Consider the following 115343-nt stretch of genomic DNA (forward strand, 5'->3'; position numbering starts at 1 on the left):
TTCGACGTCTACTTTTACCTGAAACTTTTGGTTAGCTTCAACGGTGAACTGCTCGCCAGCGTTAAAGGTTTGCCACTCATCACCCTCTGGTAGCTTGACGGTCAATGCGCCACTTACCACACTCATGGTTTCAAATTCACTGGTGCCAAACTCATACTCACCAATTTCCATGACGCCGACAGTCGCAGGCTTAGTAGCCGTTTGAAAGGCAATAGAAGTCACTTTATCATCAAAATAATTATTAACGCTTGGCATAATTTTCCTTAATTAAATATTGGTTACTATTTTAAAGCGGCTACTTATTTAAAACAGCCTTTTACAATCCTGCTTTTAGACTCGCTTCAATAAACTGATCGAGGTCACCATCTAGTACGGCACCGGTGTTAAAGGTTTCAACACCCGTACGCAAATCCTTGATACGAGAGTCATCGAGCACGTATGAGCGAATTTGACTGCCCCAGCCAACATCAGACTTACCGTCTTCTACCGCTTGCTGTGATTCCATACGTTTTTGCATTTCAAGCTCATAAAGCTTAGCACGTAGCATTTTCATCGCCGTGGCTTTGTTACCATGTTGACTACGCTCATTCTGACAGGTCACTACCACGCCCGACGGCTCATGGGTAATACGTACCGCAGAATCTGTCGTGTTTACGTGCTGGCCACCCGCTCCAGATGAGCGATAGGTATCGATACGCAAGTCAGCTGGATTGATATCAATCTCGACGTTATCATCGATTTCAGGTGAGACAAATACCGCTGCAAACGAGGTATGACGACCATTATTACTATCAAATGGAGATTTACGCACCAAACGGTGGACGCCAATCTCGGTACGCAACCAACCAAACGCATAATCGCCTTTGATCTCAATCGTTGCCGACTTAATACCAGCCACGCTGCCTGAAGATACTTCAATCACATCTACTTTAAAGCCATGAGCTTCTGCCCAGCGCGTATACATGCGTAGTAGCATTTCAGCCCAATCTTGCGCTTCAGTACCGCCACTGCCCGACTGAATATCTAAGTAGCAGTTATTTGGATCCATCTCACCGCTAAACATCCGACGGAATTCTAAATCAGCAACACGTTTCTCAGCGCTATCTAGCTCGCTCTGCACATCGGCTAGCAATGACTCATCTTCTGCTTCGACTGCCAACTCTAGCATGGCAGACGCGTCTTCTAGTGTCGTCTCAAGAGAGACCACCACATCGATAACACCATCAAGGTGACTTTTTTCTTTATTAATTTTGGTCGCACGCTCTGGATCGTTCCATAGCTCGGGGTTTTCTAACTCTAAATTAACTTCTTCTAAGCGTTCTTGCTTACCATCGAAGTCAAAGATACCTCCGCAAGTCCTGACCACGCTCTGATAAATCTTTAATCTGCTCTTGATACGGATTGATTTCCATAAATGTTCCTGTTTTTCTAATAAAATAAATAACGCATGTGGCGCTATTTTAAATGAGATTGAGACTAAATGGTTCGCTAATTGTCGCTATTGCCAATGTTGCTACTATTACTAGCTTAAATAATCTAGATCGACCAATCTTCTACTGCCCAGCGATGGGCCAAAGCATGCGCATGTAACGCATCATCAGGTGACACGCAAACGGCCACATCTGCCCATTCGAGCAATGGGATGTCGTTCTTAGAATCTGAATACGCATACGTTTTTTCAAAGGTAACACCAGCTAACTGCTGCTTATTCACCCATTTGTCTAGATGATATATCTTACCTTCTTTAAAATTGGGCTTGTCTGCTAACTTACCTGTATAGCGATTGTCTTTTATCTCGAGCGGTGTTGATAACACATTGGCGGCTTCTATACCAAAACGTTTGGCAATGGCGGACACCACAAAATCATTGGTCGCGGAGATAATCACCACATCGTGCCCTTGCTCAATATGCTGACACAATACTTCCATCGCTTTTGGGCGAATATGTGGCTCGATTTCACTTTTGATATAGTCTTCTCTTAGCTCATCGAGTCTCTCAAGCGGTAGACTGCTCAAAAACTGCGCGACAAACTCATTATATTCTGTTGCGTCTAGTGTGCCCTCTATATAGTCATTATAGAACTTTTGATTGGCAGTGCGGTACTGCGCCTCATCGACAAGGTCATGCTTGACGATATATTCGCCCCAAAGATAATCGCTATCGACATCGAGTAACGTATGATCTAAATCAAATAACGCCAGTTGCTTTTGTTGTTTTTGTGCTGGATCTGCCTGCATAGTGAGACCTTATCGTTAATTGCGAAAAAATATGAGTAATTTTATAAAAGTGATCTAATAAAGAAATATAAGAATGGTTATTAAATAAGAGTGACAGCATTGAGCAAGCCCAGCTGCCATCCCTATAATATTTTTTAGAGTCTGCTTCGTCTATATAGACTGGTTTTGTCTGTCTTTAATCAGGCATCGCCACTGCTGTCAATCCTGTTTTGAATTTTTGGCAACGCTCAGCATAATGTAGCGCTGACATTTTTAGCATCGCTGCTTGCTCATCTGTCAGCGTCTTGACTACTTTTGCAGGTGCGCCCATCACTAGCGAGTTATCTGGGATGACCTGACCTTCAGTAATTAAGGCTTTCGCCCCTATCAGGCAATTTTTACCGATCTTGGCATTATTGAGTACCACAGCACCGATACCAATCAGGCTGTTATCACCAATCTCACAGCCATGTAGCATAGCCAGATGGCCGATAGTCACGTAGTTACCAATGGTCACTTTGACACCTGCATCGGTATGAATCACGCTATTCTCTTGGACATTACTATAGTCACCGATATGAATACGATCATTGTCACCGCGTATCACCGCACCAAACCACACATTGGCTTGATGACCTAAATATACATCGCCCATCACTTGCGCTGAATCTGCCACCCAACCGTTGAATGGCACAGCAAACTCAGGGGTTTTGTCTAAATATTTAAATATCATCGTTTTTCCTTAGTAAGGATAATGTTATTTTGGAGTAAGTGATTGGTTATACCACAATCATTTTTATGCTTATTTGATTCGCATGTCAAAGAACCATCTCACTTTGGACCATAGCCATAAAAAATATATTTTACAGTATACAATCCTATTTAATACCTTATCGTGTGTCCACTTTATAGTACAATTAGCAAGGCCAACATTCTCATTTTGCTATCGTAGCGCCTGCCCTAACAAGTACCGCTACCCTACTAAGGACGCATCCATGCTTCGCGAAACACACGTACCTATTATCTTGTTGGCAAGTAGTGTGATCATCACCGCGCCCAGTTATGCTGAAGATACCTCAAGTTTGGAGAGAGCCGGTGACATTGTTGCGGTTGCCATACCTGCCATTGCTTATGGCAGCACACATTATATGAATGATAAAGAGGGACGTCAGCAATTTTATCAATCATTTGCTACCAATCTTGCCGTGACCTATGCTGTGAAGTCAACTATTAATAAAGAGCGCCCTGACCATAGCGACAATGACTCCTTCCCATCAGGACATACTTCTTTGGCATTTCAGGGCGCAAGCTTCATTCATAAACGCTATGGATTAGAATATAGTATTCCAGCTTATGTTGGCGCAACTTTTGTGGGTTATAGCCGCGTTAAAGCGGAAAAACATGATGTGGCTGATGTATTTGCTGGTGCAGCACTAGGGGTTGCCAGTAGTATGTATTTGACCAAAAGCTATAACGATCAGCTTCTCATCACAACCAATCTTGCGCCTGACTATTACGGGCTGTCTGTCCACTACCAGTTTTAATCACTCAGTTTGCCCTTGATACTAGCCATAAGTTACTATTTTGTATATAATACGCAAAATCTGTGCCTAAGCGAGCGGACATGATGCAAGTTACCTATTCACTATCGAGTGAGTTTTGTAGTTTTCATCAATAATGTCTTCTCGCTTTTTTGTGGAAAATTTTTGTGTGCCGTCTTTTATTACTTCTATATGACAACAGTCAAATGCCGTAAATAAAAGGATACGGAGCAATTTTAGACCAACAAAACATGATGGCACTCACCAATAATAGCGGAGGCAATCCTTGAATTCATCGGTAGAAACACAAGCAATTTTGGCACTAGCAGACGGTACAATTTTTCGCGGTGTCAGTATCGGCAGCCTAGGTCATCGTGTTGGTGAAGTGGTATTTAATACCGCCATGACAGGGTATCAAGAAATTCTAACCGATCCAAGTTATGCGCGACAGCTGGTGACCCTAACTTATCCGCATATCGGTAATACTGGCACCAACGCCGAGGACACCGAGTCTGGTAATGGACAAAAAGTATGGGCGGACGGTCTGATTATCCGTGACGCCACCATGGCCACTTCTAACTTCCGCAACTCTGAATCGCTTAGCGACTATCTACAACGTAACAATACCGTCGCTATCGCTGAAATTGATACGCGTCAATTAACCCGCCTATTGCGCGATAAGGGTGCACAAAACGGCTGTATCATGACTGCCTCAAACGGCGAGACTATCAGCAGCGACGACGAGCAAAAAGCGATCGAGTTAGCGAAAGGCTTTGCAGGTCTAAAAGGCATGGACTTGGCAAAAGAATGCTGCACTACAGAAAATTTCGAGTGGACAGCAGGTACTTGGGACTTGTCAGACACCCTACTCAACCGTGATATCCCTGGCAGTCATGATAGCGGTACTGGCGGCTTCTTTAAGCAACTCGGCACTCACATCGATTCTAAATACAACGTCGTCGCTTATGACTTCGGTAGCAAAACCAACATCCTACGCATGCTCGTCGACCGCGGTTGTCACGTGACGGTTGTACCAGCACAGACCCCTATCGCAGACGTGCTAGCAATGAACCCAGATGGCATCTTCTTATCAAACGGCCCTGGTGATCCTGCAGCTTGTGATTACGCAATCGATGCGGTACGCCATATCATTGAGCAAACTGACGTGCCAACGTTTGGCATCTGCTTAGGCCATCAGCTAATTGGTTTGGCTAGCGGTGCAAATACTATCAAAATGAAAACGGGCCATCATGGTGCCAACCATCCAGTACAAGACTTAGCGACTGGTACGGTTATGATTACCAGTCAAAACCATGGCTTTGCGGTTGATGAAGACACGCTACCTGACAACGTTAAATCTACTCATCGCTCACTGTTTGATGGTACTAACCAAGGTATCGAGTTGACCAACAAGCCTGTATTTAGCTTCCAAGGTCACCCAGAAGCCAGCCCTGGTCCACATGACTGCGCGCCATTGTTTGATAAGTTTGCGGATATGATGGAACAGTCTAAAACTGCCCAAGCGTAAACGGTTGATTATAACTACATAATAAGTAAACGCTTGAGTCGTCCCTAGCGGTTCAAGCGGCATTAAATAAGCACTGCAAGTATAAAACGCCTTGAGCGTTATCAAAAATAAAGATTACTCAAATTATCACCCAAACGAAGGTAGCTCTAACTATGCCAAAACGTACCGACATAAAAAGCATTCTTATCATTGGCGCAGGCCCTATCGTCATCGGCCAAGCATGTGAGTTTGACTATTCAGGCGCACAGGCGTGTAAAGCACTAAAAGAAGAAGGCTACCGCGTCATCTTGGTCAACTCAAACCCTGCGACCATCATGACTGATCCTGTTATGGCTGACGCGACCTATATCGAGCCGATTACTTGGCAAACCGTTGAGCAAATCATTGCCAAAGAACGTCCAGATGCAATCTTGCCAACGATGGGCGGACAGACGGCTCTAAACTGTGCGCTAGAGCTAGACAAGCACGGTGTATTGACTAAGTATAACTGCGAGTTGATTGGTGCAACCAAAGACTCAATCGAAATGGCAGAAGACCGCAACTTGTTTGATAAAGCCATGAAGCGTATCGGCCTTGAGTGCCCTCGCGCTGAAACGGCTGAAACCATGGAAGAAGCCTTTGCGACTCAAGAAAAAATGGGCTATCCATGTATCATTCGTCCATCATTCACGATGGGCGGTTCAGGCGGCGGTATCGCTTATAACCGCGATGAGTTCATTGAAATCTGCGAGCGTGGTTTTGATTTGTCTCCAAACCATCAATTATTGATCGATGAGTCATTGATTGGTTGGAAAGAATACGAGATGGAAGTGGTTCGTGACAAAAACGACAACTGCATCATCATCTGCGCCATCGAAAACTTTGACCCAATGGGCGTGCATACAGGCGACTCAATCACCGTCGCACCAGCACAGACCTTGACCGACAAAGAATACCAAATCATGCGTAATGCGTCATTAGCAGTACTGCGTGAAATCGGTGTAGAAACGGGCGGCTCAAATGTACAGTTCGGTATCAACCCTGATACCGGTCGCATGGTCGTCATCGAGATGAACCCACGTGTATCACGCTCGTCTGCCCTAGCCTCAAAAGCCACTGGCTTCCCGATTGCCAAAATCGCAGCGAAACTGGCCATTGGTTACACACTAGATGAATTGCAAAATGACATCACTGGTGGCAAAACGCCAGCCAGCTTTGAGCCTGCGCTTGATTATGTTGTGACTAAGATACCTCGTTTTAACTTCGAAAAATTCCCACAAGCAGACAACATCCTATCGACTCAGATGAAATCAGTCGGTGAAGTGATGGCAATCGGTCGTAACTTCCAAGAGTCGATGCAAAAAGCACTGCGCGGCATGGAAACAGGTGCGGATGGCTTTGACGAGCAAATTGACTTGTTAAAAGTAAGCGCCGAAAAAGCGCGTAGCGAAATTATTAACCGCCTAACCATTCCAACACCTGAGCGTATCTACTACGTTGCTGATGCATTCCGCGTCGGTATGAGTGTCGATGACGTGTTTAATTTTACCAAGATTGACCCATGGTTCTTGGTACAGATCGAAGACATCGTCAAAACAGAAGCTACCGTAAAATCACTTGGTTTTGGCGGCTTGAACGAGAAAAATCTACGTAGCTTTAAACGTAAAGGTTTATCAGATTTGCGCTTGGCTAAATTGCTTGGCATCTCACAAAAGCAACTTCGTAAAAAGCGTTGGGATCTGAACGTCTATCCAGTCTATAAGCGTGTTGATACGTGCGCCGCAGAGTTTGCGACCAGCACCGCTTATATGTACTCAACCTACGATAGCGAATGTGAAGCGAACCCAACAGACAAAAAGAAAATCATGGTCATCGGCGGCGGTCCTAACCGTATTGGTCAAGGTATTGAGTTTGATTACTGCTGTGTACACGCAGCGCTTGCCATGCGTGAAGATGGTTATGAGACCATTATGGTCAACTGTAACCCTGAAACGGTTTCAACCGATTATGACACTTCTGACCGTCTATACTTTGAGCCAATCACGTTAGAAGACGTGTTAGAGATCGTTCGTATCGAAAATCCTGATGGCGTGATTGTACAGTTCGGTGGTCAAACGCCATTGAAACTTGCTCGTGCACTAGAGTCAGCAGGCGTCAAAATCATCGGTACTAGCCCAGATGCAATCGACCGTGCCGAAGACCGTGAGCGCTTCCAGCATATGATTCAGCAGCTAAACCTAGTACAGCCATCAAACGCTCTAGCAACCAGCTTAGAAGACGGTTTGGTTAAAGCAAAAGACGTAGGCTATCCATTGGTTGTACGTCCATCTTATGTATTAGGTGGCCGCGCGATGGAAATCGTCTATAACGAAGACGAGCTAAGACACTATCTACGTACTGCGGTACAAGCATCGAATGAAGCACCTGTCCTACTAGATCGTTTCTTAGATGATGCTATCGAAGTTGACGTAGACTGTGTATGTGATGGTACTGATGTCGTTATCGGCGGTATCATGCAGCATATCGAACAGGCTGGCGTTCACTCAGGTGACTCAGCATGCTCACTGCCGCCATACTCACTGTCTAAAGAGTTATGTGACGTGATGCGCGCACAGACAGTTGCTATGGCAAAAGAGCTAGGCGTTATCGGTCTAATGAACGTACAGTTCGCGGTAAAAGGCGAAACGGTATACATCCTAGAAGTGAACCCACGTGCTGCACGTACAGTACCGTTCGTCTCTAAGTGTATCGGTACTTCGTTAGCACAGGTTGCTGCGCGCTGTATGGCTGGTACTTCGCTTAAAGATCAAGGCTTTACTACTGAGATTGTCCCAGCATTCTATGCGGTCAAAGAAGCGGTATTCCCATTCGCTAAGTTTCCAGGTGTTGACCCAATCTTGAGTCCTGAGATGAAATCAACGGGCGAAGTTATGGGCGTGGGCAAAACCTTTGGCGAAGCATTCTACAAGGCCATTATCGGTAGTAATGAGCGTCTGCCAGGTCTACCGACTGAAGGCGAAACAAAAACCGTCTTTATCTCAGTTCGTGACAGCGACAAAGCCCAAATTGCTCCGATTGCTCGTCAGCTTGCAGACTTTGGCTTTAAGATTGTCTCGACCACTGGCACGCAAAAAGTACTAAGCGAGGCTGGTATCGAAAGTCAACAAATCAACAAGGTCACTGAAGGTCGTCCGCATATCGTTGATGCCTTGAAAAATGGCAAAATCGACCTTATCATCAATACTACTGAAGGTAAGCAAGCTCAAGAGGATTCGTTCTCTATTCGCCGCAGTGCGCTACAGGGCAAAGTATTCTACGTCACCACGTTAGGTGCCGCTGATGCCGTCTGCAAATCTTATGCGATTGACTTACCGTTTGATGTCTATAAGTTACAAGATTTGCATGAGCAAGCAAAGTCTATTGACGTGGCTGAATAATTTCAGTAGATTAAGCATAACCGTTAGGCTTGCCTAAAAGCTCACTCAAGTATCGTTGTTTGCTTTAAATATAGCCAACCATGCTTGAGGAACGATACCTTTACCGTGATAGACCTAAAAAGCATAGTGGCTAAATTGCGACTATGCTTTTTATTACGTAAGCTTAAGTGCGCCTATGCTTGAATTGAGGTGAGATACACTCATAAATGATGGCCAACTTATTCATTACATCGTCTTAATTATCACTCTTTTATATTTTATATCCATTGCAACAACACTGACACCATCTCATTATGAGGTGGTGTGGTGTTATTGGTTTAAGGAAAAAACATGCAACGTTACCCAATGACTCCGCAAGGACACGCGGCTCTAGAAGCCGAATTAAAACAGCTAAAAAGTGTCGACCGTCCACGCATCACAGCATCGATTGCTGAAGCACGCGAACACGGCGATTTGAAAGAAAATGCTGAATACCATGCTGCCCGTGAGCAGCAAGGTTTTTGTGAAGCACGTATTCGTGACATCGAAGCCAAACTTGGCGGTGCTCAAGTCATCGATCCTTCGACACTGCCAAAAGAAGGCCGTATTGTATTTGGCGTTAGCGTCGTGATCGAAAACATGGACACTGAAGAAGAAAAACAGTACAAAATCGTTGGCGATGATGAAGCTGACTTTAAAGCTGGCAAAATCTCAGTCAACTCACCAATCGCTCGTGGTTTGATTGGTAAGTTTGAAGGCGACGAAGTGCGCATCGAAACGCCAAAGGGCGTGGTTGAATATGAAGTCATGAAAGTTATATACGACTAATAGCTACACTACGTTCTAATCTATAAACTTGATGTTCTCAAAGATAGACAGTTTGAGAAATGACTTTTAGATAATAGTTTTTATGACAATGATTGTGACTAGCGACTTAGTTATGCAATTCCATAGATGAAAGCCGTACTACACATAGATAGCATTTATACCGTTTCGGTTACACAATGCTGCTTTTATCCATGATTTGTTTTGGCGCATAATTATTTGAGTTTGAGTGCACCACAGCTTTAGTATTAACTCTATTCAGTAAGAAATAGTTAAGATTGAATAGCTTTTATACAAGTGAGTATTGCGGCGCTTATACTAAAAATAATGATGGTCTGATCGCATACATAGGCTAACATCAGCACTACTACCCTCGTTATTTGGCATATTTTTCGGTGTCATTTAGCGGGGGTTTTGTTTATCTAAGCATTATCTATTGTTGTATTACTTACTATTATTTTTGAGGAGTCTTTTATGATTATGAACGATGGTTTTCAGGCATCAACTGCTAAAACGACTATGGCAAAAAATACAGCTATGTCTGCAATGCTAGCAGGTATCATGTTGGCCGCATCATCGGCCAATGCTGCCCCTGAGATTGCCATTAGCTCCTCTGCGAGCGGTAGCACCACGGTGGTCGAGCAATACTCTGATGGCAACACTGCTACGATTACGGCGACGCCAAACGGTATCACCATGCAAGACGGCATGCCGTACGCAGTGACTCAGGTGACCACTGTGCCACGCTACGTCGTGCGTCAGTCTCCTGTTGTCCAAGGTACGACGACCGTTACTAGCGTACCAGTGACTAACTCTATTACCAACAAGGTCACTAAAGTAGATGTGATTACCACGCCTGCCAGCAGCGTGACGCAAGTACTGCCTGTCGCAACCAACGTCACCCCACCAGTGATTATGCAGCAGCCATTGACCAATCAAGTGACGACAACGACGACAACTTTGGATACGTTGCAACTGACCCCGACCTTTAGCACGCCTGGCGTAGTCAATGCCAACACCAAAGTCATGAAAATTCTAAAAAATGCTGATGGACGTGAAGTTGCCGTTCCTGCCAATCATATTGCCCCAGGCGATGTGATCGAGTATCACACCACTTATACCAACACCACAGCACAGCCGGTCAATGACATCAACGCAATGATTTCATTACCAAGTGGCGTCCAGTTAGTCTCGTTGAATAGTCCTCTGCCGACGCTTGCCACCACTGGCGGAGACAGCTATCAAACCATTCAGCAAGTTGGCAATACGGTGGTTGTCCAAGAAAACTACTCTGGTCTGAAATGGAACTTGGTGAACTTTGATGCCAATGCGGCCAAAACCGTCGTCATACGTGCCAAGGTTCAATAAACATTAAACTGTCGCATACTATTATTTAACGGTTATCGGTATATGTAAAAGGTCTTGTGGACTAGCTATCTAGTCAGCAAGACCTTTTTTGGAAAAAAGCCAAGCACAGATATTCACGATACTAGTCATTCCTCTCCTACTACTCGGTATTGCAGGTATTGTTAGCGGATTGGTGGTTGGATTATTAGCTGAAAAAATCTTTATATAAACTCAAATCATATCCAAAAATTCAGATTTTCGTGACGACATCCGTTGTCGCATATCATTCTAACTTCACCTATAAATACAATGACTTAGCGATAATTTTGGTAAAATAGTCCTTCATCAATTAATTGGTAAAACGCGACTTATGGCAAACATCAATTATGAAAGATTACAGGGAAAACTCAATATCTTGGCCGATGCTGCCAAGTATGATGTCTCTTGCTCATCCTCCGCTGGTACTCGTAAAAACCAAGGCGGTGGATTAGGCGATGCATCAGCAACGGGTATCTGTCACAGCTATACCGAAGATGGTCGATGTGTCAGTCTGCTAAAGATTCTTTTGACCAATCACTGCATTTACGACTGTGCTTATTGCACCTCGCGCAAGAGCAATGACACGCCGCGTGCTGCGTTCAGTGTCGAAGAAGTCGTCGATTTAACCATGCAGTTTTACCGCCGTAACTACATTGAAGGGCTATTCCTCAGCTCTGGTATCTTCAAGAGTGGCGACTATACGATGGAGCGACTGGTCGAAGTCGCCAAACTCTTGCGTACGCGTGAGCGCTTCAATGGTTACATCCACCTAAAGACCATTCCAGGTGCGTCAAAAGAGTTGCTGCTAGAAGCAGGGTTATATGCGGATCGTTTGAGCGTCAATATCGAGATTCCGACCAAATCAGGGTTGGCTTTGCTTGCGCCAGAAAAATCTCATGATCAATTAAAAGCACCAATGGAGACGGTAAAAGAAGAAATTATCACCATTCGTGAAAGCCGGAAAACTCATAAAAAAGCGCCTAAGTTCACGCCAGCAGGTCAGACCAGCCAAATGATCGTTGGTGCGAGTAACGAGACTGACCTACAGGTAATTCAGCTATCGAGTCACTTCTACAAAACGTATGACCTCAAGCGGGTCTATTACTCAGGTTATGTACCTATGCTCTCTGATAATCGCTTGCCTGCGATTGGAACGCCTGTGCCGATGGTACGAGAGAATCGTCTGTATCAGGCAGATTGGTTAATGCGCTTTTATGGTTTTGGCGCGCATGAGATTGTGGAGCCGGAGTCACCATTCTTAGATTTAGACTGCGATCCAAAACTTGCTTGGGCGATACGCCATCGCGAGCATTTCCCAGTCAATATCCAGACAGCGACTTATGAGATGATTCTACGTATCCCAGGTATCGGTACAAAGACTGCTAAGAAAATCGTCAAAGCACGTAAGTTCAATCAATTGACGCTATACCATCTAAAAAAATGGGTGCTGCGGTCAACCGTGCTAAATACTTTATCGCGACCACTGGCAAAAACGAGCACCTTGCTCATTTAACGCGCGATAATTTTCGTCAGTATGTATTGGCTCAAACGCAGACCAAGTTTAACGATCAACGTACTGGGCAGTTGGCTTTATTTTAAAATGGCTCTAGATAGCATGTGTTAAAAAACCTGCTATCTCGCTATTGTATTTATAATAGTTATTTACGATAAACACTTAGGACAAACCATGTCAGCACTTGTGCAAAATGACTCTTACGCTGTCGGTCAATTGACGCCTAGCATTGTACTGTATGAGCCTAGCTTTGAAGGTTGGCTGAGTGCTGTGTTTTATGTCTATGCCAATCGTCTACAAAACGATATGTCACTAAAGCTAACCGCTCAAGATTGCTATGTACCATCACTCATCGCTCAGGCGACTAGCGTGGCAACTGATGAGGATAAAGCCGAGCGTGTGTTGGTCAAATTAAATACCTTATTGGGTCGCTCAGGCATGCGAAATATCTTGTGGGGATTTTTATCAGAGAAGGACGATATCGGTACGACATTGTTCCGCGTGGTCAAATACGCCATCGACTATCCCAATCGTCAAATCATGCAGGATTTGGGTAATTTGGACGTGCTTGAACTAGTGCAGACGGTCAAATCGGTTGGCCGTGAAAAACATCGTATGGAAGCATTTGTACGTTTTGAGCATACAACTGATGATATTTATTTTGCACGTGTAGATCCTGATTTTAATGTACTGCCACTCATCGGAGAGCACTTTCGGCAGCGTTATCAAGATCAGCACTGGGCAATCTATGATCTGACTCGGGGCTACGGTATCTATTATGATAAAAGTAATAGCACGCCATCACGTCCAGCAAAGCTGCAAACCATTACTGATCTCGATGATGCGGTACTACGCAATCCTGCCAGCATCCATAGTCCTGATGAGCAACGCTATCAAAAGTTCTGGCAAGGTTACTTTACTAACGTTAATATCAAAGAGCGCAAAAATCCTAAGCTGCATAAACAATATCTCCCGCAGCGCTACTGGAAATACTTGAGTGAAAAACAAGTACTGCCCAATGCTGAGCACTTACAAAAACGACGCTAACGGCTTTTGATGTTTATTAATCCATGGCTTACGCTTATATATTCTAAAAACTACCTATCTGACCTCATCTTTTTATCTTGATGGTTGAGTTTTAATCGCTTTTAACTGACAATAGCAAATTGATATTACTAACCGGTGACCAACGCTATTATGAAAGTTATGCGCTTACTGTCGTCTCTAAAGCATGATGAATCCGAGCGCGGTATTTTTCATCTTGGGCGAGCATTGGTCAAAAATGAGCATACCTCTATCATTGTCTCTAGTGCCGATGAAGACAATGACTTGGTTAGACGTCTCAAACGTGATGGCAATATTTACCATCAGCTACATGTGAATAAAAAGTCTTGGCTATCGCTATTGCAAGTCTCTGCCCTACGGCATTTGATAGAAAAGTACGAGCCCGATGTCATTCATGTGCATTCGCGTACCCCTGCATGGATATTGCATTTGGCATTGCGCCGTGCTCGCGTTAGACGTTTTCCCAAACTGGTCTCGACCATGTATGGGTTTTATCCTATTAATAAGTACTCTCAAGCCCTACTCAATGTTGATACGATAATCACCGTATCTGATAGCGTCACGCAATACTTAAAAAAGGACTGCGCATCGAAGACGTAGATCCCAAAGTCATCACGCGTATCTATCGCGGTGTCGATACTCGGCGCTACCCTTATCGTCATAATCCTTCGGTCTATTGGTTACGTCATACCTTTGCTGAGTACCCTGAGCTTGAGCACAAAAATGGCTCGTATTCCCAACCGTAATCGGTAACGAGTACGGGCAAGAGTGGCTGATAGATATTTTGGGTAACCTGCAAGAGCAGTTCCCCAATATTCACGTCATTATTATGGATGAAGACTATAAAGACGGCGATGTCGCTCATGAAGATTTTCGTCAACGTACCAATAGCTTGGGACTGGCGGAGCGCATTACCTATGTGGGTAGCAAGCGTAATGATATGCGAGAATGGCTATCGGCGGCCAATATTGTCATGGCACTTGCCAATGAGCCCGAGTCAATCGGTATCAATGCCCTACAAGCCATACATCTAGGTACGCCAGTCATTGGATGGGATCAAGCTGCCTTTAGCGAGATTTTACAACCGCTCTACCCGCAAGGATTGGTAAAAAAGTACAATGCCAATGCGCTTTGTAAAGCGGTTAGAAATCAGCTAGAGAGTGTGACGCGCCCTGAAATGACCAACAAATTCACCATGCGTGAAATGATTGAAAAGACGCTTGCAGTGTATCAAAGCTTACATGATGCGGCGCTTGCCGAAGAACAAGCAGAAGCAGATGCTATCGCAGTTCGACGCATCAAACGCAGTCTGAAAAAAGCGTCTAAACCCGCCCTGAATGTCGCTGTAAAAATGTCGAACCTGTTGCTAAAAATCCAAAAATAAAGCTAACTAAAGAAAAATCGAAGACAACGGATAATGTAGATACGACACAAAACACTGAAGGCAATCAACCACTGTAAACACTCTCCAATCTCATGACGCCAAACCTCGCCTAACGGGTGATGTTTGTATCGCCTCCTATGCCAACTTTTTGATTTGTAATGACGCGGTCATCGTACCGCAATATGATGATATAAATGATGCACTCGCCATCGAGCAGCTTGAAAAAATCTTTCCGCAGCATCAAGTAGTGGGAGTACGCACAAAAGAGATTGTCTATGGCGGCGGTAATATTCATTGTATTACCCAGCAACAACCTGTAACCAAAGCGTCACTCTAAAACACGCCGCTTGGTATAGAGTGAACCATAATAAATCGCACTTATTAGCAACTGAAAGTATAAGCATAAACCCAAAAATGGATTTTAAACCCAAAAACACGCTAAAAATAAGGAAAAAGTATGAGCGATTATCAAATCAACAATCCAGCCACTGGCGAACTAGAAGCCACTTACCCTACCGCCACTGAACAAGATATCCAACAAGTCATTGAGCAAGCAGATACCGCTTATCAAGACTGGCGTAAAGTGCCATTAAATGAGCGCAGTGCATTACTGCATAAAATCGCTGATATCTATCTTGAGCGTCAAGACGAGCTATCACGTATCGTTGCAAATGAGATGGGCAAACCTGTTGCCCAAGCAAAAGGCGAAATTGGTCTGGTGGCTGATATCTATCGCTACTATGCAGACAATGCTGAGCAGCTACTGGCAACCAGTACCATTGAAGTTGATTCAGGATCAGCATCGGTAGAAAAACACCCTGTAGGCGCGCTATTAGGTATCATGCCGTGGAACTATCCACATTACCAAGTAGCCCGTTTTGTCGCGCCAAACTTTATGGCGGGTAATACAATTATTCTAAAACACGCACCGCAGTGTCCAAACACCGCAGAAGTCATCGTCGATATCTTCAAAGATGCAGGCGTACCTGAAGGCGTTTATAACAATATCTTTGCAACCAATGATCAATCAGCGACCATTATCAATGACACACGCGTACAAGGTGTCTCGCTAACAGGTTCTGAACGCGCTGGACAAGCCGTGGCAAAAGAAGCTGGCGGCGCACTCAAAAAGTCGTTTTAGAATTGGGTGGTTCAGATGCCTTTATCGTCGCAGCCGATGCCGATATCGAACAAGCGATACAAGGCGCTATCTCTGGTCGTTTTGGTAATACTGGACAAGCCTGTAACGCAGCCAAGCGTTTGATCGTCATTGAATCAGTCTATGACAAATTCGTCGAAGGCTTTACCAATGCGGTCAGCAACATGACTTTGGCCGACCCGCTTAAAGAAGATACGTTTATTGGCCCAATGTCATCAAAAGCCGCTGCGGTCAACTTGCAAGCGCAGTTAGACAGTGCTATCCAAGCAGGTGCGACAGTATTAGTAGAAGGCGGCATGGACAAAGACAAGCCTGGTGCTTGGTTTAAGCCTGCGGTACTGACAGATGTAACTGAATCCATGGATGTATATCGTGAAGAGCTGTTTGGTCCTGTAGCAGTCGTCTATAAAGCAAATGATATCGACCATGCTATCAAGATTGCCAACGATGTGCCTTTCGGTCTTGGTGCCTCTATCCAAACGCAAGATGCTGCCCTAGCTGCTGACATTGCTGACAAATTGGAAGTGGGCATGGTCACTATCAACGCGCCGTCTGGTACCGAAGCCAATACCCCATTTGGCGGCGTTAAACGTTCAGGATTTGGTCGCGAGCTTGGTACGCTTGGTATCACTGAGTTCTTAAACTATAAGCTTATTCGTGATAAGTCTTAATCGTATAAGCACTTGATTGTATGCACTAAAAAGCCTAACGTTTGACGTTAGGCTTTTTTATGCAAAGATAGTTAAAGTAAGTCTACTTTTTATATGGATTTTCTTATTTTTAGTTGAGGATATCGAACATCAAAGTCTTGGTTAATCTCATTGATCATACTCATTTCACGAAATCTAGAGTTTAGACGTAGTTATTTTTCTATGCATGTTTAAGAGTATTATGATTGCACGTATTTCAGAACGTCAAAAAAGGCCTCATATCAAGTATTAGGTCTTTTCGTTGGGATATTTTTATTCATTATTTTTACGTTAAATTGTCTCTACATAGTTAGATGATGCGATGTCGAGTACACTGCCAAAAACTAGAAAAATGTCGTTCTGTTTATTGAGCAGGGTATCGGCTAGTAGAAGTACCTCTATCAATCGTTTGACACTGGAATCTCGCAGCTTTCTCAATGAAATACTAATACTATTATTTTTCTAAAGCAAAAAAGGCGTCATTGACTAAGTGGTCTTCTTCATTAAAACGAACATATATCCCTTCACTATCTTTTGTTGCATACCAATATTCTTCATTTGCGCCAATATTTATTTGGAAAAACTTATTGCTTATAATATTACCGACAGTGTAGACCGAGCCTTCTACAAAAAAATCGTTGCCACAGATACATTTTAGTTTATCTCCACTTCTGATCATATAGCTAACCTTTATGACAACGATAATAGTAAACAAGAGTGAGCTATTTTACTTTTTTATTGTTAAATGTCAATATGCGAATATTATGCTAGTTGATTATTTAACAAAAATAATTAAGACTCTCATCTAATCAAGAAAGGATAGAAAACGACTTTAAGTAAATTATTACTGTCCTAAATGTGTAAACTCATTTTTGAACAGAACAAAAACAACAAAAAAGCCTAACGTTTGACGTTAGGCTTTTTATGAAAGGTAATTAAAGTAAGTCTACTTTTTATATGGATTTTCTTTTAACCACTGCTGGTTAGCCGTTTTTAGCTCGCGCAGTTCATGATCCATAATGTCTTTACTCTTACCAGGATTCTTCATCGTAGCATAACCGTACAATACCCCACCAAGTACGATCCAGCCAAGGAAAATCCACCACTCAATAGCGACAAGTGCTGATGGCATACCTGGTAGATATAGTGCCAACATACCAAGACTGAGGATAATAGTGATAATACCAACCAATTTACCTGCTGGTACTCTAAACGGACGTACCATATCAGGCTCACGGTAACGCAGCACTAAGAATGAAAGAGCCACACAAGTATAAGCAATAACGATACCGAACCCGCCAGCATCTACAATCCATACCAGCATTTTGCGACCAAATAATGGCGCAAGTGTCGCGAGACCACCGATCAATAAAATCGCATTGACGGGCGTATTATATTTCGGATGCAGCTTGCACAAAAACTGTGGCAACATGTGCGTTTTGCCCATAGCATATAGCAGACGACTACCACCGATAAGAAACGCATTCCAGCTTGATAAAATACCCAGTACACCGCCGATAACGAGCAAGGTACCAGCCCATTTACCATTCCAAGCATTGGTCATCGCATCAGCAGTAGCCAATGTTGAGTCTTGTGCTTGTAATAGCGGTAAAGTCTTGCCCACACTCCAGGCGACTGCTACATACCACAGTACAGCGATAATAATAGAGACGATCAAAAACTTACCGATGTTCGGACGAGATAGATTGATTTCTTCTGCCGCTTGGGGAATGACATCGAAGCCAACGAACAAGAACGGTACCATTACCATCACCGTCATGATGCCACCCATACCGCCAATAAAGTTAGGCGCTTGTACGGTATTAGAAGTTTCAGGACTGAACAGTAACGCCCCTACGAACAGTAATATACCTACTAGAAAAATACCAACGACTGCCAACTTTTGAAACCAAGCACTGACTTCCATACCGCGTATGTTCAGCCATGTGACAATCACTGAACCGAGCATCCCGACGCCTACCCAAGTGGCGTAAACATCCCAGCCAGCAACATTCCAAAGATACCCTTGGCTATAATTGGGAATAATGTATTCGACGACGGTGGGCAGCGCCACAGCCTCGAACGCAACGACTGAGAAGTAACCGAACAAAATACTCCATGAGCAAATAAAGGAGATATTGACTCCTAACGCTCGATGGGTATAAGTATGCTCACCGCCAGTAATTGGCATGGATGCCGCAAGTTCAGCATACGTCACACCAATCAATACGACTACTAGACCGCCTATCAAAAAGGCGCTAATTGCGCCCCATATACCTGCCGAGATGATCCAACTACCTGCCAGTACAACCCAGCCCCAACCGACCATTGCACCGAATGCCAGTGCAATGATATCGAACACCCCTAGCGACTTTTTTAATTCAGACATAACCTACTCCTTGTCTGTGTTTCATCCGTGTGAGCCTGTTACAGCTACACTATTTTTGTTTCATGGGATCATACCCATCATGTTTGTTGTGTCTGTCGCGTCGCCGAAAATTTTGTATTTGCCGTCGGTATAGTATTCAAACAGCAAATACAAAAACGGCGTCTTGACTTGCAAGGCGCCGTTAAAAAACTCACTCAAAACGAGTGTTATAAGGGCAACCTTGCCGTTATCTTTCATACAATCTTTTAACCAATATTGGTACTTGAACTAGCTGTACTTGATTAAAAGCGATCCATCGCTAAAGTAAATGACACTTAGTATTGCTTATGCCGTTAGAATACCTTTGATGATATCAAGGCCTTCTTGTAGCACTTCATCTTCAACCGTCAATGGCACCATCACACGAATGGCATTGCCATACATACCACAAGACGCTAGTAGCAAGCCTTGCTCAAATGATTTTGCTTTTAGATTGGCTGCGGCGGCGGCATCAGGCTTGCCTTCGCTATCAATCAATTCAAACGCTAGCATAGCGCCCTTATGACGGATATGACCGATACTGCTTAGGTTCAAGCCTTTTAAGAATGAAGCAATGGTATTGCCAATCTCGATACTACGCTCAAGTAAGTTCTCTTCTTCGATCACTTCCATAACTGCAAGTGCGGCCACACAAGCCAGTGGGTTACCAGAATAAGTACCACCCAAACCACCGACTTGCGGCGCATCCATAATGTCAGCACGCCCAATGACCGCAGAGATAGGATAACCACCAGCCAAACTCTTCGCGGCAGTCATTAGATCAGGCTCAACCCCTAGCTGTTCACCTGCAAACAAGGTACCGGTTCTCGCAAAACCACACTGTACTTCATCAAAAATAAGCACGATGCCATGCTCATCACAGATCTCGCGTAGTGCTTTGGCAAATGACGGCGTTACCTGATGGAAACCACCCTCGCCTTGGACTGGCTCAATGATCATTGCAGCCACTTCACTAGGATCGATGTCTGCTTGGAAGATCATGTCAAGGCTATGTAACGCTTGCGCTTCTGTTACGTTCAACTCTTCTGCAGGGAACAACGCATGGAACACAGGTCCTGGCATCGGGCCAAAGTTCTTTTTGTATGGCAATACTTTGCCTGTCAGGCTCATACACATCATGGTACGACCATGCCAGCCACCAACAAAAGAAATCACGCCTGGACGACGGGTTTTAGCACGAGCAATCTTGATGCAGTTTTCAACGGCTTCTGCGCCAGTGGTCAAAAAGAATGCTTTGGTATCGCCGCTGATAGGCGCTTTTTCGCATAGCTTTTCAGCCAAGTCCACATAGCATTCGTAGTTAATCATTTGCGCCGCAGTGTGTGTAAATTTGTCTAGCTGCTCATGGACCCGTTGGGTGATTTTTGGATGGCTATGACCCGTGTTCAATACTGAGATACCACCGACAAAGTCGATATAGCGCTTGCCTTCGATGTCCCAGATTTCTGAGTTCTTTGCTTTTTCTGCAAAGATAGGAAAGGCAACCCCAAGTCCTGTTGGTAAAACAGCTTTGCGGCGCTCAAGTAATGATTGATTGGTAGTCGTCATGGGAATGTCCTTTTCTTTGTTCGTAACATAAGTGCCATCTAGAGATTGGCGGTTTATTTAATGTCTGTCTTTGTACTCATTAGATATCAAATGGTGCTTGTTTGACCCAACACACCACAGATATCTAAAAACTTGCGCTAGTTAATGCTTTGCTAACCATTAAGCCAACTAATTACATTATGGCTATTAGGTAATGTCAGAGCACCAGTATTTAGTCGTGATATAGTCTTCGATACCGTATTTTGAACCTTCACGGCCAAATCCAGACTGCTTCACACCGCCAAATGGGGCAACTTCTGTAGAAATTAAACCCGTGTTGTGACCGATGATGCCGTACTCAAGACCTTCGGTAACGCGCCATGAACGTGCATAGTCACTACTATAGAAGTAAGCGGCCAAGCCATAGATGGTATCGTTAGCAGCACGAATAACTTCTGCTTCGTCTTTGAAAGTAAAGATGGTTGCAATTGGTCCAAAGATTTCTTCAGAAGCGATGTCCATATCGCTACTAATATCTGTGATAACCGTTGGATTATAAGTCAGTTCTGAAGCGTCATTGACACTACCACCAGTGACCAGTTTTGCGCCTTTATCTAGCGCGTCTTTTAGCAAGGCTTGTACTTTATCCAACGCTTTTTTGTTGATAAGAGGGCCGATATCTACGCCTTCTTCTAAGCCGTTACCCACTTTTAATTCAGCGACTTTTTTGACAAAGACATCTAAGAATTTATCTTTGATGCTGTCTTGAACGTATACTCGGTTGGCGCAAACACAGGTCTGACCAGCATTACGATATTTAGAAGCGATTAAACCGGCAGCGGCTTTTTCTAGATCGGCATCATCAAAGACGATAAATGGCGCATTGCCACCCAATTCTAACGATAGCTTTTTGATAGTCGGCGCGCATTGTGCCATCAGCGTACGGCCTACTTCTGTAGAGCCTGTGAATGACAGCTTATGAATGCGTGCATCACCCGTTAGGATGTCGCCGATGACAGAAGACTTACCGGTTACGATCTGAATGACGCCAGCTGGAATGCCCGCTTGCTCTGCCAACACACCTAGTGCCAATGCAGAGTAAGGTGTCTCGGTGGCTGGTTTGACGATAATCGTACAGCCCGCTGCTAGTGCAGGAGCAACTTTGCGCGTGATCATCGCAGCTGGGAAGTTCCAAGGCGTGATAGCGGCACAAACACCGACTGGCTGCTTAAGTACAACATGACGTAGATGTGTGCTATTAGCAGGAATCACATCACCATAGACGCGTTTGCCTTCTTCGGCAAACCAACGGATAAAGCTGTTGGCATAACCTACTTCACCACGTGACTCAGTCAGCGGTTTACCTTGCTCAGCGGTCATAATGATGGCCAAATCTTCTTTATTGGCATCGATTAGATCAGCCCACTTTTGCAATAACTCTGCACGCTCTTTGGCTGTTTTTGCTGCCCAGTCTGCTTGGACATCATGAGCGTAAGCAACGGCTTCGTTAACATCTTCTGTGGTGAGACTTGGTACAGTACCAATGAGCTCACCATTAAAAGGATTGTTGACATCAAGCACAGCTTCATCACTAGCAGCATGCCAGCCGTCTTTAATGAAGCAAGATTGTTTGAGTAAATCTGGATTTGATAACTGCAGCGCGTGTGACATGTTGACGCTCCTTGTCATATAGGGTGTGTTTATAAGAATGGATACATTGGTAAGTCGTAAATAATTATTGATAATTCATTATTTGTTCAATATACTGAACATGTATTCTATATACGAGACGTCATTATAAGAATGATATGACGCGATTTGCAACCCTTATTCTCATTATTTTAAAAATTATCTTGTATTTTCTGATTTTCTTTTATTTTTATAGGTTACTTATGAGCTCGACTGCCGTGCCTGCGCTAGACAAAACATTTCAGATTTTGGACTTGATTACTGATAGTTCACAGCCTCTGACCGCGGCTCATATCGCCAAGGAACTGGGGCTACCTCGTAGCTCTACTCACAACATATTGCAAAGTCTATTAAACAAACATGTCATTTATAAAGACCCTGAAAGTCGCTTTTATTTAGGTTCATATTTAATGTATTGGGCTGGGAAATATGAGCAACAACAAGGCGTAGTCCAGTTGTTTAAAGATTTGATTGTGCAGTATCCGGTACTTCTTCAGCACACAGTTACCTTGTCAAAACTTGATTTGGGCGAAGTGGTATTTTTGGCTTGTCATGAATCACCTGCGCCGCTTGGCTTTACCTTTCGTGCAGGCGTTCGCGTACCTGCCGTATTTTCAGCGACAGGCAAAGCCATGCTATCGACGTTGTCGCTGGACAGTATCAAATCATTGTATAAAGATACTTTTCCGACGCCGATGACCCAACATGGGGTCAAGAATTTTACCGATTTATCCGCTGAGCTTGCAGCGATACAAGAAAGCCGAGTGTCTCTCGATGATGGACAGTTGCGCGATGGGATGTACTGCTTGGGCACTTATATTCGTAACGCATCAGGCAATGCAGTTGCTGGTATGGCAGTAAGTTTTTTACAAGGAGAGTATGAGTCTAAACGGGCTGAGGTCAGTGCAGTATTGATTGAATTGGCGGAGCAAATTGAGCAGCATTTAGGCTTTAATCCTAACGCTGAAAGGTAGCGTTAGGATTAAATATCGGTGCAGGTCTAAAAAATATAATCCAAAAACTCTGTTAAACAATCCCATCGGCTTTTAGCTTAGCAATCATCTCACTGTCATAGCCCAAACCAGCCAGCGTACTGTCAGTATGCTCACTCAACTGCGGTGGCGGCGTACGATAGCTGACTGGTGATGCAGACAATTTGATAGGGTTACCAAGTGCGCGTACTGGACTGCCTTGCTCGGTGAAATTAACAATCATCTCACGGGCTTGTGCTTGCGGCATGGCCAAAGCTTCGGCCACGTTATGAATCGCACCGCATGGAATGCCTGCTTGATCTAAAACCTCTAGCCAATAGGTACGTGACTGCTTGGCAAAATGCTTAGTCAGCTCACCGCACAACAATTCTCGATTGGCAACGCGTTGTGGATTGGTCGTAAAACGCTCGTCGGTATGCCAATCAACTGCAAGCACATCACACAGTTTGGCAAACTGACTGTCATTACCACAGGCTAAAATAAAATGCTGCTCGCCCTCACCCGCAAACACTTGATACGGCACGATATTAGGATGCTGATTGCCTAGTCTTGGCGGTATCTTATCGGATGCCAAATGATTCATACCGACATTAGCCAGCATGGCGAGCGCGCTATCAAGTAATGCCACATCGACGTGTTGCCCAAGTCCAGTATTTTGACGCGCCAGCAGTGCCGCTTGAATACCAATCGTCAACTGTAAACCTGCAAACAAATCGACGACTGCCACGCCAACTTTGTGCGGTTCGCCATCACTAGGGCCTGTGATGCTCATCAGCCCTGATAATCCTTGGATAATATAATCATAGCCGGGGCGTTTGGCATCGGGACCTGTCTGCCCAAAACCTGTCAATGACGCATAAATCAGCCGCGGATTGGACTGTTTTAGACTGTCATAATCCAAGCCGTATTTTTTCAGACCACCGACTTTGAAGTTTTCGACCAAAATATCACTGTCAGCGATTAGCTGTTTAATAATGGTTTTCCCTATTGGCGTAGTGATATCTACCGTCAGTGATTTTTTATTGCGGTTAATCGTAGCGTAATAAGCGGAGGTGTCATCGCTGAATGTTGGCGGTGCCCAATGACGCGTTTCATCACCGATATGTGGACGCTCAACCTTGATAACTTCGGCACCCAGATCAGCAAGTACTTGGGTACAAGAAGGCCCTGCCAACACTCTTGATAAATCAAGCACTTTGATACCATGCAATGCGCCCTTTGGCATATTAGCCATATCAATCATATCTGTCATGAGCTTCCCTTACTCTGTCGCGTATTTTGCGACTTTTAATCATAAAATTGTTATTCATGATTTAGCTATTTAACCGTTGAATCATGAATAACAACTGAAAAACGTACGCTACTGTTAATGCTCTTTTGATAAAAAGCTAAGCAGTAACGTACGCCATAAAATACAGTTGTACCAAAAACTATTAGCTAAAAACGTTTAAAAGAACGCTTGAATGCCTGTCTGTGCACGGCCTAGGATAAGCGCATGAATATCATGTGTACCCTCGTAAGTATTGACGGCTTCCAAGTTCATCACGTGACGGATAATATGGAACTCATCAGAGATACCGTTACCGCCATGCATGTCACGAGCGATGCGAGCGATATCAAGCGCCTTGCCGCAGTTATTACGCTTAATAAGTGAGATCATTTCAGGCGCTGCGTTGTCTTCATCCATTAAACGACCCACGCGTAGCGCCGCTTGTAGACCTAAGGTGATTTCTGTCTGCATATTGGCAAGCTTTAGCTGTACCAACTGCGTTGCCGCTAGCGGACGACCAAACTGCTTACGATCGAGCGTGTACTGACGAGCCGCTTTCCAGCAGAATTCAGCCGCTCCCATCGAACCCCAAGCGATACCATAACGGGCTTTGTTCAAGCAGCCAAAGGGCCCTTTTAGACCACGGATATCTGGGAAAGCATTGGCTTCAGGAACGAACACTTTGTCCATGACAATCTCACCCGTGACTGATGCACGTAATGAGAACTTGCCCTCGATTTTCGGCGCAGATAAGCCTTTCATACCTTTGTCTAAAATAAAACCGCGAATCTCGCCAGCATCGTCTTTTGCCCACACGACGAATACGTCAGCGATAGGACTGTTGGTGATCCACATTTTATTGCCAGTCAGCTCATAACCGCCATCCACAGCGCGCGCACGAGTCGACATTGATGAAGGATCAGATCCTGAATCTGGCTCAGTCAGACCGAAGCAGCCTACATACTCACCTGTGGCAAGCTTAGGCAAATAACGCTCTCTTTGCTCTTCTGTGCCATACGCCCAAATAGGATGCATCACTAGGCTTGATTGTACACTCATCGCTGAACGGTAGCCCGAATCAACGGCTTCCACTTCCTTGGCAATCAGACCATAGGCGACACTTGATAAGCCAGCACAGCCATAACCTTCAATCGTGACACCAAGCAGACCCATTTCACCCATTTGACGCATGATATTACGGTCAAAATTCTCATTGCGATTGGCCTCAATAATGCCAGGCATCAGCTCTTTTTGAAAAAACTGACGCGCGCTGTCGGTGACCATGCGCTCTTCTTCAGTGAGCTGGTCACGTAGTAAAAAAGGATCTTCCCAATCAAAGCGTGGGCTAGTAGATGTTGCCATGTGGATCTCCTTGGTATCAGTCATCCTGACTGACGAATAGTGATTGATACATCATTTGGTCTAACAAGTCATTGACTTCATTATTCCGCTGTGCGAAACTTAGTTTCATAATTTAAAACCATTTAACCAAACTTTCGCTGCGCTGTAAACCTTTATCAAAAAAGATGAGTATAAAATGACGAAACCTTTATCAACAGCTACTCCACTACTCGAACGCATGCATGCAACAATGAGTCAAAACAAGGAAGATAACGACCGACAGTTTGTAACTGCGTTGGGGAGAGGACTGATCATACTGGCGGCTTTTGAGCACCATGAGCGGCTCACCCATCAACAGCTATGTCAGATGACCGAACTACCGAAAGCAACTATTACTCGCCTTATCCATACCTTAACCACGCTTGGGTTTTTACGTGTCACTGAGCACGGACAGTATCAATTGGGCAGTAGTGCTGTCCGATTAAGTGCGACCGCGTGGAGTCGCCACGATATGGTTACAGCGGCTGAGCCTTTACTGCGACAATTTGCTAGTGAGAACGAAGTATCAGTGAATTTGGCGACCGAAGTCGAAGGAGAAATGCGCTATCACGCCTGCTGCCGTAGCCCTGCACGCCTATCGGTCAACTTACAGGTTGGTTCAGCAGTTCCAGTGGCACGTACGGCGATTGGACGCGCTTTTTATGCGGCAAGCTCGCAAGCGAGACAGGCTGTCATCATTAGTAATCTACAAGAGCATTTGTCTGTTGAAGAATTCAACCATGCGCAAACTGCCCTAGCCAGCGCGGCAGAGCATTATGAAAAATACGGCTATACCGTGTCTGATGGGGAGTTTTCTACTGACATATTGGCAGTTGCGGTCGGGGTATATGATGTCGCCACTGGGCAATACGCGTATTCGCTGAATGCCAGTGTGCCAAGTGCCAACTGGGAAGCGGATGACTATGCGGCGATGATAGTGCCAAAATTGCAGGCGTTGGCGGAGCGGATTGGTGGTGGGGTTTAAAACAGTAATATGGTGAAGATATAAGCCTTCTAGCCAGTCATAATTTTTCTATTGATATAAACTAAAGAGCTGGTTAATTGGCTGGCTCTTTAGCGTCTAATACCCACACGGCATCGTGTCCAACAAAATACGTATGATGGTCCGCCACTTCTATGTTATAGACATAGTCTTCATAAGGATTGGGGCAGACATCGTTATAGCGTCGCATCTGCTCATGGATACTTTCTTCTGTTAATCCCATTGAATCGCCATACTTTTTGATACTGGCTAAAGCTTTTTGAATAAACCTTCATCACCAATTCTATTTTCTTTGATTATTTTTCCCTCAAAGATTAGAGGTGAGTGCATCTCTCTTACAAACCTTTCTGCACTATGTGTCTTAGGCGCTATGTCTTGACGTAATCTTACATTCAATGTTTTATAAAGATCAGGGTCTATAATAAAGGGTGCCTTTTCATTGATGAGCAACTTGGCATCAGAAGTTTGCAGATTGACAGTTTTGATTTCTTCTTTGAACGCTTCTTCTGTATTGGCTAAACTGACAAACTGGTAGCCATCATCCGTAAATTTCACAAACTGAACCAGACCGTTTGTCTTCCATAAGTCATGTTCCTCAATACTTTGAGTATACGCTGTACCTTCAGGGAAGTTCGGTAAGGTGCGTACAGGGATGAAAGAATAATCATCTAGTGCAATCGTATCGCCATGAGCAGACGTTAGATATCCAGCTGGCAAACGCTCCGCCGATAACCACTCACCCTCTAAATCTTCAGGCTGCCGAGTTACCCAAAATGGGTGGTTGCTGGTACATAAGATATAGTTTCTACCCTTCTCACCTTGCTTGGCTACCGTTTCGTTAAAGTATTCAACTTTAAAGATTCTTTCCTTTTTCGGGGATGTAAACGTACTTATGACAGGCTTATACTCTATGTCACCACTACCATCTTCAGGCTTGGAGAGTACAGGCTTTGATAAAATTAAGTCGCCCACTTTGATATCTTGGATTGGCACTAGACCTTTATCCGTATGTACCAATGTACCTGCGACAAATCCTGGAACGTTTTTATTCATATTATCAACTCACTGAGATTATTTATTATAAAATTCACCGTCATACACCCAAATGCCTTTTTTCCTACAAAATAAGTATGAGTATCGGCGACTTCAATGTTATAGACATAATCAGTGAAGGCATTGGATGTAGCTCTGGAGTCATTCTCCCAATCTGGCACTCTGTAGGCTGCAACTAACTTACTATAGTACTCTATCTCGACACGATTCTCAGGATTGTCTTTGTCTAAAAACTTATGAAACTTCGCATAAGGTTCAGAACCATCCTCCGAATGTAAGTCCCTACCTAAAAGACTATTGTCATCATTAGTAAACACCTCTACAGCTTCACCATTCCTAAAGTCAATCACCCCTATATCAATTTCACCTGGATCTGCATGCTTATCTTGACAGCTGTGCATATACAACCCAACCTTTGGATCGCTAGTTGCTATGACATACTTTCCTCCAATTTGATAAGGATCATACACCTCTTCGTGATATCTACCAGATATGTCAAGTATTTCACCTTGATGGCCTCTTTCTGGAAAAATATAATTAACAATATCGTTAGATGTAATGAACTTTGCAGCTACCCATCTTGGTTTTTCCTCATCACTGACATGCGTCCAGAATGGATGATTATCAGTACAGTAAATACCCTCAACAGGCGTTATAATCTTTTGTTTAGTAGCAGACTTGATGGTTCTTATCACAGGCTTATAGACCAGTTCTCCTTCACCACTTTCATCCTTAGACAGTACTTTATCACCGATTTTTAACTCCTGAATAGGTACTAATCCTTTATCTGTATGAACGATCGTTCCCGCGACAAACCCTGAATTGGTCATTAGCTTTCCTTTTACTGTTTTTATTATTTATGGGACTGGTTGACCACATTGGTGTTATGCACCCATAGTCCTGCTCGACCAATGAAGTAGGTATGATTGTCTGCCACCTCAAAGTTATAGACGGTTGCGTTATAAGGGATAGGCGCGCCTTGATTATCCTTTAAGTGGTTCGTTATCAGTATTTTACCTTTTTCGTCTTTGATACCAATGTCGAGATAACCGTGTTGCTGGTAATAGCTGACGTCTTTAACATAGCCCGTACCCTTATATTCTGCCTCACTGTAGTCGAGCATATGCGCTTCGCCATCTTGCACATAATCATCGTAGTAATCCTCATGATAGTGCTCTTGATACCAGTAATGATTTGGATTGAATTCTAAATTATCATTAGCGACTTGATAGGTAGGTTGCACACGCTCAACGGTATACATCACGCCATCGGTATTCACAGCAATTTCATACTGTTGTAGTTCATCCACACGTTTAAAGTGAGGCTGATCATAGAAATCAATATCTTCCTGTGGGTTTTCCATGGCACCACCGACCCAAACAGGGTGATTGGGCGTCGCTAGAAAATGACTAAAGCGGCTAGCTGCTTGAGTTTTTTTATCAGCAAGCAGATAATTGTGAATATCAAAATTTTCATCATCTGGTTTTAATCTATAAGGCGAAGTATTATTTTTCTCTAAACGTACGATCCACATCTCTTTGTCTTCATGCACAAAGGTCTTGACCACAGGCTTATACTCTATGTCACCGCTACCATCTTCAGGCTTGGAGAGTACAGGCTTTGATAAAATGAGGTCGCCCGCTTTAATATCCTGAATCGGTACTAAACCTTTATCCGTATGGATAAGTGTCCCTGCTGCAAATCCTGCATTATTCATGTCCTATCCTTTTTATATTATCGTTTTAACTCATCAAACCGCAGTCCAAATTTCATTAGATACTTACGCAATCTATCGCTATCGTTAGGGCTTTTTAGCTTATCGCGTGAATTAGCGTATAAATAACGCCCCACCGCTGCTTGGTTTTTATGACTAATACAAACCTCAATCATATACGCTAATTGCACCGCATCAAACGGATCAATAGTCGTCAGCATGTCTTCATCGAAATATCTTCTTAAAATATTATGGCTACCCTGCTCGATGGTTTTCGCTATCTAAAGTAGCATATGAGCTATTTTTAATCACTTTATTGCATATACTGTCATTACTTGTTTGTGCAACCGAACTAACGCAGCTCCTAACGAAAGTGATTCTGACCAAACTGTTACCCATTGATACCGACGTAATGACGTCATGCGTGTATGATGTACGCGACAAATGTAAGCATCTTATCTATATCAATCATTACTATTGAGCCTCGTTATGCCTGAATCTCGTACCAATCTAAACCCTGAACCCAAAACCAGTTCGCCGTATGTTATCGGATTATTACTTCGCTATAGCACGTTTGGCGCGGCGATTTTAATTCTATTAGCGGGCTTATTATTGGTAAGTTGGTGGCTGATTGTGATCGGTGGTTTGGCTGTGGCACTTGGTATCTATGATTTGATTCAGTCCAAGCACGCTATCTTGAGCAACTACCCTGTCGCTGGACATATTCGCTATGTATTAGAGGATTTTCGCCCTGAGATTCGCCAGTACTTGCTTGAGGACGATAAAGAACAAGTACCGTTCTCACGTCAGCAGCGTGCGCTAGTCTATCAACGTGCTAAGAACGTCAGTGACACCAATGCCTTTGGTACGCTAGATAATTTATATACTCATGGTAAAGAATGGTTTTTGCAATCCACCATCAGTGCACCACTAGAGAACAAAGACTTTCGTATTATGGTAGGCGGTGAGCGTTGTCAGCAGCCACACGATATGTCGGTATTCAATATCTCTGCGATGAGCTTTGGCAGTCTGTCAGCGAACGCTATCATGGCACTCAATCAAGGCGCAAAACTCGGCGGATTTACTCATGACACGGGCGAAGGCGCGATCAGCCCTTATCATCGTAAGTTCGGTGGTGATTTGATTTGGGAATTGGGTACAGGCTACTTTGGTTGCCGTGATAATGATGGTAACTTTGATCCACAGTCTTTTGCTGAAAAAGCTGTCGATCCGCAAGTTAAAATGATTGAAATCAAGCTTTCACAAGGTGCCAAGCCTGGTAAAGGTGGTGTCCTACCCTCTAGCAAGATCACCCAAGAGATTGCCGACACGCGCCAAGTGCCGACGGGTCAAGACTGTATCTCGCCCTCTTCGCATACTGCATTTAGCACCCCGCGCGAGTTAGTCGCCTTTTGGCAGCAGCTACGTGATTTATCAGGCGGCAAGCCAGTTGGCTTTAAGCTATGTATTGGTCAGCCATGGCAGTTTATGGCGATTGTAAAAGCGATGATAGAGACGGATAACTATCCTGATTTTATCGTTATTGATGGTGCAGAAGGCGGCACAGGTGCAGCGCCTGTCGAGTTTATGGACAATGTCGGCATGCCAATGGTTGAAGGGTTTTTGCTCGTACATAATACCTTAGTCGGTGCAGGTATTCGTGACAAAATTAAGCTTGGCGTCAGTGGCAAGATCGTATCAGGCTTTGATATTGCGCGCATGATTGCGCTAGGTGCCGATTGGTGTAACTCAGCACGTGGCTTTATGTTTGCGGTTGGCTGCATTCAGTCGCGCTCTTGTCATACCAACACTTGCCCAACGGGTGTAGCTACCCAAGATCCATATCGTCAAAAGGCGCTCGACGTCCCTAGTAAAGCTGAGCGTGTTGCAAGTTTCCATAAAAACACGCTAAAATCGCTTGCCAGTATCGTAGGTGCGGTTGGTTTACAGCATCCTAGCCAATTACAGCCGTATCATATTGCACGCCGCTTAGACGATGGGCAGATTAAGCTGTTATCCAAATTCTTCTACTTTACTGATAAAGGCGCATTGCTCGATCATAGTGCCCGTGCCGATGTATTTAACCAGATGTGGGTCATGGCAAACCCTGATAGCTTCTTAGCCAATAATGACGCACTCATTGCTTATAACAAAGACTCGCGTGATAAGGGCAAGGAAACTGGCGCGCCAACAGAACACAGCGCTGGGTATAATTCTGAGCACTTGACCAATCTCACCGATGGTGGACGATTAATTGGTAATGTGAACAATACAATCCGTGACTTCCCGCCTACTAGTGATTGATTCAGCGCCTAAATCGTTGTTCTTAAAAAGTAGTAATGAAGGTGTAATTAAGCAGTAGATAGCCACCAAACTTAAATAATTTGTATATTAAAAGACGCGTGATTGATGCCAAGTTCTATTTTTACCTTATCCCTATCAACGATAGTGCTTACGCTAGGCCTTAGTGCCTGCCAGCAGACAAATCCTGACGCAGCTAGCAGCGACACCGATAGCTGGTCGTGCCAGACTAAAGACACGCCTTTTACTTATAGTGTTTGCCGTGTGGATGCTACCGCGTTAGCGAGCGAGCGTTATTCATTACAACTGTTTTGGCAATCTTCTGATAACAATAAGCCTTTGCTAACCTTTGATGCGTTGTTGGCCACATTACCGAACGATAAAAGTCTCAACTTTGCAATGAATGCAGGCATGTATAATGAAAACTATGCGCCGATTGGCTATACCGTAATCGAAGGCAAAGAACTCAAATCGCTAAATGTAAGAGAAGGTGGCGGTAATTTTCATCTATTACCTAATGGGGTTATGTGGTGGGACAAAGCTGGCACAGTGCAAATCACCGAAAGTAATGCGTTAAATGAGCAGCTAAACAATGGTGATGTGCAGCCTTGGTATGCGACGCAATCGGGTCCTATGTTGGTCATCAATAACGAGATACACCCACGGTTCAACCCTGATAGCAGCTCAATCAAACTGCGTAATGGTGCAGGTGTTTGCCGTGATGGCGGTATACAGCTCGTTAATAGCGATGAGCCTGTAACCTTTTATCAGTTTGCAGAGCTATTTAAAGATGAGCTGGGTTGTTCAAACGCGCTGTTTTTAGACGGTGGTATTGCCTCAGCATTGTATGCGCCTAGTATCGATAAGCAAGATAAAAAAGAGATGGGCGTGATGATTGGATTGGTTGAAAATAAAGAGTAATACGCATCTATATTTCAATGTTAATACCCAACTCCCTATCTTTTCTCATATTACGTTCAATAAAAAGCACTTGAAATGACGTTGTCATTCAAGTGCTTTTTTTGTTATTGGTAATAATTAATGGCTAACAATCGCTAAAAACTAACCACCCAAGCTCATTTTAGGGCCAAACGGTTCGTAGTGAACGCTATCGGCACCATGATCTAATGCTACCAACCCATCAATCATACTTTCCATAAATGGCATCGAGCCGCACACATAGATATCAGCAGGCTTAGGCAAGGTAGCAAGCCATGTCTCATCTAATATCTGCCCAGACTCAAAGTAAAAGATATGTTTTTCTACGCTCTCAGCCTGTTCGAGTAATACTTCTACCTGATCAGAGAAAGCATGATGGGCGATATTTTGACATGCATAAACCCATATAATAGGTCGTTTAGGATTGGCTAATACTTGCACCTCTAGCATAGACAGTACAGGCGTAACCCCGACTCCTGCACTCATCAATACCAATGGAATATCATTTTGCTGTACCAAATCTTGATTGAGCGCAAAGTCACCAGCTGGTGCCGACAATAACACCGTGTCACCGACTTCTAATTGGTCATGCATATAGTTAGAGACCAATCCATGATGCTCATTACGGTTATCGCGTCGAACCGCAAACTGAATGCCTTTATCAGTACTGGCAGAGTATAAAGAATAATGACGTAAGGCTATATGGTCGCTGTCTTTTGGGTTTGTTTTCACCGTGATGTATTGACCAGCGGTTAAGGTCAATTTGCTCAGGTCAATATTTTGACTGTTTACTGAGTCATTGTCTGCATTGTTCTCACTCTGATTAACTGGTACCACGGTAAAGGCTGCGATATCTGTAGCGACCGCTTCCTTTTAATTACCTTAAACGGCGCAAAACCTTTCCACATCGCCTGCTCATACATGCCATGTTCAATCTGAATAAATACTGAGGCGATCTCATCATAAGCTTCCGTCCAAGCATCAATAATGTCATCGGTAGCCGCCTCACCTAGTACTTCTTTTATCGCCCCGATCAGATGCTTACCAACGATCGGATAATGCTCAGGCAAAATCTGTAAGGCTCTATGTTTATGGCTAATCTGGGTCACTTGTGGCAATAGCGTAGCCAGTTTGTCCAAGTGCTTGGCAGCGGCCAATACTGTCATTGCTAGCGCCGTCTGCTGTCTTCCCAATTTTTGATTGGTCTCATTAAAAATATCTAACAGCTCAGGATGCTCATTAAACATATTTTTGTAAAACACAGTGGTAATCGCAACGCCATGCTCTTCGAGTACAGGAACAGTTGCGGTGACGATTTCTAACGTTTTTGGTGAGGCCATGTTGTTTCTCTTAGTCATTAACTTCATTGGTAAATTGAGATGTTAAAAATAATCCGTCTAAACTGGCAATAATGAGTAGACTTTTTACAGTGGTTATCAAAATTTTTAGCCGACTAATTCAGAAATACTTATAACATTCATTTTAAATGAATGTTAACACACTTTATTAGACATACCAATATAGGATGACTATAGAACCTATTTGCATCGACAAAAAAACAGCCGCTATGTCGTCATAACGGCTGTTGTTATAAGGATTTAAGCTGTGTTAACAGACTTTATTTATTTATCAATCAGGCTGAATATCAAAATTACCGTGCCATATATTGAGTCATTTCTTCAACACCATGTAACGTCATCGGATACATTTTATTTTCAAACAGTTTTTTAATCTCAACGATGGTCTGCGTATATTGCCAATACGATGGGTTTTCAGGATTGAGCCAAGTTACTTTATCGAAATGCTCAAGTACTCGCTTCAGCCATACGATGCCCGCTTCATTATTCATATACTCTACGCTGCCGCCTACTGTCATGAGCTCATAAGGCGACATCGATGCATCACCGACGAAGATAACGCGATACTCACGGCCATATTTATTGAGTAGCTCAAACGTTGGCATCGGTGCACTATGGCGACGATTGTTGTCCTTCCACACATAGTCATACAAGCAGTTATGAAAATAAAAGAACTCTAAGGTTTTAAATTCATTTTTTGCCGCAGAAAACAGTTTTTCGAGCGCTTCAACATGGATATCCATACTGCCACCCACATCAAACAACATTAGCACTTTGACTCGGTTACGGCGCTCCGCTTGCATATGTATATCGAGCACACCCTTTTTGCCGTGCGCTTAATCGTCTCATGAATATCAAGCTCATCAGCACTGCCAGTCCGCGCAAACTGACGCAGATTGCGTAGCGCCATCTGAATTTGACGAGTACCGAGCTGATTGTCGTCATCGAGATTGCGATATTTTCGCTGCTCCCAGACTTTTGCCGCACTGCGTTTGCGAGACTCACCGCCGACACGTACGCCTTCTGGATGATCACCATAGGCACCAAATGGCGAAGTCCCGCCCGTTCCTACCCATTTACTGCCACCTTGATGACGCTCTTTTTGCTCTTTTAACCGCTCCTCTAACGCCTTCATTAGCTCTTCAAGCGAGCCGTACTTTTTCAGTAGGCGTCTTTGCTCTTCGGTCAGATTCTTTGGATCGAGCTTTAAATCTAGCCACTCTTTAGGCACGTCCGTTAGCTTGGCCAACAGCTCATCCATATCGAGACTATCGACACCTTCAAAATAATCCGCCATGGCCCGATCGAACTTATCAAAATGGCGCTCATCTTTGACCATGCACAGTCGAATCAGCCGATACATATCTTCGCGGCTAGCAAAAGTAGTCAGTGCTGGATCTTCAGGATGCGTCTGCATCATCAGCCCTTTATCTAACGCGGCATTGAGATCGAGCAGCTCGCGCGTACTGACTGGCACGCCATAAGTACGCAAGGTATAGAATAGTTTGATAAACATAAGAGTCGTATCACTTATTGGCTGATATTATTATCTGGTGATATTGCTGATATCATTAATTGGTACAGTCACAGGTTGAGCGCTTGCGTTGACTTCTACATCAGATATTGGATATAAAAGGTTAAAGCCAACGCAAGCTGCAAACATTAGCGACGCATCATATTGGCAAAACGCTGTAATAAACTCACATCGGCCTCGTTTTTGAGCAACGCACCGTATAGAGGTGGAATAGACTTTTCGCCGCGCAGATTTTCTTCTAGCTCGTCTTGAGCCATATCATCAGCAAGTAACAAAGTTAACCAGTCGACCAACTCAGACGTTGATGGCGGCTTTTTAAGACCTTGAATACCACGCAGTTTATAGAAAATATCCAATGCATCATTGACCAGTTTTTCTTGAATATCTGGAAAATGCACTTCGATGATTTGGCGCATGGTTTCTTCTTCTGGGAAGTCAATATAATGAAAGAAACAACGACGCAAAAATGCATCTGGTAGCTCTTTTTCATTGTTTGAGGTAATAATAACCACTGGACGCTGCGCCGCTGTAATAGTTTCGCCAGTCTCATAAACATAAAAAGACATCTTATCAAGCTCATGTAGCAAATCATTTGGGAACTCGATATCGGCTTTGTCGATCTCATCAATCAGCAGCACGCTACGCTCTGTACTGGTAAAAGCATCCCACAGCTTGCCCGGCTTGATATAGTTGGCAATGTCATAGACCTTATCATCACCCAACTGCGAATCCCGCAGGCGTGATACCGCATCATACTCATACAGTCCTTGCTCAGCCTTAGTAGTCGATTTGACGTGCCAAGTAATCAGTGGCATACCCAAGCTTTCAGCGACTTCTTCGGCAAGCAACGTCTTACCTGTGCCAGGCTCACCTTTGATCAGCAATGGCTTTTGTAATGTCATAGCGGCATTTACGGCCAGTTGCAAATCATCGGTAGCAATATAACTACTGGTACCAGTAAAGTTTTTCTTAGTATTGTCAGCTGTGGTCATAATCAGATCTCGATTGTTGTTATAGATAAGTTGCTATAAATGGATAGGTCTAAAACATAAATGACTAATAAAGGATAAATTAGTAAAGAATAAATTAGATTAGCACAGCCTGATACATTGCCAAAATACTCATGCGTTCGCATTTATTAACAATTGTTATGTGCAATGTATAGTGAGCAATTATTTATATGTCTAATAAACAGTCGAGCATAAAAAAAGACACGCAGCGGTGTCTTTTTATTCGGGTATCAAATAAATTCTAAAAAAATAGTACTATCTTAATGCCTAGCCTATTTTTATCACTTATCAGACGTATCGCTATCCGTTTTTTTAGCCAATGTACTGTCTTTTTTAAGCTTACATTAGTGTCAGGCTGGTCGGTTACGGTAGCGCCTTCTGGCAAATAGCTTCCTGTGGTCATTTGCAATGTGGCCTGTGTATCTTCTGCGCTGCGGCTACGGGCTTTATCCAAGCTTGATGCAAATGCGCTGCGTATCAGCTGCCATACAAAACCAACGAACAACCCTGCGACCAGTATCACCAATATCGGCAGCATATTGGCAATTGCGCCTGCGTAATCTTTCATCATCACAGCATAGACGACGCTGATACTGGCTGGTGCAAGCTCGCTCGGATCACCAAGCGCTGTACCTGGTGCTAATAATACTGCAAACAGAACCATCCAACTCATACCGCCCAATGGTTTTGGCAGTACACGAGCAACGAGTATCCATAGCACTAGTACCAAAACAGCACCGCCCAGATAAGCATACATCGGCAAATCAGCGGGCGGGACATCCTTTACCATTTGGCCCCACCAAATGGCAATCTCACCGAGAATGTCACTGATAGACTCTAGCGGTAAGCTATGTAAGATATTTTTTAACCAGTCCATGCGTGTTTATTTACCTGCGTTTATCGCCGGTGACACAATCTGTGTCTAGCGGTATATGTGCGTTCTGTAGAACCAGAATGAGGCCAACTACATAATAAACTTATGCATTATGTAGGCTTATATGTACATTGCGTAGGGTGTCAGTTTATCACGACTCTCTACTCAAATGCATGTGAGCAAGTGTGTCGTAGGTTTTTATCGACGCTGTTTTTAAGGTAGCGTACTGATATTTTCTACCACACTTACTTGCTGACAAATCTATTAATTATAGATACTGTCCTGCGATTCACGAGCGCGCAGCTCTGCTTGACGGCGCATCACATCTTGCGGCGGCAACTGCACAAAGTAACCTTGAGACTGCAGTTTTGCCAGTACTTCTGCTTTATCAACACGTGCAAGTGTTGGCGTCGCTGCCAAATCCAAATGCATGACAAACTTGCTACGGCCTAACCCTGCACGGAAATCTTTTGGTAACACCCCAAGCCAGTCTTTGATTTCATCAGTATCATCAGGATAATCAGGACGCGCAATGTAGATATACATGTCGTCATGTTTGGGAAATTTATAAATATCGCAATGCATAAAAACCACCTATCAGAAACTATGGGCGTAGGTTAGCATATTTCAGGCAAATACCAGTAGTCGCTTTGCGTTTTGCTATGGTAATTTTTGTCAAAACACACAGATAAAACGCTGATATGAGCGATAAAAATATCGTTGTAAAACATAACCTATTTCATAGACTGCCCTATCAAAACATTATTTTTGCCAAATTTATTTATTTTAATGGCTTTGATGACTTGTAAAAGCGCTTTGAACCTTTCATAATAAAAGCGTTTTTCAGGAGAGAGTTTATCAGCATCGTTTTTGTATTAAACCCTATTGGTTATACAACTATTGCAATTGCTAGATAACCACCGAAGGCGCATCCACCCTGCCAATCGCTCAGGTAAAAGGACTGAAAAACGCATGTCACTGTTGTTTGATAGTGTTTAGTAGTATGACGCTCATAGCGCACTACCTTATCAAACATAAGGCATAACAAATCTGGAGAGTGGTAAGAACGGACGACGTCTTACCCACCGAAGGGGAGAAAATACGACATTATCAATCCTTGCTTTTATAGCGTAATCTTTCAAAGATTAATAATGATAATTCGTGTTGAAAATCTCAGGTCACAGGACAGATAGGGCTTTAGCTCAAACTGACGTACAGTGTTGGTTTGGCTTACTGCTTTATCTTTTTTTCTGTGCTACCCTTGGTTGCAATACTTGCACCCTGCAATGTTGCTTCTCGCTACTATGATACTGCACATCGCTCATTACTCTATCGAGTACGACTGATGTACACATAAGGATTTGTTATGACTGATACCTATTCTCAAGACATCACTTCTCAAAACCAAGCCCCTCAGCGCACCCCTTTTTACCAGTCTCATATTGATAGTGAGGGCAAACTGGTCGATTTTTCTGGTTGGGAATTACCCATTCATTACGGTTCACAAATCGAAGAGCACGAAGCAGTACGTACAGATGCAGGTATGTTTGATGTCTCACATATGGTTGTGACTGATATCAAAGGTGCTGATACCAAAGCATGGCTACAAAAGCTGCTCGCAAACGATGTCAACAAACTCACCACCACTGGTAAAGCGCTATACTCTGGCATGCTCAATGAGCAAGGCGGCGTCATCGATGATTTGATCGTCTACCTGATGAATGCAGAAGAAACTGAGTACCGTATCGTCTCTAACGCGGCCACTCGTGACAAGGACTTAGCACAGTTTAATAAAGTCGCCGAAGGCTTTAATATTACGATTACCGAGCGTCCTGAGCTTGCGATGCTTGCCGTGCAAGGTCCAAATGCTATTGCAAAACTGGCTCAGGCCAAACCAAGCTGGGCAGATACCTTAGCAGCACTAAAACCTTTCGTTGGTGCTGACTTGACCGATATCGAAGGCACCGATTGGTTTGTAGCTCGTACCGGCTATACTGGTGAAGATGGCGTCGAAGTCATTATGCATGCCGATGATGCCCCTGCTTTCTTTGAGCAGCTAAAAGCAAATGGCATCAAACCTGCCGGTCTTGGCGCACGTGATACCTTGCGTATGGAAGCAGGCATGAACCTTTATGGCCATGACATGGACGAGACCATCAGCCCTTACGAGTGCAACATGGGCTGGACGCTAGCGCTCAAAGACGACCGCGCCTTTGTCGGTCGTGAAGCATTGGTCAGCAAACGTAAGCAGTCAAAAGAAGACAACACCGCTATGAAGCAAGTGGGCTTGCTATTGACCACGCGCGGCGTATTGCGTGAAGGCATGACAGTGACTATCAATCAAGGCACTGATAATGAGCAAACTGGCATTATCACCAGTGGTACATTCTCCCCTAGCCTAAAAATTCAATCGCGATTGCTCGTGTACCTGCCAGCTTATCAGAAGATGACAGCGTACAAGTCGATCTACGTGGCAAAGGTAAGTTCGTCGATGTGCGCGTATTGAAGCTACCTTTGTCCGTAACGGCAAGCAAAAGTTTGACTCTTAGGTCTTATAAATTCTATCATTAGAGCGCGTTGTCATTTTGCACGCAATTATAAAAATGACGACACGCCCAGCCTCCATTATTTTTGTTAATTAACCTCTATCACTTAGGAGAGAGACCATGAGCAACATCCCAGCAGAGCTAAAATATATTGCTAGTCACGAGTGGCTACGCCTAGAAGACGACGGTACGATCACTGTTGGTATCACTGACCATGCTCAAGATCTATTGGGTGATGTGGTATTCGTTGAGCTACCAGATGTGGGCGATATCATCGCTGTTGATGACGAAATCTCAGTTGTTGAATCAGTAAAAGCGGCTTCTGACGTTTATGCGCCTATTTCAGGTGAAGTGATCGCTATCAATGAAGCACTAGAAGATGATCCTGAAATCATCAACTCTGACCCATACGGCGAAGGTTGGTTCTTCAGAATGAAGCCTGACAACATCGCTGACTACGAAGCACTAATGACTGCTGACGAGTACGAAAGCGACTTATAAGCTAAGCACGCAAGCTAAGCATGCTCTCACAAGACATTAGCACTTGTAAGACTTTAGCTCGTACAAAGCACTAGCCCCGACTAAACATAGATACTGGCAACAGCTGGTATCTATACTCTCTATTTAAACTGTTTGAACAACCTTTCTCATTAAAAGTATTGGCTCATTGACCATGCTTATTATTTGAAAGCAGCTTTATATGTAGATCTCCAACAATCATTATCGTCCGATGTTATTGCTCTCAAGCGTTATCTCATTGACTCGTATTGATCACCTATTCGAATCCCAATGAATACGTGCTATCAATAACGACGCAAACTGATAACCCAATTCTCAGCATGGATCCTAATATGAATGCCAACACCGATAATAAAGACCCCATTGCCACACCAAACCATACGCCGCAGCTACAAGCGTTTCGCGATATCGTAGAGTCACGCCGTTCCGTGCGCCGTTTTACTGACACACCTATCCCTGACGACGTATTGGCAGACTGTCTGCGTTTGGCCATGCTAGCACCAAACTCTAGCAACCTACAGCCGTGGGAATTTTATGTTATCGATGATGCTGACAATCGCAAACGCGCCGTCAAAAACTGTATGAATCAAAACGCCGCAAAAACATCAGCCCGTTTGATTGCCATCGTTGCTCGTACTGATGTTTGGCACGATCACGCTAAGCAAGTATTGCGCGAATATCCTGATCAGCCAGTGCCAAAGAAAGTGAAAGACTACTACAACAAAGTCGTCACAATGGACTTTTTGCGCGGCCCAGCCAACGTGGTTTCGGCTGCAAAATGGGGCGCAACGCAAGTGGTCAGACGCGTAAAAGGCCCAATAAAATCGCCTTATTATACCTTTGAAGACACCAAAAACTGGGCAACCAATAACACCGCGCTTGCCGCCGAAAACCTGATGCTAGCATTACGCGCTCATGGTTTTGATAGCTGTCCTATGGGCGGCTTTGATGAGCCTGCCATGAAAGCGTTGCTCAATCTTAGCGACGACCATCATATCGTTATGATGCTTGGCGCAGGCGAGCGCGCTGACAGTGGCGTTTACAACACCCAGTTCCGCTTTGATCAAAAACAGTTTGTGCATTACGTATAACGTACCGCTCACATTATTCCCTTAATTGCTATTTTGTTTATTACTCCCTTAACCAAGGATTGTCATGACTATCTCTCAAAACCCATCGTTTGATACCTTTCAAGGATTGTTCAACGAAGCTGAATTTGTCTATCGCCACTTAGGTTCGAACGAAACCAAGCAAGCTGACCTACTCAGCGCTGTTGGTTATAAAGATATGCAAAGCTTTATCAATGACACTGTCCCTGAGCCAGTACGTCTGCACAAAGAGCTGGATTTGCCAGTGGCGATGAGTGAGCATGCGGCACTTGCCAAACTACGCACGATGGCAGATGACATCACTGTTAACAAAAGCTATATCGGTCAAGGCTACTCTCCGGTTCGTATGCCTGCCGTCATTCAGCGCAACGTCCTTGAAAATCCAGGCTGGTACACCGCCTATACCCCTTATCAAGCTGAAATCGCTCAAGGTCGTCTAGAAGCATTGCTGAACTTCCAACAAGTATGTATTGATCTAACAGGTCTTGAGCTGGCTGGTGCGTCATTGCTTGATGAAGCAACAGCAGCGGCAGAAGCGATGGCGATGTCAAAGCGTGTGAGCAAAAGCAAATCAACGCAGTATTTCGTCGACGAGCGTGTCTATCCGCAAACGCTAGATGTTATCAATACTCGTGCTAAATACTTTGGTTGGGAAGTGGTCGTTGGTGATTTTGAAACGGCTAAATCAGGCGATTATTTTGGTGCGCTATTCCAGTATGTCGGTGCTGAAGGTGACGTTAAAGACTTAACAGACGTCATCGCGGCCGTAAAAGAAAACAAAACTTACGTCAGTGTTGTCAGTGACATCATGAGCTTGGTGTTATTGAAATCACCAGCCGATATGGGTGCTGACGTAGCGCTAGGTAGTACGCAGCGCTTTGGTATACCAATGGGCTTTGGTGGTCCGCATGCCGCTTATTTTGCGTTTTCTGATAAAGCCAAGCGTTCAGCGCCTGGTCGTATCATTGGCGTATCAAAAGACGCACAAGGCAATACTGCATTACGTATGGCTCTACAAACGCGTGAGCAGCATATCCGCCGCGAAAAAGCCAACTCAAACATCTGTACCTCACAAGTATTGCTAGCCAACCTCGCTGGTATGTATGCGGTGTATCATGGTCCAGGCGGTGTGAAGCGTATTGCCACTCGTATTCATGCGTTTGCCACTGCGTTTGCTGATGCTATCACAGAATCTAACGACAGCAGCTTGAGCGTGGTACATGATCAATTCTTCGATACAGTCGTGGTTGATTGTGGTTCAGAGAAATTGGCTACTCAAATTTTCAAAAATGCAGATAACGTTGGCTATAACTTATGGCGTCTAAGCGACACCAAATTAAGCGTTGCCTTTAGTGAAACCAGCGATCAGCAAGATTTCAACACGTTGACTCAGCTATTCGTCAACAAGTCACACGATCTACCTGAAACCGCTCGCGTCTCTCTAGATAGCGCACACTTGCGTACGGATGACATTTTGACTCATCCAGTATTCAACTCGCATCATACCGAGCACGAAATGCTACGCTACCTAAAGTCGCTTGAAGACAAAGATCTAGCGATGAACCGCAGCATGATTTCACTGGGTAGCTGTACCATGAAGCTAAACGCCACCAGTGAGATGCTACCGATTACTTGGCCTGAGTTTGCCAACGTGCATCCTTTTGCACCACGTGATCAAGTTACTGGCTATATCGCGATGATCGATAGCTTGCAAGATCAATTAAAAGCCATTACTGGTTTTGATGATGTCTCTATGCAGCCAAACTCTGGCGCCTCTGGTGAATATGCTGGTCTGTTAGCGATTCGCCGTTATCATGAGTCATTGGGCGAAACCAATCGCGATGTTTGCTTGATTCCTATGTCGGCGCACGGTACCAACCCTGCTACTGCCATGATGATGGGTATGCAAGTGGTCGTGGTCAAAACTGATGAAAATGGCAACGTTGATATCGATGATCTAACGGCCAAATGTGAAGAATATAGCGACCGCCTAGGTGCTCTAATGATCACTTATCCATCGACGCACGGTGTATTCGAAGAAGGCATCCGTCATATCTGTGATTTGACCCACAAGCATGGTGGTCAGGTCTATATGGACGGCGCGAACATGAATGCTCAGGTAGGCATGATGCAGCCTGCAGACGTTGGTGCTGATGTACTACATATGAACCTGCACAAAACCTTCTGTATTCCGCATGGTGGCGGCGGTCCAGGCATGGGCCCTATCGGTATGAAAGCGCATTTGGCAACGTTTATGGCCAATCATACCTTGAGCCCTGTACACAATGCACAAAAGGACTGCTCAGCAGTATCAGCAGCACCTTATGGTTCAGCGAGCATCTTACCTATCTCATGGATGTATATTGCTATGATGGGCCGTGATGGTCTATTAAAAGCCACTGAATTGGCATTGTTGAACGCAAACTATGTGGCAGCCGAATTAAAAGGTCACTACCCTGTCCTATATGCTGGCAAAAACGGCCGTGTGGCTCACGAATGTATCATCGATATTCGTCCGTTAAAAGAAGAAACTGGCATCACGGAAAGCGATATCGCTAAGCGCTTGATGGATTATGGTTTCCATTCGCCAACGATGAGCTTCCCAGTCGCTGGTACGCTTATGATTGAGCCAACAGAGTCTGAGTCAAAAGAAGAGTTGGATCGCTTTATCAGTGCGCTAAAGTCTATCAAAGCTGAAGCGATGAAAGCCAAAGCTGGTGAAGATAACTGGACGCTAGAAGACAACCCATTGGTCAATGCACCGCATACGGCTGCTATGATTACTAGTGAAGAGTGGACGCATCCTTACAGCCGTGAGACTGCTGCATTCCCACTGCCATACATCCGTGCAAACAAGTTCTGGCCAAGTGTCGCTCGTGTCGATGATGCTTATGGTGACAAAAACTTAATGTGCTCTTGCCCAAGTATTGAAAACTATATGTAATTATCATTTTTGATAGTTATTCTCTGTAGTAAAAAACCTCCAAGTCAGCTACTGACTTGGAGGTTTTTATTTTGCTGACTTTTTATCTATTACGTGAGCAGGTAATATTATCAATAAAATAAACGATAAGAACTCAATGCAATAAAAGCTTATATTGATAATAAGCTATTTATCTTAAATTTCTGAAGCAATCATTTGGACACTGCTATGCAACATAAAGCACCTAAACAAAAAACTCGCGTCATTCTAATTCACGGGCTACACCAAACCCCATGGATCATGCGACCATTAGCCAAACGCCTGCAAATAGCAGGATTTGATACCCATCAGTATGGCTACCGTAGTATGCGTGATGGTATCAAAACCAATAGCGCGCGCCTAAATAGCTGGCTAGAAACAAACCATCACCCAGGTCATCCTATAGATTTGGTCGGGCATAGTTTAGGTGGTTTGATCATTCGTGACTTTGTCGCTCAGTATCCAAAATGGAAAATTGGACGTTGCGTGACGCTAGGAACACCGCATATAGGCAGTGTTTGTGCAGATTATATCTGGCGATTGACTCCTGCTGTCGTAGGTCGCTCATATGTCGACGCCCTCGACGGCACAGTCGCGCCCTTACCCAAACACGTGACGTTAGGCGTCATCGCTGGCAACCGTCCTTACGGTCTAGGTCAGATGTTTTTGCAATATCATAATCGCAAACTGCGCAAATCTGACAAGCCACCCCTTAACGAGCAACTTGCACATGACGGGACAGTATATATAGAAGAGACGAAGATAGAGGCTGCAACTGATCATATCATCATGCCAGTCTCACACACTGGCATGCTAGTGAACCCAGAGGTCGCCGAGCAGACTCGATACTTTTTAGAGCATGGACGATTTAAACGCTAAGGACTGTATGAATAAGAGCTCTATGAATACTTGAGTGTCAGTTTGCAGTCTTATCGAACGCTTCCTTATTGAACGGCGCATTATTAAACGCCATATTATCGAACGATTCCTTATTGGACACGAATACCCATGCCTTGCTGCAGTTCGGTTTTATGCTTTTTGATGACTGGAATTAAGGTTTTAACAACCCAGTCGTTACGCCAACCTTTTAGCCCTTGCGGCAGTTCGCTCACGTCTTTATCAAGAGCAACCACTTCATACAACTGCCCTAGCCATTTTTTACGCATCAATACGCTAGCAGGTATACCAATCTCACGCGCATGCTCATCAATCGCTTGCTGCACTGCTTTTGATAATACTTTATTTTTTGAGCGATATGGTGGCACTAGACAGTCTGGATGCTCTGTAGGCGGTAGACTCTTGGCATCTCTGATTACTTTCAGCAGCTCTTCGCCATATAGTCGCAGCATACTACGGTGCATGGTTGTTTTGTGTGCCAGCTCTCGCATGCTGTTTGGCTTTTCAGTGACAATCTCTCGTACTGCTTGTTTTTTATCACAAAGGTACGCGGTTGATTGGTCGCACGTGCCAGCTCTTCTCGCCATGTAGCCACCCCTTTGAGTATCGCCATTTGCTGCGAGTTATAGCGGTAATCTGCCATCGTTAGATACATCGCTTCATCTTCGACGTGCTGCGTGTCATACAAATCACTGGCATAAAGCTGACAGTCAGCCCAAACATAATCATATAAACCTTGAGCCTTAAGCGCATGCTCGATACTGAGATATAGCGCTGGCAAATAACGCACATCATCGATGGCATACTGCTCTTGTTCATCTGTCAACGGGCGCTGGAGCCAATCAGACTGACTGTGTTCTTTATCGATATGCATATCTAGCTGATCAGCCAATGCCTGCTGATACCCCATTTGCAATTGACCCGTTAGATAAGACAACGCTATTTGCGTATCAAAGATATTGGTCAATGGTGGGCAGCCAGACAACAGATAAAAAATGCCCAAATCTTCGCCGCAAGCGTGCCAGATAGCCACATCTACTTTGCGTAGCGCTTCCCACAGCTCAGCCAGTTGTAGCTGCGGTGCATCCAGTAGATAAACATGATTGCCAGTATTTAATTGCACCAGTGCCAAACGCGGGTAATAGGTGTCACGCTTGATAAACTCAGTATCTAAGGCCACGCGTCCGCAAGTCGCTAAGGCATCAATAACCTCATCTAAATCGCCTTGCTTACGTACCCATGTAATAGCAACGTCATCAGCAATATCCAATAGTGCATCAATATCTAGCACCTCAGCATCTGGAGTATTAGACACTGACTCAGATGAAGTGGCTGCTGACATTGGCTCAGTATTAGCGGCTTCTTGTAATGAGCCATCATTGATATCAGAAGCATTTGATTGAGCTGAGGCGTTTGAAACGGTATTGGACACGGGCAGATACCTACATTAATAGGAGAAAATAAAACGCTAAACCGCGCCTTGATAAAATTAAAATATAAACGATAATAAAGTAATTATAGCAATTCCAAGAAATGAATTGGGTAAGACTTTAAAGCAATCAAAACATTATAAAAAGGAACGATTTTGCATGGCTTGACCAAGCGTCATACTATCCAAATACTCAAGCTCGCCGCCCATCGGGACGCCTTGTGCTAAGCGCGTCACTTTATTGACATGACGACTGACAGCTTCACTAATAAAATGTGCGGTGGTCTGACCTTCAACCGTCGTACCTGTCGCCAGTATAATCTCTTCAACAGGCTCTTGTTTGACTCGCCATACCAGCTGATCAATATTTAAGTCATCTGCACTGATTCCATCAATTGGGGATAAGTGTCCGCCAAGCACAAAATAGCGACCACGATACCCTGCCGTTTGCTCGATTGCCATCACATCTGCTGCTGTCTCGACCACACACAGCAACCCATCATCACGTCTAGGGTCTTGGCATAGAGGACACACCGCTTCATCACTAAAGCTATGACAGCGCTGACATTCAACGATATCGCGCATGGCTTTATCTAGTGCTTGGGCAAGCGCCATGCCTTGCGGACGTTTTTACTAAGCAAATGTAGTGCCATTCGTTGGGCACTTTTTTGACCCACGCCTGGCAATATACGCAGCTGTTTGACCAGCTGATCAAATTTGGCTGTAAGCAAAGTAGCTTCCTTTAGTTGACTTTATTTAACTAAATTTATAAATCGTAGCTATAAAAATGGGGTCGTATCGTGTCGATAACAACCCCATTTTTGTGTTCAGTCTAAAGTATTTAATGCTTAGAACATACCTTGCATACCTGGTGGTAGACCCATACCTGAGGTCGCGCCAGCCATAGTTTCTTCATATAGCTCATCCGCTTGACGCACCGCATCATTGATAGCAGCAGCGATAAGATCTTCGATCATATCTGGCTCATCTTCTAGCAGACTTGGATCGATGGTCAAACGCTTGACCACATGGCGACCAGTCATGGTGACTTTAACCAGACCACTGCCCGCTTCTGCTTGCACTTCTTTGTTCGCAAGCTCTTTCTTAGCATTTTCAACGTTTGCTTCTACTTTCTTTTGCATCGTTTGTGCTTGTTGCATCAATGCTTGAATGTTCATAGCTGCCTCTTTGTCTTATAATAATAAATGGGATCATTTAAAGTTTAAAATAAAATACTGACGGCATTATACCGCTATCTTTACAAACTGTCTAAACCACGCGCCAAATCTTTGATAATATCTTCGACATCTTCCAAACCGACTGATAGACGAATCAGACCGTCTTTAACGCCAGCTTCAGCACGCGCCTCAGGGGTGAGACGGAAATGTGTGGTGGTCGCAGGATGGGTAATCGTGGTTTTAGCATCGCCCAAGTTATTGGTGATAGAGACCATTTGAGTCGAGTCAATCACATGCCAAGCCGCTTCTTTCGTATTACGACTGTCAGATGCCTTGACTTCAAAGCCCATGATAGCACCGTAACCGTCCTGCATATGATGCTGACGTGTGGCCAGCTCGTGTGCAGGATGGTCACTTAGGCCTGAGAAATGCACCGTACTGACATTGGGATGATTGACCAAAAATTCTGCGACTTGATTGGCATTGTTACAATGCGCTTGCATTCGGAGTTTTAGCGTTTCAAGCCCCTTAGTAAATACCCAAGCATTAAACGGACTCATGCTGATACCGCCTGAGCGCACTACGGTAAACGCTTCTTGCATGAGTTTGTCACTACCAACCAACGCACCGCCTAATACGCGACCCTGACCATCCAAATATTTGGTCGCAGAGTGAATGACCACATCCGCACCCAAGTCTAACGGGCGCTGCAATGCTGGCGTTGCAAAGCAGTTGTCAACGACGAGTAATATATCATTGGCTTTACATAGCTGACTCAGATAACCGATATCGCAAATCTGCGCTAATGGATTACTTGGGCTTTCACAATAGATCACCTTGGTATTTGGTTGAACTGCATTGGCCCATGCATCATTGTCAAAGCAATCAACATAGCTAACTTCAACACCAAACTTGGCCATATAGTTGTTAAACAGACCGATAGACGAGCCAAATAACTGATTGGCAGCGAGCAGATGGTCGCCCGCTTTTAGATATGCCAAGCACATGGTCAGGATTGCACCCATACCAGAGGCCGTTGCAACCGCACGCTCACCGTTTTCTAGCGCGGCGAGACGACGCTCAAAAGTACGGACGCTTGGGTTGGTATGACGAGAGTAAACGTTTCCTGTCTTTGTACCGTCAAAATGTGCCGCAGCATCAGCGGCTGATTGGTAGACATACGAGCTGGTGGTAAAGATCGGTTCTGAATGCTCGCCCTCATCGGTACGATGCTGACCTGCGCGCACGGCGATGGTTTGCATACCATAATCAAGCCCTAAATCTAAGGCATCATTGCGCCAGTTTGGATCTAATCCATCGTTTAAATGCGTTTGTTTGTGACTCTCATCTTTTGTTTGCGACTGACTCATAGACGTTCCGTTGCTGTGTTTTGGTTGATATAAAAGGACTGCTTATTTTTTGATTATCGAGTGGATACACCAGTACCATCATAACATGCTGACTTATTTCAAACATCTGCTTTCAGATACCTCTCCATATTATTTGTGCCTACTGCAGACTCAAACGATTCAGGATAAGGAGTATCAGACAGGTTGAACTGCCTTAAAAACAGACCACATCCATCGTCAAACCTAACAAAAATAACGTATTTATAATAGGCAGATATGCTAACAGCTGCTAAGCTTAGCGACGATTTGAATTTTGGCGTTGGTTATATTTTTATAGACCGTCCAATCGATGCTATCATCCTTAAAAATAGATGAACAATTTCAGCAAATTACTTATCCATGCATTTTATTTATCAGTATATTTAGGCTCATCAAGGTAAATTCGTTATGTCGATGTTCAGTATAGAACCAAGCAGCTTATCGTTGAGTCTGACACTTGGGCTGACTTTAGGTCTGAGCGCTTGCCAGAGCCTACCCAAACAGCCACATCTACCTGAGAGCCAAGCGCTATCAGCGCGAGTCAATGCTTTATACCAACAAGAAGACAGCCCAAAGATTGAGCAAAATACAGCGACGACAACCAACAATACTGATCTAGTGGCCGCTGTTAGTGCGCAGAATGAAATTCATCCTGATTTGTCAGGCTATCATCCGATCGTCACTGGGGCAAATGCGTTTGCCGCCCGTAGTATGTTAACAGGTATGGCCACGCGCAATATCGATGCGCAGTATTATATTTGGCATAATGATCAGGCTGGCCAACTGCTATTAAAAGACTTGTGGGAAGCGGCTGAGCGCGGTGTGATCGTGCGTTTGTTGTTGGATGATTTTAATAACAGTGCAAAGTTTGATCAGCACCTATTACGTTTTGCAAGCCACCCTAATATCGCGGTGCGTATCATCAACCCATTAATGCATCGTAAATTTTCAACATTGAACTACGTCACAGGTTTGCCGCGTATCAATCGCCGTATGCACAATAAAAGCATGACGTTTGATAAACAGATTACCATTATCGGCGGACGTAATATCGGTAATGAGTACCTGAGTAACGATCAAAGCAGCCAGTTTGCGGATTTGGATGTTTTACTGATTGGTAAAGTCGTCGCAGACATTGATAATAGCTTTGCCAGTTACTGGTCATCGCCGCTGTCGTTTGACATCGAAACTTTAGCCAAGTTCGACGATGACGTCACGCCTGATTTTTTGAAGGCATTAGACAAGCTGGGTATAGATGAGGAAAATAACGAAGGCAGTAGCTTGACGGTTTATAAAGCCGCCATCAAAGACTCGACGATAGACACTGATCTGATCAACAAACGCGTGCCGTTTCGTTGGACAGACATGCAGTTTTTGAGTGACGATGTTGGCAAGCTGTCCAAAAGCGTCTCATCTGAGACCAACTTGGTGCATCAACTGCGTACGTTACTCGGTAGCCCAACCAAAAAACTGACAATCATCTCGTCTTATTTTGTCCCGACCAAAGATGGGGTCGATACTTTGGTGAAGCTCGCCGAATCTGGCGTTGATATCAAAATATTAACCAACTCATTTGATGCAACCGACGTGACCGCTGTTCATTCTGGTTATAGTCAATGGCGCCCTAGCCTACTGCGGTCAGGCGTAAAAATATACGAGCTAAAATCAACGGCAGCTGAAGAAAAACGTGACAATAAACTCTGGCGTGCACGCAGTCAGTCATCAACCAGCCTACATGCAAAAACGTTTGCAGTAGATGACTATCAAGTCTTTATCGGTTCATACAACGTTGACCCACGCTCTGCCAATATAAATACCGAAATGGGTGTAATCATTAATGATGATGAACTAGCAAGGCAGCTGCACGGGGCGCTGAGTGACGATTTACTAAATCAAGCTTATGAAGTTAAGCTGCTAGACAACGGTAGCTTGGAGTGGCACACCATGGAAGATGGCAAAGAAGTCGTTTATGACTCAGAGCCACGGGTCGATCTGAGTGATCATATCTGGCTTACTATTATGTCTTGGTTACCCATTGACTGGCTACTGTAATATGTAAACTCTTTTCTAAATAGTCCCTAAAATTGCAGGATGTGCAGTTTTGCTTTTGTTAAAAGCCAAATCCTGTAATCAAAGTTCTTATTACAATACACAAAATTACTGTTCCGGCGAATCATTGTTTATATACTTTGATTTGCCGGTTTTTATCATGGCCGATTATCTAAACGATGATCGTCTTAATGACCACTTTACTCCGTGGATGCGTGATCTATTATGCCGACTCGTTCTCAATACGCCCTGATGTCTAAAAAGACAAAAATACAGTCATATTCGTAAGCTTTATCAGCGCTGTAATCTTTTTTGATTTTTTGATTTACTTGTATATCTCAGATATTGTTTCAGCGGCGATTTTTCCTGCTAATGCTGACCCTAGAGTTGCTAAACTGCAAGGAATGGGGCTTTTTGTTATCGGTTATTTAGCACGTCCAATCGGAGGTGTTCTCATCGGTCGTTATGGTGATATAAAAGGTAGAAAGCCCGTTTTATTGCTAAGTATCATAGTCACCGCATGCAGTCTCTTAGCAATGGCATTTTTGCCAACTTATGCACAATGGGGGCTGCTGCGCCTGCCTTATTTATATTGTTAAGAATCATACAGGGTATGGCGTTTGGTCTTTATGTACCGCTATCTTGGGTATTTGTAGCAGAGCATGTGCCCAGACAGTATCTGTCAGTTGCCTGTAGCTATGCGACTGCTAGCTTCTTTGTAGGTGTGCTGTTTTCAAATGCCTTTTTTATGTGGTTATCTAGCTTTATGACGACGACTGAGCTAACTGATTATGGTTGGCGTTTACCATTTTTAGTAGCGGCGGCTCTTAGTTTCTTACCGCTCTTATTTTGGCGATTCATCGGAGAAACACCCTTTTTTCTGGCACTTACAAAATTAAATACCGGCAAAAACTCAGGCAAGCCGCTTACCATACTCTTTAAACACTGCAAACACTCTGTGTTTGTCGGCATGGTGCTGACGTTAGTGATTTCTAGCATTACCTCTGTGGTTGTTCTACTATTGCCAGACTTGATAGAGATAAACTTTACGTTAGACAGCGATTTGTTTGGATTCTCCCATAGCTTGGGCATCGTATTTATGATTTTTGGCTGTATATTCTATGGGATAATTTCTAATCATGAGAATTTTGGTAAGGTTCTAGTAATTGGTTCGATACTCCTCATTGCTCAAATACTAGCCTTCTTTTATCATCTACAAGCAGGTGGCGATTACATTTTAATTATGTACGCGCTTTTGGGATTCTGTGCTGGTATTGTCGGTATGGTTCCTGCTATCTTGGTGCAATTGTTTCCAACCAACGTGCGTCTCACAGGTATCTCTTTTTGTTATAATGTGACCTACGGTATCGTTGGTGTACTGATACCTTTTGGTCTTGGTTATGCCACAACTTTAGTAAGCTTTTCACCAGCACTATACATTGCCTTTATTGGCTTTATCGGTATTATCATGGGGCTGTATTTTTATAATTTGCCTGAATTTAAAAAAATTGACCATGTTATTTTATAAGTAATTGGTCAATCACTGTTTCGCATGACGCTTGAAGCTCTGGAAACTCTTGCAAATAAGGTGCAATGGTATGTCTCATCCATTGCACCTTATCCATTTATTTAAGACACAAATATTAAGGCTTGATGACCATGGTTGATATGACCAACAAACGCCTCTCAGTTGCGCCAATGATCGACTGGACTACGACAGATTATCGTTATTTTGCACGACTATTTAATCCACATACCTATCTATATACCGAGATGATCAGTACTGGCGCATTGATACATGGCAATCGAGCACGCCACTTGCGCTTCGATACGCTTGAGCACCCTCTTGTATTGCAGCTCGGCGGTGCAGACATCGATGAGATGACGCAATGCGCAGAGTTCGCTCAGCAGTATGGCTATGACGAGGTCAATATCAATGTTGGCTGCCCCTCAGATCGCGTACAGCACAATAAGATAGGTGCCTGTCTGATGGCAGAACCTCAGACCGTCGCTGACTTGGTCAAGCATATGCAAGCTGCAGTCGATATTCCAGTGACGGTCAAGCATCGTATTGGCATCGATGACTTTGATAGTTATGAGTTTATGGTGGACTTTGTGCAGACCGTTGCGGCTGCTGGCTGTACGCGTTTTATCGTTCATGCACGTACCGCGTGGCTACAAGGGCTCAGCCCTAAGCAAAATCGCGAGATACCACCGCTACGTTACGATGATGTCTACCGCTTGAAGCAAGACTTTCCTGAGCTAGATATCGAGATCAATGGTGGTATCGATACGATTGAAGACATCAAGATGCATTTGCAGCATATCGATGGCGTGATGATTGGTCGGGCGTTTTATCACAATCCGTATCTATTAGCAGAGGCCAATAGCTTATGGAATGAGGCAACTCCTGAGACAATACCTAAGCGCTCGGAGATTTTAGCGCAGCTTTATCCCTATCTCGAAGAACAACTCGCAAAAGGCGAAGCGCTGCCAACGATGACACGGCATTATTTGGGACTTTTCCAAGGTCTGATGGGCGCGCGTAAGTGGCGTCAAGCATTGAGCGGCAAACCTCAGCTTACGATTGATGATATTAAGCGAGCGGCCGATGAAGTGCTATCGTTAAATCCTGATGCATAATTCTAACACGTAGCCAAATTTTGATATCTAACTGGCTCGATAGAATTTACATGCCAGCCATCGTTGTGGTCAGCATTTTATCTACGCCGCTTGCACAATATACTGCCACATCGCTGCACCATTATTGACAATGTGCAGTACGATTGGCAGTAGTAGCGAAGCCTGACTTAATCCGTGCATAGCAAAATATCAATGCCAACACTACGATGGTACTGATTTCATAGATACCATACTGCACATGGATCACAGCGAATATCAAACTTGTCACAATACTGGCGACAATCGCCCCATGATTCGCTGAATAGGATGGTGCCGTGAACTGTTCTGCGATGGCTGACCACAATATACCGCGAAAGATAACTTCTTCATAAATTGGTGCGACGACCACCATGGCAAACACCAACAGCCAAACCGAAATGACAGACTGATAGAGTGGATCAACAAACACCAACGGCGTCATATCAGTACATACGTCAGCGCCTGACTGGCAATCATAAATATCAGTAGCAACCCAAGCATGCCTATACCCACCGACAGTGAGAACGGTTTTAGTGCTAAATATTGACGCAGACTGCCACCTTTTAAACGAATGATAAGCATGCTAATTGCCACTAGCAATACACAGCCGATAAGTATAGACAGGCTCACAACCGTTCCATCATTACTACCAAAATAGAATATACGCCCTATCGATGTCCTTTCATCAGCAGGTAATACCAGCTTGCCAGCGATATAAACACCTACCAACTGACTGATAAAAAATGCAAGCACCATTCCTACTGTTAGCACGAATGTACCCACACGCGAAAATAGCGGCAGAGACTTAGGTGAGGCAGTCGTACTAGATGGCGCAGTTAGGTTCTTTGGCATAAAGGTATCACTTAAAATACTCTGGCAGCTCATATCCATTACAAACATGACTGATGGTATGTTGCGTTTATTTTGACAATTGCTGCTTAATCAATCCTAGCACCTGCATTGAGACAGACTCTGGATACTCAAGTGGGAACATATGGCCCCCTTCGTGAGTCTCATAAGGAATGCCTAAGCGCGATTTTATCTGCTGCGGAAAGCGACGTTTCAAAAAGATACTGTCTTGACCAATGATTAAAGTCACAGGTACTTTGGGGCCACGATTCGGTGCCAGCCAATACCAAGATGGATTGGTACGGAACACAGCGACTTCGCTGGCTTTAGGAATAGCCAATGTTACTTTGCCATCCGCGCGCTCATGCAAGCCGTGATCGATATATCCTTGAAAGCTACGCTCATCAAAATTCTTAAAAAACCCTTTATGTCGCATTTTCTCATATGCTTCATCTCGGCTATCCCACACATCACGGCGATGTTTGGACACGCCAGCTGGTGACAGTTTGTCCATCAGACGATTATTCATAAGCGGTAATCTGTCAGCGGTCTTTGCTAAATGCCACAACAAGCTGACTTTGCCATAAATCCAAGGCGGGTCCATAAGCACCGCTTGTGCAAACAAATCAGGCTGACGATACGTGGCCTGCAACGTACACATAGCCCCAAGCGAATGCCCTACTCCTACTACCTGTGCAACGCCATGCTTTTCGCAGGCACTGTTTACGCTATCAATGATTTGCTGCGTCAGACTACGCCAATGATCATCCACTGGATAATCAGGCGTATCGCCCAACATCGCAATATACTCAATCGTAAAAAATTCTGATAAACCTTCAAAAAATGGCTCATATACCGCGCTTGGCATTCCATTAGCATGAGCAAAATGCAGCACAGGTTTATTGGTTATTTTAGAGACAGGTAATTTAGCAAAGGACTGCGAATTTATTTCATCACTCATGACAGACTCTCATAGGATCGTTTATGTTATATATTATTTTAATGATTGAACCTTGTACCATTATCAAAACCAACAGCATCAAAACTAATCCCTTCAAAACTAACTATGTTTATATGGCAAATTTGACGACTGTGTTCGATGGTTATAGTTGTATAGCTAATTTAATCAGGCTATCACTTGGGCCAAGGTTTTTATTTGGTATTGCATACAATTAAGGCTGAGCACAATTATATGCTCAGCCTTAACAATCATACACATTATATTTAAAACATAAAACGCTTAACGCATCTGCCCAGTGTTGCTTTCTTGTGGCAATACGTCGAGACTAACGCTAGAGCCGATACCAGCACCTAACTTTACTGCAAAACGATCCATAAACATTTGGAACGGATCAGTTGGGCTATAGCTAATGATCGTATCTAGATCTAGTTGCTTACTTAAACTTGTGATACTACCTGTTTTGTCTGCCAAACCTAGCTCAATAGACTGCTCACCTGTCCAGAATAGCCCTGAGAACAGTTTGTTTTGCTCAGGATTCTTCAGACGGTCACCGCGACCTTCTTTGACAGCGTTGATGAAATGCTTGTGCGTATTTGCTAGTACTTTTTCGACATGATTTTCTTCATAGTCAGTCAACGGACGAGATAAGCTTAAGATATCTTTATACTCACCAGCCGTAATCGTACGATCTTCTACGCCAACTTTGTCCATCAAACCTTTGACGTTATAGCTTGGCATAATGACACCGATAGAGCCGACCAAACTTGATGGATTGACATAAATCTCATCTGCAGCAGACGCAATATAATAAGCACCTGACGCACCGATATCACCAATCACCGCATATAGCTTTTTGTCTGGGTACTCTTGGCGTAAGTCCATCATGGTCTGCCAAATCTCATCAGACTGTACTGGCGAACCGCCAGGTGAGTTGATATCTAAGGCCACTGCTTTTGAGTTACTGTTTGCAAAAGCGTCTCTCAATGCTTCATTGACATCATATGCATTCGCTACATCGTCATTACTGATGACGCCTTGCAGCTCGACCACTGCTAAATGTGGATCGCTAGTATCGACTGCGTCCATACCTGTTGGCGCACTGCTGCAACCACGACCAAGGGTCAAAAATATCAATAAGATATAACCAAAGGTCAGTAGTTTAAAAAAGATACTCCAACGACGAGCGCGGCGCTGCTCAACCACACTCGCTAATAACGTGTTTTCCAGCACCTTCCATTCTTGTCCACTTGGCGGGCTTGGTTGCTGCAGTTGCGTTGGCTGATTTGCCGAGTTATCAGGACGTTTGTTAGGGTCTGGTGGCCAGTTGGGCATATAACTTCCTAAGTTAGAAACAATCTAAAACAATAAAATGAGGTTGTCGAGAAATACAGCTAAAGCGGTGATGTATACCTGATACTGTCTCACCATATCTGCGACCTATGTTAATAGTCAGTGACCTGTATTAATAGGCTGCTAAGTATGGTGGTATTTCGATAATGGTTCAATAGTATAACTGTGAAATATCACTATATTGTAACGCTGATAATATAAGCCTTATTTTTGAGGGTTAGTAGTTTCGGCATTGGGAATACTATCAATATTGCTTAGCGATTTAGTTGTTTAGCGATAATGCCGCGTCTAACGGCTTATTATCATAGGTTATAACTTCATCAACTCTCTGACGACTTATGATATCGCCTGTAATTTGCGAGGCACTATGACCAAGCCACCTTGTATTTTTTGAATAGCATGTCATCATTATTCGATTCAACTGAACATAGTAATGACCACATTTGCCAAACGCGTTGATGAGTGTCAGCATTTAAAATCAGACGTGACTGGAAAGACGCTGACTGTTTGCTAGTTAACTGGTTAGATGCTACTTGTACTTGAGGGCTAACAGGTGAATTGACAGGTAACGAGTTAAGTGGGTCTGCCGCATTGTATCTTAGAACGCGTATAGGCAAGTTAGTATCAAGAGCAATCGTACAATCCCAAACGCTGGTATCACCTATCTTAGTCCAACCAGTGATGGCCTGTACTGACAATTCATCGTTGGCCGACTGCCATATTTTGCCTTGCTCACAACGTTGGGCACTGATAGTGGGCGTATCTTCAGACTGCTTAACTGTTTTGTAAGCTTGCTGAAATGCAGACCAACGATCAGAGCGCCCTGCTTGCCAATATTGGCTAATGGCTAAGCGGCCATTTAATTGAGCAACGGTCATCGGTAGTAGTTCAGAATTTTTGGTATTAGCAATATTCTTATCGTCAGGAATTAACGTATCAGTCAGGCTAACACTGCTATTCTGTATGACAATGCTCTCTAACTTATCGACAGATAAACTGCCCAATTGCTGCTTTAAATTTTCAGATAATTTGTCTGCTGTCAGGCTGCTTGGCATCGTTCGTGTAGAGGCTGATCTATGATCAGCTAAGAACAACCAATTGGTACTGTTTTCATTGACGGTAGGATATTGCAGCAATGCCGCCGTTATATACGAATCACCCGTTGGCAAAATATATAGGGTCGGTACAGTTACCAGTGACTGCTGATTGGCATACACCGTCATCATCAGTAACGTTAATGGTGGCAACATCAACCAACGACTGAGTAAACCTCGTGGTAACAGCCAAGGCAATGCGCTTAGCAAAGCCATCGATAGTATCGCGATATTAACTGGTGTATAGAGCCACGCATCCGATAGCACTGGCAATGACGTCAGCCAACTCATTAAATCGTGTAGATGACCAACTATCGTACTAATAATTACCCAAAGAATATCAGCAATACTCGGCACCAAAAGATAACACAACCCGGCTAATAAATTGAGCGGTACAATCACCCAACCAAATAGTCCAATAGCAAATAAATTAATAAAAAGCCCCCATAACGATGCCTTACCAAATAAAAGCAACGTAACGGGTAATAGAGTAAGAAACAGCCAAAACTGTAGTTTAAACACACGCTTGGCCATTTGCCAAACACGGTTAGATAGCGCGCTATTGATATGAGTACGCGGCTTATCATTGTATAAATTCGTTGTAGCAGTAGTTTGGTGCTCATACGACGTATCATCATACTTGAGTAATAACGCCACTGCGATAAAAGATAGCCAGTATCCCGCCTGCCATAATACGTAAGGGTCACGCCAAGCCATCAATACAGCCAATGCCAATAGCACGCGCATCGTACTGATAGGAAGTAATGTTAGTCTAACGAATCCAATCGCTAATAACATCCAAGCCGTACGGGCAGCAGGCACGTCAAAACCAGTAAATAGCGCATAAATAAAAGCGGCACCGATCATTACCCACCAGCGCACTTGCCAGCGCGGAATACGACGGTAAATCGCCGAATAATTACGATCAAACAGCAGTACGGCTATACCTGCTAGCACAATAGCTAAAAACAGTACGTGCGTACCTGAAATAGCGAGCAGATGTGAGATACCCGCCAGTTGATATAAATCCTTAGTATCACGATTAATCAAGCTACGATCACCCGTGAGCAGACTTAATGTCACGGCTTTTGCTTGTTGCTCTACTGTCGTTTGCGTTGACCAGTCTTGATAGAAATGCTGTCGTAATCGCCAACGCCCTTGATCAATACGAGTGCGAAAACGCTGAAGATATGAATCAGAGTCTAGCGTCTGCTTCGAATATTTTTCAGCGCTGATTTCATTGCTAATTTCGTTACTGTTTACCAATGTAGGACTAACGGCCAAAATACTTGCAACGCCATCAATATGCCGACCTCGCAACCAGCGATAACTGTCAAAACCAGTAGGGTTATTGACTGCTTGCTCAGAAGTAGCCAACGGTGCCAGTGCTAGGCTCATGAATATCTCATCACCAGGCTGCAAATCGTTTAAGGCTGCAAACTGGCTATCATTTGCAGACTTTTTGGATAGGCGTTAAGTAGGACTCGGTGTTCGCTAACTTTGAGACTAACTTCATTGGGATTAATTTCGTGATTAGTGCTTAGGCTATTTTTATTTACATCTAAGTAGTCGGATGTTTTAGTTGCTAATTCTGTCGGCGTTAGCTCAGCGACTAATGGAGCGATATTCGTTATCACCGCTACTTGGCGATAACCGCTCTCTGTAGTGGCATCATAAACACTGTCGCTCAACCCTTCGATACGCACGAGTGCTTGTACTCGTATCGGTGCAGTTATTTCAGTGGTTTCTGCTTGTTGATGAGTAACCAAAGCTTGCAATGCGCTGCCTATCACTAACGCAGTCGCTAACAAAGCTAAGACTAAATATCTAATAATACGGAAAGGAAGTTTAGTATACAGAGATGCGTTGTTAAAGGTATTATTATCAGCGCTGTGGCTGTCTATCGAGGGTATGTTGAATTGAGCAGAAGCCAACAGAAATATAGCAAATACAATCAGCGCCAAAAACAGATTGGACGGATCAATCATATCTAGCAAAGATAAGTCGGTTGGCATTATCACATTATCTGCGACTGCCAATACGCCCATCATAACTATAATTATGAGGCTACCAATCAACCAGTACACCAGCACTCCTTGCTTGATGACTTAAATATTATTCGGCCAAATATGGTTACTTACTATAGCAAATGGCACGCGATGCAATAGCATTTATATTTATATTACCCTATACTGAGGCAACGTATTAGGTGGTAACTATCTGACACCACCATTCTGTGTGTTCTAACCTTTATCCTACTCACCATATATTAATTTATACCAGCTTCTCAATATCATTGAGTAGACTGTAGTTAATGATTAAAGGCGATCCTGTGCCCCAAAAACGTCTAAAAGACCTACTTCCTACACCAGAGAAAATCTTAGAAAGTCGCACTTTAAAGCTGTTTGCACCGCACTTGGCTGATCCAAGGTTATGGCATTTCAATCGACATAGCCTAAATAAGGCTGTCTATATCGGTGTACTGAGTGCATTTTTTCCGCTGCCAGGACAGATGTTACTGGCGCTCATTGGCTCGCTTATTTTTCGTGCCAATGTTCCTATGGCGCTTGGTTTGACATGGATTACCAACCCAGTCACTAGCTTGCCAATCTTCTATGCTGGATACTATATCGGTGCAAAGATCATTGATGCACCTGTGATTAGCTTGCGATTCATTGGTAGAATGATTGCTGATTTTAGCTTATGGGCATTATCAAACGGGGCTAATCCTTTTATTACTTATCGCGGTACAGTATCGCTTGCTGCATTTTGTATCGGGCTAACGATTTTAGCCGTGGTCACCAGTCTTATTTGCGGTTTGGCATTTAAGGCCATTTGGCGTTATAAGACCGTAGCGAGCTGGCAGAAACGTCAGCAAAAACCTTCTGACGAATCTGACAAGTTATAAGGCAATTTATCTTTGTTATCTGGCTATAACGCTTACGCCCTAGCTAAACTAAGCTAGAAAAGCTTATTCTTCTTTACTGTTCTCTATAGCATTCAAAACTTTGTCAGTGAAATTGCTATCCATCGGTACGATCTCAATGACTTCATCATTTTTGCAAAGCGTATAACGCTTACCTGTCGCGCTGTCTTGGACTTTTAGGTCATAATCAACCCCAGCCAAAGTGATGGCATCAAACACAGGAGTCAGTAGCTCGGTTTGCGCCTGTCTATCGAGCGTTTCAAACAAAGTTGGATCGATGTAAGGCTTTAACGGCTCATCACCCTCTTCCGCACTGCCAAAAGCCGCAATTGGATTATCATCTTCACGCATTTTACGCATCCTTATAAAATAGATAAGGCGGCTGGCTCACAACCGGTTAATCGCTAGTTTCTATGATATATTTTCTTAATAATACAACAATAACTCTTCAATATGACAGCCACCATATTCATGACAGACGCCAATAGATGCGTTTCAGTCAGTTTTTCGACCTAATACACAAAACTATTAATACTGTTCCCAATGCCCATTGCGTAGCAACAACTGACGGTCAGCAAGCGCGGCTAAATTGCGATCATGCGTCACCATAAGTAGCGCCGTTTGCATAGTGCTTTGTAGCTCTGATAACAGGCCAAAGACGCTCTGGGCATTATCATAGTCCAAGTTACCTGTTGGCTCATCTGCCAAAATAAGCGATGGCTTAGTCACTAGCGCGCGTGCAATCGCTACACGTTGACGCTCGCCACCTGATAGCTCACCTGGTCTATGCATCAAACGATGCTCAAGACCGACATTTTCTAGAATCTCAACCGCTTGCTTACGAGCATCATTCGTTGATACTTCTGGACGCATCAGCAATGGCATAGCTACGTTTTCGATTGCTGTAAATTCTGCCAATAGGTGGTGAAACTGATAAATAAAGCCCAAATGCTTGTTGCGCATAGCTCCACGCTCAGTTTCATTCATGCTATTTAATAGCTGACCATGCAACCAAACCTCACCACTGGTTGGCGTATCTAGACCGCCAAGCAAATGTAGCAACGTACTTTTACCTGAACCACTGGTTCCAACGATAGCGATGCGCTCACCCGCATGAACAGTCAGATCAAGACCAGTCAATACTTGTGTACTGACCGCGCCTTCATCATATATCTTATTGATATTGGTCGCCTCTAAAATGGCAGACATAGCGCTTCCTTTATTTTATTTATTTATTTATTTTAACAGTTAGGCGTTTGCGATTACTCATAGCGTAGCGTTTGAGCAGGCTGAATCTTAGCCGCTCGGCGCGCTGGATAAATCGTTGCCAAAAAGCTCAGTACAAACGATGCACCTGTGATTAATACCACATCTAACAAACGCAACTGCGATGGCAAGTAATTGACAAAATACGCATCAAACAGGTTCAGACCAAAGGCTTGATTAATAAAGCCTAAAATATCGCTGACCGTAAGCGCAAATATCACACCCAGTATCGTACCAGCGATAGTACCGATGACGCCGATAACCACACCTTGTACCATAAAGACTTGCGTAATCAAACGAGGAGACGCACCAAAGGTTTTTAAGATTGCGATATCTGCTTTTTTATCGGTCACTAGCATGACTAGACTTGAGACAATATTAAAAGCAGCAACTAAGATAATCAAAAATAGTAATAGGCCGACCATGGCTTTTTCCATTTGAATTGCCCCAAACAGATTGCCATGCGTCTGTGTCCAATCATTTGGATACAGCTTTTCAGGTGCGATAGCAGCCGCTTTTTCCGCAGCTATCGGCGCAGTAAAGATATCGTTAAGCTTCATACGTACGCCCTGTGCGCCTTCTGGCAGACGCAGTAACTTTGCCGCATCTCCCATCGGGATAAACGCCATGAGACTGTCTACTTCTGGGCTGATCGTAAAGATACCTGTCAGAGTAAATCGCTTAAATCGCGGTATCACACCTGCTGGTGATGGTGACGCCTCTGGCAATACCAGCGTTACTTTATCCCCTATTTGCAGACCCAAGGACTGCACCATCTCCTCGCCCAACACGATACTGAAATCACCACTTTTCAGGGTATCAATACTACCTTCAATCATGTGCTCATTGATGATGGAGACGTTTTTCTCGTATTCAGGCTCGACGCCTGTCACCATGATACCTGCGACCTGACCATTTGATGTCAGCATCCCTTGCAGTTGAATGAATGGTGCCACAGCTGCCACTTCTGGGTCTTCTTTGATCTGATCAGCGAGCTGTTCCCAGTCGCCAATAATTTCTGATGAGACCACAGTAGCCTGCGGTACCATTCCCAAAATACGGGTTTTCAGTTCACGGTCAAAGCCGTTCATCACTGATAGCACCGTAATCAATACGGCAACCCCAAGCGTCAGACCAATCATCGATATGAGTGATATAAAGGAGATAAAGCCATTACTACGTTCTGCTCGGGTATATCGTAAGCCGATAAATAACGCTAAAGGACGAAACATATTCAAACTCTTTATCTTATCTACGTGCGACTTTATATAGGTTGCATAACGAGCAGTAGTAAATGCATCATACAGTTGCTACTACTCACATATAAATCAAACACAAAAACAGGGTGTCAGACGAGCCAATAATAGCTGTCAAAGGGAGCTAGTTTGACACAAACTAGCTGATATGTGCCAGTCATTAGCAACAACTGAGAGTATTTTTTACCAAAAAACTGGGTTTTGTTATTATTTTTTATAGGGGGCTTGCTATTAGCTGTACCAATACCTATATATTATATGCTAAAGACAATTGTCATTAACCCCTCATTGAGGTTTCTGATCTTTTACTGGCTAGGCTGCTGACCATCATAAACCAATCATTTAAAATGTTGGATGGTACACAAGCAAACACAGTATTAGACACAAACCTCACGCTGACTTAATTTTGAGTATTTTCATGACCATAAATTATCAATACAAAAACATTCAATCTCCTACCAAGATCACGTTGACCGATGAGCAGTCTGCAGGTCACGCCGATCACTGGCGTATTCTGACCGATGATATGAGTCATGATGTGCCTGAATGGCTACAAAAAATGATCGAAGTCGCTGCGATGCCTAAAGGCCTGAACAACAATGTCAGTGCAAAAGACAGCTGCCTGCTTCTATCAGAAGATCAGCCATGCCATATTAATCAAGTGCTCGCGATGAAGGATGGTAAGCCAGAATGCTTTATCAATGCTTATCCTTGTGTCGATAGTCCTTATGGATTGAACTGTAAAATTGAGCGTGTCATCGCCAATGACAACTCGCATGATGCCGTGTTGCGCTTACGTACTGCTGATGGCAGCATTATTTATGCGTTTGATCAACTCTATACGACCAATCGCCATCTATATCAGCGCGACACCTCTTACTATGTGAACTTTAGTGCTTGGGCGCACGAAATTAAGCTAAGCGAGCAAAACGAAGTCATCATGGTCGAAGACCAAGAGTCTATCCGTTATCATCGTGCCTTTAACGATATCGTGGCGGCAAATGACGGAAAAATCCCTGATGACCTACAAGAGCAAATCAGCGAATGGAAACCTGAAACCAAAGAACAAATGGCACCTGTCGAGATTAACTTGGGCCATATGTGCGCTTACTTGTTTGGCGATACGCTAGGACAAGAAGATGAGGCTTGGTGTCAGGGTCAAGTGCTTGGCAAGCAAGAAACCGTATTTAATGGTAAATCTATCATATTGTTTGACGTGGTGACGCTACGTGAGCAGGATGCAGATCCGTTTGTAGTGCGTATCGGTGCGCTCAACACTGCTGAGACTAATAGTATCAAAGTACATGACTACGTCCAAGCAAACGTATGGCTGCAAGCAGCAATATACAAAGAGAACCAATCAAAAGCTAGCTAGTCTTTTTGAAAGATTTTTTATGCCTATTTGATTGCGCAATAAAAAAGCCCCTAATATGAATTAGGGGCTTTTTTGTGTCTTATGGATTCTTACAAACCAAAAACGTAACGTAAAATTCGTATAAATATACGATTAAGCCATCGTCGTCATCGATTTGATGCGAGTGTATAGCTCTTTTTGCTCTGCGCTTGGACGAGCAGTCTGTACGGCCATCAACTGTGACATATCACCTTCGACACGGATTTTACCACTCATAAACGCACCCATGATTTGATTGGTATCAAAATCAGTGATGATAGACTGTAGGATATCGCGATCTAATAGCAGCGTCGTCGTTGCATTATCATTTAAGCCGCGATGCAGCAAACCATTTGCAAAATTGGCTTCGATAGTTTTATCAGCTTCAGCCACTTTTAAGTTGACGACCATATTGGCAAGTACTGGCGGTAAGTTTAACTCACCTGCTTCGTTGCCCATTTTTTCTACTTGCTCAAACCATTCATCTGTCAAAAAAACTGCCATATTATATTATCCTTAATTGATATTCTGTCAGACCAACATCCCTTGAGGCACTATTGGCCTAACTATTAGAATTATTAAAATGATTGCTATCAATAGACCTATGCCATACATAGCCATTAATGACGTTCAGCCTCATTATAAAGGGCGACTTGATAAGAAGTAAAACCTATTTATCGGCTCAGCAATGTTATTGTTACAAAACTTCTTTGCAAGCCTACGCTTATGTCTAGCGAGCGCTTCCCCTATTCAATCAAAATGAGCATCTAGAATAGTGACAAAATTGTGTATAAAATAGAGCAGTAGCACAGCAATAATAAGTTGCTCGCTAACATTTATACCAAAGAGTTTGTATTTTGGCGCATAGTTCTGATGATATTTAATTAGGATTGCGTTACAATACCCTTAAACAGAGTCGGGAGTTTTAACCAAACATTACATAATCGTGTTTTTTGTCAGCCGCCGCTAGCATACATCTATGGTCAATGCGTTTTAATAGCCCTATAGATATGGGTATCTATCTTCATTAGTACAGATTTTTTCGTAATAATTAAGATACATATTTAGCCTTATGAGATGTTTGATGCTCAAAACGGCGCGTCTTCTTATTTACCTTGATGATCTATTAACAATCCTATTATCGATTGACTTTAAGTAAAGTGTATGAAATGCCTATTTCTATTTATTAGTATTAACTAATAGACAGTAAGGGCCTAAATCGATAGTTAATGACGTCATTGCGCTAAATAAGCCAAAAAACAACATGTGTTGGCGCTAGTATAAATACAAATTTGAGAGTATTTATAGTGCAGACAACATAGATTGTTGGTTAATTCTGTTGATAATTCGGGCTGTAAAGGAATCATCCAATGAGTTTACAAAACACAGCAGTCGCCCCAGTTGACCGTGAGTATGAAATTACTATCGTAAGATTTTTTACGATCATGGCTGTCGTTTGGGGCATCGTCGGCATGAGTCTTGGTGTCTTCATTGCTTCACAGTTAGCATGGCCAGCACTCAACTTTGACATTCCATGGCTGACCTTTAGTCGTTTAAGACCGCTACATACCAATGCGGTCATTTTTGCGTTCGGTGGCTCTGCCCTGTTCGCAACGTCGTATTACATCGTTCAGCGTACCTGTAAGACGCGTTTATTTGCGCCATATTTGGCTTGGTTTACCTTTTGGGGTTGGCAAGCGGTTATCGTATCCGCTGTTATTACCCTTCCTCTAGGTTTGACCTCAACTAAAGAATACGCTGAGCTTGAGTGGCCGATCGATATCCTAATTGCCTTGGTATGGATCTCTTATGCCATTGTATTTTTTGGTACGCTCATCAAACGTAAAACCTCACATATCTATGTGGCTAACTGGTTCTTTGCCGCCTTCATCATTACGATTGCACTACTACACATCGTAAACAGCATGGCGATTCCTGTTAGCGCGTTCAAATCTTATTCGCTATTTGGCGGTGCAACTGATGCGATGGTGCAGTGGTGGTATGGGCATAATGCGGTAGGTTTTTACTTAACGGCAGCCTTCCTTGGAATGATGTATTATTTCGTTCCTGTACAGATTGGTCGTCCTATCTATTCTTATCGTTTGTCTATCGTTCACTTTTGGGCATTGATTGCTTCATATATGTGGGCCGGTGGTCACCATTTGCATTATTCAGCGCTTCCTGATTGGACGCAGTCTCTTGCTATGGTCTTCTCAATCATCCTATTCGCACCATCTTGGGGTGGTATGATTAACGGTGTACTAACGCTATCAGGTAGTTGGGATAAGCTGCGTACCGATCCGATCATTCGCTTTATGATTGTTGCATTGTCGTTCTACGCGATGTCGACGTTCGAAGGCCCAATGATGTCTATCAAAACAGTGAATGCGCTATCGCATAACACTGACTGGACAGTTGGTCACGTACACTCAGGCGCACTTGGCTGGGTTGGTATGATTACTATTGGTTCGCTATACGTACTGTTACCACGTATTTATAACAAACCGAAGATGTACTCTATCAGCTTAATCACCACGCATTTTTGGCTTGCGACTGCAGGAACGATTTTCTATATCGTGTCTATGTGGATCTCAGGTATTGGCCAAGGCATGATGTGGCTTGCTACTAACCCAGACGGTACTTTGGTATATAGCTTCGTTGATACTGTTGAATTCTCGCATTTCCCATATATTGGCCGTGCATTTGGTGGCTTCTTATATGTATCGGGTATGTTTGTTATGGCTTATAACTGCTATAAAACACTCAAAATGCCAGAAGGTAAGCCTGTAGATGTCGCTGATCCAACGGATCATGAACCTAGTGTCGAAAAACCTTCGACAGCTAACGTATAAGGAGCGATCATGGCTGGTACACCGCATGAAATTATTGAAAAAATACAGGCTTGTTAGTCATTGGTATCGTGATTGCTATTAGTTTTGCAACGCTAGTTGAAATCGTGCCATTGATCTATGACAACAAGGGTCCTGAAGAAGGTGGGGTGAACGCTCCCCTTCCTGCTATGGAGCCTTGGACAGCGCTTGAATTTGAAGGTCGTGATATTTATATCCGTGAAGGATGTCACGTTTGTCATACTCAAATGGTTCGCCCATTACGTGCAGAAGTTGAACGTTATGGACCATACTCACGTGCCGCTGAGTCGACGTGGGATCATCCATTCTTATGGGGATCGAAACGTACTGGACCAGATTTAGCACGTGTTGGTGGCCGTTATTCTGAAGATTGGCAAAAGCAACATTTGATCAATCCACGTTCGCTAGTGCCTGAGTCAGTTATGCCTGGTTTCCCTTGGTTGGCGACTAACGAAGTAGATGGCGAAAACATTCAAGCTAAAATGCGTCTATTCCGCGATCGCTTCGGTGTTCCTTATACTGAAGAAGATATTGAAGGCGCTCCAGATGCAGTGCTTGGCGCTACTGAGCTTGACGCTTTGGTCGCCTATCTACAGCAGTTAGGTACCGCAATGGAAGGACAGCGCTAATGGGTATTGGTGAATTACAAACAATTGCGACCGTTTCTGCCTTTATTGCCTTCGTAGGCGTTGCATGGTGGGCGTATTCGCCAAAAAACAAAAAACGCTTCGAAGAAGATGCACAACTTGCGCTTGATGACAAGGATATAAAATCTCTGTCTGAAGAGCAGCGCAATAAGGATAAATGATGACATTTTTTTGGAGTTCTTGGATCACTGTATTTAGTTTTGCTTGTTGGCTATTTATTCTTGGCGTCCTTTTGATGGTTCTAAAGTACAAGCCAGAAGTAGAAGAAGACGGTACAACAGGTCATGAATACGATGGCATCCGAGAATACGACAAACCCCTGCCCAAGTGGTGGTTAGTGATATTTTTGGCTCGATCGTTTGGGGTGTGGCGTACTGGGTATTCTTTCCAGCTATGTTCCCGAAACACTGGGAAGGTATCGCCACCGTAGAAGTTGACGGTGAGACTGTACCGTGGACCTCTAAAAACGAGTTGTTCAGTGAGCTTGAAAGCAACAACAAAGTATTTACCGATAACTTTGAAAAAAGCATTTTGGTAAAAGCAGATGCTGCAGGTGCGACTGCGACACTTGGTACGCTAAACGAGTTACAAGCGACCATGCGTCGTAGCGAAAACCCACCAGCAGATCTACAGACTAAAATTGACGAAAAAGTTGCAGAACTTGCTCCTTACGTCGAAAAACTGTCTGAAAACCCAAATGCTTTAAAGGTTGGTAGCCGCTTGTTCCTACAGAACTGTTCTGTATGTCATGGCTCTAACGCTAAAGGTGCGACAGGCTACCCTAACCTAACAGATAACGATTGGTTATATGGCGGCGAAGCTAGCAACATTCTGACCACGCTACACAATGGTCGTATCGGCGGTATGCCTGCTTGGCGCGATCAGATTGGCGAAGACGGTGTACGTGCAGCTTCTGAGTATGTATTGTCACTATCTCCAAACAACGGTAGTAAGAGTAACGGTGAACTTGATCAAACTTTGGTTAATCAAGGCGAAGCTATCTTTAAGCAGCAGTGTGCACTATGTCACTCTGAAAGCGGTAAAGGTATGATTTCAGCAGGTGCACCGAACTTGACTGACAATATCTGGTTATATGGCGGTGAGCGTGAGACTGTACGTAATACATTACGTTATGGCCGTGCTGGCGTTATGCCTCAGTGGGAAACTAAGCTAGGTAATGAGCGTATCATGCTACTTGCTGCTTATATCTACTCACTATCAGATAAAACAAGCAAATCACCTGCAGCAGCACCAGTTACTGCAGCTACTCAGCCTGTAGCAACTGAAGAAGCAACTGCTAACTAAGACGTTGTTACTGTACTGAATATGGACGAGATTTAATGAAGGGAGAACTGTTATTGCAGTTCTCCCTTTTGCGTATGGCGGTATTGTTTTTTATTTAGAAATGACAGTGATGAGCGGCTATAAATACTAGAAATCGTTCTCATATACTCATTGCTTTTTACGATTATTACCCCATTATTAGTAGGGAGAATGTTAGAATAGCTATTTTTTAAAATAGTCTATTGGTCACGGCTTTATATCGCTCTGACTCAATCACATAACACGATAGTCAATTTCGCATAAATCAGATACAGGCTTGTTTAGCCTACTACTTGTAGTACCTTTGCTTGTATCAAGATTATGTTGAACCGACTATATTTACAATCGATCATTTGGTAAGCAGATTAGAAAGTTTTTTATCGAATTTTTTATCCGCTATTTACTGACATTGATAACATCATACACTCATATACCTCGACGCTAGAGGTGTTTGTTCATCATGCCAGCAGACTGATTCTTTTTTAAAGAGGCACGTTTATGTCAGCACAACAATCCAATAAAATTCCTGTACAGCAAGTCGATCTTGATGCAACCAAGCATCGTGTACACCCAAGGTTTGTCACAGGTTTTTATCAAAATATTCGTGTCATCACGATGTATGCTCTTTTGGCGGCTTTTTTACTTTTGCCATGGCTGCGCTATAATGATAGACAAGCGATATGGTTTGATGTGCCATCGCAGCATTACTATATTTTTGGCATGACGTTTTTGACGCAAGATTTTTATTTTATTGCTGCATTTGCCATTATTGCAGCGTTTACGCTGTTTATGGTGACTGTATATGCTGGCCGCGTTTGGTGTGGTTATGCTTGTCCACAAACCATCTGGACGCATCTCTACCAGTACGTTGAAAAATGGGTCATTGGTGATCGCAATAAGCGCATGAAGTTTGATAAATCGCCGATGAGCGCGAGTAAAGTGTTCAAGCGAACGGTAGTCTATGCGATTTGGTTTTTGCTTTCTGTGATTACAGCAGCGACCTTTGTTAGTTATGTAGCTGGGACAGATTCTCTATATCATAGCTGGCAGTCAATAGGAATGATTCCTTTCCCTGACTGGCCAACGTGGGTATGGGTCTCAATGTTTATCTTTACCTTTGCTACTTATGCCAATGCAGGCTATATGCGTGAGCAGATGTGTGTACAGATTTGTCCCTATGGCCGCTTTCAAAGTGTGATGTTTGATAAAGACACATTAATCGTATCTTATGATTATGAACGCGGTGAGCCGCGCGGTGCCCGTAAAAAAGGCACAAACCCAGAGCACTTAGGCGACTGCATTGAATGCACCATGTGTGTGCAGGTCTGCCCTACTGGTATCGATATTCGTGATGGCCTGCAAGTCGGCTGTATTCAGTGTGCGGCTTGTATCGATGCCTGTAACGAAGTGATGGACAAGGTCGGCTATCCGCGTGGCCTGATTCGTTATACGACCGAACGTCAGCTAGCAGAAAAAGAGCCAAGCCGCGTACTGCGCCCACGACTATTTGCTTATTTGACATTATTAGCCGTACTATGTGGCGGTGTGATATATGCGTTAACCGATCGCGTGCCGCTAGAGATTGATATACGTCGTGATCGTAACCAGTTATCATCTATCAATACCCAAGGCATGATCGAAAACAGCTATATCGTCAAGCTAACCAACAAAACCCAAGAGCCTCACAGTTATAAAATAACGCTCGCCCCGCAAGAGGGTCTGAGTTTAGAGCTGCGCTTCAACGATGTACCCTTAGAAGCAGGCGAAAGCTTCGATATGCCTGTCAGTATTTATGGTGATCCTGATGTGATTGAATTTGGTCAAACGCCAGTGACGTTAAATGTGACCAGTGAAGACGGTAAGTACAATGTCAGTAAGCAAAACGTCTTTACGACTCAAGGTCAGTAATTCATCACTGAACTGATTATTTAGTTTCCTTTATGTCATTCGGTAGTCAGCGACTTTGAGAGTCAAAGACTATCGAATAAATGTTTTACCATTAAACTGGTAGCGCTTAGCCGCCAAATTATCCGTTGATACCATTTGTAGATGTCTAATGAACAGCTATCTATTGATTGCGTATCTGATGCATAGGTATTTTATGTCTACTCCAGCACCGAACTTTAAACATCAAGATACTCAGCCATGGTACAAGAATTACATGGTCGTTATCTTTGTGATTGGCATGCCTGCTGCGGTCGTGATCGCTTGTATTTGGTTTGTTTATTACTCTTACCAGATCCGTGATAGCGTGGTACGTGACGACTGGTATATGGATGGCAAAACGCTCTATCATGATGTCTCTCGTGACAAGCTCACGTATGATTTAGACTTGCATGGACAAATGCAGTTTGCAGAAAATGGCGATATTGTGTTTTATCTTAACTACCCTGAACAAAGCGTCCAGTCAGGCAAGCTGTTAAATGGTACGCCACTTACCTATCCTGATACGTTAGAGCTTTCTATTTCTCATGCAACGGATATCAAAAAGACCGCGACGTTGTCCTTAAGCATGTTGAGGGCAATAAATACAGCGCACAAGTCGATATTGATTCGGTAAAAGCCAAGTATTACCTACAGGTTAGCAACGACGGTAAAGATGATTGGCGTATGCAAGATGTCGCAAAACTGCCTCGTTCAAAGGTCAGCTTTGACCCACTACCAGTTTTTGCTAAAAGTTAATGCTGTTAATAGCATCCAGACATAAAAAACCAGCCACTCGTCAGAGATCGGCTGGTTTTTTTGAGCTATTTAGTATTCTACTAATTAATAGGTACTATTTAATCTCGTACTAACTTATAAACTACTAAATCACTGGGTTAATCGTTGGAATTTTCTGTGCTTTACGCTCGTTTTGCGCGGCTTTATCCGTCTCTGTCGAATAAGGCTTGTCACTAGCGAACTTAGGATTGAACGTTTGCGTCCTTGGCGATACAGGTAAACCAATCTCAGCCAAACTATCCGTCTGCCCAGCTTGAATATTGTCGCCTTCAAATAAACGCTCATCATTATCACGATCAAGACTGAGTGTTTCAAAGTCAAATAACTCACGATCAGCTAACTGTGATGGCGCGACGTTTTGCATTGCCTTAAAGATAGAAGCCAAACGCTGCGGGTGAGCGTCATCCCATTCACGCAGCATATCGTTGATGATGGCACGCTGTAGATTGGTTTGACTGCCACATAGGTTACAAGGAATGATTGGGAATTCTTTTAATTTGGCATATTCAATGATGTCTTTTTCTTCGACATAGGCCAATGGGCGAATCAGCATATTTTGCTTGTCATCACTCAGTAGCTTGGGCGGCATTGATTTGAGCGCACCACCATGAAATAAGTTCAAAAAGAAGGTCGCCAACATATCGTCACGGTGATGGCCAAGGGCAATCTTAGTCGCGCCAATTTGTTTAGCAAAGCCATATAGTGAACCGCGGCGCAGACGTGAGCACGCCGAGCAGTAAGTCTTGCCTTCTGGCACCACGCTTTTGACGATGCTATAGGTGTCTTTTTCTAAAATATAGTGGGCGATGCCCTGCTCGTTTAGATACGCAGGTAAGATGTCTTCCGGATAGCCTGGCTGCTTTTGATCAAGATTCACCGCGACGATATCAAAATGAATCGGTGCAATGCGTTTTAGCAGCAATAAAATATCAAGTAAGGTATAGCTGTCTTTACCACCCGAAACACAGACCATCACCACATCGCCATCTTCAATCATATTAAAATCGCGGATTGCCCAAGAGACTTGGCGACGCAGCTTCTTTTGTAGTTTACGAAAGTACGCTGATTCGGTAGGTGCTTGAGCATTAGTACCCTGCTCACCAATCATATCCTCATCACTGCCCTCTTCAAAGACATCATCGTACTCTCTACTATCAGTATCGGTGTCCATAGCCTGACTATCAAAGCTCGTTGCATCAGATACGTCATCAGCTTGAGAAGGAATATTTGGCGTAAATAAGGTTGCTGCGGTCATAAGTTACTCAATATCTTTATAAGGGTGATTTTACTATAAAGCGATTTGCGATAAGGCTTTTAAAGCATTATCACCGATGTCAGGTGACTGATACTTTAAAAGCTGCGATTATAACAAATATTGCTAACAGATTGAAAAGATGACAGTAATACCGACTTTATTTTATTACGATGCTGTTTAAATTTGCTTTGGTAGCTTAGTGACGGGTGATTGGTCGCTTCGTGGTTCTGTAGTAGACGTATTTTTGCTAAAATAGCCGTTTTCGTAAACCAATAATAGATATCATTATGACTAACGTTACTTTGCAAAACACTTCTAATCAAGTATCAGATGCGGATTTAGCTGCTCTTACCAAAAGCCAAAATGCGGTTGTCCTTTTATCTGGCGGTCTCGATTCGGTGACTTGCTTATATTGGGCAAAAGCGCGCTATGCATCAGTGACAGCAGTCAGCTTTAACTATGGTCAACGTCATAATAGTGAACTTGTCGCCGCAAAGACCATCGCTGAGACAGCAGGCGTCAATCATAGAATCATCGATATTGATATCGCGCAACTTGGTGGGTCGTCACTCACCGATCACAGCATGATCGTGCCAGACGGTGATTCGGACAAATTCCCTAGCAAAAAGCGCGATGAAATCGATAACGACGCTATTCCTAATACCTACGTGCCTGCGCGCAACACAATATTCTTATCGTACGCGTTAGCAGTCGCCGAAGTCGCTGATGCCAACCATATTGTCATCGGTGTCAGCTCAGTTGACTATTCTGGCTATCCTGATTGTCGCCCAGAGTATATAGCTGCCTTTGAACATATGGCCAATCTCGCGACAAAAGCGGGCGTTACTGGTCATCGCTTATCGATTCAAACGCCATTGCAGCAATTATCAAAAGCCCAAACTATTGAGCTTGGTCTGTCATTAGGTGTCGATTACGGCCAGACGATTTCTTGTTATCGTGCAGATGCCAATGGTCTTGCTTGCGGTGTTTGTGATAGCTGCGCACTGCGTCGTCAGGGCTTTGCCCAAGCTGGCGTAACCGACCCTACTCATTATCAGTCTTAATTAATTTTAGTCGGTCCTATATAGACTGGATACAGTATAAGGCGCGCTTATTCCACTATCCTTCCTTATGTTTAAATCATATCGAACCGACTATGTATCAACGCTAAATATTGCGTGGAATGGTGACACCCATCAACATTCGCGCAACATTCGCTTGCATTAACACAGCACGTCGTTCTTGTATTCTAATCGACATACTTGCTATCGTATGAACGATTATATTTATCAAAAGATGTACATGATGATATCGGTCACTCATATATTGATGAGTTGACTTTGCATTGAGCAAAAGATAAAAAATTGACGCTACCCGTAAGAGGAAATTTATGAAGTTGTTGCCAGTACTACCCCTAGCCTTAGCGGCCCTGTTTGCCATGCCACAAGCCAACGCTGCTGACATTAAGCAAGACAATATTAATTCATGTGTTAATGGCGCAGTCAAATACAAAGTCGCTGACAAAAGCAACGCAACCAAACTATGTAACTGTACTATTGGTGTACGCAGCAACATGACTATCGGTCAAATGTGGGAAATCGAAAGCTACGCGCAAGATAAGAAAGACCCTTCTAATCTGCCATATGTGAAAGCGATGCAAAAAGATTTACAGCAGTGCACCGTTGGCTTAGATTTAAAGAAGCCACAAAAACCTGCTTAATCTCTAATCGTTTGATATACAAAAAGACTGGCCATTGCCAGTCTTTTTTGTTGCCAATGAATGGGCAAAGTGTAAAACTGATTATTTATTTCTACTAATCTGCCTATAATAAGAACACTATAAATAGAACCATCATTAAGCCAATACACATAACTAAAATTAATAAGGATTTTACAATGGCCAAGCCAACAACAGAAACCATTCACCTACCTGATTTTCCAGTAACCATAGTACGCAAACTTGCTGGTAACTTTATTCATGATGAAATCAGTTTAAAAGAAATGGTCGCCAATACCGATAAAGGCCTTATCCTTTATTTTTATCCCAAAGACAACACGCCAGGCTGCACCACACAGGCAACAGAGTTTACCTCGCACCTTCATGACTTCGATGAATTGGGCTACGACATCATCGGCGTCTCTCGTGACAGTGTTGAATCTCATGAAAAATTTATCGACAAATATGACTTACAGATTCCACTCATCAGTGACGCTGATGAAAAGCTATGCCAGTATTTTGATGTTATCAAAGAAAAAAATATGTACGGCAAAGTTACGCTAGGCCTTGTACGTTCGGCATTTGTATTCAACAAAAACAGTGAGCTGACTCATGCACAGCGTAACCTACGTGCCAAAGACTATACCAGTCGTTTACTGACCATACTGGCGCCATAATTACTGGTTCTGTAAGTCAGTATTATTGACGTTATAGTTAAATAAGTACTTATAATAAGAACGATAAAAACCGAATAAAAAATATAAGCCAAGAATTCAGTCTATTACTGAATATAACCTTGCCCCTATTAGAAAATAATATGAATAAACAATCTGACACGACCACCGACGATACGCCGAAAGAAGTCACGCGCAAAGTATCTGTCGCTATTATTGGCGCGGGTACCGCAGGTCAAAACGCTTTTCGCCAAGCAAGTAAAATCAAAGATGACGTTGTCATTATTAATGAAGGATTTTGGACCACGACCTGTATTGCGGTCGGCTGTATGCCTAGTAAGCTGTTAATTGCAGCGGCGGATCGCGCACATGATGCCAACCATTCTGCTGAATTTGGTATCCATGCGACCGCGCAAATTGATGGCAAACGAGTCATGGAGCGTGTGCGTGACGAACGCAGTCATTTTGCTAGCTATATTAAAAAACAAGTAGACAGCTGGCCTGATCATAAGAAAATCGACGGTCGTGCTCGTATTAATGAGCAAGGACTAATCGAGGTCAATAATGAGCTGATTGCTGCTGAGCAAATTATTGTCGCCACAGGTAGCTCGCCGTTTATTCCTGATGGATGGGCTGATAAGCTTGGTGATACCATGCTAACGTCTGATAGTGTCTTTGAACTTGAAGACTTACCAAAGACTATGGCTGTCGTCGGTGCTGGTGCCATCGGCCTAGAGCTTGCGCAAGCATTTACACGTTTAGGTGTAGAAGTCACGCTGCTAAACCGTGCCCAACAAGTGGCTGGTCTAAAAGACGATGATATCAATAATAAAGCGATCGATTGCTTAAGTCATGAACTAACCATGCATCTAGGCAGCGAAATTACCGATGTAGGTACAACAGCAGATGACGGTAATAAAAGTGCATTTATCGAGTATGAAGATAGTGCTGGTGAGTCTCAGCAATGGCAAGGTGAGTACGTATTAGTTGCTACTGGTCGTCGCAACAATATTAAGCAGCTAGGTGTTGAAAACTTAGGTGTCGAGCTAGACGATAAGAACCGTCCAAAAGATTTAAGTAAAAAAACAGGCCAAATTGGCGACTTAAACGTTTATATCGTTGGTGATGCCAATGCTAATATTCCGTTACTGCATGTGGCCAGCGATGAAGGCTATAGTGCGGGCAGCATGGTCTGCGAAAATACAGAAGCGGCCTATATTCGCCCACCTGCGACTCCGTTTTCTATCGTATTTTGCTCACCGCAAATCGTTAATGTTGGTATGTCTTTACCAGAGATTCAAAAAGATTCAGAACTCGAATTCGTTATCGGTAGTGTGAGCTTTGATAATCAAGGACGTAGCCGTGTGATGGGTGTCAATTGCGGGCTGCTACATATCTATGGCTGTAAAAAGACAGATAGAATTTTAGGCGCCAGTATGGTCGGTCCTGATGCTGAATATATCGGTCATATACTTGCTACAGCGATTACCAATGATTTGAGTATCAAGGCTATGCTCGATACCCCTTTTTATCACCCAACGATACTAGAGGGGCTACGTACAGCGCTACGTGACGTGCAGTATAAAATGGAAATACCTTTTCAATCTCAAGATGCTCAAGAAAACAATTTTTAATCTACTAATTGGTTAGTTCCTCAAGTCAGTAATAATTTCAAACTGGCACTAATGAGTTTGAAGCCTTGCCCCTATTTGATTGCTTTGTCAACTTGATGTAATTTATAAATAGATATTCGTTTATAAATTTTTGTACAAACATACCCTGCATGGACGAAAAAATGCCAATCGCTAGTGTTACCGACTTTTTAAAGAGATCATTCGCGACTTACATACTAGCCTATATCTTGCTCTCGGCGGTTCTATAGATGAAGAGTCACTTAATTGGTCCTCTCAAGCAGTAGAACTGGCGAGCACTGGCATCAAAATCCTAATACTGCTTGCGGTATTGGGATTTTTTATTGGTTGGCCAATTATATCCTTAAGCAAAGCCGTGCCAAAATTCGATTAAATGAGCGCCGCACCAAGATTGTCCGTTCAGTTTTGCGCTATGTCTGGATTGTCGCCAGTCTGATAGCGATTATGAGTCAGATAAACTTTGAGCCAGAAACCATCAAAGCCACCGCAAAGGCAAGCACTTGGGCCGGTATCTATTATGTACTTTGGGCATCATCAGGACAAATCATTCACAGAGTCCTACAGCACTATGGGCTCAATGCTTCCATAGAGCAGCTACTCAAAAATATTTTATCTGTACTCCTATTGGTACTCGGGCTTGCCAGCGTCATGGCTCAATTTGGCTTTGACATCGTATCGTTAGTGGCGGGTTTGGGTATTGTTGGTTTGGCGGTTGGCTTCGCCGCTCAATCGACACTTGCTAATTTTATCGCTGGTATCACCATTCTGCTTGAGCAGTCCTTTCAAGTCGGTGATTGGATTCATATTAATGACAATGAAGGGCGCGTGGTACTTATCGCGTTGCGCACCACACATATCCTTACTCGAGACAATATCACTGTCATTATCCCAAACTCTAACGTTGCCTCATCAGAAGTCATCAACCTGACTTCCAAGAACTTTATACGTTTTGATATTCGCGTACGTATCGCGTTCGAAGATGATATTGAGACAGCTCGCAAGGAAATTTTGCAAGTGCTCAGCAATACCGATGCGGTGCTTAATCGTCCTGAGACCTCAGCGACTGTGGCAGAAATTGGCGAGTACGGGGTGTTTTTTATCGTACGCTTTTGGGTCAAACCAGCAGCCGTTGCCCGCATACCCAAAATCAAAGAAGTGCTGCAAGAAGAAATTAAAATTGCATTTGATGCTGCCAACATTTCTACGCCCTATCCGCATATGCGATTGCTGATGCCAAAAGATGTTGACTACCCTATCGCGACTAAACCCTTTGCAACCACTACTCAAATCGTCCCAGAGGAATTACCACTGACGAAGGGTGAGTAGAGAATTTGTTTTCCCGTATTTGACTATCACATCTTAAAATCTTAAACACGGCTACTTTGAACCATCCTACCGTGAATTATGGTAAAATTGCCGGTTACACCGATTATCTTATTATTTGCTTTTTTGTCAATTTAGCCCACAGGTACCCGTATGACCGAACAAACCGCGCCCGCATCTCTAACAGCAGCTTCACCAGAGTTGTCGCTTGATCTTATTATTACCTGTGCCGATGGGCTTGAGGCACCACTGCAGACTGAGCTAACCAGCTTTGGCATTGACAGCGAAATCAAAAGTACCGGCCGTCTAGCCGTAACTGGTGGCTTGCGTGAGCTATATACTATTTGCCTATGGTCACGCGTGGCCTCGCGGGTATTGATGCTGATTAAACGTAAAAACATCAATGCAGAATATGACGTTGCGGAGCAGCTATATGGCTTGGCAAAATCGGTCAATTGGACTGAGCAGTTTAGCCTAGAGCAAACCTTTGCTATCCGTCTGTCTGTCGATAAGCGTGTCGCCGTCAGTCAGCAATTTGCCATGCTACGTATCAAAGATGCGATTGCCGATACATTTAACGAAGTTTACGACAGCCGTCCTAACGTCGATAGTAAAAACCCAGACTTCTCGGTTTTTGCCACTATCAATGATAAGCAAGCAGAGCTGTATCTAGATTTATCAGGTACCAGTTTGCATCGCCGTGGTTACCGTGTGGCTATGACAGAAGCACCATTAAAAGAAAACTTAGCAGCTGCCCTACTTTATAGTGCTGGTTGGCACAAGAAAAACGAAGCTGGCGATGCACCTTTCTATAATGCGTTAATTGACCCAATGTGTGGCTCTGGAACGTTCCTTATCGAAGCGCTATTGATGCATTGCGACTATGCCGTGGGTATCGACAAAGCTGCCAATCAATTTGGTTTTTATCAGTGGCAGCATCATGACGAGACGTTATGGCAAGAAATGATCGATGATGCTCAAACACGTTTCCGTGAAGCATTAGAGATTGCCAATGAGCAGCCTGATACATTGCCGCTTATGCTGGGCTTTGATGCTGATAGTGGTGCGATTCTTGCTACAGAGAAAAACCTTATTGCCGCAGGTTTACAAGACCTTTTACCGTTACTCGATATCGAACATCGTGCGCTTGACCAACTCAGCAACGTGCTCAAGCCATTAGTCAATGATGGTCGATTGAGCAATCCTTTGGTCATTACCAACCCACCGTATGGTGAGCGTTTGGGTGATGAAGAAATGATTAAGCCGTTGTATCAAGCAATTGGGCTGATATTGCAAGACAGCTTTGCCGGTAGTGGCATTGACCCGATGCTTGGCATATTGGCCTCTCATGTTGAACAAGTAGATATTCTACCAATTAAAGAACCAAAAACGTTACGCTGTCATAATGGTGCTATCACCGTCTATTTCCGCTACGGAACGCTTATCGCTGGACAAACGGGCAACCTTGTCAGTCGTTTTGAGAAACGCGAGATCGAAGTAGAAGATGGTCAAGACTTCATTAACCGTCTGCAAAAAACCTTGCTAAGCTTAAGAAACTGGCCAAAAAAGACAATGTAAGCAATATTCGTGTCTACGATGCTGATTTACCTGATTTCAAAGTCGCGATCGACTTATACGGTGATTATGCGCATGTGCAAGAATATGCACCGCCAAAGACCATCCCACCTGAGACTGCAAAAAAACGCTTTAACTTGGCATTAATGGGTATCCGTGAAGTCTTTGATATTAACCGTGAACAGATCTTTATCAAAACGCGTGCCCGTCAGTCTGGCAACGATCAGTACAGCAAACAAAACACCACAGAAAAACGTGGTAAGTTTCACGTTGCGCGCGAAGATGGTGCCTACCTATATGTCAACTTTACAGATTACTTAGATACTGGCCTATTTATCGATCACCGCAATATGCGTGCTCGTATCAAGGACAATAGCCGCGGTAAAGCCGTACTTAACCTGTTCGCTTATACTTGTACTGCAAGTGTGCATGCAGCGCTTGCTGGTGCGAAAAAAGTCACTAGCGTTGATTTGTCACAGAACTATCTAGATTGGGGCAAACAAAACTTTGTTTTGAACGGTTTGGACGTTAGCCGCAATAAGTACCAATTCGTTGCTGCTGATATTTTTGAATGGATTAAAGACAATACCGAACAGTTCGATGTCATCTTTATTGATCCACCGACCTTCTCAAACTCTAAGAAATTCCAAGGTACTTTTGATGTGCAACGTGACCATGCTGCATTGATTAATCGTGCCATGAACCGCCTCACCTCTGATGGCGTCTTGTACTTTTCTAACAACTTTACGCGTTTTGAGTTAGATGAGCAGTTGACTCAGCGTTATGAGATCATTGATATCACGCAAAAAACCATTGGCTTTGATTTCAACATCAAAAAACCGATTCATCAAAGCTTTGAGATTCGTCATCGTCAAAGTCTATAACTCGAAGTTTTAGATTTACAGTTTAGAATCTAAAGTCCGTAAACAGGTTTTTGATAAATAAAACTATAGATTTATAGTGGCAGCATAAGTACCTGAAACTTCTGTTTTTTGCCGAATGTATATGAAATATAACAATGGCCCAATCCGCTTTGATTGGGTCATTTTTTGTTGCTATGATAGAGCGTTACTAGGCGATGGGTTTGCGCAGTTATTGCGTAAGCATCGCCTTTTTTCGATGACCTTATAAAACCACTAACATCTAATAAAAAGGATAACACCATGGCTTTATCACTTAATAAAGGCGGTAATTTATCGCTAACGAAAACTGACCCAAATTTAACCAAGCTACTTATTGGTCTTGGCTGGGATGAGCGCGCCACTTCTGGTGCTGAGTTCGACCTTGATGCTAGCGTGTTTTTGCTAAATGGCGCGGGTAAAGTACGCGGCGATCATGACTTTATCTTTTACAATCAGCTGAAGTCTGACAATGGCGCTGTCGAGCATACTGGTGACAACCGTACTGGCGAAGGCGACGGTGATGATGAGGTTATCAAAGTCAACCTCACTCAAGTACCTGCAGACGTAGATAAAGTAGTCGTGACAGTGACTATCCATGACGCTGCTGCTCGCAGTCAGAACTTTGGTCAGGTCGCAAACGCCTTTATCCGTGTCGTCAATGAAGAAACAGGCACTGAAGTGGTACGTTTTGATTTAGCAGAAGACTATTCTGTTGAAACAGCAATGGTATTTGGCGAAGTATATCGTCACAACGGCGAATGGAAATTCCGTGCTGTTGGTCAAGGCTACTCGGGCGGTTTGCAAGCGATGTGTCAGCAATACGGTGTTGATATCTAAAACCATTATTTACTGGTATTTAGTCTGTTATTAGTCACTGTCATCACATCCAAAATAGCAAACCGCCATCGTTGCAAATAGTCACAATTTTTAATGGCCAAATGACTAGTAATGCTTTACGTTTCGTTTAAAATTATGCATAAAAAGTGGTTAGTAATAACCGCTTTTTTGCGGTTCATGCCTATACTAGGTAGACCTTAGCTTTACGCAACCATACAGGATGTGTCATGAGACATTTTTATTTAGACTTTATCTTTACCGCAATTGCTTTGGCAATAGCAGCATGGTGGGGATATTCACATGGCGGTATGGGTGGCATGATAGCCACTCTTTCTATTACCGCTATTTTGGCCGTCATGGAGATTTCATTATCTTTTGATAATGCGGTGGTCAATGCTTCAGTCCTTAAGGGCTGGGACGAATTTTGGAAAAAGATATTTTTAACCGTTGGTATCCTAATCGCAGTATTCGGTATGCGATTGGTCTTCCCTATTGTCATCGTCGCGGTTACTGCTGACCTTGGTATGATGGAAGTTATCAACTTGGCTTTATATAGCCCTGAAGAATACTCGGCAAGACTAATGGCACACCATGCGGAAATCTCAGCATTTGGTGGTATCTTCTTACTATTGGTATTCTTGAACTTTATTTTTGATGACAAAGAAGTACATTGGTTTGACTGGCTTGAGAGCCGTTTAGCCAAGCTAGGTAAAGTCGATGCTATGAGCGTATTTGTAGCGCTTATCGTCTTGATGATCGCGGTATCATGGGCCAATGCAGAGCAGTCAAGCGCTGTCCTAATCGCAGGTGTTTGGGGTATCTTGGTTTATCTGGGCGTACAGGTTGTATCGGGTATGCTTGAGGGCGATCTGGAAGAAGACCTAGAAAACGAAGAAAATGGTTCGGGCGCTGCGGCGACCAGGTGCCATTATGAAAGGTGGTATCATTGGTTTCTTATACTTAGAAGTCCTAGATGCCTCATTCAGTTTCGATGGTGTGATTGGCGCATTTGCAATTACTAATGACGTGATTGTTATCATGTTAGGTCTTGCGATTGGTGCGATGTTCGTGCGTTCTATGACTATCTTCTTGGTAGACAAAGGCACGCTTGACGAGTTCATCTATCTTGAGCATGGCGCACATTATGCCATCGGCGCATTGGCACTGATTATGCTATTGTCAGTGAAGTTCCATGTGCCAGAGATTATCACTGGTTTGATTGGTATTGCCTTTATTGGTTGGGCGCTGCTAGCGTCACTTCAGCATCGTAAAGCTGAGAAAGCAAGCTTAAACTAAGGCATGTTCTCAGTGTAATCTGTATTTAGTTATACATCTAAGCAGGTCATATCATCAGGTATGGCCTGCTTTTTTCACACTATTTTTGCCTTACTGTTAAGTCATATTGAAGCCCCAAGATATCGGAATAACCCATAATTGAGACAATCAATGGTTAAAGTTACGTTTGCCCTGTTACTATCACCCTATCTTCGGTTAAAATCTTCGTCCTTAAATAACTTGTCGAAAAAAGACCCTATAAACGATATGCAAAAAATTCTTGATGATATTGCCGCAGAGATGGCAAGAGAAACTGACCGCGGCAAAGTAGCAGATTATATCCCGCAATTGGCTCATGTCGACCCGAACCAGTTCGGTATAGCTGTAGCTACTCCTGATGGGCATATGTATGCAGCAGGTGATGCAAGCACTCTGTTTTCCATCCAAAGTATCTCTAAGGTATTTACCTTAACCATTGGTCTTGGCAAGCTAGGCGATACACTTTGGACACATGTCGGGCGTGAACCATCTGGCGATCCCTTTAATTCAATTGTGATGCTCGAGCACGAGTCTGGCCGACCGCGCAATCCTTTTATCAATGCTGGTGCCATTGCCGTGGTGGATGCTATTATGATGGGACATGAGCCAAAAGAGACACTAGGTGAAATCCTGCAGTTTGTTCACCTCATTGCAGATGATGAGTCAATTCGCTTTGATCATAAAGTAGCGGCTTCTGAGATGGCGCACAAGGACCGGAATGCCTCTCTGGCGCACTTTATGAAATCCTTTGGTCGTTTAAAACACGATGTGGATAATGTATTGGGTACGTATTTTCATCAGTGCTCAATTGCAATGAACTGTCAACAGCTGGCCAGTGCCGGTCTTTATTTAGTGTCTAACGGAGTTGATAAGCACTCAGGAGTAAGTGTAATCAATGAAAAACGAGCACGCCGTATTAACTCATTGATGATGATGTGTGGTCATTATGATGGTTCTGGCGAATTTGCTTACCGTGTGGGCTTACCAGGCAAAAGTGGTGTTGGTGGCGGTATTTTGACGATAGCACCTGGTAAAGGTTCTATCGCTGTCTGGTCACCAGGGCTTGATCATGTAGGTAACTCTAAGCTTGGACTAAAAGCACTAGAGCGCTTCGTACAAAAAACTGGCTGGTCGGTTTTTGCAGAATAAGAGATACATGTATATTTATCTAAATAGGTTTTTATATAATGCCATGCTCTCATACTAGCTGCGAAGCATACCTAAGCCATGAGTTGGTTTATTCTAAGCCCATATAGTCAGTCGGTATTTTTCGAAGCGATTGTTTTATCTAAGCTACCTTTATGCTAAATCCCTTTTGTATGAAACATTACTTTTCATAACAATATCTTAACGACTATTGCTAAGTTGATTAGAAATTATCAAAGATACAGAAGTATTATGTCCCTTAGTAAGCATATAGTAAGCGCACAAAATACGCCTTGCTTAGTAGGCGAACGCTTAGTATAGTAAAACGTAATGATATACGGTATATAGCATACAACTAAGTTATTTCGCTGCTCTAGCTGGTATATCAGTCACTGCACAACTTTTAATTTCTTTTTCATTATTCAATCCACTTAACTATTAATCCAAAGGATATTTGTATGGCTATTAGCTTAACAAAAGGCGGCAACGTAAACTTATCAAAAGAAGCGCCAGGTTTAACTAACATTACAGTCGGTCTAGGCTGGGACCCACGTGCCACTGACGGCCAAGAGTTTGATTTAGATGCAATCGGTTTTTGATCAACGAAGCAGGAAAAGTTCGTAACGACCAAGACTTTATCTTTTTCAATAACTTAAAATCAGACAACGGCGCCGTTGAGCACACTGGTGATAACCGTACTGGCGAAGGTGATGGCGATGATGAGAAAATCAAAATCAACCTTGCTAGCATCCCAGCTGACGTCAATAAAGTAGCTATCTGTGCAATCATCTACGAAGGTCAGGCACGTAACCAAAACTTCGGTCAAGTTGGTGATGCTTACATCCGCGTTGTAAACGACAATGGTGAGTCTGAAATCGCTCGTTATGACCTATCAGAAGACGGCAGCACTGAAACAGCAATGATCTTTGGCGAATTATATCGTCACAGTGGCGACTGGAAATTCCGTGCTGTAGGTCAAGGTTTCAGCGGTGGCCTTGGACCACTAGCAGCCTCTTATGGCGTAAATGTTTAGCGTTAAAATTAACGTAAACGTTTAGCAAGCCAATTATCATAATCAGACGTTTGGTTATGATCTAATAAGCCATCAAGTGTGCCCCTTTAACGCATTTGATGGCTTTGATTTTAATTGGCTTATGATTAAAGTTTATAGAGAAAAAAGCAAAGGCACACATTAAGAGCATTTAACAAAGATATTAGAATAAGGATTTGCAAGCCATGGCCGCAACATTCAGTTTAATCGGTACTATTGAACCTTTTTTGCATTGCAATCTTAAAAAAGGCGATTCAATTTATTGTGAAGCCAATGCGATGGTAATGATGGAGTCCAATCTTGAGCTGAAAGGTAAGCTACAAGGTGGCCTGATGCAGTCACTGATGCGCCGCTTTGCAAACGATGAATCGTTATTCCAACAGCAGATTGAAGCGGTTAATGGTGAGGGCGACTGTTTGCTTGCGCCCACGCTCGATGGTGATATGCAAATCATAGAAGTTGGCAAGCAGCAGTATACATTGAGTGATGGTGCGTTTGTCGCGGCTCAAACTGGCGTCGATATCAGAGCCAATATTCAGCGCAATTTAGGCGGTGCAGTGTTTGGTGATACAGGCGGCTTTATGGTGATGCAGACCCAAGGTCAAGGCCAAGTCGTGGTATCTGGTTTTGGTTCGTTGTTTGAGATTGATGTCACACCAGACAAAGACGTCATTATTGACAACGGTCATGTGGTCTGCTGGAATTCGAACCTTGAATACAAGTTATCAGTTTCGACCAGTAAGAAAAAAGGCATCATGAGCAATATCATCAACTCTGTTACTAGTGGCGAAGGTATGGTTCTGAACTTCTCAGGAAGTGGCAAAGTCATTATTTGCTCGCGCAATCGTGACAGTTATCAAGGTTGGATACAAAGCGTCCTAGGTAGTAGCTCAGGCGGACGTGGCGGCGGCGGTGGCTTCTTAGACAATATCTTATAGCACCTTTCGCAATTTATAACATTCTTTAGCGTTATTTTTAAACGGTTTTACTCACAATTATTATAAGGATACTCACATGGCAGTTAGTCTTCAAAAAGGTCAAAAAATCTCCCTAAGCAAAGAAGCTGGTGGCGAGCTTACTCAAGTTAAACTAGGTCTAGGCTGGGATGTCGCGCAAGGGCCACAGGATAAAAAAGGTGGCTTCTTAGGAAAATTATTCGGCGGCGGTTCTGGTGGCGACTCTATCGATTTAGATGCTTCATGCATCATGTTCGACGCTAACAAGCAAGCAGTCGATGCCATTTGGTTCAGTCAGCTAAAATCGAAAGACGGCAGTATCGTGCATACTGGTGATAACCGTACTGGCGACGGTGATGGTGATGATGAAGTCATCAATGTCGATCTCTCAAGAGTACCTGCCAATGTGGTTTCATTGGTATTCACGGTTAATAGCTTTACTGGTCAAACGTTTGAGACAGTAGAAAATGCGTTTTGCCGTATTGTTAATGCCAATAACAATAGCGAAGTAGCACGTTATAACTTGTCTGCCCAAGGTGGACACACAGCAATGGTAATGGCAAAAGTTTATCGTCACAACAATGAATGGAAAATGCATGCGATTGGCGAGACAGCTTCTGGCCGTACTTTCCACGACTTAATGCCTGCTATCACACCGCATGCGTAATTGACTGAAGACTTAACTGGATTATTACCAATCTAGGGCGTGTCTTCAATTCACCCGATAGTCATCTAAATGGGCTAAAAATGGCTAAATCTTGCCAAACAGCGTCAAATAGCTGGTTAATATCCCGATATTATCTGCGCTATTTTTCTTGTTTGACGGCAATTTATCTCATTTTTATCACCATTTTTGAAATGAAGACACGCCCTAGTTAAATAGTTTATTTCAAAGAGAGCGGCCCATCTATCAATAGCTGGGCCGCTCTTTTATATTTATTACTTATAATTAAGAATACTATTTACGTCCACGCTTCCAACTAAAGCCCCAGTTAAACGCTTTGTCCATTTCTTGGTGACCTTTGAAGTATTGGTTGATACGCTCAACATTGATACTACCCTGTTGATTGACCAAACGGGCAATGGCACACATTGGTAGATTGCCTGCACCTTCGGTCAAACGTGTCTCAATCGGTGATTGCTCTGGCACATGAATAGTCACAACCCCATCGGTTTTTCCCAGTTGGGTGCGCCTTCATAGATAAATGCAAAGATAAATACCTCTTCAATCTGTGACCATTGCTGACCATTAATATCTAGCCATTCACCGCCACTTACCTGCCCCGTTCTATCATCCGCACGTAGGCAAACATAAGGCGCTGATTGTAAACTACCAAAACGATTACCTAACGCTTGAATAAGGGTTTTTTCACCATTTTTTAGATGAATCATAGCGCCGACATCTAAATCGATACCGCTTGATTGATGCTGCTTAAACAGATCTCCCAGTATGCCTTTTTAGGTGTTGATTTATTACTTTGGGGGCATTGGTTCCAATCTAAATTGACCGAAATTTTACCAAAGTCATCACGTTTTTTAAGATTAATGCTAGATTGGTTTTTGGTTAAGGTTATTTTACTTAAGTTAATTGAAGGGTTAGCAGGAATCGGTGGCGGATTGTTAGCTTGAGACGTGTTGCCTGCTTTTTGCGTATTGATTGGTCGCTGCGTGTTGATTGGTCGCTGCGTGTTGATAGGTTGAGGTTGGCTTTGTGCAGGGTTATGATTTTGGGCAGGCGCTTCATCAGCGATTTCCACACCAAAATGCTCAGATAAAGGCTTTAGCCCTCCCTCAAATCCTTGGGCAATAAAACGAAATTTCCAGCTTCCTTGTCTGCGATAGCATTCAGCCAATATAATGGCTTTTTCATTACGTCCAGCGCTACTCAGTTGACAGGTCATTAGCACTTGATTGCCTTGCAGAACTTGAATGTCCACATCGCCAACTTGTGACAGTGTTTGCGCACTAGAAAACGCTAGGGCAATTTTCTCAATAGTTGCAGGCTGTGCAGACAAATTGATATCAAAAAATCCATCACTGTCATGACCACGGAAGCTAACGCTACCATCATCGCTACGTGTCTGACCATAAAATATCATGTCACCATCACCGCGCACTTTGCCGTCAGTAGTCAGACGATAAGCAGCACAATCGATAGCATTTTGGCTTAAAATACGAATGCTAATATTGTCAGTCGGTAGTGGCGCATTGGCACCTGCAATTAGTTTTTGAGGTTGGTTTTGACTCATCATACGTCCTTTAGATTATTTATTATGCTGTTGTCATTGTCATGCTGACTATCATCATATAGTAGCATGGATACTATGAATTTTTGAACCAGACAATCACGATATAAGCGATAAAGTCATCCTTACAAATCCCTATGACTATTTTATTAGAGGCGTTTATAACGCATATCATTTGTATATAATACGTCCTATTAAACCGTATACCTTTGCTAATATTACTACTAGATTTGCAGTAGCAATATTGACTTGCCCATTCCCCGATACCTAATGATAACGCTGAGAGAATTATGAATAATCTTGCTGACAATAGTAACCCTTCAATGCCAGTAGCGGCGTGGTTAGCTGAAGGCCAATCTAGCCAGCGTGATATGTTGGAGAGCTTACAAAGTCTAAAGAGCAAATCAAACCGCCCTTTTCAAGTTATTGCCTCACACCGTCATGATAGACCTGAGATTTTCGAATTCGCCGATATGGTTTATCGTGAGCCATCTGACTCGATCGTAGATACTGATATCCAAATGACTGATGAAACTGCTATACCACGCTGGCAGTTCGTATTGGAGCAAGCTCAAAAGCATAACGTAAAAGTACTGCTGACTGGGCGCAATGGTGTTGATTATGAAGCGCATCGTGAGAAATTTGACGCTGCGGGTATTCGTTTATTAACAGGCGCAACTAGCGTAGCGGCACTAGAATCAATCGATGACAAGTTTGCTTTTATGCAGCATTGTCACACTCATAATATCCCAGTGGCGGACGCATGGCGTTTTGATAATACGGCGGAGCTTGAGGCTTTACTCACCGAGCATGGTGACCAACCTCTATGTGTCAAACCTGTTGTCGGTATTTTTGCCCAAGGGTTTTGGCGACTAGACACGGGTAAAGCAGATAGTACTACGTACGATAGCTTTGAGCACTTATACTTCACTGAAGAGAAAAAAATAAATACAGCCCAATTTGTAAATGCCTATACTAACAGTCAAATGGTACATGAGCGCCCTATTCCCATGCTGCTTATGCCTTATTTATCAGGGCAAGAATACTCTATCGATGTGGTCTGTGAATATGGTGAAGTCCTAGCTGCTGTTACTCGTCATAAAACAGGGAAAATACAACACGTTGGTTATGAGCAGTCTGTCATGGATGTCGTAATCCCACTGATTAGGGCTTTTGGCTGTGATGGCATCGTCAGTGTACAAACCAAAGCTGATGATAGCGGTCAGCACCGTGTTCTTGAGATCAATAGTCGTCCATCAGGTGGTATTGGTTATACATCTCATAGTGGGATTGATTTGACGCAAGTCGGATTTTCTTATTGGTTGGGGTTATCAGAGAGACCTAACTTAGAGACCAATATTCAGCATATTGAACCATGCCAAGTACGCTCTATTATGATGAGTGTGAAAATTGAAAAGGGTGATGAATAAATAGTCTGCTAAGCATGCACGTGGTTAGTAAATGATTTGAACAGACACAAAAAAGGTTTTTAGATTAATATCTAAAAACCTTTTTATTATCTTCATTCTTGAAAAGTATTAAAAATTAACGTTTAAAATTACTCGCCAAATGCTAGTGTCGCTTGCTTAGGTGCATTTTTAGAAGCTATGACCCATAGTAAGCTAAGTACGATTGCTGAACCGATGAAGATCATAATTGATGAAGAGATGGCACCTGCATGCGTATAATCCATAGACATCGAGTGATTAGTCATCGTCATTTCCATCGCGGCTATACCAGTGTAATGCATACCACAAACTGCAAGACCCATGATGAAGGCACTACCAAAACGCTGTAATGTACCACGTAGATTGAATGCCAACCATAGTGCAGCGATAGCGGCCGCAATAGCAATTACAATCGATAAGATAAGCAGCGGTATATTGTACGACATGGTAGCGTCCATCTGCATAGAGGCCATACCGGTATAATGCATGGCTGCAACACCCAGTCCAGTAAGTACGCCGCCACCGATTAGCTTAGCAACGCTTGGCTCACCGCGACCTACGATGACAATACCGACTGCAACGAAACAAATCGCGAGTAACATTGAGACAATTGTTAACCCTAAGTCATAAGTCACAGGCATCTTCATATCTACTGCCATCATACCGATATAATGCATAGACCAAATCGCACCACCGATAGCAATCGATGATAGCGCTACCCAAAAATACAAATCCGTTCCTGGCTTAGCAGAAGGTACTCGAATGGCAAGGTTTAAGCCAACATAAGAACCAAATACTGCAATGGCGTATGAGACCAACACCAAAAGTAAGTTATATTCAACTTCCATCATTTTTTTGCCTTTTATCTATCATAAGAATTGAGTCAAATAACGTTACTTTTATTGCAACACGGTGCGTCATTCGCTCGTTAATTTTTTTGCATATACATAAAATTATCTACACACAGTATTTCTTACCCAATGGTAAATTCACAAATATTGGTACTACCGGCGCCGCAGTTAGTCTCTTCAACCTGAACCACATCTATAGCGGGGTTGCTTGCCAAAAAGCCTTCTATATAACCCACAATAAAATGGCATCCCGAGTGAGTATGATCTGACGACTTACAGAACGGACATTTGATTAAATAGATCACATTGTTTTTTGCTTTAACTTTAGACAGACCTTTCAGTGCTGGCACAAGCTCACGAGTGATCGTAGTAGGCATCTTCAGTGGACTGCCAAGTGAATAATCACGCTGGTAAATACCGCCGCCAACCTTACGACCCAACTCTTGCAATGCCGTCACACGTCGCTCAATAGGCAAACTATCTTCATACTGACTGACAATATCTGCTATTTTAGGGTAATAAGCACCAATGGCTGATAAGACGCTTTTCTCATCCAATGTCTTTTTTGCAGGGGCAGCTGACGATCCGCCCTCTTCATCTATTTCTAGATTAAAAAGCGTACAACCTTCAATTGAAGACAAGTCATCGATTAGATCTTCCTGCGTTTTAGAGCCCAGGCTTCTTGCGATCACATGAATGATATTACCACCATTCTCTGAAGGTTCTTGCTTTTGGGAGACTAGCTGATAACCTGCTTTGATAAGCGGCGAAATAACATTGACCAGACGAATACGTTCAGAAGACGTTTCTAATGCACAAGAGAATTTCACAGAGCACTCCTTTTCTTAAAATACTGCTACGCTTTCTTATATCAAGCTATCTAGATAAACTAATGTGAATAACGTTTCAAAGGTCCACTAACTGACTTTCTCACAATATAAAAAATATTCAGACATCAACCACACAATAGTTTTTGTATATCTTTTATATTATAAGAAATGAACTATATTCAGTAGATGAAACTTCGATTCTTATAGTTATTAAGCATATAAGCGCTCTAACTACTAGAAATTCGTTAATCGAGAAATAGTAATAAGCTTGAAAATAAGATTAAAATTAATAGGTTTAAATCAAATACTATTTTCAAATTTTACACATAACACTTAGTCACAGTAGAGTTACTAAATAGCAATAGATTTTGATTGTATTATCACCGGAATCTTATTTTGTAGCAATACACTATATGGCTTTGTCCGATAAGTGGCTACATTAACCGACAAATGGCTAGACTATAAAACCTCATCATTATTTTCTAAAAGGAATTAATTATTAAAAGGGATTTTGAAACTATTTAAACCTATATATCTTGATATATCTATTATGCAATTAATCTTAATTGTTTATTAAAACATCCATTAGCGTTTTTTCTTTTTGGAATGGTAGGTTTAAAACAAAATCAAAACCCTTTATATAGTCAGACTTTAGTCTCAAAGATAAAATCATTAAACAATAAAAATAATTATAATCGCGCAAATAAACTAAGGAAATGTGATGTTGAAGCAAGTCGAATTAGTGCTAGGAGCCAATACGGTTATCGAAAATACAAAGTGTTCGATCGCATTTTCTACTACTAAATCATTGGGATTTGGACAGCAGCTTGGGCTATTGTGGTTGCCATTAGATGCCTATCGTAAAGCGGTTTGTAGTCCTGCTTATTTACATGAGTCTAAAGACTGGGCTCAGCTCGATAGCAAGGATAATCCAAGCGCATGGCAGTTAGATTTACCCCAGTTATTTGATACACTTGGCGTTAGTTTCTTACAACTGATTGCTTATGTTTATCATGAGCCAAGCTCTAAACTTGCCAGCGGTAGAGTTAAATGACGTAAGCCTCACGCTCAACGATGGGGATATTCACTATAACTTCACAACAAACGAGCGGCATGTCAAAGCAGCGATTATATTAGAAATATATCAGCGTAATGGACAGTTTAAATGTCGGGCGCTTGGTGAGGCATCAACGCAAGGCTTAGCGAACCTTGAACATCATGTACAGGTTAGTTTGGATGTTCGTCCACCTAGCACACATACACTTATTCAAGAAGCGCAACAGCAGCAGCGTACTCAACCAAATAACGAAGCTCGCCCTCCTCGTCAATTACAAGCAGGCGAGACTTGGACAGGAACAGCGTTTGCTATTGATCCCTATCATCTGCTGACCTGCTATCATGTGATTGAATCAGCAGCGATGGTTGGCGTACGTCAGCAAGGTCAGCCTGATCGCGAGGCACAAGTCGTACTCAGCGATATCGGAAGCGACTCAGCTATTATTAGAGTTAGTGATCCTTTGCCTAGCTACCTTCCATTGGCGCAGCAGTGTGTTGATATATTGGGTGAGACCATTACCACACTGGGGTTTCCGTTGTCAGGACTGAGTAGCCAACTGCAAGTCACTCAAGGCTGTATATCAGGATTGACAGGTTTAAATAACGATATCCGTCATATGCAATTCACCGCACCCATTCAGCCTGGATCTAGTGGTAGTCCTTTATTATTGCCGACTGGAGAGGTGGTCGGTATGGTCACATCAAGTCTGGTTCATGAACATGCACAAAACATGAACTATGCGGTGAAATTTCAGTTATTATCTGCCCTACTGGCGAGCGCTGGCATCAGTTTGGAGAACACATCTGATTTGACCAGTGCTACGCCTCTTACAACACCTCAGCTAAGCAAGCAAAGTCGCAGTGCCTTATGGCTGGTTGGCTGTCAGGGTTAAAAATCTATGACGATATATAAATAAAAGCGCCAAGGAATATGAATGTTAAATGAGCAACACAGTACGACCATCACCCTACCCCGTGGTACGCTAGATCTAACTTATCAAATCAACTCAGCCACCAATAAATCAGCCACTAATAAAAATGGTGCAGAACAACGCGACCATTATCAATTAGAAGATTTGCTAGGATTTGCACAGCGTATTAATCCAAAGCGTGCGTTTTTGTTTGTCTCAAAAGTGCTAGGTCGTCATATTCCCGTTGCGCCAAGCATCATGCGAGAGGCGTTTACTGACTTGGCTGATTTAGTGCCTAGTGGCTTGGCTGAGCCAGTGCTAGTCATTGGTATGGCAGAGACCGCTGTTGGTCTATCTGCTGGTGTCCATCAAGCGTTACAAGCGCGCTATCCTCAAGCCCTGCTATTGAACTCTACGCGTCATGCACAGCACGATGAGAGTAGTGATGCAAATGGTACTGACTCCTTGCTGACGACGTTTTGCGAAGATCACAGTCATGCCAGCCAGCATTTGATTTATCAGAGCAAAGATAGCGTTACTCAAGCGCAGCTACTGGCCAGTAAAACATTAATTATGGTCGATGATGAAGCCTCAACGGGCAATACCTGCGTTAATGTCGTCACGGCCCTACGTGAAGCAGGATTGAACCAGTTAGAGCAAGTGCATCTGACAACATTGGTCGACTGGTCATTAGATCAAGAAACATCTAATCCACAGTCAGATGCTAAGCCTGCACGTATGGCCGATCGTCTCGCTGGTATTGAGTTTCATCGCCATCATTTACTGTCTGGTGCCTGGCAATGGACAGATGCACCCAATCCTGAACCCATTACAATGCCATCGGTTGATACTACTGCCGCTGGTAGTCAGGCACTCGGTGATACTGATAATTGGGGCAGATTTCCAACGCTAGACAGTACAAAGGGTTTTGCTAACTACCTTTCGAGTTTTCAAGCTGCATTTACCCGTTTCAATGATCAAGAAAACTTTGATGTTACTCAGCTACCAAAAAGAATCCTAGTATTGGGTAGCAATGAGTTTGTTTGGTTGCCATTTTTATTGGCTGAATGGCTTGAAACAGAGTCTAAAAACTGAGCGAAGATACAGCGTCCATGGTTAATTTTAGCGCATTAACCCGCTCACCGATTGCGCTTGGTGGAGCAATTACCACGATGCTGAGCTTTAGTGACAATTATGGGCTTGGTATGACCAATTTTGCTTATAACGTTGAGCCTAGTGATTGGGATTTGATTGTGTTGTGTATAGAAACATCAGCTGAAAGTGTGGATGCTATGTGGCGAGATTTGGATAACGTGCTGGTGGTGAGCCCTAGTCATTAAACTGCTCTCTAACTTTCAAACCTATTATTTACGGACGACGCCATGACTACCTCATTTTTTAAAGCCAACCCAGACATTATTAAGCCTTATGCCTTGATGGATTTGGACGATACGCTATTCCAAACCCAGCGTAAAATTGACGCATGGGATTTACCCACCACTGAACCTGAATCTCTAGTTTGTGCAACAGTCAATAAACAAGACGAGCCTTTGAGCTTTATGAGTCAGCGCCAAGCAACCTTTTTAATTGGTTGCTTGCTAGTACTGAATTAATTGTAGTGACGGCAAGGGATCGTAGTGAAATAAAACGTGTGAAGCTGCCATTTGATAGCTGGCAAGTATTGACCCATGGAGCAATTATTTTAATGTCTGACGGAGCGCTGCTGAGCAGTTGGCAGCAGCATATGTATAGTAAGCTTGCGCCATTGCAAGTTAAGCTTACTAAGTTAAGCCAGTTATTTGCCAATCATAGTCAAAGCGAGCAAAGTCATTTAGTATTTACACCGCATATCGATAGCTTTAACAATGGTTCCGTTGATGAAGAGCTAACCATTTATCTGGCTATCAAACATGCGCAAAAAGATCATCAAGCGCTCGTAGATTTAGCTGAAAAACTGCCCACTCTGATACGTGATTTTGATCAAGATTTCTATGTACATGTGAATGCCAATAACCTAGCGATATTGCCCCATGTCGTTCATAAGCGTCATGCGGTACAGTTTTTATTAGAGCATCATTTAGACCATCAGCGTCCCAGTTTTGGTTTTGGTGATAGCTTAGCTGACCTGCCTTTCTTACAGTTATTGGACTGGTACGGTATGCCCAATCATGGCCAATTGCATGAGCAATACCCGTCTAAATCGTCAGTCTAAATCGTCAGTCTAAGCCATCAGTTTAAACTGCAGCCACGCAAATCCACTGTTATCATCAAGAGTGCTATTATTCATACTATGACTTTACCTAATATACAGACAAAAAGAGCTGCTCTGCAAAACTATGGCTCAGGCAGCTATCTTGCAAGCGATGTCACTGTCCTACTCGATATGGTAGATAAGGACGCGGTTGTCGATGTGCCCGTCAGTCAAAAAGAAGCGCTTATCCAAAGCGGACAGCGCCATTACTCTGACATGCTGACTTTAGAGCAAGCACCTACTGCCATGCATGAGCAGCTATACATACAGGCATTAGAGCAAGGGTCAACAAGGACAGCCACTGATATCGCTCATTTATCACATACGTTGCATCAGGTGTTCGAGCAGGACGTGAGTGATGAGCACCCACTGGTTTTGGTCAGTTTGGTGCGAGCTGGTCTACCGATTGGTGTGTTATTGCAGCGTGCGCTGTCGGATACAGACAATAGCTATCACTTGCCAAGTGTACATTATGGCATCAGTATCATTCGGGATCGTGGTCTTGATCCAGTGGCCCTGCAAATGCTACTGGATGCTTATCCAAACAGTCCAATCGTATTCGTCGATGGCTGGACAGGTAAAGGTGCCATCTATCAAGAGTTGGTTCGTAGTCTAGAGACGTTTAGTGATTCCACCCATGTTAATTTTGCCAACATTTTTCATCAAGGCGCTGACGTCATTCCGTTACTGACCCTTGCTGATCCGGCTGGCGTTGCTTGGCTCGCGGCTAGTGAAGAAGACTGGTTGATCCCGTCTGGTTTGTTAAACAGCACCGTATCGGGATTAATTTCACGCAGCTTGTATACAGAGCCATCATCAGGCCTGCATCGCAGTGTCTTTTATGATGGTTTAATTGAGGTAGATCACAGCTTGGCATTTATCGAGCATATAGATGCAACGAGACGATCATTGGCTACTACTCCAGCGCGTCTACCGACTTACAAGCAGCCACGCTACCAGACTGCGGCGTTGATAGAGACGTTGGCCGCAGACTATAAGATTATCAATCGCAACCGTATTAAGCCGACTATTGCCGAGGCAACACGTGCCATATTACGCCGTGATCCAGAGCGCATATTGCTCGCCACTGCTGAGCACCCTGATACCGTACTGCTACGCCACTTATGTGCGCAACGAAATATCACTATCAGTGTATTAGGTGATAAAATACTGCCTTATCAAGCCATCACGCTTATCAAGCAGCGCTCCCAAGACACTTAATACATTTACCAGTATTAAATACTTTCTTTTTCGTTCTCTTATACTCTCTACTTATGATGCCAATTATGTCAGATATGCTAAAAACCGAGTCAGACCTTTACAATGATACCCAATCTTATGCGCATCTGATCACTGAGCGTCATGCGATGGTCAAACCGCACACGCACCATCCATATCAGCTCGGCGCTAGCTTGTACATGCCTGCGACTCGCCAAGATATTTGGCAAGTCATCAAGCGAGATAAACTACCGACGATCAATAGTATTATTATCTGTCTAGAGGATGCGGTCAGTCAGCAGGATGTAGAGTTGGCGCTTGAGCGTTTGCGAACCCTCCTGAATACTTGGGCTGAGCATGTGAATAGCATCAATGCGCCATCTAAATCAGCGAAAATTCATGCTCAGTATCCAACTCGTCCACTGGTCTTTATACGTCCACGTAGCCCGATGATGCTACAGCAACTGGCTGACTATACCCATATCGATCTTATCGATGGTTTTGTCATGCCAAAAGTTGATATGTATAGCCTATCTAACTGGCGAATGGCTTGTCAGAACCTAAAAGTAGATCAACTACTTATGCCGACGCTTGAAACCGCAGCGCTGTTTAATCCGCATCACAATCAGGAGCTTGCCATCGCTTTTAAAGAAGCGTTTAGCCAGCCAGTTTTTGCATTGCGTATCGGCGGTAATGACTTGTTCGCAGCATTACGCTTACGCCGCCCAAAAAACAGTATTGTCTATGACTCGCCTATCGGTACGTTGGCTTATCAAATGCTTGGCTGTTTTGTGCCGCATGGTTTTTATCTTACCGCGCCAGTATTTGAGTATTTAGATCAGCCGACACTGTTTATGCAAGAGCTGAACCGAGATGTCAGCTTAGGAATGGTGGGCAAAACTGTCATTCATCCAAGCCAAATCGCCCTAGTACAGCAAGCTTACTGTGTACCACTGAGTACATTGGATGAAGCACAAGCGATCCTTCACACTGAGGCCAAAGCAGTATTTAAGTACAATAATACGATGCTAGAGCCTGCGACGCACCGTGCTTGGGCGACTGAAATTGTCAATCGTGCAGAAGCCTTTGGAACCATTGATGATGGACATAGCCAGTACAGCTCACGAATGTAACTGTTATCGCTGATATAGCTAGCTGTCTGCTACTTAACAACTTACACCATACAAAAAGCCGCTATCAAATACAGGTAGCGGCTTTTTTATATAGATATTTGCTTAGGTTTTCCTATAGATATGAGGCTTTAAAGCTCTCGAAAAGTAGCTACACTAAGCACAACTTTCCAAAAACTGACGAAGTACTTGGTTCACTTGATCAGGCTCTTCTACTGTCGATGTATGACCAGCACCTTTGATAATAGCAAGCTTGGACCCAGCGATAGCAAAATGCATGCGTTCAGATTTGGCATAAGGCGTGGCGGCATCTTCATCCCCAACCACAATCAGTGTCGGCGTTGTAATCTCACCCAACTGCTCATAAGTACCTGTACGCTCAATCACGCCCATTGTTGCTTTGACCACGCCGCCCTTGCGATTGCTTTGTAGCATCGTTAACCACTGCTTACGATCAGATTTGCGCAGCTTATCTGCCAAGAACGTACTGCCAAACATGATTGGCATCACTTTATTACTCACACGCTTCATACCTAGCCAGCGAATCGCTTTGACCAGCTTGCGATACTGAGGTATATTTTTTGGATCTTCAGGGTCAGCAGAGGTTTCTAACAGCGTTAACGACAATAGTAACTCAGGACGTTTGAGCGCGATACGTTGAGCCACGAACCCACCCATAGATAACCCAACAAAGTGACATTTATCAATACCAAGCGCTGCAAGCAAGCCAAGCGTATCGTCAGTCAGCGTCTCCATATCATAGCCAGATTTGGTAACCTGCGACTGACCTTGTCCGCGAAAATCAAAAGCAATACAGCGATAGTCTGTTTGAAAATGCTCCACTTGCTTGTCATACATCTGTGAGCTCCACAGTAGACCGTGAGCAAATACGATAACAGGCTTTTGTGTGTCGTTCGGTGCACTGTCTTCGTAATAAATATCAGCGTTATTTACAGTGATAGTTGGCATAACCACATCCTTGTTTGATCAATGAAAAGTTCGAGCGTACCCTTGTGTCTTTTACGACTCTTTTACACTCAACCTAACATATTAGCATAATCCATTAACCCCTTAGGTCATAGCCTTTTTACGAGCCAGTCGTTTTGTCCCATTAGCTAGCATCAGCTTTTAAGATAAAATAGTAAAGTTTACCAGTATATAGATGTGTCTTAAGCGCCCACAAAACACGCTTTTATAATCATAGCAAGCTGCTATAGTAATCAGCATTGAACCATTTTTACCTTTATCTCAAAGTATTGTCGTTGATACAACATATTAAAACCGTCATTTAAAATAAGGAAATCTCAAATGTCACAGTCTCTCGTCGATTATCAAGTTGCAGAGCACATTGCTACCATTACCTTTAACGATCCAAAAGCTTAAATGCCTTTGGCACACCCTTAAAAATCAAGTCTTGATAGCGCTAGATAAAGCGGCTGTAGATGATCAAGTACGGGTGATTATTTTACAAGGGGCTGGTGGTAACTTCTCAAGCGGCGGCGATATTAAAGAGATGTTGTCTGAAGGATTAGATAAGGATATTGTTTCAAAAAAATTAAGAGGTATGGTAGAAGGTGCAGGCGAAGTCAGCTTAAAGTTACGTCATATCCATAAGCCGATTATTGCTAAATTAGAAGGTGCCGTAGCTGGTGCTGGCATGAACTTGGCGCTTACTTGTGACTTCCGAATTGCCGCAGACAATGCAAAGTTTGTACAAGCGTTCGTTAATATTGGCCTAGTGCCAGATGCAGGTGGCATTTACTTATTAAACCAATTGGTTGGTGCAGCAAAAGCCACTGAGCTTGTGATGCTAGGTGATAAACTAAAAGCCGAAGACATGGCGCGCTTAAACCTAGTAAACAACGTGGTAAGTATTGACGAGCTAGAAGCCACCGTACAAGCATTGGCGCTACGATTGAGCCAGCTGCCAGGCAAAGCGTTGGCCGCTATGAAAGAGAGCTTCAATGTACACGCCTTCGCTGGTTTGAGCGCGGCGTTAGATACGGAAGTAGAGCAACAGACAGTAATGGCAAAAACCGATGACTTTATCGAAGGGGTTAGCGCCTTTATCGAAAAACGTAAGCCTGTATATCAAGGTAAATAGCAATTTAAATAACGAGACAATAAGCTGTTCGATTTGAACGCTGAACTTGTTTTGACTAGATGGTCTGTAGTGATGCTATCAAAAAAGGGCTGCCAATATGGTAGCCCTTTTTTTGTTAATGCCTTTAATTAAGAAGCGGACGCGGGTTTAGAATGATGAGGTAAAGTAAATATCTTGTCAAAAATCAGAGTAAACGTAAACGTATAAACTAAGAAAAATAGCAGTAGCGCTACTTCCATCATAAAGGCTTTTACTAGACCAACATCGTACCAAATCATATATAGTGGCAAGCAGATCAACACCAGCCCACCTTCAAAACCAAAAGCATGAACACTGCGTATCCATAACGTGCGACGTACAATACGTCTGCGGCGTTCCCACGCTTCAAAAGCGGTATTATATATAAAGTTCCAAACGACGGCTGCTACCGACATCATTACGGCGATTGGTAAGGATTCTGATGCGTCACTGTGACTGAGTTTCATCAATATGAGTGTAGACAAGATAATCGCGATAATTTCGAAAGCGGTCACATAAATTAAGCGACGTTTAAGCGGTGATAAGGTCATCAACCAAGACTCCAAAGCACCTGTATTTAAACAGCAAGGTGCGTATCAAAGTATCGGTCCGTCCCGAGATAAAAAGAGAGGTGAAATGCAGAGCCACGGTTTCCGCCTGCCCCTATATTATACAGAAACCAGACTCAAAAATCAGTGAGCACATTTGTAAACAGGCGTCAGCCGTTTTATTAACGATTATCGCCTGTTTTAACCGGACTATTTTGCCGGTAGACCCCATTTATTGGTTTCAGGCTTGGTATCACTCGCTAGAAATACCAGCAATATAATAGATCCTATTAGTGGTACTATCCCTATCAAAAACCACCATCCTGAGCGGCTAGTATCATGCAAGCGGCGGATAGTCACGGCAAGACCAGGCAGAAATAAACCAAGTACTGCTACTATGTAAAATAAACCTGTCTCTGAGCTGAATATTATTGCGTCTATCAGCATTGCAACGATCATCACTCCCATTTGTACTAGAAAAAATACCAATACTCTTTACGGCGAGCACGGCCAGAAAAATTCGTGTAATTTCTCATGCCTTTTTTAAACCAGTCAATGATGCCGTAATTTTCTTCATCATTATGATTGTTAGCCATCGTAGATCCGGGCAATGGTGGCGGTGTCGCTTTATTGAGCTTGATATTATTTTCCATAGGGCTTTTTATCTCAGTCGTGAAAAGTAGAAATAGTCAGTGAAAATTATCAACCATTGGCTTTGATTATAGATACTCAATAAAAGTTTGTAAATGAATACTAGTTTTCTTAGAGTCATTAATAAAAAACCCCGCATCATGACGATACGGGGTTATTTTTTATGTATAAAGTTTTTAGTATAAAGCCTCTAATTTTAAAAGCTTATATACTCAAGATTAGGTCAACTGAGCAACGTTAATCTTGTCTGCTTCTTCAGTATAGTCTTCCATACGGTCGAAGTTCATGTATTGATAGACTTCATCACCCATGCTGTTTAGCATACCAGCATACTGCTGATACTCATCGTTAGTCGGCAATTTACCAAGTACCGCTGCGACTGCTGCAAGCTCTGCAGAAGCTAGGTATACGTTAGCGCCTTGACCTAGACGGTTCGGGAAGTTACGAGTTGAGGTCGATACCGCCGTCGATTTCGGTGCGATACGTGCTTGGTTACCCATACATAGTGAACAACCTGGCATTTCAGTACGAGCGCCGGCTTGTGCATAAATGTTGTAGTACCCTTCTTCCATCAACTGACGTGCATCCATCTTAGTAGGTGGTGCAATCCATAGACGAGTCTTCAGGCTACCTGCTGGTACGTCTTGTAGCAATTTACCAGCGGCACGGAAGTGACCGATGTTAGTCATACATGAACCAATGAATACTTCATCAATCGTATCACCAGCCACGTCTGCTAGCGTTTTTGCATCATCTGGATCGTTCGGGCAGCAAAGGATAGGCTCTTTGATTTCGCTCATATCGATAGTGATGTCGATAGCATATTCAGCATCATCATCAGCACGCATGAGGCTTGGATTAGCCAACCACTCTTGCATTTGCTCAACACGGCGGCTGATCGTACGTGCATCGCCATAGCCTTCTGAGATCATCCACTTAAGCAGCGTAATGTTTGAGTTTAGGTACTCAGTCACTGACGCTTCAGACAAAGTAATGGTACAACCAGCAGCACTACGCTCAGCTGAGGCATCAGACAATTCAAACGCTTGCTCAGCGGTCAAATCTTCTAGACCTTCGATTTCAAGAATACGGCCGTTGAACTCGTTGATTTTACCTTTCTTATCCACGGTCAAGTAACCTTCTTTGATCGCTTGATAAGGGATAGCATGTACTAGGTCACGTAGCGTGATACCAGCTTGACGCTCACCAACAAAACGAACACGGACAGATTCAGGCATATCAAGTGGCATTACACCAGTTGCCGCTGCGAAAGCAACTAGACCAGAACCCGCTGGGAACGAAATACCCATTGGGAAACGAGTATGCGAGTCACCACCAGTACCAACGGTATCTGGAAGTAGCATACGGTTCAACCATGAGTGAATGATACCATCACCTGGACGTAAGCTTACGCCGCCACGGTTCATGATAAAGTCAGGTAGTGTGTGCTGAGTCTCAACGTCAACTGGCTTTGGATAAGCGGCAGTATGACAGAATGACTGCATCACGAGGTCTGCTTGGAAGCCCAAACATGCCAAGTCTTTTAGCTCATCACGCGTCATCGGACCAGTCGTATCCTGAGAGCCGACAGTCGTCATCTTAGGCTCACAGTACATACCTGGACGTACGCCTGACAGGCCACAAGCTTTACCAACCATTTTCTGTGCAAGCGTAAAGCCTTTACCAGTATCAGCTGGCTCTTCTGGCTTAGCAAAGATGTCTGAATGACCAAGACCCATGTATTCACGAGCACGGTTAGTCAAACCACGACCAACGATTAATGGAATACGGCCGCCAGCACGAACTTCATCAAGCAATGTTGGTGAGTTTAGTGAGAACGTTGATAGTACTTCGTCAGAGTCATGCTTAGTGATTTTGCCTTCGTACGGATAGATGTCAAATACATCGCCCATGTTTAGGTTATCGACTGCCACTTTTTCGATTGGCAATGCGCCAGAATCTTCCATCGTGTTGAAGAAGATAGGAGCGATATTGTTACCAAGTACTAAACCGCCGCCACGTTTGTTTGGCACATTAGGGATATCTTCACCCATCAACCACAATACTGAGTTGGTCGCAGACTTACGGCTAGAACCAGTACCAACAACATCACCAACATAGGCTAGCGGATGGCCTTTTTCTTTCAGTGCTTCGATTTGTTTCATTGGGCCAACAACGCCCTCTTCGTCAGCATTGATGCCGTCGCGAGAGTTTTTGTGCATGGCTAGTGAATGCAATGGGATATCAGGACGGCTCCATGCGTCTTGCGCAGGTGACAAGTCATCCGTGTTGGTTTCGCCAGTTACTTTAAACGTCGTATAAGTGGTTTTCTTTGGTACTTCAGCACGGTTCAAGAACCATTCTGCGTCAGCCCAAGACTGAATCACTTCTTTAGCAATAGTGTTGCCAGCTTCAGCTTTTTCAGTCACGTCATTGAACGCGTCAAATACTAGCAAAGTTTTCTTTAGTGCTTCAGCAGCGTCTTGTGCAACTTCGCTATCATCTAGTGCAGCAACTAGTGGCTGAACGTTGTAGCCACCTTGCATAGTGCCTAGAATTTCAACAGCTTTTTGCTTGCTGATAAGTGGTGATGATGTTTCACCCTTTAAGATAGCAGCCAAAAATGCCGCTTTAACGTATGCTGCTTGGTCAACACCAGCAGGGATACGGTTTTCTAATAGGTTCATCAAGAACGCATCTTCGCCTGCAGGCGGGTTCTTTAATAATTCAACCAACTCTACTACTTGTTTTTCATTTAGTGGTAGGGGTACAGTTCCTAGCTCAGCACGTTCTTCGACATGTTTACGATAAGCTTCTAACACAATAGTCGTCCTCGTCAGTTGGGGTGTAGCACATTACGTGGGTAGTCAGCATGACTGCCTGCGTCTATATACTATATGAAATAATTATCCGTGCAATCATAGCTTAAAACGCTTTAAATGTTAATGGCTCAGCTCTGAAAAGGCGCATAGTAAGGCCATATTGAACATTTATTATAAAAATAGTGCCATCAATAATATGATTGTAGCGCTCATTATAACTGGCATTTGCCTGATTACGCTTATCAATAAGCGCTTGCTTTATGACTGAGCAGACACCATATGACTGATATACGATTTTGTAAGAAACAACTTCGATAAAATCTCGCTTAAAGAAATGTAGCAATATCGATGTATTAACAGTCGATTTGGTAAAAACATTTTGGTAAAAACATTAAGGACGACGATATGACTGATAGCAATACGGACAACAATCCTAACTATGATAATGGTCTCAAGGTACGCACTGAGGTGATGGGTGAGCAGCATGTCAAACGCTCGCTTGATGCGGCCACAGGATTTACCCAACCGCTGCAAGACTGGATTATCGAACACGCTTGGGGCAGTACTTGGCAAGATGACTCAGTATTACCACGCAAGTATCGCTCATTAATCACTATTGCCTTTTTAATTGCTCAAAAAAGCCCAAATGAGTTGAAAGGTCATATACGCGGTGCCATTAACAACGGGGCCAGTGTCGCCGAGATTAGAGAAGTGCTCATGCACAGCTTGCCGTACTGCGGTGCACCTGCTACTCAAGAAGCGTTTCGCGCTGCCATAGATATACTGAATGAGTTGGAAATCGATATAGATATTTAAAACTATGGTCGTCCGAGCAATCATAGTAATCTTAACAATATTGTTTAAAAATTGACGACCAAATTTCTGCTATAATATCTGCACTCATAAAACATTCTGATAATTCCATAAACCCTTATAATATAAAGGGTTAAGAGATAACTCCATTATGACAACTGCCGTACAAACACATGTACCTGCTGCTAAGGCCAAACCAAAAAAGCCATCCAAGGCGAAAAGCTACGTGGCTACGACAAAGTTGCCCGTATCCCAATTAAGGTGATCCCGACTGTCGAGGCAAAGAAAAAGCCTGATTGGATTCGGGTAAAAATGTCCTCGCCTGCTGAAGTCGCTCGTATCAAAGCAACGTTGCGTGAGCAAAAGCTTTATACCGTCTGTGAAGAAGCAGCCTGCCCTAACCTGCCACAGTGCTTCGCTGATGGTACAGCCACCTTTATGATCATGGGTGATATCTGTACGCGTCGCTGCCCGTTCTGTGATGTAGGTCATGGTCGTCCTAATGAGCTAGACAAGGATGAGCCGCGTCATACTGCTGAGACCATTCAAGGTCTACAACTTAAGTATGCCGTAATCACCTCTGTCGATCGCGATGATCTAAAAGACGGCGGTGCGGGACATTTTGTGGAAGTGCTAAACGAGTCAAGAGCACTTAGCCCAAACTGCTTGATTGAAATCCTAGTACCAGATTTCCGTGGTCGTATGGATATTGCGTTGGATTTATTGACAGAGACCGCACCAGATGTGTTTAACCACAATATCGAAACAGTGCCACGTCTATACAAAGCTTTCCGTCCGGGTTCTGATTATCAGCATTCGCTAGATTTGCTTAAGATTTATAAAGAGCGTCGTCCTGATATCGCCACCAAGTGCGGCTTTATGGTTGGTCTTGGTGAGACAGAAGAAGAGATCTATGCGCTACTTGATGATCTAAAAGCGCATGACGTGGATATGATCACGATTGGTCAGTATCTACAGCCTAGTAAAAACCACGCCCCTGTTGATCGTTATGTCCATCCAGATGAGTTCCAACGCTATATGGACTACGGCAAAAAAATCGGCTTCTTTAGCATTTGGGCAGGCCCAATGGTACGCTCAAGCTACTTTGCCGATCGTCAGTACTATGGCGAAGATTGCCCAGCACCTATCCGTAGCAAAAAAGCATTAGAAGCTGAAGGCAAACTTGGCTGCTAATTTAGCAATAAAGTGATGTGAAAGTAGTTGCGAACAGCAGTCGCTAAAATATTTCTTAAGAATATTAAAAGGGTGAATAACAAATTTGTTATTCACCCTTTTTTGAGCTTTGTTAGACTTACGAATGATTAAACCCAATGCTTTACACGGTTAAAGTAGGCGTTGGCTTTCCAGCTGTTTTTATATTGAATACAGCAATACCGAGGACAATAATACCACCTGCGATACCAGTCGTAATCTCAGGATAAATCAATAGCAAAGCACCAATAGCTAAGATGACACGAGTCACCGTATTCATACTGCCTCTAAAGTACCCTTCAAGTGCTGAGCTCAGCGCAATAACACCCGTCACCGAAGTCACTACCACTGTAATGATATCTAAAATAGGTGGCAGCGGGAAATCTTTTGCCGTGACTGCCAGGCCAGTTGGATCTATCATCAACATCGTTGGATTATAGATAAACATAAACGGCACGATGAATCCCGCGAGAGCAAGCTTGAGGGACAAGAACCCTGTTTTCATCGGATCACCACCGGATATACCTGCACCCGCAAAGGCTGCAAGACACACAGGCGGTGTAATATTGGCAAAGATACCAAAATAAAAAACAAACATGTGCGCTGACAAGATTGGAATATCAAAACCGGCCAATGCTGGTGCAGCCATCGTCGCCGTAATGATATAGGCAGGAATAGATGGCAGTCCCATGCCCAAAACCATTGATGCCAACATCGTTAAGATAAGCGTGAAAAATAACGACCCTGCGCCTAGCGTGACGATAGATGATGTCATCACCGTACCAAAACTGGTCAGGCTCACAACACCAATGATAATACCGACGACCGCACACGCAGCCATGACCGCTAGTGACTGGCGCGCACCATCTTCTAATGCACCCAAAATATCAGAAAAACTCATGCGCGTTTCAGCACGTAGCATACTGATCACAACAGTAAAACCAATGGTATAAGCTGCTGCATATCCTACAGGTACATTTCTGATTAATAAGAAAATCAAGAAGACAATCGGCAATAACATGTGACCGCGGGCTTTTAGTACTTCTTTGACCGCTGGTAAATTTTCTTTAGCAATACCTTTTAGATCTCGACGTCCAGCACGGAAATGCACCTGCGCAATGACGCCTAAATAGTACAAGATCGCTGGTAATAATGCTGCTAAGGCAATCGTGCTATACGGCAAGCCTGTTGTCTCAGCCATAATGAAAGCACTGGCACCCATAATCGGAGGCAAAATCTGTCCACCAACCGAGGCACTGGCTTCAACTGCACCTGCGAAATCTTTGTGATAGCCGACCTTCTTCATTAACGGAATAGTAAAGGCACCCGTACTAACCACATTTGATAAAGCTGAGCCATTGATACTGCCCATAAAGCCACTAGAGATGACTGCTACTTTTGCAGGTCCGCCCTTTTTATGACCAGCGATAGCCAATGCCAAATCATTAAATAACTGCCCCATTCCTGAACGTGCTAAAAACGCACCGAACAGAATGAACAAGAAGATAAAGGTGACCGATGCACCAATCGCAACAGAATATAGACCCTCTGTTTTTAAGAATAATTGACCAAAGATATCACCCATATCATAAGGGCGAGTCAAAAGTCTGTCAGGCATAAAGTCTAAATGACTAACAAATGGATAGGCCAAAAATATGCCGGCCAAGATTGGCAAAATCCAACCAGTAATACGGCGACTGCCTTCTAACACGCAGACTACCGTAATCAAAGAAAATATCACATCGACCTGATTTCGGCCATACCGCCACGCGAGGTAACGATATCTTGATACTCATAAATGAGATAGCCCATACCGGATAGAGACAAGGCAAACCAAATCCAGTCATACCATGCCACTCGCTTGCGACTGCTTTTTTGCTGGCTGGAAAAATTAGGAATATCAATGCAAAACCAACACCCACGTGTACAGAGCGCTGTAACAGTGCTGGCATTGGATTAAAAGTGATATATAAATGAAACAGTGAATAGAGTATACAAATGCCAGCAATGAAATATTTTACTGGTCCTTGAGTGATATGACGCGTGATTGACTCTCGGTCATATTTTTCCAATACTGCTCGGTTGACCGCATCCGCCTCAGCATCGTTATCAACTTGAGCATCTGGCATGGTAGTCACACTACCTTGATCCGTCACTTGGGAGTTCATGACAAAAGTCCTTTTTAAATCTATCAATTAAATCATACGTCTTAGGCATGATCACCACTTCAGAATAGTCTGGCACCCACTGGTGAATCAAGAAACGATGACCACCATAATCCATTTCACCTTTGGTCAGTCTAGATACGACCCAATTAAGGCGAGGCAGTTTTTCGTTGATTTGATAACCCAGATAGCCAGGCTTTTGTATAGGAGCGAGCATTTCGGTGGAGGGTGTCCCCGCACCGAACGCTTCAAAATAGGTCGTGGTCAGTAACAGCTCCGCACCTTCTGTACTGCTGCCGTCTATGCGTTGATACTGCTCTTCCCACCACTGTTTTTCTACAGAATGTATCCAACGTAGCTGAAAGTCAGGCTCAGTGAAATAACAAACCTTATCATCAGCACCGTTTACGCCTGCGACTCGCACTTCAACGACAGACTGAAGCGTAGAGCCTAACCATAGCGTAAAAAAAACCAGCGCTGCAATAAATGCCGCGCCAGTTGATAACCACAATGAATTACTTGGCTGCTTGTTCGTCATAGTACTTTTTAGCTCCAGGATGGATTGGGGCTACCATGCCATCACGAGCGGTTTCTAGACTGATATCATTGGCCGCTTGGTGAGCTGTTTTTAGACCATCTAAATTATCGAACAATGCTTTGGTTAGTTTATAACCATCCGCTTCAGATAGATCAGAGCTAACCAATAATGCATTCATGATTGCTGCAGTTGGTACGGCTGTTTCGTTGCCATAAGTGCCAGCAGGAATCTCAAAGGTTTTGAAGTAAGGCTTGGTCGCGATGATTTCTTTTAGCTTGTCTTGGTTGATAGTGACAATCTGTAAATCTAAACCTTGCTCTAACTCCATCAAAGATGAGTTTGGTAGGCCACTACTAAAGAATGCCGCTTCAATCTTACCTGCTTTCATACCATCAGCGGCTTCAGCAAAGCCTAGATAATCAACGGTGACATCATCATATGTGATACCAAACCCTTCCAGTAAAGTACGAGCATTGACTTCTGTACCAGAACCTTGATCGCCTACAGCAATGCGCTTGCCTCGTAAATCTTCAATGTTTTTGATACCAGATTTTTTGAGGTCACAATTTGCACCACGTTAGGGTACAAAACAGCAATCTGTTGAATGTTAGTGATTGGCTGCTCAAAGTTGTTTTTACCTTCGACAGCATCCGTAACCACATCACTCAATGCCAAGACCATGTCGACCTTGCCTTGGGTCAATAGATTGACGTTTTCGACTGATGCGCCAGTGGTTTGAGTTTTTGAGTTTACGCCAAAGGTTTTGACATAGACTTCAGACAATGAAGTACCAATGATGTTGTAAGGGCCAGACGCGCCGCCAGTAGCGATGGTCAAAAATTTAGTATCAAGCTTATCTGCTGCAGTATCTGTTGCCGCACTATCTGCAGATGCAGTATCACTGCCCTCTGAGCTTGGAGATGAGCATGCGGTTAGACCTAGCGCAGCACTCAACATAGCTGACAAAAGTAATGGGGATTTTTAAAGAATTAAGCATTGAATTCATCCTTGAAGTAATCGGTTTTATACGTTTAACAATATCCGTATTTATACATAAATACGTTACAGACGAGTAATAATATAGTAATTCTGTCAATAAATAAACCTTAGCTTACTTTCTCTTTTCTTTCAATACCTTATATTTACAGCTATTAGAGAAAATATAGGCCATTCATTAATTGAGCTAATATATACGTATGTTTTGCTATGCGAAACAAAGTTCCATTTAATAAACATTAAAACAAAAATTGTCGCTATTGTAAACCTTTATCGATATCTAGCAAATATCGCCATATCGCATTATTTCTTAGGAATTTTTAGATATAGCAAATTAATGAGAATTCTCAATTTATAACTATAAGCACAAAAGTTCTGCTATATTTTATCTGAGCTATTTTTTGGTTCAGGATATTACATGGCACTAGTCTGTGTCTCTCTTTTATTAACCCATTCGGATAGTCCTTATGACAATACCTCACACGGAAGTACTAGCAACATTATCTGCTGATATTGCTATCATCGGTGGCAGCGGTCTCTACCAAATGTCATCACTGACCAACAAACGCAGTGTGACGATACAGACGCCTTATGGCAGTCCATCTGATGATATTGTCTTAGGTGAGCTTGAGGGAGTGACCGTTGCTTTTTTGACGAGGCATGGTCAGGGACATAGACTGACGCCGTCCGAAGTACCTTATCGAGCCAATATCTATGCGCTAAAAACGCTTGGGGTACGCTATATCGTCTCCGTATCAGCAGTTGGCTCATTGCAAGCGCATCTTAAGCCATTAGATATGGTCGTGCCTGATCAAATGATTGATATGACCAAGCAGCGAGTGAGTACGTTCTTTGGCGCGGGCGCCGTCGCCCATGTGTCGATGGCAGACCCACTATGCCCTGCCCTAGCAGAACTCTTGACGCGCGCTTATGACAAAGCGGATATTACAGAAGGTAGCAGTCATTCTAAAGCAACTTATGTCTGTATCGAAGGGCCTCAATTCTCAACTCGAGCAGAGTCAGAATGGTATCGTCAGATGCAGGCAGATATTATTGGCATGACCAATATGCCAGAAGCCAAATTGGCACGTGAAGCCAGTATTGCTTATGCCACGTTAGCTCTGGTGACAGACTTCGACTGTTGGCATCCGACGGAAGAAGCCGTGAGTGCCGACTATGCTATAAAGAACCTAATGAAAAATGCGGACAATGCTCAAAAAGTGATACGGGAAGCTGTTGCTTTGATTGCTGCCGAACTACCTGAGTCAATCGCTCACAATGCCCTTGCACAAGCATTAGTCACACCTATAGATGCGATGGACGAACATACCAAGATCAGACTGGCCGCCTTGCTAACGTAATCTTGATACTTATTTTCCATCTTAAACTGACTACTGCTAATCGGTCTAATTTTAATCGTGCTGTTTCCCATTGAATCAAAAAAGGCCATTATCTAAAATAATGGCCTTTTTATAATTAAGCATGTATATTTAAATTTATGCTAAATACACCACTTTAATGTTAGCAACAACCACCTGCACCAGATGCCAGCATCATAGGTTGATTAAATGGCATTAACTCACCGCAACCTGCAAAAATACCGTAGTGGCGACTGTCATCACCGATAAACTCAAAATGCGGCGCAAAGCGCGATTCTTGCAGCATTCGAAACGTATTGCCACATACTGGGAATACCCGACCAGCTTCGATAGCATGATGTTTATCTAAATCAAACCGATGCGGGGACTGCTCGATAGAGCCTTTATATATCACCGCTTGTCCGTGATCTTCGCAAGCATCCTCAAGCGAGTCGATTTTAAATAAGCGGTAAGTTGCAGAGAAAAACTGAATATCACCGATTTTAGCCGCCAAAGCAGGATCTGTAATCTCAAGTGGGCGATCTTCAACCAAACGTATGTCTAAGAATCCTGCATCTCGTGACAAACGGTTAAAATCCTTCCAATACAATGCACCGCTCAAACATTCACCATATAAGACTGGGTCATCAATTAAGTGTTGCGGGATACGGCGATCGGCATAGACGTCAGAAAAATAAAACTCCCCACCAGGTTTCAGCAAACGCTGCACACTGGCCATGACCGAAGCTTTATCTGGTGATAAATTGATAACGCAGTTTGAGACAATAATATCGAAGCTATTAGCTTCAAGGTCTAGTTCATCTAGTTTCTCGATATAGCCATGTAAAAACGTCACATTGTCATAGCCAAAATTCTCGACATGATAAGCTTGGTGCTGTTTGGCAACGGCTAGCTGCTCATCGGTCATATCAACACCGACTACGTGGCCACTCTCGCCAACCAGTTGCGCCAATGCGTAGACATCTCGGCCTGAGCCACTGCCCAAATCTAAAATTCGGCAGCCTTCGAGCAGTGCTGGACACACCAGACCACAGCCGTAATATCGATTCAATACTTCATCGTGAATATTTGCGAGTAAGGGCTTGAGCCACTCAGGCATATTGCTAATATCACAACAAGCCGAGGTCTTTAGATCATCGGTACTCTGTAACTCTTTTCCATAGTAATTTTGCACGACGTCATGCATAACAATATCCTTATTGAATGTGCCATCCAGTTAAAATTCTTAGTGAATCATCTTAGAATATGCAACTACATTAGTGAGTTTATCAACCTAGTTGTCACTTATCGGTTATCAGTAGTTATCCACTTTGATATTAATATTGATGTAAGAATCTAGCCAGCCTGACGGCAAATGTACTAGATCTTTAGGCTCATCAATATCGTGCAAAGGGTCAAATAGTGCAAGTGTCCAGTCTAATGCCGCCATGCGCTGCTTGGTGACAGCGGCTACACTAGCCGTACTCCAAACAATGTCCGAAAACATGCTGTCATTAACTTGTTTAAATCCTAACAACACATACCCACCATCAGTTGCTGGAATCATAACCGCATCGTGTTGATTTAGCTGCTGTACCGATGTCTGAATACGTGCTGTCGTAAGACTAGGACAGTCCGTACCAATTAACACAACCTTGTCAAAATGTTGCAATGCGCGCTGACTGGCTATCAACATACGCAAACCCAAATCCCCTTCGGCCTGCGCAGACCAGCGCAACGAGTCAGGCAAATCAAATGCTTGCCAGCATGGATCTGTTGGTGCTGGACTCATACATAGCTCAACGGAAAAACCAGTATCAATGGTCTGCTCAATACTATGCAATAATAGTTGCCTTGCCATACGTGCAGCGCCATCTACCCCTAGCGCTGGCTGCAAACGGGTTTTTGCCTTATTGCGCGCTGGATATTTTGCAAAAAGAATGATGCAGGTATCTTGCTGTCTTGCAGATAAATCAGCTGTCACTATAACGGTCTCTCAATTGGTCAAATGTACAAGGACGAGCTCTTTCTTCTTTTGTCTATCATATTTATAAATCAAACAATCTCACTACTTATAATAACGTTGCTTTAAAACATTAGGCGATACGCCGCGCCAATAATCAAAGCGCAACTGCCACATCAAAAAAATCGTCCGCCATGTACCATATTGCTGCCAACGCCGCGCGGATGTTATGACTTTACTTTTTAGACAAGCTGGTCGAGCAAACTTCTTTAGACGTTTACAGAGCTCAATATCTTCCATCAATGGCTGATCAGGATAGCCACCAATCTGCTCGAATATGGATTTTTTGATAAAAATTGCTTGATCGCCAGTGGCGATACTCATTAAGCGTGAGCGCTTATTTATCATGAACCCGACGATTTTTAACAATGGCTCACAGCTGTCTAAGCGCACATCAAATCGTCCCCAGTCATACTGAGCTATTGCCTGCTGAACGTTATCTATCGCATCAGCTGGCAGCTCGGTATCGGCATGTAAAAATAGCAACACATCACCTGTTGCTAACATAGCGCCCGCATTCATTTGCTGTGCACGCCCTACCGTAGATTCGATAATATGCCAATCAATGATTGATTGAGCAATCT

General features: G+C 43.4%; 88 protein-coding genes, 18 pseudogenes and 2 riboswitches (2 of these 108 cut by a window edge). Of the genes and pseudogenes, 55 read left to right on the forward strand and 51 right to left on the reverse strand.

Annotated elements, in window-relative coordinates:
• From ACOBWA_RS09625 to ACOBWA_RS09640, 4 genes are all read right to left on the reverse strand, one after another.
• A protein-coding gene (locus ACOBWA_RS09625; protein ID WP_420229220.1) for a pyrimidine/purine nucleoside phosphorylase crosses the window boundary here: on the reverse strand, positions 1 to 255 show its 5' portion. Its footprint begins 30 nt before the window's first position; the window shows 255 of its 285 coding nt (coding positions 1-255); its start codon is at positions 253 to 255; the stop codon falls past the left edge of the window.
• A gap of 61 nt (positions 256 to 316) precedes the next feature.
• A protein-coding gene (gene prfB / locus ACOBWA_RS09630; protein ID WP_102078362.1) for a peptide chain release factor 2 occupies positions 317 to 1412 on the reverse strand; the annotation gives its coding sequence in 2 pieces (ribosomal slippage) (positions 317 to 1339 and positions 1341 to 1412; 1095 coding nt in all).
• A gap of 124 nt (positions 1413 to 1536) precedes the next feature.
• Entirely contained in the window at positions 1537 to 2238 is a 702-nt protein-coding gene (locus tag ACOBWA_RS09635) for an HAD family hydrolase (RefSeq protein ID WP_420229221.1), read from the reverse strand.
• A 175-nt stretch (positions 2239 to 2413) separates the two neighbouring features.
• Positions 2414 to 2950 carry a gamma carbonic anhydrase family protein gene (locus tag ACOBWA_RS09640; RefSeq protein ID WP_420229222.1) on the reverse strand — a complete coding sequence of 179 codons (537 nt, stop codon included), beginning with the start codon at positions 2948 to 2950 and terminating at the stop codon, positions 2414 to 2416.
• A gap of 262 nt (positions 2951 to 3212) precedes the next feature.
• On the opposite strand from ACOBWA_RS09640, the gene ACOBWA_RS09645 reads away from it, so the two are divergent.
• The 10 genes and pseudogenes from ACOBWA_RS09645 (at position 3213) to ACOBWA_RS09690 (ending at position 16684) form a co-directional block, all read left to right on the forward strand.
• Entirely contained in the window at positions 3213 to 3761 is a 549-nt protein-coding gene (locus tag ACOBWA_RS09645; protein ID WP_058025191.1) for a phosphatase PAP2 family protein, read from the forward strand.
• A gap of 283 nt (positions 3762 to 4044) precedes the next feature.
• Positions 4045 to 5286 carry a glutamine-hydrolyzing carbamoyl-phosphate synthase small subunit gene (gene carA, locus ACOBWA_RS09650; RefSeq protein ID WP_420229223.1) on the forward strand — a complete coding sequence of 414 codons (1242 nt, stop codon included), beginning with the start codon at positions 4045 to 4047 and terminating at the stop codon, positions 5284 to 5286.
• 152 nt (positions 5287 to 5438) lie between these two features.
• Positions 5439 to 8702 carry a carbamoyl-phosphate synthase large subunit gene (gene carB, locus ACOBWA_RS09655; RefSeq protein ID WP_420229224.1) on the forward strand — a complete coding sequence of 1088 codons (3264 nt, stop codon included), beginning with the start codon at positions 5439 to 5441 and terminating at the stop codon, positions 8700 to 8702.
• 330 nt (positions 8703 to 9032) lie between these two features.
• The gene (gene greA / locus ACOBWA_RS09660; protein WP_057760725.1) at positions 9033 to 9509 is read left to right on the forward strand and encodes a transcription elongation factor GreA; all 477 of its coding nucleotides are present in this window, start codon (positions 9033 to 9035) and stop codon (positions 9507 to 9509) included.
• 471 nt (positions 9510 to 9980) lie between these two features.
• The gene (locus tag ACOBWA_RS09665; RefSeq protein WP_420229225.1) at positions 9981 to 10874 is read left to right on the forward strand and encodes a hypothetical protein; all 894 of its coding nucleotides are present in this window, start codon (positions 9981 to 9983) and stop codon (positions 10872 to 10874) included.
• Between the two features lie 349 nt (positions 10875 to 11223).
• Positions 11224 to 12491: pseudogene (locus ACOBWA_RS09670) on the forward strand (putative DNA modification/repair radical SAM protein).
• Positions 12492 to 12579: 88 nt separating this feature from the next.
• Positions 12580 to 13452, forward strand: coding sequence for a TIGR03915 family putative DNA repair protein (locus tag ACOBWA_RS09675; RefSeq protein ID WP_201579581.1), 873 nt, complete (start codon positions 12580 to 12582; stop codon positions 13450 to 13452).
• A gap of 150 nt (positions 13453 to 13602) precedes the next feature.
• Positions 13603 to 14854, forward strand: a pseudogene (locus tag ACOBWA_RS09680) (glycosyltransferase).
• 148 nt (positions 14855 to 15002) lie between these two features.
• Positions 15003 to 15191 (forward strand): agmatine deiminase family protein, encoded by a 189-nt coding sequence (locus tag ACOBWA_RS09685; RefSeq protein WP_240990680.1) that lies wholly within the window; start codon positions 15003 to 15005, stop codon positions 15189 to 15191.
• A 120-nt stretch (positions 15192 to 15311) separates the two neighbouring features.
• A pseudogene (locus tag ACOBWA_RS09690) lies at positions 15312 to 16684 on the forward strand (NAD-dependent succinate-semialdehyde dehydrogenase).
• 472 nt (positions 16685 to 17156) lie between these two features.
• Here the strand turns inward: ACOBWA_RS09690 and ACOBWA_RS09695 are convergent.
• The 5 genes from ACOBWA_RS09695 to ACOBWA_RS09715 form a co-directional block, all read right to left on the reverse strand.
• Positions 17157 to 17381 (reverse strand): hypothetical protein, encoded by a 225-nt coding sequence (locus ACOBWA_RS09695; protein WP_102091157.1) that lies wholly within the window; start codon positions 17379 to 17381, stop codon positions 17157 to 17159.
• Positions 17382 to 17648: 267 nt separating this feature from the next.
• Positions 17649 to 19091, reverse strand: a complete 1443-nt coding sequence (locus tag ACOBWA_RS09700; RefSeq protein WP_420229226.1) for an APC family permease — start codon at positions 19089 to 19091, stop codon at positions 17649 to 17651.
• Positions 19092 to 19151: 60 nt separating this feature from the next.
• The gene (locus ACOBWA_RS09705; RefSeq protein ID WP_420229227.1) at positions 19152 to 19328 is read right to left on the reverse strand and encodes a hypothetical protein; all 177 of its coding nucleotides are present in this window, start codon (positions 19326 to 19328) and stop codon (positions 19152 to 19154) included.
• A gap of 87 nt (positions 19329 to 19415) precedes the next feature.
• Complete coding sequence (gene gabT, locus ACOBWA_RS09710; protein ID WP_420229228.1) at positions 19416 to 20678, reverse strand: 4-aminobutyrate--2-oxoglutarate transaminase; 1263 nt, start codon at positions 20676 to 20678, stop codon at positions 19416 to 19418.
• Between the two features lie 186 nt (positions 20679 to 20864).
• Positions 20865 to 22328, reverse strand: a complete 1464-nt coding sequence (locus ACOBWA_RS09715; RefSeq protein ID WP_420229229.1) for an NAD-dependent succinate-semialdehyde dehydrogenase — start codon at positions 22326 to 22328, stop codon at positions 20865 to 20867.
• A 221-nt stretch (positions 22329 to 22549) separates the two neighbouring features.
• Here ACOBWA_RS09715 and ACOBWA_RS09720 point away from each other — a divergent pair, with 221 nt between their 5' ends.
• On the forward strand, positions 22550 to 23320 hold the full coding sequence (locus ACOBWA_RS09720; RefSeq protein ID WP_420229230.1) for an IclR family transcriptional regulator: 771 nt from the start codon (positions 22550 to 22552) through the stop codon (positions 23318 to 23320).
• A gap of 52 nt (positions 23321 to 23372) precedes the next feature.
• Here ACOBWA_RS09720 and ACOBWA_RS09725 read toward each other — a convergent pair whose 3' ends face one another.
• Together ACOBWA_RS09725 and ACOBWA_RS09730 are read right to left on the reverse strand one after the other, a co-directional pair.
• The gene (locus ACOBWA_RS09725) at positions 23373 to 24581 is read right to left on the reverse strand and encodes a CaiB/BaiF CoA transferase family protein (protein ID WP_420230757.1); all 1209 of its coding nucleotides are present in this window, start codon (positions 24579 to 24581) and stop codon (positions 23373 to 23375) included.
• 204 nt (positions 24582 to 24785) lie between these two features.
• Positions 24786 to 25970 (reverse strand): acyl-CoA dehydrogenase, encoded by a 1185-nt coding sequence (locus tag ACOBWA_RS09730; RefSeq protein ID WP_420229231.1) that lies wholly within the window; start codon positions 25968 to 25970, stop codon positions 24786 to 24788.
• Positions 25971 to 26145: 175 nt separating this feature from the next.
• On the opposite strand from ACOBWA_RS09730, the gene ACOBWA_RS09735 reads away from it, so the two are divergent.
• Complete coding sequence (locus ACOBWA_RS09735; protein ID WP_420229232.1) at positions 26146 to 26973, forward strand: IclR family transcriptional regulator; 828 nt, start codon at positions 26146 to 26148, stop codon at positions 26971 to 26973.
• Between the two features lie 73 nt (positions 26974 to 27046).
• Here the strand turns inward: ACOBWA_RS09735 and ACOBWA_RS09740 are convergent, their stop codons facing one another.
• Genes ACOBWA_RS09740 through ACOBWA_RS09760 form a run of 5 tightly spaced genes read right to left on the reverse strand, consistent with a single transcriptional unit; the run spans position 27047 to position 29979 of the window.
• Positions 27047 to 27214, reverse strand: coding sequence for a hypothetical protein (locus ACOBWA_RS09740; protein ID WP_420229233.1), 168 nt, complete (start codon positions 27212 to 27214; stop codon positions 27047 to 27049).
• A gap of 26 nt (positions 27215 to 27240) precedes the next feature.
• Entirely contained in the window at positions 27241 to 28044 is an 804-nt protein-coding gene (locus ACOBWA_RS09745) for a hypothetical protein (protein ID WP_420229234.1), read from the reverse strand.
• The gene (locus ACOBWA_RS09750) at positions 28041 to 28874 is read right to left on the reverse strand and encodes a Hint domain-containing protein (protein WP_420229235.1); all 834 of its coding nucleotides are present in this window, start codon (positions 28872 to 28874) and stop codon (positions 28041 to 28043) included. Before ACOBWA_RS09750 ends, ACOBWA_RS09745 begins: the two co-directional genes overlap by 4 nt.
• A 23-nt stretch (positions 28875 to 28897) precedes the next feature.
• Entirely contained in the window at positions 28898 to 29761 is an 864-nt protein-coding gene (locus tag ACOBWA_RS09755; protein ID WP_420229236.1) for a hypothetical protein, read from the reverse strand.
• 17 nt (positions 29762 to 29778) lie between these two features.
• A complete protein-coding gene (locus ACOBWA_RS09760) occupies positions 29779 to 29979 on the reverse strand; it encodes a hypothetical protein (protein ID WP_420229237.1) in 201 nt (66 codons plus the stop codon).
• 268 nt (positions 29980 to 30247) lie between these two features.
• Here ACOBWA_RS09760 and ACOBWA_RS09765 point away from each other — a divergent pair, with 268 nt between their 5' ends.
• Together ACOBWA_RS09765 and ACOBWA_RS09770 are read left to right on the forward strand one after the other, a co-directional pair.
• Positions 30248 to 32062, forward strand: a complete 1815-nt coding sequence (locus ACOBWA_RS09765) for an FMN-binding glutamate synthase family protein (protein WP_420229238.1) — start codon at positions 30248 to 30250, stop codon at positions 32060 to 32062.
• 105 nt (positions 32063 to 32167) lie between these two features.
• Positions 32168 to 32980, forward strand: coding sequence for a phosphodiester glycosidase family protein (locus ACOBWA_RS09770; RefSeq protein WP_420229239.1), 813 nt, complete (start codon positions 32168 to 32170; stop codon positions 32978 to 32980).
• 141 nt (positions 32981 to 33121) lie between these two features.
• Here ACOBWA_RS09770 and ACOBWA_RS09775 read toward each other — a convergent pair whose 3' ends face one another.
• The 6 genes and pseudogenes from ACOBWA_RS09775 to ACOBWA_RS09800 form a co-directional block, all read right to left on the reverse strand.
• Positions 33122 to 33835 carry an FAD-binding oxidoreductase gene (locus tag ACOBWA_RS09775; protein WP_420229240.1) on the reverse strand — a complete coding sequence of 238 codons (714 nt, stop codon included), beginning with the start codon at positions 33833 to 33835 and terminating at the stop codon, positions 33122 to 33124.
• Entirely contained in the window at positions 33787 to 34338 is a 552-nt protein-coding gene (locus tag ACOBWA_RS09780; protein ID WP_420229241.1) for a globin domain-containing protein, read from the reverse strand. Before ACOBWA_RS09780 ends, ACOBWA_RS09775 begins: the two co-directional genes overlap by 49 nt.
• A 311-nt stretch (positions 34339 to 34649) precedes the next feature.
• Positions 34650 to 35872 (reverse strand): annotated as a pseudogene (locus tag ACOBWA_RS09785) (vWA domain-containing protein).
• Positions 35873 to 36018: 146 nt separating this feature from the next.
• A complete protein-coding gene (locus ACOBWA_RS09790) occupies positions 36019 to 36882 on the reverse strand; it encodes an AAA family ATPase (RefSeq protein ID WP_101205695.1) in 864 nt (287 codons plus the stop codon).
• 259 nt (positions 36883 to 37141) lie between these two features.
• Positions 37142 to 37777, reverse strand: a complete 636-nt coding sequence (locus tag ACOBWA_RS09795; RefSeq protein WP_420229242.1) for a hypothetical protein — start codon at positions 37775 to 37777, stop codon at positions 37142 to 37144.
• 261 nt (positions 37778 to 38038) lie between these two features.
• A complete protein-coding gene (locus ACOBWA_RS09800; RefSeq protein ID WP_420229243.1) occupies positions 38039 to 38359 on the reverse strand; it encodes a YcgL domain-containing protein in 321 nt (106 codons plus the stop codon).
• A gap of 249 nt (positions 38360 to 38608) precedes the next feature.
• A riboswitch (glycine riboswitch) is annotated at positions 38609 to 38748 on the forward strand.
• 66 nt (positions 38749 to 38814) lie between these two features.
• Positions 38815 to 38973: riboswitch (glycine riboswitch) on the forward strand.
• Positions 38974 to 39140: 167 nt separating this feature from the next.
• On the opposite strand from ACOBWA_RS09800, the pseudogene gcvT reads away from it, so the two are divergent.
• The 5 genes and pseudogenes from gcvT (at position 39141) to ACOBWA_RS09825 (ending at position 45789) form a co-directional block, all read left to right on the forward strand.
• Positions 39141 to 40323 (forward strand): annotated as a pseudogene (gene gcvT, locus ACOBWA_RS09805) (glycine cleavage system aminomethyltransferase GcvT).
• 117 nt (positions 40324 to 40440) lie between these two features.
• Positions 40441 to 40821: a glycine cleavage system protein GcvH gene (gene gcvH, locus ACOBWA_RS09810; protein WP_057760766.1), complete on the forward strand. Its 381-nt coding sequence runs from the start codon at positions 40441 to 40443 to the stop codon at positions 40819 to 40821.
• 350 nt (positions 40822 to 41171) lie between these two features.
• Positions 41172 to 41930: a nitroreductase family protein gene (locus ACOBWA_RS09815; protein ID WP_102092319.1), complete on the forward strand. Its 759-nt coding sequence runs from the start codon at positions 41172 to 41174 to the stop codon at positions 41928 to 41930.
• 64 nt (positions 41931 to 41994) lie between these two features.
• Positions 41995 to 44892, forward strand: coding sequence for an aminomethyl-transferring glycine dehydrogenase (gene gcvP / locus ACOBWA_RS09820; protein ID WP_290177637.1), 2898 nt, complete (start codon positions 41995 to 41997; stop codon positions 44890 to 44892).
• Positions 44893 to 45099: 207 nt separating this feature from the next.
• Positions 45100 to 45789: an esterase/lipase family protein gene (locus tag ACOBWA_RS09825; protein ID WP_420229244.1), complete on the forward strand. Its 690-nt coding sequence runs from the start codon at positions 45100 to 45102 to the stop codon at positions 45787 to 45789.
• Positions 45790 to 45899: 110 nt separating this feature from the next.
• On the opposite strand, the gene ACOBWA_RS09830 is transcribed toward ACOBWA_RS09825, so the two are convergent.
• The 5 genes and pseudogenes from ACOBWA_RS09830 to ACOBWA_RS09850 form a co-directional block, all read right to left on the reverse strand.
• Positions 45900 to 46259 carry a hypothetical protein gene (locus ACOBWA_RS09830; protein ID WP_420229245.1) on the reverse strand — a complete coding sequence of 120 codons (360 nt, stop codon included), beginning with the start codon at positions 46257 to 46259 and terminating at the stop codon, positions 45900 to 45902.
• Positions 46229 to 47239, reverse strand: coding sequence for a ribonuclease D (locus tag ACOBWA_RS09835; protein WP_420229246.1), 1011 nt, complete (start codon positions 47237 to 47239; stop codon positions 46229 to 46231). The genes ACOBWA_RS09830 and ACOBWA_RS09835 overlap by 31 nt, the downstream gene beginning before the upstream one ends.
• Before the next feature lie 135 nt (positions 47240 to 47374).
• A pseudogene (gene recR / locus ACOBWA_RS09840) lies at positions 47375 to 47967 on the reverse strand (recombination mediator RecR).
• 117 nt (positions 47968 to 48084) lie between these two features.
• Complete coding sequence (locus ACOBWA_RS09845; protein WP_025651278.1) at positions 48085 to 48414, reverse strand: YbaB/EbfC family nucleoid-associated protein; 330 nt, start codon at positions 48412 to 48414, stop codon at positions 48085 to 48087.
• Between the two features lie 80 nt (positions 48415 to 48494).
• On the reverse strand, positions 48495 to 49784 hold the full coding sequence (locus ACOBWA_RS09850) for an O-succinylhomoserine sulfhydrylase (RefSeq protein ID WP_420229247.1): 1290 nt from the start codon (positions 49782 to 49784) through the stop codon (positions 48495 to 48497).
• Positions 49785 to 50210: 426 nt separating this feature from the next.
• Here ACOBWA_RS09850 and ACOBWA_RS09855 point away from each other — a divergent pair, with 426 nt between their 5' ends.
• The 4 genes from ACOBWA_RS09855 to dusA all read left to right on the forward strand — a co-directional run bounded on the left by ACOBWA_RS09855 (position 50211) and on the right by dusA (position 54494).
• Complete coding sequence (locus tag ACOBWA_RS09855; RefSeq protein ID WP_420229248.1) at positions 50211 to 51854, forward strand: phospholipase D family protein; 1644 nt, start codon at positions 50211 to 50213, stop codon at positions 51852 to 51854.
• A gap of 326 nt (positions 51855 to 52180) precedes the next feature.
• On the forward strand, positions 52181 to 52450 hold the full coding sequence (locus tag ACOBWA_RS09860; protein ID WP_420230796.1) for a hypothetical protein: 270 nt from the start codon (positions 52181 to 52183) through the stop codon (positions 52448 to 52450).
• Positions 52414 to 53379 carry an MFS transporter gene (locus ACOBWA_RS09865; RefSeq protein ID WP_420230758.1) on the forward strand — a complete coding sequence of 322 codons (966 nt, stop codon included), beginning with the start codon at positions 52414 to 52416 and terminating at the stop codon, positions 53377 to 53379. The genes ACOBWA_RS09860 and ACOBWA_RS09865 overlap by 37 nt, the downstream gene beginning before the upstream one ends.
• A 131-nt stretch (positions 53380 to 53510) precedes the next feature.
• A complete protein-coding gene (gene dusA, locus ACOBWA_RS09870) occupies positions 53511 to 54494 on the forward strand; it encodes a tRNA dihydrouridine(20/20a) synthase DusA (protein WP_420229249.1) in 984 nt (327 codons plus the stop codon).
• An 81-nt stretch (positions 54495 to 54575) separates the two neighbouring features.
• On the opposite strand, the pseudogene ACOBWA_RS09875 reads toward dusA, so the two are convergent.
• The 5 genes and pseudogenes from ACOBWA_RS09875 to ACOBWA_RS09895 form a co-directional block, all read right to left on the reverse strand.
• Positions 54576 to 55364, reverse strand: a pseudogene (locus ACOBWA_RS09875) (CPBP family intramembrane glutamic endopeptidase).
• Between the two features lie 67 nt (positions 55365 to 55431).
• Entirely contained in the window at positions 55432 to 56322 is an 891-nt protein-coding gene (locus tag ACOBWA_RS09880; RefSeq protein ID WP_420229250.1) for an alpha/beta fold hydrolase, read from the reverse strand.
• A gap of 279 nt (positions 56323 to 56601) precedes the next feature.
• Positions 56602 to 57654, reverse strand: coding sequence for a signal peptide peptidase SppA (gene sppA, locus ACOBWA_RS09885; RefSeq protein ID WP_201547820.1), 1053 nt, complete (start codon positions 57652 to 57654; stop codon positions 56602 to 56604).
• Positions 57655 to 58037: 383 nt separating this feature from the next.
• The gene (locus ACOBWA_RS09890; protein ID WP_420229251.1) at positions 58038 to 60164 is read right to left on the reverse strand and encodes a ComEC/Rec2 family competence protein; all 2127 of its coding nucleotides are present in this window, start codon (positions 60162 to 60164) and stop codon (positions 58038 to 58040) included.
• A 29-nt stretch (positions 60165 to 60193) separates the two neighbouring features.
• Positions 60194 to 60853 carry a hypothetical protein gene (locus tag ACOBWA_RS09895; protein WP_420229252.1) on the reverse strand — a complete coding sequence of 220 codons (660 nt, stop codon included), beginning with the start codon at positions 60851 to 60853 and terminating at the stop codon, positions 60194 to 60196.
• A 245-nt stretch (positions 60854 to 61098) separates the two neighbouring features.
• On the opposite strand from ACOBWA_RS09895, the gene ACOBWA_RS09900 reads away from it, so the two are divergent.
• On the forward strand, positions 61099 to 61674 hold the full coding sequence (locus ACOBWA_RS09900) for a DUF2062 domain-containing protein (protein WP_227522947.1): 576 nt from the start codon (positions 61099 to 61101) through the stop codon (positions 61672 to 61674).
• A 63-nt stretch (positions 61675 to 61737) separates the two neighbouring features.
• Here ACOBWA_RS09900 and ACOBWA_RS09905 read toward each other — a convergent pair whose 3' ends face one another.
• The 3 genes from ACOBWA_RS09905 to ACOBWA_RS09915 all read right to left on the reverse strand — a co-directional run bounded on the left by ACOBWA_RS09905 (position 61738) and on the right by ACOBWA_RS09915 (position 64190).
• Positions 61738 to 62043, reverse strand: coding sequence for a hypothetical protein (locus ACOBWA_RS09905; protein WP_057760791.1), 306 nt, complete (start codon positions 62041 to 62043; stop codon positions 61738 to 61740).
• Positions 62044 to 62220: 177 nt separating this feature from the next.
• Positions 62221 to 62901: a lipoprotein-releasing ABC transporter ATP-binding protein LolD gene (gene lolD / locus ACOBWA_RS09910; RefSeq protein ID WP_160023683.1), complete on the reverse strand. Its 681-nt coding sequence runs from the start codon at positions 62899 to 62901 to the stop codon at positions 62221 to 62223.
• Positions 62902 to 62954: 53 nt separating this feature from the next.
• A complete protein-coding gene (locus ACOBWA_RS09915) occupies positions 62955 to 64190 on the reverse strand; it encodes a lipoprotein-releasing ABC transporter permease subunit (protein ID WP_102092330.1) in 1236 nt (411 codons plus the stop codon).
• Between the two features lie 442 nt (positions 64191 to 64632).
• Here ACOBWA_RS09915 and ACOBWA_RS09920 point away from each other — a divergent pair, with 442 nt between their 5' ends.
• Positions 64633 to 65589 carry a hypothetical protein gene (locus ACOBWA_RS09920; protein WP_420229253.1) on the forward strand — a complete coding sequence of 319 codons (957 nt, stop codon included), beginning with the start codon at positions 64633 to 64635 and terminating at the stop codon, positions 65587 to 65589.
• 132 nt (positions 65590 to 65721) lie between these two features.
• Here the strand turns inward: ACOBWA_RS09920 and ACOBWA_RS09925 are convergent, their stop codons facing one another.
• A complete protein-coding gene (locus ACOBWA_RS09925) occupies positions 65722 to 66111 on the reverse strand; it encodes an SCP2 sterol-binding domain-containing protein (RefSeq protein ID WP_057760797.1) in 390 nt (129 codons plus the stop codon).
• A gap of 866 nt (positions 66112 to 66977) precedes the next feature.
• Between ACOBWA_RS09925 and ccoN the strand changes: the two genes are divergently transcribed.
• From ccoN to ACOBWA_RS09955, 6 genes and pseudogenes are all read left to right on the forward strand, one after another.
• Complete coding sequence (ccoN, locus tag ACOBWA_RS09930; protein WP_057760799.1) at positions 66978 to 68459, forward strand: cytochrome-c oxidase, cbb3-type subunit I; 1482 nt, start codon at positions 66978 to 66980, stop codon at positions 68457 to 68459.
• A 59-nt stretch (positions 68460 to 68518) separates the two neighbouring features.
• Positions 68519 to 69106 (forward strand): cytochrome-c oxidase, cbb3-type subunit II, encoded by a 588-nt coding sequence (gene ccoO, locus ACOBWA_RS09935; protein WP_420230759.1) that lies wholly within the window; start codon positions 68519 to 68521, stop codon positions 69104 to 69106.
• Positions 69106 to 69285: a cbb3-type cytochrome oxidase subunit 3 gene (locus ACOBWA_RS09940; protein WP_290177626.1), complete on the forward strand. Its 180-nt coding sequence runs from the start codon at positions 69106 to 69108 to the stop codon at positions 69283 to 69285. The genes ccoO and ACOBWA_RS09940 overlap by 1 nt, the downstream gene beginning before the upstream one ends.
• Positions 69285 to 70429 (forward strand): annotated as a pseudogene (locus ACOBWA_RS09945) (c-type cytochrome). Before ACOBWA_RS09940 ends, ACOBWA_RS09945 begins: the two are co-directional and overlap by 1 nt.
• A 516-nt stretch (positions 70430 to 70945) precedes the next feature.
• A complete protein-coding gene (ccoG, locus tag ACOBWA_RS09950) occupies positions 70946 to 72355 on the forward strand; it encodes a cytochrome c oxidase accessory protein CcoG (protein ID WP_420229254.1) in 1410 nt (469 codons plus the stop codon).
• A 193-nt stretch (positions 72356 to 72548) separates the two neighbouring features.
• Positions 72549 to 73129: pseudogene (locus tag ACOBWA_RS09955) on the forward strand (FixH family protein).
• A 124-nt stretch (positions 73130 to 73253) separates the two neighbouring features.
• Here the strand turns inward: ACOBWA_RS09955 and ttcA are convergent.
• Entirely contained in the window at positions 73254 to 74276 is a 1023-nt protein-coding gene (gene ttcA / locus ACOBWA_RS09960) for a tRNA 2-thiocytidine(32) synthetase TtcA (protein WP_420230760.1), read from the reverse strand.
• 434 nt (positions 74277 to 74710) lie between these two features.
• Here ttcA and queC point away from each other — a divergent pair, with 434 nt between their 5' ends.
• The 12 genes and pseudogenes from queC to ACOBWA_RS10020 all read left to right on the forward strand — a co-directional run bounded on the left by queC (position 74711) and on the right by ACOBWA_RS10020 (position 88237).
• Entirely contained in the window at positions 74711 to 75487 is a 777-nt protein-coding gene (gene queC, locus ACOBWA_RS09965) for a 7-cyano-7-deazaguanine synthase QueC (protein WP_191113890.1), read from the forward strand.
• Between the two features lie 326 nt (positions 75488 to 75813).
• Positions 75814 to 76143: a hypothetical protein gene (locus ACOBWA_RS09970; protein WP_057760815.1), complete on the forward strand. Its 330-nt coding sequence runs from the start codon at positions 75814 to 75816 to the stop codon at positions 76141 to 76143.
• 176 nt (positions 76144 to 76319) lie between these two features.
• The gene (locus ACOBWA_RS09975) at positions 76320 to 76817 is read left to right on the forward strand and encodes a peroxiredoxin (protein ID WP_420229255.1); all 498 of its coding nucleotides are present in this window, start codon (positions 76320 to 76322) and stop codon (positions 76815 to 76817) included.
• 140 nt (positions 76818 to 76957) lie between these two features.
• On the forward strand, positions 76958 to 78448 hold the full coding sequence (locus tag ACOBWA_RS09980; protein WP_420229256.1) for a dihydrolipoyl dehydrogenase: 1491 nt from the start codon (positions 76958 to 76960) through the stop codon (positions 78446 to 78448).
• Positions 78449 to 78597: 149 nt separating this feature from the next.
• A pseudogene (locus ACOBWA_RS09985) lies at positions 78598 to 79792 on the forward strand (mechanosensitive ion channel family protein).
• A 150-nt stretch (positions 79793 to 79942) separates the two neighbouring features.
• Positions 79943 to 82248, forward strand: a pseudogene (gene rlmKL / locus ACOBWA_RS09990) (bifunctional 23S rRNA (guanine(2069)-N(7))-methyltransferase RlmK/23S rRNA (guanine(2445)-N(2))-methyltransferase RlmL).
• A 279-nt stretch (positions 82249 to 82527) separates the two neighbouring features.
• Positions 82528 to 83103 carry a TerD family protein gene (locus ACOBWA_RS09995; RefSeq protein WP_057760825.1) on the forward strand — a complete coding sequence of 192 codons (576 nt, stop codon included), beginning with the start codon at positions 82528 to 82530 and terminating at the stop codon, positions 83101 to 83103.
• 227 nt (positions 83104 to 83330) lie between these two features.
• Positions 83331 to 84399: pseudogene (locus ACOBWA_RS10000) on the forward strand (DUF475 domain-containing protein).
• Between the two features lie 246 nt (positions 84400 to 84645).
• Complete coding sequence (locus tag ACOBWA_RS10005; RefSeq protein WP_420229257.1) at positions 84646 to 85566, forward strand: glutaminase; 921 nt, start codon at positions 84646 to 84648, stop codon at positions 85564 to 85566.
• Between the two features lie 455 nt (positions 85567 to 86021).
• Positions 86022 to 86596: pseudogene (locus ACOBWA_RS10010) on the forward strand (TerD family protein).
• A 203-nt stretch (positions 86597 to 86799) separates the two neighbouring features.
• Positions 86800 to 87552 (forward strand): TIGR00266 family protein, encoded by a 753-nt coding sequence (locus ACOBWA_RS10015; RefSeq protein ID WP_420229258.1) that lies wholly within the window; start codon positions 86800 to 86802, stop codon positions 87550 to 87552.
• A gap of 76 nt (positions 87553 to 87628) precedes the next feature.
• A complete protein-coding gene (locus ACOBWA_RS10020; RefSeq protein ID WP_057760836.1) occupies positions 87629 to 88237 on the forward strand; it encodes a TerD family protein in 609 nt (202 codons plus the stop codon).
• 291 nt (positions 88238 to 88528) lie between these two features.
• On the opposite strand, the pseudogene ACOBWA_RS10025 reads toward ACOBWA_RS10020, so the two are convergent.
• A pseudogene (locus ACOBWA_RS10025) lies at positions 88529 to 89819 on the reverse strand (TerD family protein).
• Between the two features lie 287 nt (positions 89820 to 90106).
• On the opposite strand from ACOBWA_RS10025, the gene ACOBWA_RS10030 reads away from it, so the two are divergent.
• A complete protein-coding gene (locus ACOBWA_RS10030) occupies positions 90107 to 91246 on the forward strand; it encodes an ATP-grasp domain-containing protein (RefSeq protein WP_420229259.1) in 1140 nt (379 codons plus the stop codon).
• A 128-nt stretch (positions 91247 to 91374) separates the two neighbouring features.
• Here the strand turns inward: ACOBWA_RS10030 and ACOBWA_RS10035 are convergent, their stop codons facing one another.
• Complete coding sequence (locus tag ACOBWA_RS10035; protein ID WP_420229260.1) at positions 91375 to 92115, reverse strand: MHYT domain-containing protein; 741 nt, start codon at positions 92113 to 92115, stop codon at positions 91375 to 91377.
• 122 nt (positions 92116 to 92237) lie between these two features.
• Positions 92238 to 92945, reverse strand: coding sequence for a hypothetical protein (locus ACOBWA_RS10040; protein ID WP_420229261.1), 708 nt, complete (start codon positions 92943 to 92945; stop codon positions 92238 to 92240).
• 721 nt (positions 92946 to 93666) lie between these two features.
• Here ACOBWA_RS10040 and ACOBWA_RS10045 point away from each other — a divergent pair.
• The 7 genes and pseudogenes from ACOBWA_RS10045 to ACOBWA_RS10075 all read left to right on the forward strand — a co-directional run bounded on the left by ACOBWA_RS10045 (position 93667) and on the right by ACOBWA_RS10075 (position 99514).
• A complete protein-coding gene (locus ACOBWA_RS10045) occupies positions 93667 to 93999 on the forward strand; it encodes a hypothetical protein (RefSeq protein WP_420229262.1) in 333 nt (110 codons plus the stop codon).
• Positions 93959 to 94894, forward strand: coding sequence for a S1 family peptidase (locus tag ACOBWA_RS10050; protein ID WP_420229263.1), 936 nt, complete (start codon positions 93959 to 93961; stop codon positions 94892 to 94894). Before ACOBWA_RS10045 ends, ACOBWA_RS10050 begins: the two co-directional genes overlap by 41 nt.
• 42 nt (positions 94895 to 94936) lie before the next feature.
• On the forward strand, positions 94937 to 96007 hold the full coding sequence (locus ACOBWA_RS10055) for a phosphoribosyltransferase domain-containing protein (protein WP_420229264.1): 1071 nt from the start codon (positions 94937 to 94939) through the stop codon (positions 96005 to 96007).
• A gap of 17 nt (positions 96008 to 96024) precedes the next feature.
• The gene (locus tag ACOBWA_RS10060; protein ID WP_420229265.1) at positions 96025 to 96252 is read left to right on the forward strand and encodes a TRSP domain-containing protein; all 228 of its coding nucleotides are present in this window, start codon (positions 96025 to 96027) and stop codon (positions 96250 to 96252) included.
• 42 nt (positions 96253 to 96294) lie between these two features.
• Positions 96295 to 97124 (forward strand): annotated as a pseudogene (locus ACOBWA_RS10065) (HAD hydrolase family protein).
• Between the two features lie 78 nt (positions 97125 to 97202).
• On the forward strand, positions 97203 to 98384 hold the full coding sequence (locus tag ACOBWA_RS10070) for a cysteine protease StiP domain-containing protein (RefSeq protein WP_420229266.1): 1182 nt from the start codon (positions 97203 to 97205) through the stop codon (positions 98382 to 98384).
• A gap of 65 nt (positions 98385 to 98449) precedes the next feature.
• Positions 98450 to 99514, forward strand: coding sequence for an HpcH/HpaI aldolase/citrate lyase family protein (locus ACOBWA_RS10075; protein WP_420229267.1), 1065 nt, complete (start codon positions 98450 to 98452; stop codon positions 99512 to 99514).
• A gap of 153 nt (positions 99515 to 99667) precedes the next feature.
• On the opposite strand, the gene ACOBWA_RS10080 is transcribed toward ACOBWA_RS10075, so the two are convergent.
• On the reverse strand, positions 99668 to 100480 hold the full coding sequence (locus ACOBWA_RS10080) for an alpha/beta fold hydrolase (protein ID WP_290177614.1): 813 nt from the start codon (positions 100478 to 100480) through the stop codon (positions 99668 to 99670).
• A gap of 445 nt (positions 100481 to 100925) precedes the next feature.
• On the opposite strand from ACOBWA_RS10080, the gene ACOBWA_RS10085 reads away from it, so the two are divergent.
• Positions 100926 to 101615: an enoyl-CoA hydratase/isomerase family protein gene (locus tag ACOBWA_RS10085; RefSeq protein ID WP_420229268.1), complete on the forward strand. Its 690-nt coding sequence runs from the start codon at positions 100926 to 100928 to the stop codon at positions 101613 to 101615.
• A gap of 128 nt (positions 101616 to 101743) precedes the next feature.
• Here the strand turns inward: ACOBWA_RS10085 and ACOBWA_RS10090 are convergent, their stop codons facing one another.
• From ACOBWA_RS10090 to acnB, 4 genes are all read right to left on the reverse strand, one after another.
• A complete protein-coding gene (locus tag ACOBWA_RS10090; protein ID WP_420230761.1) occupies positions 101744 to 102184 on the reverse strand; it encodes a PACE efflux transporter in 441 nt (146 codons plus the stop codon).
• 207 nt (positions 102185 to 102391) lie between these two features.
• The gene (locus ACOBWA_RS10095) at positions 102392 to 102628 is read right to left on the reverse strand and encodes a DUF805 domain-containing protein (RefSeq protein ID WP_420229269.1); all 237 of its coding nucleotides are present in this window, start codon (positions 102626 to 102628) and stop codon (positions 102392 to 102394) included.
• 26 nt (positions 102629 to 102654) lie between these two features.
• Positions 102655 to 102834, reverse strand: a complete 180-nt coding sequence (locus tag ACOBWA_RS10100) for a DUF805 domain-containing protein (protein ID WP_420229270.1) — start codon at positions 102832 to 102834, stop codon at positions 102655 to 102657.
• A 216-nt stretch (positions 102835 to 103050) separates the two neighbouring features.
• A complete protein-coding gene (gene acnB / locus ACOBWA_RS10105) occupies positions 103051 to 105654 on the reverse strand; it encodes a bifunctional aconitate hydratase 2/2-methylisocitrate dehydratase (RefSeq protein ID WP_298807215.1) in 2604 nt (867 codons plus the stop codon).
• Positions 105655 to 106059: 405 nt separating this feature from the next.
• Between acnB and ACOBWA_RS10110 the strand changes: the two genes are divergently transcribed.
• Together ACOBWA_RS10110 and lipA are read left to right on the forward strand one after the other, a co-directional pair.
• Positions 106060 to 106470: a carboxymuconolactone decarboxylase family protein gene (locus ACOBWA_RS10110; protein WP_057760859.1), complete on the forward strand. Its 411-nt coding sequence runs from the start codon at positions 106060 to 106062 to the stop codon at positions 106468 to 106470.
• A gap of 148 nt (positions 106471 to 106618) precedes the next feature.
• A pseudogene (gene lipA / locus ACOBWA_RS10115) lies at positions 106619 to 107661 on the forward strand (lipoyl synthase).
• A 142-nt stretch (positions 107662 to 107803) separates the two neighbouring features.
• Here the strand turns inward: lipA and ACOBWA_RS10120 are convergent.
• From ACOBWA_RS10120 to ACOBWA_RS10130, 3 genes and pseudogenes are all read right to left on the reverse strand, one after another.
• Positions 107804 to 109808: pseudogene (locus tag ACOBWA_RS10120) on the reverse strand (TRAP transporter permease).
• Positions 109809 to 109818: 10 nt separating this feature from the next.
• Positions 109819 to 110382 carry a DUF1850 domain-containing protein gene (locus tag ACOBWA_RS10125; protein ID WP_420229271.1) on the reverse strand — a complete coding sequence of 188 codons (564 nt, stop codon included), beginning with the start codon at positions 110380 to 110382 and terminating at the stop codon, positions 109819 to 109821.
• Positions 110360 to 111339 (reverse strand): annotated as a pseudogene (locus ACOBWA_RS10130) (TAXI family TRAP transporter solute-binding subunit). The gene ACOBWA_RS10125 and the pseudogene ACOBWA_RS10130 overlap by 23 nt, the downstream one beginning before the upstream one ends.
• A 506-nt stretch (positions 111340 to 111845) precedes the next feature.
• Between ACOBWA_RS10130 and mtnP the strand changes: the two are divergent.
• A complete protein-coding gene (gene mtnP, locus ACOBWA_RS10135) occupies positions 111846 to 112739 on the forward strand; it encodes an S-methyl-5'-thioadenosine phosphorylase (RefSeq protein ID WP_420229272.1) in 894 nt (297 codons plus the stop codon).
• Positions 112740 to 112899: 160 nt separating this feature from the next.
• On the opposite strand, the gene ACOBWA_RS10140 is transcribed toward mtnP, so the two are convergent.
• The 3 genes from ACOBWA_RS10140 to ACOBWA_RS10150 all read right to left on the reverse strand — a co-directional run.
• Positions 112900 to 113943: a methyltransferase domain-containing protein gene (locus ACOBWA_RS10140; RefSeq protein WP_420229273.1), complete on the reverse strand. Its 1044-nt coding sequence runs from the start codon at positions 113941 to 113943 to the stop codon at positions 112900 to 112902.
• A 108-nt stretch (positions 113944 to 114051) separates the two neighbouring features.
• Positions 114052 to 114720 carry a TIGR04282 family arsenosugar biosynthesis glycosyltransferase gene (locus ACOBWA_RS10145; RefSeq protein ID WP_420229274.1) on the reverse strand — a complete coding sequence of 223 codons (669 nt, stop codon included), beginning with the start codon at positions 114718 to 114720 and terminating at the stop codon, positions 114052 to 114054.
• 84 nt (positions 114721 to 114804) lie between these two features.
• A protein-coding gene (locus tag ACOBWA_RS10150) for a TIGR04283 family arsenosugar biosynthesis glycosyltransferase (protein WP_420229275.1) crosses the window boundary here: on the reverse strand, positions 114805 to 115343 show its 3' portion. The gene runs 166 nt beyond the window's last position; only the last 539 of its 705 coding nucleotides appear in the window; the start codon falls outside the window, past its right edge; its stop codon occupies positions 114805 to 114807.

This window comes from Psychrobacter sp. ER1 (assembly GCF_048631835.1).
Lineage (GTDB): Bacteria > Pseudomonadota > Gammaproteobacteria > Pseudomonadales > Moraxellaceae > Psychrobacter.

Coding starts and splice junctions, on each gene's coding strand:
- ACOBWA_RS09635 (WP_420229221.1), bottom strand. CDS start 2,238: ATGCAGGCAGATCCAGCACAAAAACAACAAAAGCAACTGGCGTTATTT.
- ACOBWA_RS09640 (WP_420229222.1), bottom strand. CDS start 2,950: ATGATATTTAAATATTTAGACAAAACCCCTGAGTTTGCTGTGCCATTC.
- ACOBWA_RS09645 (WP_058025191.1), top strand. CDS start 3,213: ATGCTTCGCGAAACACACGTACCTATTATCTTGTTGGCAAGTAGTGTG.
- carB (WP_420229224.1), top strand. CDS start 5,439: ATGCCAAAACGTACCGACATAAAAAGCATTCTTATCATTGGCGCAGGC.
- greA (WP_057760725.1), top strand. CDS start 9,033: ATGCAACGTTACCCAATGACTCCGCAAGGACACGCGGCTCTAGAAGCC.
- ACOBWA_RS09665 (WP_420229225.1), top strand. CDS start 9,981: ATGATTATGAACGATGGTTTTCAGGCATCAACTGCTAAAACGACTATG.
- ACOBWA_RS09675 (WP_201579581.1), top strand. CDS start 12,580: ATGTCAGCACTTGTGCAAAATGACTCTTACGCTGTCGGTCAATTGACG.
- ACOBWA_RS09695 (WP_102091157.1), bottom strand. CDS start 17,381: ATGATCAGAAGTGGAGATAAACTAAAATGTATCTGTGGCAACGATTTT.
- ACOBWA_RS09700 (WP_420229226.1), bottom strand. CDS start 19,091: ATGTCTGAATTAAAAAAGTCGCTAGGGGTGTTCGATATCATTGCACTG.
- ACOBWA_RS09705 (WP_420229227.1), bottom strand. CDS start 19,328: ATGAAAGATAACGGCAAGGTTGCCCTTATAACACTCGTTTTGAGTGAG.
- gabT (WP_420229228.1), bottom strand. CDS start 20,678: ATGACGACTACCAATCAATCATTACTTGAGCGCCGCAAAGCTGTTTTA.
- ACOBWA_RS09715 (WP_420229229.1), bottom strand. CDS start 22,328: ATGTCACACGCGCTGCAGTTATCAAATCCAGATTTACTCAAACAATCT.
- ACOBWA_RS09720 (WP_420229230.1), top strand. CDS start 22,550: ATGAGCTCGACTGCCGTGCCTGCGCTAGACAAAACATTTCAGATTTTG.
- ACOBWA_RS09725 (WP_420230757.1), bottom strand. CDS start 24,581: ATGATTGATATGGCTAATATGCCAAAGGGCGCATTGCATGGTATCAAA.
- ACOBWA_RS09730 (WP_420229231.1), bottom strand. CDS start 25,970: ATGGCAACATCTACTAGCCCACGCTTTGATTGGGAAGATCCTTTTTTA.
- ACOBWA_RS09735 (WP_420229232.1), top strand. CDS start 26,146: ATGACGAAACCTTTATCAACAGCTACTCCACTACTCGAACGCATGCAT.
- ACOBWA_RS09740 (WP_420229233.1), bottom strand. CDS start 27,214: ATGGGATTAACAGAAGAAAGTATCCATGAGCAGATGCGACGCTATAAC.
- ACOBWA_RS09745 (WP_420229234.1), bottom strand. CDS start 28,044: ATGAATAAAAACGTTCCAGGATTTGTCGCAGGTACATTGGTACATACG.
- ACOBWA_RS09750 (WP_420229235.1), bottom strand. CDS start 28,874: ATGACCAATTCAGGGTTTGTCGCGGGAACGATCGTTCATACAGATAAA.
- ACOBWA_RS09755 (WP_420229236.1), bottom strand. CDS start 29,761: ATGAATAATGCAGGATTTGCAGCAGGGACACTTATCCATACGGATAAA.
- ACOBWA_RS09760 (WP_420229237.1), bottom strand. CDS start 29,979: ATGCTGACGACTATTGATCCGTTTGATGCGGTGCAATTAGCGTATATG.
- ACOBWA_RS09765 (WP_420229238.1), top strand. CDS start 30,248: ATGCCTGAATCTCGTACCAATCTAAACCCTGAACCCAAAACCAGTTCG.
- ACOBWA_RS09770 (WP_420229239.1), top strand. CDS start 32,168: ATGCCAAGTTCTATTTTTACCTTATCCCTATCAACGATAGTGCTTACG.
- ACOBWA_RS09780 (WP_420229241.1), bottom strand. CDS start 34,338: ATGGCCTCACCAAAAACGTTAGAAATCGTCACCGCAACTGTTCCTGTA.
- ACOBWA_RS09790 (WP_101205695.1), bottom strand. CDS start 36,882: ATGACCACAGCTGACAATACTAAGAAAAACTTTACTGGTACCAGTAGT.
- ACOBWA_RS09795 (WP_420229242.1), bottom strand. CDS start 37,777: ATGGACTGGTTAAAAAATATCTTACATAGCTTACCGCTAGAGTCTATC.
- ACOBWA_RS09800 (WP_420229243.1), bottom strand. CDS start 38,359: ATGCATTGCGATATTTATAAATTTCCCAAACATGACGACATGTATATC.
- gcvH (WP_057760766.1), top strand. CDS start 40,441: ATGAGCAACATCCCAGCAGAGCTAAAATATATTGCTAGTCACGAGTGG.
- ACOBWA_RS09815 (WP_102092319.1), top strand. CDS start 41,172: ATGAATGCCAACACCGATAATAAAGACCCCATTGCCACACCAAACCAT.
- gcvP (WP_290177637.1), top strand. CDS start 41,995: ATGACTATCTCTCAAAACCCATCGTTTGATACCTTTCAAGGATTGTTC.
- ACOBWA_RS09825 (WP_420229244.1), top strand. CDS start 45,100: ATGCAACATAAAGCACCTAAACAAAAAACTCGCGTCATTCTAATTCAC.
- ACOBWA_RS09830 (WP_420229245.1), bottom strand. CDS start 46,259: ATGCTGCGACTATATGGCGAAGAGCTGCTGAAAGTAATCAGAGATGCC.
- ACOBWA_RS09845 (WP_025651278.1), bottom strand. CDS start 48,414: ATGAACATTCAAGCATTGATGCAACAAGCACAAACGATGCAAAAGAAA.
- ACOBWA_RS09850 (WP_420229247.1), bottom strand. CDS start 49,784: ATGAGTCAGTCGCAAACAAAAGATGAGAGTCACAAACAAACGCATTTA.
- ACOBWA_RS09855 (WP_420229248.1), top strand. CDS start 50,211: ATGTCGATGTTCAGTATAGAACCAAGCAGCTTATCGTTGAGTCTGACA.
- ACOBWA_RS09865 (WP_420230758.1), top strand. CDS start 52,414: ATGGGGGCTGCTGCGCCTGCCTTATTTATATTGTTAAGAATCATACAG.
- dusA (WP_420229249.1), top strand. CDS start 53,511: ATGGTTGATATGACCAACAAACGCCTCTCAGTTGCGCCAATGATCGAC.
- ACOBWA_RS09880 (WP_420229250.1), bottom strand. CDS start 56,322: ATGAGTGATGAAATAAATTCGCAGTCCTTTGCTAAATTACCTGTCTCT.
- sppA (WP_201547820.1), bottom strand. CDS start 57,654: ATGCCCAACTGGCCACCAGACCCTAACAAACGTCCTGATAACTCGGCA.
- ACOBWA_RS09890 (WP_420229251.1), bottom strand. CDS start 60,164: ATGAGCCTAGCACTGGCACCGTTGGCTACTTCTGAGCAAGCAGTCAAT.
- ACOBWA_RS09905 (WP_057760791.1), bottom strand. CDS start 62,043: ATGCGTGAAGATGATAATCCAATTGCGGCTTTTGGCAGTGCGGAAGAG.
- lolD (WP_160023683.1), bottom strand. CDS start 62,901: ATGTCTGCCATTTTAGAGGCGACCAATATCAATAAGATATATGATGAA.
- ACOBWA_RS09915 (WP_102092330.1), bottom strand. CDS start 64,190: ATGTTTCGTCCTTTAGCGTTATTTATCGGCTTACGATATACCCGAGCA.
- ACOBWA_RS09920 (WP_420229253.1), top strand. CDS start 64,633: ATGACCATAAATTATCAATACAAAAACATTCAATCTCCTACCAAGATC.
- ACOBWA_RS09925 (WP_057760797.1), bottom strand. CDS start 66,111: ATGGCAGTTTTTTTGACAGATGAATGGTTTGAGCAAGTAGAAAAAATG.
- ccoN (WP_057760799.1), top strand. CDS start 66,978: ATGAGTTTACAAAACACAGCAGTCGCCCCAGTTGACCGTGAGTATGAA.
- ACOBWA_RS09940 (WP_290177626.1), top strand. CDS start 69,106: ATGGGTATTGGTGAATTACAAACAATTGCGACCGTTTCTGCCTTTATT.
- ccoG (WP_420229254.1), top strand. CDS start 70,946: ATGTCAGCACAACAATCCAATAAAATTCCTGTACAGCAAGTCGATCTT.
- ttcA (WP_420230760.1), bottom strand. CDS start 74,276: ATGATTGGTGAGCAGGGTACTAATGCTCAAGCACCTACCGAATCAGCG.
- queC (WP_191113890.1), top strand. CDS start 74,711: ATGACTAACGTTACTTTGCAAAACACTTCTAATCAAGTATCAGATGCG.
- ACOBWA_RS09970 (WP_057760815.1), top strand. CDS start 75,814: ATGAAGTTGTTGCCAGTACTACCCCTAGCCTTAGCGGCCCTGTTTGCC.
- ACOBWA_RS09975 (WP_420229255.1), top strand. CDS start 76,320: ATGGCCAAGCCAACAACAGAAACCATTCACCTACCTGATTTTCCAGTA.
- ACOBWA_RS09980 (WP_420229256.1), top strand. CDS start 76,958: ATGAATAAACAATCTGACACGACCACCGACGATACGCCGAAAGAAGTC.
- ACOBWA_RS09995 (WP_057760825.1), top strand. CDS start 82,528: ATGGCTTTATCACTTAATAAAGGCGGTAATTTATCGCTAACGAAAACT.
- ACOBWA_RS10005 (WP_420229257.1), top strand. CDS start 84,646: ATGCAAAAAATTCTTGATGATATTGCCGCAGAGATGGCAAGAGAAACT.
- ACOBWA_RS10015 (WP_420229258.1), top strand. CDS start 86,800: ATGGCCGCAACATTCAGTTTAATCGGTACTATTGAACCTTTTTTGCAT.
- ACOBWA_RS10020 (WP_057760836.1), top strand. CDS start 87,629: ATGGCAGTTAGTCTTCAAAAAGGTCAAAAAATCTCCCTAAGCAAAGAA.
- ACOBWA_RS10030 (WP_420229259.1), top strand. CDS start 90,107: ATGAATAATCTTGCTGACAATAGTAACCCTTCAATGCCAGTAGCGGCG.
- ACOBWA_RS10035 (WP_420229260.1), bottom strand. CDS start 92,115: ATGATGGAAGTTGAATATAACTTACTTTTGGTGTTGGTCTCATACGCC.
- ACOBWA_RS10045 (WP_420229262.1), top strand. CDS start 93,667: ATGTTGAAGCAAGTCGAATTAGTGCTAGGAGCCAATACGGTTATCGAA.
- ACOBWA_RS10050 (WP_420229263.1), top strand. CDS start 93,959: ATGAGCCAAGCTCTAAACTTGCCAGCGGTAGAGTTAAATGACGTAAGC.
- ACOBWA_RS10055 (WP_420229264.1), top strand. CDS start 94,937: ATGTTAAATGAGCAACACAGTACGACCATCACCCTACCCCGTGGTACG.
- ACOBWA_RS10060 (WP_420229265.1), top strand. CDS start 96,025: ATGGTTAATTTTAGCGCATTAACCCGCTCACCGATTGCGCTTGGTGGA.
- ACOBWA_RS10070 (WP_420229266.1), top strand. CDS start 97,203: ATGACTTTACCTAATATACAGACAAAAAGAGCTGCTCTGCAAAACTAT.
- ACOBWA_RS10075 (WP_420229267.1), top strand. CDS start 98,450: ATGTCAGATATGCTAAAAACCGAGTCAGACCTTTACAATGATACCCAA.
- ACOBWA_RS10080 (WP_290177614.1), bottom strand. CDS start 100,480: ATGCCAACTATCACTGTAAATAACGCTGATATTTATTACGAAGACAGT.
- ACOBWA_RS10090 (WP_420230761.1), bottom strand. CDS start 102,184: ATGACCTTATCACCGCTTAAACGTCGCTTAATTTATGTGACCGCTTTC.
- ACOBWA_RS10095 (WP_420229269.1), bottom strand. CDS start 102,628: ATGCTGATAGACGCAATAATATTCAGCTCAGAGACAGGTTTATTTTAC.
- ACOBWA_RS10100 (WP_420229270.1), bottom strand. CDS start 102,834: ATGGAAAATAATATCAAGCTCAATAAAGCGACACCGCCACCATTGCCC.
- ACOBWA_RS10110 (WP_057760859.1), top strand. CDS start 106,060: ATGACTGATAGCAATACGGACAACAATCCTAACTATGATAATGGTCTC.
- ACOBWA_RS10125 (WP_420229271.1), bottom strand. CDS start 110,382: ATGACGAACAAGCAGCCAAGTAATTCATTGTGGTTATCAACTGGCGCG.
- mtnP (WP_420229272.1), top strand. CDS start 111,846: ATGACAATACCTCACACGGAAGTACTAGCAACATTATCTGCTGATATT.
- ACOBWA_RS10140 (WP_420229273.1), bottom strand. CDS start 113,943: ATGCATGACGTCGTGCAAAATTACTATGGAAAAGAGTTACAGAGTACC.